Here is a 107,284-nt window from a genome sequence, read left to right on the forward strand (position 1 = left end):
ATGACGGGGGACTGCTCGGCGCGGCGTGGCGGCAGCGGTTCCGGGCTACGCCCTTCACCGCTGCCGCCACGCCAGTACTCTCATCCTGATTGACGCGCTGCTCTCATCTTGTTTGACGCGCGGCAGGGTGCGAGCGCAGGCACCTTCGTACGTGCGCCGGCCGACGCGGTGGAAGACGCAGTGTGGTCCGCGAAGCGCGATACCGACACGGGCTACGGCATTGCGGTGTTCGATGTCGATCCGGGCGAGCGTGGCGGCAAGACCACCATCACGATGAACTACTATCACGCGCCCGGCGCGGACCGCGTCCCGACCGGGGAGTACGAACTCTTCGAGACGGTGACACTCGCGAAGGCACGTCGTTGAGATGTAAGTTGACTGATGCAGGGGCGGCTTCATCACCCCCTGCATCGGAAGGCAGGCGTAACGGCGTTGCTGCTCGCTGAAGGTTGCGCGCGTACCGATGCAGTCGCCGCGTTGCATTCTTTCTACTTTTCGCTGTTGTCCTCTGGTTTTCGTCCGCCATCCCGCCCGTACCGTCGCGACTTTTCGACAATCCTCCTGCAGCACTTCACTAGCTGACTCCGAATGATTGCTCTTGCGCAACGCTAACGGTTGCCGCAAGTCGCAAACGTTTTCCTTCCTCGCCCCACGGCGATTTGCCTCGTATCCTTAAAAAGGAATGTCCATGCCGAAGAAGCTTCATCATGCTGCCTATCGATGCAAGGACGCCGCTGAAACCGTCGACTTTTATGTCGACGGAATCGGGATGAAATTTGCGGCGACGATGATCAATCACATCCCGTCGACCGGCCTCAAGGCCATTAACAACAATGTCTTCTTCGAAATGGAAGACGGCAGCTATATCTGCTTTTTCGAGATTCACGGCAGCAAGGAACCGGTACTGCCGGTCGAAAACGATTGGGCACAACATCTCGCGCTCGAGGTAGAGGATGAAATGCGCGCCGAGGCCATCTGTGCACGGCTGCGCGAGCGCGGCGTGGCAGTCGAAGGACCCGTCGTGCACGGCGAGCTCGCGAGCTCCTGGTATTGCAACGATCCGAGCGGACATCGGATCGAATTGATCGTCAAGCCCAAGGTACCCGCGACCGCGATCTGGGAACGCTTTGCGGCAACCGCATACGACGACTTGGCCAAGTGGGCCGAATTCAAGAAGACCGCGGTCTGAGCGGGTCCCTACGGTCGCATTCGTCGACCGCGCATTCCGTTGCAAAAACGCAGATCGAGGTCGCGCATGAAGGAAACGAATTACTGGAACTACCTCAAAGTCGAGGAGTTGTTGGCGCTTCAAACCGGCCGCGGTGAGGAGGAATCGGGAGTCGGTAACGATGAACTGCTTTTCATCGTCGTCCATCAGATTTACGAGCTTTGGTTCAAGCTCATCCTGCGCGAATTGACGTTCGCGCGCAATGCGCTAAGCGAGGAGATGCCGCACGATCATCGCGTCGCGCCGGTCGTACGCTCCTTGCGCCGGGCCATCGTCATTTTCGAGCAGGCGAATCAGCATTTCCGGGTAATCGAGACGATGACTACACGGGATTTTCTCGATTTCCGCGACGCGCTTACGCCAGCGAGCGGCTTTCAATCGGCGCAGATGCGCGAAGTCGAGATCCTGCTGGGGCTCGAGGAGCACGAACGCATTTCGCTTGGCAACCGATGCTTCAAGGACGCGCTGAAGTCGGCGGACGGCACGCCCTCATGGGCGGCCCGACGCGTCGAAGAGCGTATCGCGCAAGGCCCGAGTTTCAAGCATTGCCTCTATGAATGGCTGTCCCGTCTGCCGATCGTCGGGACGGTCGACGGCTTCATCGGCGACTATGTGCGCGCCATTCGCGACGAGAACCGAGGCCGCGCGCAAATGCTCGTCGAGTGCGGTCTTCCGCCCGACGATATCGAGCGCCTTGCCGTCCGACGGCGGGCCGACGAATCGAACGTCGAGGCTTACCTGCGCGCGCAGGACGACCCCGAAGCCGATAGCGCGACGCGCGTCAAACGTCGTGCGGTACGCGCCGCGTTGCTCTACATCGAAAGCTACCGCGAACGACCCGAACTCGGATGGCCGCGCGAGCTCATCGAAGCCGTGCTCGATTTCGAGCAGGCCTTCGTGATCTGGCGGCAGCGGCATGCGCGGATGGTCGAGCGGATCATCGGACGCCGCGTCGGTACCGGCGGCTCGAGCGGCGTCGACTATTTGGACGAAACGGCGCTGCGCTATCGCGTGTTCTCGGATCTTTGGGCCGCGCGTTCGTTGTTGTTGCGCAAGGCCGCGGTCCCGACGCTCGATCCGGCGTTGGAGGATCGATGATGACGCGCATTCGCGTGGTCGTCGTCGGGGCAAGCATGGCGGGCTTGATGGCCGCGCTCGCGCTCGCGCGCAAAGGCGCCGACGTTCAATTGCTCGATCGCGACGATATGACGCCGCGCGTCGATCATGCATCGAGCGGTGAAACCCCGTTCGACGCGAGCTGGCGCAAAGGTGTACCGCAGGCGCGTCATACTCATGCGCTCGCGGCACTTGGGCGCCAGGTACTGCGGTCGCGCGCGCCCGACGTGTGGCAGGCGTTGCTCGATGCGGGTGCGATCGAGACGCCGTTTGGCGGCACGCTGCAACCGGGCAAGCAAGCCGTGCCACGCGTCGACGATGAGACGTTGTTCGGCCTATCGTGCCGGCGCTCGCTCGTGGAGGAAGTCGTCCGCCGCATCGTATGCGCCGAACCGAACGTGACGCTGCACGATCGGGTGGTCGTCACTGGACTGCTGGCGGCGCCCGGACCGTTACCGGTCGTCGAAGGTGTACGCACGTCGGAGGGCGACGTGCGGGCCGATCTCACGATCGACGCGCTGGGACGTGCATCGCCATTGGGAAAGTGGCTGCAAGCGCTCGGCGCATCCGCACCGGTGGAGAGCTCGGAAACCTGCGGCTTGTCCTATCTCACGCGCTGGTATCGGTCGCGCCAACGGCCGGCCGTGCAGTTGACCGCGGGTCTTTCCGCCGGCGCCTATGCGGCATCGAGCGGCTGTATCGCGTGCCCCGCCGATCACGGCTATGTGTCGGTGACGATGATCGTTCCGCACGGCGACCTCATGCTGTCGCCGCTATCGGATGCGCAGACGTTCACTGCGGCGGCCCGTTTGCATGCCGGCCTTTCCGAATGGCTCGATATCGAGGGAGAACCGGTCTCCGACGTCCTTCGCTGGCCCGTCTGCGAGAATCGCTTCCGACGCTTCGTTGTCGATGGCCGGCCGCTCGCGCTCGGGCTGATCCCCGTCGGGGATTCGATTTGCGTGACGAACCCGGTCTATACACGCGGCATGTCGCTTGCCGCGCGCTACGCGTTTGCGATCGCGGACAGGGTCGATGCGCTCGGTGTGGGCGACGGCTATCGACTCGCTCTCGCATCCGACGCGCTCGCACAAACGCTGCTGCGGCCCTGGTTCGACGACAGTGTCGCCCAGGATCGTACGCGCCTTGCGTTTTGGCGCGGCGAGGCTCATCCGTCGATGGGCGACGAATCGATTACGCTCCACCACATCGCGACCGCGGCGCGGCATGACATGGAGGTGTGGCACGCGTTGGCCCGCCGCACGGGCATGCTCGAGGAGCCCGATGCGATTTTTACGCGTGGCGCGCTCATCGAGCGCGTGCGCCGGACGCTGGCGGCGCATCCTCCGTCGCCGCCGCCGGGGCCGACGAGGCAGGACCTGCTGCGGGTCATCGATGCGCGACGCGCACATGTGTCGCAGCCGGGAACGCACGCTGGTATCGACGCCTCCCGATCGCACGAAGCTCGCAGCGAGCCGGCCTTCGATGTCGCAGCCGCGCGTGAGCGCTTTCTGCTCGACGATCGCATCCTGTGTCTCAACCACGGCATGCTCGGCGCCTGTCCTATCGAAGTACTCGATCGGCAGACCGAGTGGCGCGCGCGAATCGAACGCCAGCCGGCTGCCTTCGTTCTACGCGAGCTCCCGGCTCGACTCGACGATGCGCGTCAGGCACTGGCGGAACTCATCGGCGCATGCCCGGGAGATCTGGCGCTGCTACCGAACGTGACGACGGCGCTCAGTGCCGTGCTGCGATCGCGCTCGTTCGCCGCGGGCGATGAAATCCTGACAACCGACCACGCGTACCTGTCGTGCCGGAATCTGCTCGATTTCGTGGCGCGCGAAACGGGCGCCCGAATCGTCGTCGCTCGGATAGAGACGCCCGTGGCCCACCCCGATGCGGTCGTCGACGCCGTGCTCGATCGCGTGACGGCGCGCACGCGGCTCGCGGTTCTGGATCACGTGACCAGTCCGACGGCGATCGTCTTTCCTATTGCGGCGCTCGTCGACCGACTGGCGGCCCGCGGTGTCGATACGCTGGTCGACGGCGCGCACGCGCCGGGAATGTTGCCGCTCGACGTCGACGCGATCGGCGCCGCGTACTACGCCGGCAATTGCCACAAATGGCTTTGCGCTCCGCGCGGTGCGGGCTTTCTGCATGTGCGGCGGGATCGCGCCGACGGTTTGCATCCGCCCGTGATCAGTCGCGGCTACGGCGTATCGAGCGCCGATCGTCCGCGGCTGCATCTCGAGTTCGACTGGCTGGGCACCGCGGACCCCACGCCGCTGTTGTGCATTCCCGACGCGATTCGCTTTTTGCGGAGTCAACTGCCCGGTGGATTGCCGGCGCTTTACGCGCGCAATCGTGAGCTTGCGATCGATGCCGCGCATGCGTTGGTGCAAACAGTGCCGCTCGCACGGCTCGCACCCGATTCGATGGTCGGCAGCATGATCGCGTTCGAACTGCCGGACTCGTTCGCCGCGGCGCGCACCGACGCAGCCGCATCGCTGCAGCGCCGCCTGTACGACAGGCATGGCATCGACGTATCCGTTGCGTCCTGGCCGGACGGCCGGCGGCTTGCGCTGCGTATCTGCGCGCAGATCTACAACTCGAGCGACGATTTTCGTCGACTGGGCACCGTGCTTCGCGAACTCGCCGCCGACGTGCGAGACGGCGACGCGGTGTCCGACGATCACCTTAGGAGTACTGAATGTTGAATGGGAATCACGAAGCAACCCGGCGTGTGTTGTTGACCGGCGGAAACGGCGGCATCGGCATCGAGCTGATTCGGGTCTTCGCCGAGGGTGGGGATCACGTCACCTTCACGCATCGCCCGGACGACGACAGCCGGCGCCGGGCACTCGATCTGATCGAGCGGTTTCGCGATCGCCGCGTCGACGCTTTGCCGCTCGATGTCGGAAACCGTGCGAGCCACGCGGAGCTGGTCGAGCGCCTCGCCGAACCTGTCGATGTCCTCATCCACAATGCCGGCGTCGGCACGAAGACGGTGGAGCGGGTTGCGTCGCACCCGAAAGCTCAGGACGAAGCGTTCTTTCGCGTGAATGCGCTCGGGCCGCTTTGGCTGACCGACGATCTATTGCCCGCGATGCGCCACCACGGTCGCGGCAAGATCGTCTTCGTGAGTTCGGTCGATGGCGGCATCACGCATTTTCCACGTTTTCGCGCGGCGGATGGAATGAGCAAGGCGGCCGTCGCCTTTCTCGGGCGGCAACTCGCGGCATCGCTCGCGTATACCGGCATCGATGTATTCACCGTCTGCCCCGGCGCAACGGATACGCCGATGTTCCAAGCCAGTACGCTGCGCGGGCTGACGGCCGAGCAGCGGCAGGCGCTCGAATCCTCGCTGCCAGGCGGGCGACTGATCGAGGCTCGCGAGATCGCCGATCTTTGTTTTTATCTGTGTCGCGACGAAGCGCGCATTTTGCGCGGTGCGGTCATCGATGCGTCGCTGGGTTTGGGCGTGTGCCCGACCGTCTTGAGCTAAGGAGCCCTCCATGCCCGTTCCATCCAATAGCTTCTGGGAGCAATGGCTCGTCGCGCATCGCGCGAAACCCGAAGCCTGTGTGACGTTCTCGCTTTCCCCCTCTCCCTCGTTGAAGGAGTTCATCGAAGAGCTCGACGGCAGCATGCCTCTCGATTGGTCGAGCGAAGACTATCAGGGAGCGCGCGGCCTACGCGCCCAGGTTCTCGACCGTTACGGGTACCGTCCCGCGTGCGATATCGACGATGTGCTGATCACGGCGGGTGCGCAGGAGGCGAACTATCTCGCGTTGACTCAGTTGCTTCGCCCCGGCGATGAACTCGTGATCGATGCGCCTGGCTGGCAGCAGCCGATCGTCCTGGCCGAGCAAATCGGTGCCGTCGTGAAGTATGCGCCGCGCCTCGAGGCGCGCGGCTGGGCGCTCGACGTCGATCGGCTCGAAGCGCTCGTCACGCCGAAAACCAAGGTTGTTTTCATCTGCAACCCGAACAATCCGACGGGGCGTGTGGAGGACGAAGCGACGCTGCGCAGGATCGTTGGCATTGCCGAGCGTGTCGGCGCGTACGTCATCTCGGACGAGGTTTATCGCGGTCTCGAATGGGAAGGGCCGCAAACGCCGCGCGTCGCGACGATGTACGAGCGTGGTATCAGCACCGGCAGCGTGTCGAAACTGCTGGGCTTGCAAGGCCTGCGCACCGGCTGGATGATTACGCGCGATCGAAAGGTGATTGCCGACGCGATGGTATTGCGCGAGAACACGAGCGAGATCATGAACGTGATGGGCGAGCGTATCTCCGAGATCGCATTGCGTCCGGATCGATTCGCCGTCGCCGTCGAGCGCTCGCGAGCGGTCGGATATGCACGGATCGAACGGCTCGACCGGTTCGTCGCCGATCAGCCGGCATTGCGCTGGCGCCGGCCGGCGGCGGGGCTGCTCGGACTCGCATACCTGGATCTGCCGATATCGGCGGGAGCGTTTGCGCATAAGCTGCTGATGCCGCCGTACAACACGTTCGTGATGTCGGGCGACGCGTATGCGTGCCCGCAGCATCTGCGGCTCGGGGCGGGCGGCGTGTCCGACGAGGAGCTTGAACTCGGGCTTACGCGAATGGCGCGTTTGCTTGGGAGTTGAGCCGGATAGCTCTCGATGGGCAGGCGGGCAGTATCGAATCGGAGCGATAGGGTGCATTCGACGAAATCGCATGTCGCGCTGTCCGGGCACGCTTTGAGCTAACTGCGATAGGTGCGGACCACTCCTGTCCGTGGAGGCACCGTGTCGAAGAAATCGGCCAAATCCGCGCAATATCCTCCGTCTGACGCCAGGCAGTGCGTGCTGGCCGAGTTGCGTCGGCAGAAAATGGCGCGCTCGCCTCATGCCTATGAGCGGGGCACCGCCGCTCACTTTTACGAATGGGTGAAGACACAGGCGGCCGGCAGATTACCGGCGGGGCCGGACGTGTGGATTTGCGGCGATTGTCACCTGGGCAACCTGGGCCCGGTGGCCAACGCCGACGGAGAGGTTGCGGTTCAGATCCGGGATCTCGATCAAAGCGTGATCGGAAATCCGGTGCACGACCTGCTTCGGCTGGGACTATCGCTGGCCACCGCGGCACGCCGTTCGGACTTGCCGGGTGTGATCCTGAGCCGCATCGCGGGTGCGCTGCTCGACGGGTATGAACAAGCATTCGACGACCGCCGCGCTGACGACGCGAGCCGGTCGCAACGACCGAAAGTGGTCAGGATCGCGATGAAGGAAGCGCTGCACCGTTCGCAGCGTAAGCTCGCACGCCAGAATATCCGGCATATCGAGCCCCACATCCCGCTTGGCAAGCGGTTCTGGGCAATGTCGGACGATGAGAATCAGGCGGTGCACGCGCTGTTCGAAGCCGGTGGCCCGGCGCTGATTCGTACGGTGCTGGGCGAGACGGAGCGAGACGCGTCGGCGATCCGCGTGCTCGATGCCGCTTATTGGGTGAAAGGATGCAGCTCGCTAGGGCGGCGCCGATATGCGGTGTTATTGGGCACCGATGGGGCGAGCTGCACGGACGGCCCACCGCGCCTCATCGACATCAAGGAAGCGGCCGCGCCTACGGCGCCGGTTGCGCACGGGCATCGCATGCCTCGCGACAATGCGAAACGTGTGGTGGAGGGCGCACGCCATGTCTCGCCGTTGCTGGGCGAGCGCATGATTGCTGTACAGCTCGATGGTTGCTCGGCAGTGGTCCGCGAACTGATGCCTCAGGATTTGAAGGTCGAGGCTGAGCATCTGTCTGAGCGCGACGCGGTGAAAGCGGCGTATTTTCTGGCGCTTGTCGTCGGTCGCGCGCATGCGGGACAGATGGCTGCAGCGACTCGCAAAGCGTGGCTCGCCGCATTGCACACCAGGCGACCGAAGTCTTCGGAGGCGCATTCGTGGCTCTGGAGCAGCATCGTCGAGTTGCTCGTGATGCATGAAGCGCAATACCTCGAACATTGCCGGCGTTATGCGTTGGAACGGCCGTTGAGGGACGAGTAGCTAGCGGCGCGCGCGAACAGATGAAAGCCGGGGCTCGTGATTCATTGGCGGTCTTTAGACATGCTCATACACAACCTTCATGCGATGTCCGAGAACGTCGCCGAGTTCGTCGGCAAGACGCGCGCTGATGGTCCAATTGTTGAAGCCGAAACGAAAATGGCGTTGCTCATAGGTTCGCTCGACGAGGCTGCGCTGGCGGAGTGGTTCCGGCAGCGGCTAGTCGAGTAGCCGGCAGACATTAGCGTCTCAGCGGCGACGCTGCGGACAGCATCCGCTCCACATACCGCGCGATCAAATCAACCTCGAGATTGACCCGGCTACCTGCAGACAGATGCCTGAGCGTCGTGACTTCGACGGTATGCGGAATGAGGTTGATCGAAAACTCGCAACCGTCGTCCCGATCGACAATGCTATTGACCGTCAGACTCACGCCGTTGACGGTCACAGAACCCTTATACGCAAGATAGCGGCCGATCTCGCGCGGCGCCAGCACGCGTAACTCGTGCGACTCGCCCACGGGCGCGAAGCGCGTGACGGTGCCGAGCCCATCGACATGTCCCGAGACGATATGCCCGCCCAGCCGCTCATGCGCCGTGAGGGCTTTTTCAAGGTTGACCTCGCCGGGCTCCCCCAGCCCCACAGTGCAATTGAGGCTTTCGCGCGACACGTCGACGTCGAACGTTTCGCCCGTCTTGGCGATGACCGTCATGCAGGCACCCTGGATCGCAATGCTGTCGCCGATGGCGACGTCCGTCAGATCGAGCGCGCCCGCGCGCACCGTCAAACGCACCCCGGCGTTTGCCTCAGTGCCGAGCGGCGCTACTGTCTCGATGCGGCCCACTGCCGCGACGATTCCCGTGAACATCGTGTCTGTGCCTCGTAATCAGAATGAAGAGGGCGTCGGAGCAGGCGCCGGCGAAACCGGCTCGGCCGGTGCAATGCGCGCCAGCACGCGCAGATCGTCGCCGACCCGCTCGACGCTGCGGAACACGAGCCGCGTCCGCGCATCGAGCGTCGCGGGAGCGGCAAGCGCAAACATGCCCGACGAATCGGCGCCGAGCAGGCTCGGTGCAAGATAGACGAGCAACTCGTCGACACATCCTTCGCGCAGCAGCGACCCGTTGAGCTTATGCCCGGCCTCGACGTGCAACTCGTTGATGCCGCGTCGGCCGAGTTCCTTGAGCACGCCCGCCAGATCCACCTTGCCGTGTGCATTCTCCAGCGCGACGACTTCCACGCCCCGCTCCGCGAGTGCCTCCGCTCGTGCCGCATTGTCCCCGTCGAGGCCCGCGCAGAAAACGAGCGGCGGCGCACCTTCGAAGATATGCGCATCGAGCGGCGCGTCGAGCCGGCTGTCGATGAGCACGCGCAGCGGCTGGCGCGGCGTCTCGATCGCGCGCACCGTCAAGTGCGGATTGTCTTCGCGCACGGTGCCGACGCCGGTCAGGATCGCGCAGGCGCGTGCGCGCCAGGCATGTCCGTCGGCGCGGGCACTCGGCCCGGTGATCCACTGACTCTCACCGGATGGCAGCGCCGTTCGGCCATCGAGCGAGGCTGCGATTTTCATGCGCACCCACGGCCGTTTGCGCGTCATGCGCGAAACGAAGCCGATGTTCAGCTCCTGCGCTTCATGGGCCAGCAACCCGCAACGAACGTCGATCCCGGCGTCGCGCAGCATCGTGAGACCGCGGCCCGAGACCTGCGGGTTCGGGTCTTCCATCGCCGCGATCACCCGCGCCACGCGCGCCTCGATCAGCGCATGGGCGCACGGCGGCGTGCGCCCGAAGTGGCTGCAAGGTTCCAGCGTCACATAGGCCGTCGCGCCATGCGGATCGTTGCCGCGCCGGCGCGCGTCCTTCAGCGCCTGCACTTCGGCGTGGTCCTGGCCGGCAGGCTGCGTGAAGCCTTCGCCGATGGCGAGCCCGTGCTTGACGAGCACGCAGCCGACGCGCGGGTTGGGCGTCGTCGTGTAAAGCCCCCGCGCAGCGAGCGCGAGTGCGCGCTGCATGTGGGCGAAGTCCGCGTCGGAAAACATCGTCGGGTGCTCGTCGGCGCGCGGCGTTACGCCGCAAGCGCGGCAAACGCACCGCGTGCGGCATCGAGCGTGGCATCGATGACGGCGTCGTCGTGCGCACTCGATACGAACCCTGCTTCGTACGCGGATGGCGCGAAATGGACGCCAGCGTCGAGCATGCGATGAAAGAACGCGTTGAAGGCGGCAATGTCGCTGCGCGAGACATCGGCGAAGCTGGCCGGCACCTGCGCGGTGAAGTAAATGCCGAACATGCCGCCGAGCGCATCGGCGCTGAAGGCTACGCCGGCCGCACGCGCCGCCGCCGACAGCCCGTTGGCCAGGCGCGCAGTCTTCGCCGAGAGCTGTTCGTAAAACCCGGGCGCCTGGATCAGTTGCAGCGTCTTCATGCCCGCCGCGACCGCGATAGGATTGCCCGATAGCGTGCCGGCCTGATAGACCGCTCCTTCGGGAGCGAGGTGCGCCATGATGTCGCGCCGGCCGCCGAACGCTGCCGCGGGCATGCCGCCGCCGATGACCTTGCCGAGGCAGGTGAGATCCGGCTCGATGCCATAAAGCGCTTGTGCGCCCCCCAGTGCGACACGAAAGCCGCACATCACCTCGTCGAAGATCAGCACGGCACCGTATTCCGTGCAAAGGCGCCGCAGCGTCTGCAAGAAGGCCGGGTTGCCGCGCACGAGGTTCATGTTGCCGGCCACGGGCTCGACGATCACGGCCGCGATTTCGCGGCCGAATGCGGCGAACGCCGCTTCGAGCGCCTCGCTGTTGTTGTATTCGAGCACCGTCGTATGTTTGGCGATATCGGGCGGCACGCCGGCCGAAGTCGGGTTGCCGAACGTGAGCAGCCCCGAGCCGGCCTTGACGAGCAAGCTGTCCGCGTGCCCGTGATAGCAACCTTCGAATTTGACGATGCGGCTGCGATCCGTGAATCCGCGTGCCAAGCGCAGCGCACTCATCGTCGCTTCGGTGCCGCTCGAGACGAATCGCAACTGCTCCATCGACGGGACGAGCTTGCGGATTTCCTCGGCGATCTCGATCTCGGCTTCGGTCGGCGCGCCGAACGAGAAGCCGTCGGCCAGCACACGCTGAACGGCTTCGAGCACTTCGGGATGGACGTGGCCCAGGATCATCGGTCCCCAGGAACCGATGTAGTCGATGTAACGGGTCCCCTCGGCGTCCCAGAAGTAGGGCCCGTTGGCACGTGCAATGAAGCGCGGCGTACCGCCAACCGAGCGGAAGGCCCGCACAGGCGAGTTCACGCCGCCGGGAATGACGCGCTGCGCGCGTTCGAACAGAGCTTGATTGCTAGGCATGGAGTGAGGGCAGCTGCAATGAAGGATCGGGCCGGGGCGACACCCGTTCAATCGGGCGCCGCGGCAAAAAACGGCCCTACGATGCGTGGAATTGTACCGGAGCGGCGTCGCCCGGGCGTTTGCCGATCGCTTTCTCGTAGAATCTGCGCTTTAGGCGCCGTGCGTTCGCGCTCGGTTGCCTGACTCGCCGCTTGCAGCCCCCGCATAGCGCCCGCCGTCTTTATCAGGCATTCCATTCGATGACCGAAACCGACAAACGCCAGCCTGATCTACGCCTCATCGTGCTCCTGGGCGCGCTCGCGGCGTGTGGCCCGATCGCGGTCGACATGTATCTGCCGAGCCTGCCTTCCATCGCACGCGCGTTCGGGGTCGCCGACTCGGCCGCCCAGAGCACGCTGACGAGCTTCATGCTCGGCTTCGCGATCGGCATGCTGGTCTACGGCCCGCTGTCCGACCGCTTCGGCCGGCGTCCGATTCTGCTCGGCGGGCTTGCCCTTTTTCTCGTCGCGAGTATTGCCTGCGCGAGTGCGGGATCGATCGATCTGCTCGTCGGCATGCGCTTCGTCCAGGCGCTGGGGGCCGGCGCGGCCTCCGTGATGGCGCGCGCGATCGCGCGTGACGTGCATGCGCCGCACGACGCGGCACGCGTGCTCTCGATGATCGCGATCGTGACGGGGGTAGGCCCGCTGCTGGCGCCGCTCATCGGCGGGCAGTTGCTGCTCGTCGGCGGCTGGCGTGCGATCTTCGCCGTGCTGGCGCTCTTCGGTGCACTCGCGTCGACGCTCGCCTTCATGCGCGTGCGCGAATCGTGGCCGGCCGACAAGCGTGCCGGCGCAGCGCTCTGGCATTCGTTCGCCATCTACGGGCGGCTTCTCGTCGATCCCGTCGCGCTCGGCCATCTGTTATGCGGCGGCATGGCGTTCGCGTCGATGTTCGCGTACATCACGGCGACGCCGTTCGTCTACATCGATTATTTCCATGTGACGCCGCAACACTACGGGTTGTTCTTCGGCCTCAATATCGTCGGCATCATGCTCGGCAACTACCTCAACGCGCGGTTGATCAGCCGGTTGGGCTCGCTGCGGCTCGTCGCGGGCGCGTCGTTCGTGAGTTGCGGGGCCTCGTTGTTCGTCGCGCTGGCTTGCCTGACGGGGTGGGGCGGCCTCTGGTCTATCGTTGCAGGGCTATTTTTCGTGGTGGGTGTCGTGGGTGTGCTGACCGCGAATTGCACGACCGATCTCATGCATCGCTACCCGCGCAACGCGGGCGCCGCGGCCGCTGTTTTCGGTGCCGGGCAGCTCGTGCTGGGCGCGCTCGCAAGCTTCGTCGTCGGTGTGCTGCAAAACGGCACGCCCACCGGCATGGGCATCACGATCGCTGGGACCGGGGCGCTCTGTTTCGCAGGGCGCACGATGGTGATCCGCTGGCACGGCCTGCCGGCGCGCGGTACAGCGATGCCGCGCTGAAGGCCGAACGCGAGACGACCGCGATAAAAAAAGGCGCCGACAACGCGGCGCCTTTCGAGTGTACTGCCGATCCCGCTGTCGTCCGGCAAAGCCGAAGCCTTGCCGGCGCGCGGGTTGTTACTTGTCGGTTTAGAACTTGTGACGGATACCGACGCGTGCGGCGACCTGGTTCTTCGTCGTGCTGGCGCCCGAGAACTCTGCCGCGTAGATGTCAGCCGTCACACCGCCGCTCATCGCGTGCTGGTAGACGCCCATCGCATACACGTCGGTACGCTTCGACAGACGGTAGTCGGCGACGAGGTTGACCTGACCGTACTTCGGCTTCTGACCCGTTGCATCGACCTTGCCGAACGTGAACGTATAGCCCGCGCCGAGCGTCGTGGCCGGCGTCAGGCTGTACTGGCCCCACAGCTCAGCGCTGTCGAACCGCACTTTGTTGCCGCCCACGCCGTTCGCGTCGTCGAACCGCACGTCGGAGAAGTTGGCGCCGAAGAGCGCCGGTCCCATCGTGTAGGTCGCGCCGAGGCTGGCAACCTGCATGTTGCGGGGCATTCCGACGAGACCCCAGATGCCCGTCGTCGGATTGACGGCGGCCGGTGCCTGATTGGCGTTGAAGTTGCCGTCGTCGAACTGGACGCCCGGGTTACGCGCGTAGAAATAGCCCGCGCCGACATACAGAGGACCGGCCGAGTAGCTCAGTGCGCCGCCGATCGTGCTGTTCTGGCCGAACTGACCTGCCACGCCGCCGAATGCGTACATCGCTTCGGCTTGCAGGCCTGCGAACTTCGGCGAGACATACTTCACTGCGTTATTGATACGGAAGCCGTTATCGGTGTTGTCGATATCGGCCGGGTGCGAGAAGAACGCGCCCCACTGGCCGTTGAACGTCGTCGACTGAACCATGTCGACCACCGGGTCATATTGGCGACCGAGCGTCAGGGTACCGAACGAGTCGTTCGTCAGACCGACGTAGGCCTGGCGACCGAACATGCGGCTATGCTGAGCCAGCTTGCCGTTGGCCGCGTTGAAGCCGTTTTCCAATTGGAAGATGGCCTTGGTGCCGCCGCCCAGGTCTTCAGCGCCCTTCATGCCAAAGCGGCTGCCTTGCAAGATACCGCTTTGTTCTTGCCACTGCGAATGACCGCTAGTGTTGTTAACGTAGCTGATACCGAGGTCGATGATGCCGTAAAGCGTGACGCTGTTTTGCGCGAACGCCGGTGCTGCCATGGCGCTCGTCACTGCGAGGGCGATAAGCGATTTTTTCATTAAACGGTCTCCGAGACGTTGAACTGCAAATTGAGCACCCGGGGTGGTGAGTGCAGCGGACTAGCGCATCTTTTGAACACGCCGGATCCCCGCCGCGGGTCCAGGTAGTCGTCCGGATACTAGGCATGTCGAAATCAGCCCCTTATTAGTGGAAACACTAGTTGCTTCCCGTCGTTGCGGTTTTTGAAACGGTGTATTTCGCGAAGAGCCTCTTCCACAGCGGCGCCGGCTGTGCGTTCCGGTGAAAGCGGTTGCTTAAATATGCACGACAGCGTTGCCGCGCCGCCACAGATCGTGTGTCGGAATTGTTGCGCTTGCGTGGGGAAAAACAGACGAAGAAACGCCCGTCTTGCCCAACATTGGGGCGGCAGCACCTGCTCCATGCACCGAAAAAGGGGGGTGGGCCGGTGAGGATGCCCCTTGCCGACAAAAAAAAGCCCGGGCCGGCGGACCGGAACGGGCTCTTGGAATAAAGCCGGCGAATCGCAACAGTCCCCGGCCGATGCAGTGTAGCAGCGTGAAGATGCCCCTCCGATGAGGGTTTTCGCCAAGCTCGAGCGTCAATCGGTAGCCGAGGATGCCGCTCCATGGCTGAGCCAGTCGAGTACTGCTGCCGCCGCATCGTCGTTGCGGGTCGCGCGAGCCTTGGCGACGGCCTCGGTCACTTCCGGGCTCGGCACGGCGCGCCGGATCGCCACGCCCACCGCGAGAATGTCGATCATCACGAGATGCAGAATGCGCGAGATCATCGAAAGCTGGGATTCGCGAATCTCGATGTGATCCGTTTCCAGCGCCACGGTAGCCCGCTTGGCCAGCGGCGTGTTGCTCGAGGTGATGGCGATCACCTGCGCGCCCGCCTGCATGGCAACGTCGAGCACACGCAGCAGCTCGGGCGCCCGGCCCGACTTCGATACCGCGACGATGACATCGCCTTTGCCGAGCAGGGCAGCGGAGGCGGCCTGCATATAGAGATCGCCGTAAGCGATGGTCGGAATGCCAAACCGGAAGAACTTGTAATGCGCGTCCTGCGCGACGATGTTCGAATTGCCCAGTCCGTAGAACTCGATGCGCCGCGCGCTGTTGAGCATGTCGATCGCCCGCTCGACGTGCTCGAAGTTCAGGTGCTCGCGCAACTGCAGGATCGCCGAGACCGTGTTGTCGAGCACTTTCGCGCCGAAGTCGGTCGCCGTATCGCCCAGATGGACTTGGCTGTGGCTGACCGGAATGGTTCCCGTCAGCCCCGTGGCGAGCTTGAGCTTGAAATCGGACAGGCCCTGGCAGCCCAGCGAACGGCAAAAGCGGATGACCGTCGGCTGACTCACGTCGGCCTTGCGGGCGATGTCGACGATCGGATCGCTGATGATCGAGCGCGGATGATTCAAGGCGAGATCGGCCACGCGCCGCTCGGCCGGCGTCAACGCATCGCGCATTTGACGAATGCGCTCGAACACAGCCGAGGAGCCGCCGCCGGTACGATTCGAGAGCTGCTCCGCGAGAATGGCCGACACGCCCAGGAACGCCGGATACTCGGCCGTGATGACGTAGGTGGGCACGTTGGCCAAATACGGCTCGAAGCGGCCCTTTGCTTCGAAGCGCTCTCTGAACCGCGAGCGCGCGAAGAACTCGCCCAGCTTCAGCACGACGCCGCCGCCGATGTAGATGCCGCCGAGCGCGCCGAGCGTCACGGCGATATTGCCCGCGAACGTGCCGAGAATGCCGCAAAAGCAGTCGACCGATTCAGCCGCGAGCGGATCGCCTTCGAGCGCGCGGCTGACGACCTCCGCGGGATCGAGCGTGGCGCCGACGCGCTTTTTGTCGCGTGCCGCAAGCGCCCGGTAGATCAATTCGATGCCGGGACCTGCCGCGACGCGTTCGAACGACACGTGCGACCATTTCTTGCGCGCATAGTGCAGCACGATGTCCTCGCGCTCGTCGGACGGCGCGAAGCTCGCATGGCCGCCTTCGCTGCCGAGGGCAATCCAGCGGTCGTCGGCGGGAATGAGGCCCGACACGCCAAGGCCCGTGCCGGGGCCCAGCAGGCCGATCACGCTGTTCTGGCGGCGCGTGCCGCCGCCGATCTGCACGCGCTGCGCGTCGGTCAGGCCTGGCAGCGCCATCGCGAGCGCGGTGAAGTCGTTGACGACGAGCAGCGTATCGAAGCCGAGCGCGCGACGCGTGGCTTCGATCGAGAACGTCCAGTTGTGGTTGGTCATGCTGACCTGATCGCCATCGACGGGGTTCGCGATCGCGATCGCCGCATGGTTGACATGGCCGACCTTCGTGTCCTTCAGATACTGCTTGAGCACCTCTTCGACGCTCGGATACTCGGCGCAGGGATAGACGCGAATCTGCGCAATCTCGCCGGGGCCGATTTCGAGCGCGAAGCGCGCGTTGGTGCCGCCGATATCGGCGAGCAGCCTCGGGCCGTCGGCGTGCTGACGGGCGCCCGGAATGGCGATTACCTTAGTTTGCACACCAGTAGACATCGAGTCTGACTCCCTTGTCGTTTGCCAGCTTCGAGATGGCGTTTTCCTGGGCGGTGGATGCGGCTGCCTTGAGCACGTCGAGCTTGGGCGTGCCGGAGATCAGCAGATAGAGCCGCCCGATCTGCTTCAGTGCGGCGAGCGACAAGCTCACGCGCGCGTGGGGCGCTGCCTTCGGATGGACGGCGACGAAGCGGGGCGCATCGGGGGACGTGATCCGGGCCCACTCCGGAGCGTCGGCAAAGAGCGACGCGGTATGCCCGTCTTCGCCCATGCCGAGCACGGCAACGCCTGGCAACGCGCGCTGCGCATCGGCGTTGAGGGTGGCAACGTTTGCTTCGAGCGTGACGGCCGTATCGACGAGCGGCAAAAAGCGCGCATCGCCCGCACCGTCTCGCAGCAGTGTTTCGCGCACGAGTCTCGCGTTGCTGGCAGCATCGGTTTCGGGCACCCAACGGTCGTCGACGAGCGTCAGGTCGATGCGCCGCCAGTCGACCGGTTCTTTCGCCAATGCGAGCAGAAACGGACGCGGGCTCGTTCCACCGGATACCGCGAGCGTCGTACGCGAAGCGTCGCCGGATGCGGCGCACGATGCGTTGAGCGCATCGCCGACCGCTCTCGCCAGCGCGCCGGCCTGGGCGCGCGGATCGTCAAAAGCGTGAAGCTCGATCACTTCTCCTCCTGAGCAGCTTTTTGTATTCCCCAATGGGTTCGTTCGACGGGGCGCCGCGATACGCAGCGCCCCGTCCCGGCATGCAACCCTTGCCTTAGTTTTCTTCCTCGAGCCAGCAGGTGTCGTGCTGCGCGAGCATCGCGCTGGCGGCGGCCGGCCCCCAGGTGCCCGACGCATAGGGCTTCGGCGGCTTGTTCGATGCCGCCCATTCGTTGAGAATCGGTTCCACCCAGCGCCAGGCGGCTTCCTGCTCGTCGCGCCGCACGAACAGCGCGAGCCGGCCGTTGATGACATCGAGCAGGAGCCGCTGATACGCCTCCATCTGTCCTTCCTTGAAGAACTGATCGAAGGCGAGATCCAGGTGCACGCTCGCGAGATTCATGCCTTCGCCGGGCTGCTTGGCCAGGCAGTAGAGCCTGATCGATTCGTTCGGCTGCAGGCGGATCACGAGGCGATTGGCGCCCGGGCGCAGCGCCGGCGCGCCGAGCGCCGAGTGCGGCACCGGGCGGAAGTTGACGACGATCTCCGCGATGCGGTCCGCGAGCCGCTTGCCCGTGCGCAGGAAGAACGGCACGCCGGACCAGCGCCAGTTCTCGATCTCGACTTTCAATGCGACGAAGGTTTCGGTCGTGCTGTGCGGCTTCACACCGTGTTCGGTCGCATAAGCGGGCACCGAAGCCCCTTTGATGACGCCGGCATGGTATTGCCCGCGCACGGCGACCTTGGAAATGTCGCGCGTATCGATGGGCTTGAGCGCGCGCAACACGCGCAGCTTCTCGTCGCGGACCGAATCGGAGTCCATCGAATGCGGCGGCTCCATGGCGACGATCGAGAGAAGCTGCAACAAATGGTTCTGCACCATGTCGCGCAGCGCACCCGTGTTGTCGTAGAAGTCGCCGCGGCCTTCGACCCCGAGCTCCTCGGCAATGGTGATCTGAATGCTTTCGACCCACTCGCGGCGCCACAACGGTTCGAACAGCGCGTTGCCGAAACGCAGCGCGAGCAGGTTCTGCACCGGCTCCTTGCCGAGGTAGTGATCGATCCGGTAGATCTGCTCTTCCGTGAAGATTTCGCCGACCGCGTCGTTGATCGCGTTCGACGAGCGCAGATCGTAGCCGAGCGGTTTTTCGAGCACGATCCGCGCGTTCTCGTTCAGGCCCACGGAAGCCAACGCGCGGCAGATCGGCACGAACAGCGACGGACCGGTTGCCAGATAGAAGACCCGAATCCCCGGATGCCCGTCGAGCGCATCGCGCAGGACGACGAAATCCTCGGCCTTGCCGAGATCGAGCTTTACGTAGGCGATGCGTTCGAGAAAGCTCCGCCAGACGGCATCGTCGACGCCCGCCTTGGAGACGTGCGACTTGACGTTCGAATTGATCCATTCGATGTAACCGTCGCGATCCGCCGCGTGCCGCGCTACGGCCACGATCCTGCCGTTGTCGGACAGCATGCCCGCACGGTGGGCTTCGTACAGCGCCGGGAGAATCTTTCGCATCGACAGGTCGCCGGTCCCGCCGAAGAGAACGAAGTTAAAGCCTGAGTCGATTTGCATGAGTCGTGAGCCGAAGGTCAAAGGTTGCTGAGCGCGCGGACCAGGTGCAGGTTGCGTCGGATTGGGGCTTGGGTCGAACTAGCGTCGTATCTGAGGTGGTGCTGTCTCCAGTTTGCCTCTCGCACATTCTTCATCGGATCGATCGCGCGCGGCGGAGCCGGCACTGGGACCGAGTTGTAGCGCGATAAAATTTTTTTTGACACTGAATTGTAGTTTAACTACAATCCAAATCAAGAGGTAACGTCGATTCGATGCAAAAAGCATGCGTCGCCCAAGCGCGGCGCGGTGTTTCGGGCGTGAATCGGCTGCGAAGCGCGCTGGCACGTCGGCGCGCTCGGGTATGCGCCGCGCGCTGCATCTTAGCGTCAAGCGGCAATCCGTTCCGCCTCCCCGAGTCCGGCCGCGCGATGCGTGTCGGGCCGGTCGAATCAAAACAGGAGACAAGTCGTTGAGTTCGGAATCATCCAATTCCTGAAGCGTCTTCCGGCCGGGCGTGTGTGTTCAGCCGTATCGAATGGCGCCAGGTCCGGCCTGTCCAGTGTTGTTCTGTTTGACCAACCACCGTTCCCCATCGCTAAGAAACGGGGAGCAATCGTATCTTGTTCAGGTGTCCGGAGGAGATAAAGAATGAAAGTTCGCGCGATCATGGCAGCGCTCGCCGCCACGGGGCTGATGGGCGCTGTTTCGGCGCAAGCGGCCGAGTCCCTCGAAGTGCTGCATTGGTGGACCTCGGGCGGCGAATCGAAGGCCGTCGGCGTGCTGAAGGACGACATGACGAAGCAGGGTTACACCTGGAAGGACTTCGCGGTCGCCGGCGGCGCGGGGGCCGCCGCGATGACGGCGCTCAAGACGCAGGTCATCTCGGGCAACGCGCCGTCCGCCGCGCAGATCAAGGGGCCGCTGATTCAGGAGTGGGCCGATCAGGACGTGCTCGTCAATATCGATTCAGCCGCGAAGGACGAGAACTGGAAGAAGAACCTGCCGCCGGAAATCGACAAGATCATGCAGTACAAGGGTCACTACGTCGGCGCACCGTTTTCGGTGCACCGCGTGAACTGGCTCTACATCAACAAGGCCGCGCTCGACAAGGCGGGCGGCAAGGTGCCGACGAACTGGGACGAGTTCTTCGCGCTGGCCGACAAGATGAAGGCAGCCGGCATCCAGCCGGTCGCGATGGGCGGCCAACCCTGGCAGGATCTGACGCTGTGGGAAGACGTCGTGCTCTCGCAAGGGGCGCCCTTCTATAAGAAGGCGCTCGTCGATCTCGACTCGGCCACGCTGAGCTCGCCGCAGATGCTGAAGGTCTTCGAAACCGTCCGCAAGATCCAGGGCTACTTCGACACGGGCCGCACGGGCCGTGACTGGAACCTCGCCACGGCGATGGTCATCAACAACAAGGCCGGCATGCAGTTCATGGGCGACTGGGCCAAGGGCGAGTTTGCCAACGCGGGCAAGAAGTCGGGCACGGATTACATCTGCGCACCGGTGCCCGGTACCGACAAGGCCTATACGTTCAACGTCGATTCGTTCGTCTTCTTCCAGCAAAAAGGCCAGAAGGCAGCAACGCCGGGGCAACTGGCGATGGCCAAGACGATCATGAGCCCCGAGTTCCAGGAACAGTTCAGCCTGTACAAGGGCTCGATCCCCGTGCGTCTCGGCGTGTCGATGGCCAAGTTCGACGATTGCGCGAAGAAGTCGTATGCGGACGAGCAAACGGCGATCAAGGCCGGTGGCTACGTACCGTCGCTCGCGCACGGTATGGCGCAGCCCGACGCCGTCGCCGGCGCGATCACGGACGTCGTGACGAAGTTCATGAACTCGCAGCAATCGCCGGCTGACGCCCAAAAGGCGCTCGTGCAAGCCGCGAAGACGAAGTAAGCGAAGGCAGTGCCCAAGCGCGGCGCGCCGAATCCGGGCGCGCCGCTCTCAGCATCACCTACGCCGGTCGCCGCGCTGCGGCGCAAAGCAGGGCGCGCGCCGGCAGGCAAGATTAGGAGTCGAGTAGTGGCTGCCTCTCTTAGCGATAAAGGCAACAAGATGGCACATGCGTATCGTCGTTCATCGTCGTTTTCGGCGGTAGCCGATCGCTGGATCCCGAAGATCGTTCTGGCGCCCAGTATCGTCATCAGCCTCGTTTTCATTTACGGTTTCATCGCTGTCACCGGCTATCTGTCGCTGTCGAAGTCGCGGCTGATGCCCAATTACACGTTCGCGGGCCTCGACCGCTACGTGGAGCTCTTCAACAACGATGTCTGGTGGACGTCGGCCAAGAATCTTGGCTGGTTCGGCATTCCATTCATCGGTATTTGCGTGGGGCTCGGTCTTTTTCTCGCGATCCTGCTCGATCAGAAAATTCGCAACGAAGGCGCGTTGCGCGCGATCTTCCTTTATCCGATGGCGCTCTCGTTCATCGTGACCGGTACCGCCTGGCAGTGGATTCTCAATCCGGGCCTGGGCCTCGAGAAAGTCATGCACGACTGGGGGTTCGCCGGGTTCTCGTTCAACTGGATCGGCGATCCCGACAAGGCGATCTTCTGTGTGGTCATCGCCGCCGTCTGGCAATCGACCGGCTTCGTCATGGCGCTCTTTCTGGCCGGTTTGCGCGGCGTGGATGCCGAGATATTCAAAGCCGCGCAAGTCGACGGCGCCTCGCTGCCCACGATTTATCGCAAGATCGTCATTCCGAGCATGCGTCCGGTCTTCTTTTCGGTGCTGCTGATTCTTTGCCATATCGCGATCAAGACATTCGACCTGGTGGTCGCGCTGACCGCAGGGGGCCCCGGTACGTCCTCGTCGCTGCCGGCCATCTTCATGTACACGTTCTCGTTCAACCGCGGACAGCTCGGTGTGGGCGCCGCGTCGTCGATGATGATGCTCGCAACGGTCGTGGCCGTGCTCGTGCCGCTCATGTATATGGAATCGAGGAGCACCCGCAATGCAGCCTGAATTGAAACAGCCGCTTCGCCCGCTGCCCGCCGACGTCGGGGGCGGCCCCGCGCGTACCGGAATGTCGGTGAGTCGTGTCGTGATTTACGCGGCCCTCATTCTGTTCGCGCTTTATTTCCTGTTCCCGATCTACGTGATGCTGTCCACGTCGTTCAAGGATATCGACGAGCTGCGCACGGGTAATCTGCTCACGCCGCCGATGCACTGGACGCTCGCCCCCTGGGTGAAGGCATGGAGCCAGGCCTGTACCGGCGTACGCTGCGACGGGATGCAGCCGTTCTTCATGAACTCGATCCGGATGGTCATTCCGGCCGTGTTGATCTCGTCGATCGTCGGCGCGTTCAACGGTTACGTCCTCACGCACTGGCGCTTTCGCGGCGCCGACGCGCTTTTCACGATGCTGCTCGTCGGCTGCTTCATTCCGTTTCAGACGATCTTGCTGCCGATGGCGCGCCTGCTCGGCTCGATCGGTATCTCGAACACGATCACGGGGCTCGTCTTCGTGCACGTCGTCTACGGGATCGCCTTCACGACGATGTTCTTCCGCAACTTCTATGTCGGCGTGCCGGCCGAACTCGTCAAGGCTGCGCGGATCGACGGTGCGGGGTTCTTCATGATTTTCACGCGCATCCTGTTGCCGCTGTCGCTGCCGATCTTCATGGTGTGCGTGATCTGGCAGTTCACACAGATCTGGAACGACTTCCTGTTCGGGATCGTGTTCTCCGGCGTCGATTCGATGCCGATCACCGTCGCGTTGAACAACCTCGTCAATACGTCGACCGGTGTGAAGGAATACAACGTGGACATGGCCGGCGCGATCATCGCGGCTTTGCCGACGCTTCTCGTCTACGTGATCGCAGGGCGCTACTTCGTGCGCGGGTTGACCGCGGGTGCGGTCAAGGGCTGAGGCGGTCGGGATTCGCGCCCGAGGGCGCGGCACGCCGGACTGCGCACGAAGCGCAACGCTTATTCGCAAGCAGCAATGCAGATTAAAGGATTCTCAGCATGGCAAGCCTTTCCATCCGCGACGTATACAAGACTTACCCGAACGGCGTACCTGTCCTGAAGGGCGTCGACATCGAGATCGAGGACGGTCAGTTCCTGATTCTCGTGGGCGGCTCGGGTTGTGGCAAATCGACGCTGCTCAACATGATCGCCGGACTCGAGACCGTCACGAAGGGCGAGATCCGCATCGACGACAAAGTCGTCAACAACCTGTCGCCGAAGGATCGCGACATTGCGATGGTCTTCCAGTCGTATGCGCTTTATCCGTCGATGACGGTGCGCGACAACATCTCGTTCGGACTCAATATCCGCAAGGTGCCCAAGCGCGAACAGGAGCAGATCGTCGAACGCGTTTCGCAGATGTTGCAGATCGATCATCTGCTCGATCGTAAGCCGGGTCAGTTGTCGGGCGGTCAGCGTCAGCGCGTTGCAATGGGCCGCGCCCTCGCGCGAGACCCGGTCATGTTCCTGTTCGACGAGCCGCTTTCGAACCTCGACGCGAAGCTGCGCATCGAAATGCGTTCGGAAATCAAGCTGCTGCATCAGCGCCTGGGGACGACGATCGTCTACGTGACGCACGATCAGATCGAGGCGATGACGCTCGGCGATCGTATCGCGGTCATGAAAGACGGTATCGTCCAGCAATTCGGCGCACCGCAGGACATCTACGATTCGCCGTCGAATCTCTTCGTGGCCGGCTTCATCGGCGCGCCGCCGATGAACTTCATCGAGGGTAAGCTCGTCGAGCAGGGGGCCGGTGCCGGTATCGAACTCGATACGGGTGTGAGCCGCAGCGTACTGAATCTGCCATTCGACCTGGCGCGTGTGAAGGGTTCGATCGGCAAGAACGTGATTCTGGGGCTGCGCCCCGAGCGGATTACCGACGCACGTCATGCACACAACGGGCATGGAGAAGGGTTGCAGCCGATCGAAGTCAAGATCGACGTGATCGAGCCGACGGGTCCCGATACGCTCGTATTCGCACAGGTCAACGGCAAGCGGATCGTGAGCCGGGTGCATCCGGCGTCGAATCCTCAGCCGCTCTCGAACATGACGCTGCTGTTCGATGTCTCGAAGGCCGTGCTGTTCGATCCGGCCACGGAAGCGCGCATTGCCTGATTGCAGGGCATAGGCTCGCCCGCGCTTGCCGCGCTTGCCGCGCTCAATGCGGCAAGCGCACGTCGAGTTTGAATGTCACGAGCCGCGCGATGAGGATGAAAGCGGTTGCGGCCAGCACGCTGTAGACGGGGTCGACATCGGCTTTCGCGAGCAGCAGGTAGAGGCCGCAGCCCGCCAGTGCGCACGTGGCGTAGGGCCGCGAGTCCCTGAGAATCAGCGGCACGTCGTTGCAGAGCACATCGCGAAGAATCCCGCCGAACACACCCGTCACCACGCCCATCATCGCCGAGATGAACCAGGGCATGCCCGACTCGAGGGCAATCGACGTTCCCGATACGCTGAAAAGCCCGAGACCGACCGCGTCGGCGATCAGCAGGGCACGCTCGGACAGTACGCGCGACGCCATGCGCAGCATGACCGGCGCGAAGAACGACAAAGCGAAAATGACGATGACGTACGTCTGGTGCTCGACCCAATAGAACGGCCGCCGGCCCAGCAGGACGTCCCGGACCGTGCCGCCGCCGAATGCTGTGACGGTGGCGACGAGAAACGTGCCCACCGCATCGAGCCGCCGCTTGCGCGCCTCGATGAACCCCGAGACCGCAAACGCGAAAATGGCGAGCCCCTCGATGATCGACAGGGCGAGGGTGAGCCTCGGATGCATGCGTGCGTTCGTGAAAACTCAGGCTGGACGAATGGGCGCCTTCGGCGCGCTGGGGGGCTGCAAGAGTACGAGTACCGCGCCGGCGCCTCCATCGCGCTCGCGTGCCTGACAAAATGCAATGACTTCCGCTTTCTGCACGAGCCAGGCGCGGACCTTCCCCTTGAGCACGGGCTCCTTGCCGACCGAGCCGAGTCCCTTGCCGTGAACCACGCGTACGCAGCGCAAGCCGCGCTTGACCGTTTCGCGAATGAATTCCGCCAATGCTTCGCGCGCTTCGTCGCGCCGCATGCCGTGCAAGTCGAGCTGGGCCTGCACGACCCAGTGACCGCGCCTGAGCTTGCGCACGACTTCGTGGCCGATGCCGGGCCGGCAGTAAAAGAGCGACTCGTCGGTATCGAGCAGTACTTCGGGATCGAATTCGTCGGAGATCGCCTCCGCCAGCACGGCACGCTCGTCGCGCCGCGTCTGGACCGCGACGGCCGGCGGCGCCGCCCGCTCGTGCACGGCACGCGCCGAAGCCTTCAGCGGCGATACATTGCCGACTTCGCGCCGGAAAAGCTCCGCGTCGGCCGAGGCCTCCCGGGCGGCTTTCGCCGCGGCGGCGCGCTCGCGTTCGCGCTGCGCCGCGCTGCGTTCGAGCGCGTCGCGCAGCGCGCCGAGATCGGCCAAGCCGCCAGCCCGCACGGGGCCTTCGCCCGGTTTGACGCTACCGGGAGGCGTTCGATGTCTGCTCATGACACAACCGAACTGCTTTTCGCCGTTAGCGGTCCGATTCGTGGCTCATGACGTGATCCTGGTGCACTTCATGGATGCTTTCCAGGTAGCGCTGCGCATCGAGCGCCGCCATACAACCGGTGCCGGCGCTCGTGATCGCTTGCCGATAGACGTGATCCTGCACGTCGCCCGCAGCAAATACGCCCGGTACGCTCGTCGCCGTCGCGTTGCCGCTGAACCCGCCGTTCGTGACGATATAGCCGTTTTTCATCTCGAGCTGGCCGGCGAAGATATCGGTGTTGGGCTTGTGGCCGATCGCGATGAATACGCCCTGCAACGCGATATCGGACGTTTCGCCCGTCTTCGTGTGCTTGATGCGTAGGCCGGTGACACCCGAATCGTCGCCCTTGACCTCGTCGAGCACATGGTTCCACTTGATCTCGACGACGCCTTCTTTTTCCTTCTCGAGCAGCCGGTCGATCAAAATCGGCTCGGCGCGGAACTTGTCGCGTCGATGGATGACGGTCACTTTGCTGGCGATACCCGCCAGATAGAGCGCTTCCTCGACGGCCGTGTTGCCGCCGCCCACGACGGCCACGTGCTGCTGCTTGTAGAAAAATCCGTCGCACGTCGCGCAGGCCGACACACCGCGTCCCATGAACGCTTCTTCCGAAGGCAACCCCAAATATTGCGCCGACGCACCCGTCGCGATGACGAGCGAATCGCAGGTGTACTCGCCGGCATCGCCGATCAGACGGATGGGCTTTTCGTTGAGCTTCGCGGTGTGGATGTGGTCGAACACGATTTCGGTGTTGAACCGCTCGGCATGGTCGAGAAAGCGCTGCATCAGCTCGGGACCCTGAACGCCGTTGGCGTCGGCGGGCCAGTTCTCGACATCGGTCGTCGTCATCAGTTGGCCGCCTTGCGCGAGGCCCGTGACGAGCACCGGCGACAGATTGGCGCGCGCCGCGTAGACGGCGGCCGTATAGCCGGCGGGGCCGGAACCGAGGATGAGGACTTTGGCGTGTTTGCGCGTGGACATGGAGATCGAATCCGTAATGATTACCGCGAAATGAACTGACGGGGCGGCGGCACAGCCGATGCTGGCGATTGGCAGCGCGCGCCCGTTGCGCGTCTAGGCCTAAATGGGGCACACCCGCGCATTATAAAGGGCAGGGGCTTGGCTTGCCGCGCAGGGAATTTCAATCGTGGCGATAGCCAGCGCCCGCCGTACCGGCGGAGCGGCTCCAGCGTCCGGCGCGCGTACGAAAGCCCCAGCTGTTGCGCCGTTACCGTCATTTACAGCCCGTCGTGCGACGCAGCGTTTACAATAGCCCGCATCGAACGACCGGCGTGCCGGCGCCTACCGGCCTGCACGCCAAGCCTTTACGGATTCATGGCCAAAGCTCCCTATTCGGCGCACGCGCAAGCCTTACCGCATCGTATGTCGCGCCTTTTCACCGAAATCCGCTGGATATTGCAGGTCGCGCTCTGCGTGTTCCTCGCGATGGCGCTCGTCAGCTACAGCCGCCACGATCCGAGCTGGACGCACGCCGAGCAGGTCGAGCGCATCGCGAACTGGGCCGGCCGGGTGGGTGCCTGGACATCCGACATCCTGCTGTTGCTGTTCGGCGTGTCCGCCTATTGGTGGGTCGCACTGCTCGCGCGGCGCATCGCCGCGAACTACCGCCGGCTCACGCATCAGGTGGAAGCCGAAGAGGACAAACCGCGCGAATCGTGGTTTGCCGATGCGTTCGCGTTCGCGCTCGTGTTGCTCGCATGCGACGGAATCGAAGCCTTGCGGATGTGGTCGCTGCCGCTGCCGTTGCCGCGTGCGCCGGGCGGCATCGTCGGCGATGCCGTGGCGCGCGGCGTCTCGCATGCGTTCGGGTTCACGGGCGGCACGTTGGCGCTTCTGATCGCGCTCGCCATCGGCTTGTCGCTCTATTTCCGGTTTTCCTGGCTCTCCGTTGCCGAGCGGGTGGGCGACGCCATCATTTCGGCGGTGACGTTCGCGAAGCTGCGCCGCGAAGCAGGCCGCGATCGAAAGCTCGGCGAAGCAGCCGCGGTCAAGCGTGAAGGAAAGGTCGAGCAAAGCCGCGTGCGCCTCGAAGATCACGAACCCGTCACGATCGTGCCGCCCATCGTGACGCCGGCCAAGTCCGAGCGCGTCGAGAAAGAAAAGCAGGTTCCGCTGTTCAAGGACCTGCCGGGCGACACCACGCTGCCGCCGATCGCACTGCTCGATGCGGCGCCGGCCGTGCAGGAGTCGGTGTCGGCCGATACGCTCGAGTTCACCTCGCGTCTGATCGAAAAGAAGCTCAAGGATTTCGGCGTCGACGTGAGCGTGGTGGCCGCCTACCCGGGCCCGGTGGTCACGCGCTACGAGATCGAGCCGGCCACGGGCGTGAAGGGCAGCCAGATCGTCAACCTTGCGAAGGATCTCGCGCGCTCGCTGTCGCTCGTTTCGATCCGCGTCGTCGAGACGATTCCGGGCAAGAACTTCATGGCGCTCGAATTGCCGAACCAGCGCCGCCAGACCGTGCGTCTTTCGGAGATTCTCGGCTCGGAGGTCTATGCCGACGCGGCATCGAAGCTCACGATCGGTCTGGGCAAGGACATCGGCGGCAAGCCGGTGTGCGCGGACCTCGCCAAGATGCCTCACCTGCTCGTGGCCGGCACGACGGGCTCCGGCAAATCGGTCGGTATCAACGCGATGATCCTCTCGCTCGTGTACAAGGCGAGCGCTGACGAAGTGCGGATGATCCTGATCGATCCGAAGATGCTCGAAATGAGCGTCTACGAGGGCATTCCGCATTTGCTGTGCCCCGTCGTCACGGATATGCGGCAGGCCGGCCACGCGCTGAACTGGACCGTGGCCGAGATGGAGCGCCGCTACAAGCTCATGAGCAAGCTCGGCGTGCGCAATCTTGCCGGCTACAACCACAAGATCGACGAAGCGGCCAAGCGCGACGAAAAGCTGCCGAACCCGTTCAGCCTGACGCCCGACGAACCGGAGCCGCTGACGCGCCTGCCGAACATCGTCGTCGTCATCGACGAGCTGGCGGACCTCATGATGGTGGTCGGCAAGAAGGTCGAGGAACTGATCGCGCGCATCGCGCAAAAGGCGCGCGCGGCCGGCATCCACTTGATTCTCGCCACGCAGCGCCCGTCGGTCGACGTCATCACCGGTCTCATCAAGGCCAACGTGCCGACGCGGGTCGCGTTCCAGGTTTCGTCAAAGATCGATTCACGCACGATCCTCGATCAGCAGGGTGCCGAATCGCTGCTGGGCATGGGCGACATGCTCTACATGCCGCCCGGCACAGGTCTGCCGGTCCGTGTGCACGGTGCGTTCGTCTCGGATGAGGAAGTGCATCGCGTGGTCGAGAAGCTCAAGGAGCAGGGCGAGCCGAATTACATCGAAGGGATCCTCGAGGGCGGCGTGGCGGGCGAGGGCGACGAGGGCTCGGCTGCGCTCGGCGGCGCGGCTGGCGGGGCGGAGGAGTCGGATCCGCTTTACGATCAGGCCGTCGAGATCGTCGTCAAGCACCGCCGCGCCTCGATCTCGCTCGTGCAGCGCCATCTGCGCATCGGCTACAACCGCGCGGCGCGGCTGCTCGAACAGATGGAGCAGTCGGGGCTCGTCTCGGCGATGTCCACGAACGGCAATCGCGAAATCCTCGTGCCCGCGCGCGACGGCGACTAGGCATCGTCGAGCATCGTTGCCGCTCAGCCCATCCGCCGCGCGGCGCAGTTCATCACGGAGAATCACCCTCATGCAGCATCGTTTCCGGCATTTTGCGTGGCGCGCGCTTGCGTCGTTCTCATGGGCCTCGTCGCGCCCGTCGCGGCTGGTGGCCTCGCGCCCGATGGGCCGCGGTCTTGCGGCGGCGCTCCTCGGTGCCGTGCTTGCGGCGGTTGCGCCCGCGGCATGGGCCAGCGGTACCGAGCAATTGAAGGCGTTCGTCTCGCAGGTGCACTCGGCGCGCGGCGAATTCGTGCAAAAGGAAGTGAAGGCTCCGTCGAAAGCGCAAGGCGGCAAGCCCGCGATGGGGGGAACATCCAGCGGCACGTTCGTGTTTTCGCGCCCTGGCAAGTTCATCTGGACGTATGAGAAACCGTACGAGCAGGTCTTGCAGGCTGACGGCGAGAATCTCTACGTGTACGACAAGGACTTGAACCAGGTCACGATCCGCAAGTTGGGCGGCGCGCTCGGTGCAAGCCCGGCTGCGATTCTGTTCGGCAGCAACGATATCGAACAGAACTTCACGCTGCGCGACGCGGGCGTGAAGGGGGGGATCGACTGGCTCGAGCTGCGGCCGAAGTCGCGCGACACCCAGTTCGAGCGGGTCGGGATCGGCTTCAAGGACGGCAATCTCGAGGCGATGGAGCTGCACGATGTATTCGGCAACGTGACGCTGCTCACCTTTACGAACATCCAGAAGAACCCGCCGCTGAAGGGCGATTCGTTCAAGTTCACGGTGCCGAAGGGCGCCGACGTCATCAACGGTTGAGCCTTGCCACCGGGATTCGCGCCATGTTCGAAGACACTCGCGGCGGTGCCGATGCGCCGCTTGCCGAAAGGCTGCGGCCGCGCACGATCGATGAGGTGATCGGCCAAAAGCACCTGCTTGGGCCGATGAAGCCGCTGCGCGTTGCGTTCGAATCGGGCGAACCGCATTCGATGATTCTCTGGGGGCCGCCCGGTGTCGGGAAGACGACGCTCGCGCGGCTCATGGCGAATGCGTTCGATGCCGAGTTCATCGCGCTTTCGGCGGTGCTTTCGGGGGTGAAGGACATTCGCGAAGCCGTGGAAGTTGCCCAGACACATCGCGCGCATGGCCGCCGCACGCTGGTGTTCGTCGACGAAGTGCATCGCTTCAACAAGAGTCAGCAGGATGCGTTTTTGCCGCATGTCGAGTCGGGCCTTTTCGTGTTCGTCGGCGCGACGACGGAAAATCCTTCGTTCGAGGTGAACGGCGCATTGCTTTCCCGGGCTGCGGTCTATGTGTTGAAAAGCCTCGACGATGACGAACTGCTCGCATTGCTAGAACGTGCGCTTGCGACGCTCGGCGGCCTGCAGGTGACCGACGAGGCGCGCGACGCGCTGATCGGCTCGGCGGACGGCGACGGCCGCAAGCTGCTCAACAATGTCGAGATCGTCGCGCGTGCGGCGGCTGCGCAAAAGGCTTCGCAGATCGACGGCGCGTTGATCGCGAGCGCGCTGACCGAGAATCTGCGCCGCTTCGACAAAGGCGGCGACGCGTTTTATGACCAAATCAGTGCGCTGCATAAATCGGTGCGCGGCAGCAATCCCGATGGCGCGTTGTACTGGTTTTGCCGGATGCTCGATGGGGGCGCCGATCCGCGCTACCTTGCTCGCCGCATCGTGCGTATGGCCTGGGAAGACATCGGTCTTGCCGATCCACGCGCGCCGCGCATCGCGCTCGACGCGGCCGAGACCTACGAGCGCCTCGGTACCCCGGAAGGAGAACTCGCACTCGCGCAAGCGCTGATCTACCTTGCGGTCGCGCCGAAATCGAATGCTGGCTACGTCGCCTATAACGAAGCGCGGCGTTTCGTCGGCAAGGACCGTTCGCGCGGCGTCCCCGTGCATTTGCGCAACGCGCCGACGAAGTTGATGGAATCGCTCGGCTACGGGCGCGAGTACCGTTACGCGCACGACGAGCCCGATGCCTATGCGGCCGGCGAAACGTATCTGCCCGACGGCATGCGCGAGCCGCACTGGTACCGGCCGACGCCGCGCGGGCTCGAGGGCAAGATCGGCGAAAAGCTCGCGCGCCTCGGCGAGCTCGATCGAGCCTGGCGCAAGGAACACAAGACGCAGGACAGTTGAGCGCCGGCATTCTCGCGGCCCATGGCCGGGCGTCGATGCGGGTGCGTTAAAATCGCCGTTTCCTCTTCACGACAATCGACTTTCCCCATGCTCGACATCCAGTTGCTGCGCAAAGATATCGAAGGCGTCGCCAAGCGCCTTGCCGCACGCGGCTACACGCTCGACGTCGCGGCGTTTTCGGCGCTCGAAGCCGAACGTCGCGCCATTCAGACCCGCACCGAAGAGCTGCAATCGCGGCGCAATGCATTGTCGAAGCAGATCGGCGCGATGAAGGGGCGCGGCGAAGATACTTCGGCGGTCATGGCGGAAGTCGGCACGCTCGGCGACGAAATGAAGGCATCGGCCGCGGCGCTCGACGGCGTTCAGGCGCGCTTGCAAAAGCTGCAGCTCGAAATGCCGAACCTGCCGCACGAAAGTGTGCCGGTCGGCCGCGACGAGACGGATAACGTGGAGGTCCGCCGCTGGGGCACGCCGCGCCAGTTCGATTTCGAGGTCAAGGATCACGTCGATCTCGGCACGCCGCTCGGGCTCGATTTCGAAACGGGTGCGAAGCTGTCCGGCGCGCGCTTTACGTTGCTGCGCGGGCAGGTGGCGCGTTTGCACCGTGCGCTTGCGCAGTTCATGCTCGATACGCATACGGAGCAGCACGGTTACACGGAAACGTACACGCCTTACATCGTCAATCCCGAGGTGCTGGAAGGCACGGGGCAGTTGCCGAAGTTTGCGGACGACATGTTCCGCGTCGAGAAGGGCGGTGCCGACAATGTCGTCACGCAGTATTTGATCTCGACGTCCGAAATACCGCTGACGAACACGGTGCGCGATAGCATTCTCGATGCGGGTGCGTTGCCGGTGAAGCTGACTGCCCATTCGCCGTGCTTCCGTTCGGAGGCTGGGTCCTACGGTCGCGATACGCGCGGCATGATTCGTCAGCACCAGTTCGACAAGGTCGAGATGGTGCAGATCGTCGCGCCTGAGACCTCGTACGATGCGCTCGAGCAGATGGTCACGCATGCCGAGGCGATTTTGCAAAAGCTCGAGCTGCCGTATCGGGTCATCACGCTGTGCACGGGCGACATGGGTTTTTCGGCGGCGAAGACGTACGACCTCGAGGTGTGGCTGCCGGCGCAGAACACCTATCGCGAGATTTCGAGCTGTTCGAATACGGAAGCGTTCCAGGCGAGGCGAATGCAGGCGCGCTATCGCAACGCTCAAGGCAAACCGGAGCTCGTGCATACGCTCAACGGTTCGGGCCTGGCCGTGGGACGCACGCTCGTGGCGGTGCTCGAAAACTTCCAGAATGCCGATGGGTCGGTGACGGTGCCCGCGGCGCTGCGCCCGTATCTGGGTGGTGTGGAGCGGCTGGAGCCGGCGCGGGCGTGATCGGGTGCGGCGCTCGGCTTTTTGCGCTTCTTTCGTAAAAAAGCTTGGAATGCCGATTTCGATGTTCTATAATCTTCGCTTCGCCAAACAGCGACCAGCTTGGCGAAGCGAGTAAGTGACGGTGCGGCAGTCCAGCTGCACGCTGTCGATCAAGACGGAAAGGTGGCAGAGTGGTCGAATGCGCCGGACTCGAAATCCGGTGTACGGTTATACCGTACCGTGGGTTCGAATCCCACCCTTTCCGCCAGGACATCAGCAAAACGGGCCTTTCGGCCCGTTTTGCGTTTCTGTGCCAGAAAAAATCCTGGCCCCTACGCCTTTGTGGCTCCCATCGCCGCGCGGTGGGGAAGCGGGGATGAGTTCGAGCATATCCGTTGTCCACGGAAATCGATTATCAACGCCACCCTTCTTGAAGCGGCCAATTTGGAAATCCGCGATCGTCTCGTCAAAATCGAGACGAGGTTGAATGCGCTCGCCTCGAAAGAAGATTTAGCGCATCTCAGGGCCGAACTTCATGCCTCGCTGAACGTGCAGACGTGGCGAATTATCGGCGCCGTGACGTCGCTGACCGGCGCCGTTTATTATTTGGCGAAATTCGTCCACTGACACGGTTCGGTCCACATCGCGCGGGCTGTCGTCGATATCACTTGAAACGGCTTTACCGACCCTCACGCGGTCTCGCAACGGGGCACTCCTCGTTTCGATCGCCGAACAGCTGTCGCAATGACAGCACATGCAGCAAGACCGAGCCTTGTACCACGACCGCTGGTGTTAGCACATCTGGCATACCGCTTCAGGCGGTAAAAATGTCGATGCGGGTATTCCCGGTGCGCTCGGTCCGAGTAGCGGATTGCGAGCCGACTTTCCCTAGACTAATATCCCTCTCGCCTGCACTTATTTTCTCGGTCGATTGAAGTCGCATACATCGATTGACCGTTTATCGCGTGCACAAGGAAGTGATGCGAGAAATGGCCAACACTGGTGGTGGACATCTGAGCCTGCGGTCTGCGTCTGAAATCGATATTGAATTTTTACGTACGGTTTTTGAAAGCACGCGCGCGCAAGAATTCGCGCAGGCGGGATGGAGCGTCGAGCGCGTTAAGGCATTACTGGCCGATCAATTTTCGATGCAGCATGAGTATTACCGTCGGCATTACCCCCATGGCCGCTTCGATGTAGTCATGCTGGGCAAGACCGCGATCGGACGCCTTTATCACGATTGGCAGGGGGCCGAGGCGCGGTTGATCGATATCGCACTCTTGCCCGCTTATCGACGCGGGGGTATCGGCGGGCGGCTCGTCCGTGCATTCGTCGCGCAGGCGGCCGCACGGGCGATGGCGGCGGTGTTGTACGTCGAAATCGACAACCCGGTGCAAGAGCTGTATCGGCGGCTCGGGTTCGAAGCGGTCGGCGAGAACGGTGTGTATCTGCAGATGCGCCGTGCGGCTGCACCGTTCATCGATGAACGCGCCGTGCCTGTGCCAGGGCTGACGGCGGAGGGCGCGATGTAGCGCAAGGCGCGGCGACGCGCGAACATCCGCGGCTCGCGTTGTGGTGAGCCAGGCGAATCACGTATCAAAACGATAGGCCATGGCCGGCAACGCCGACCAAGACAGATAACGCATCACACAATGAATAAGAACCGGGGGCTTGCTTGCGGACTATCCCTACCCATGACGAGTTGCTCGAAGCGATCGGGCAACGCTTCACTTTCGCTTCCGTCGACGGGCATACCGTCGAGGCGGTGCTCGCGCACGCGCCTGCCGGCATTGCCATGGATGACAGCTTCATCTGCTACTCGGCTACGTTCGAGTTGCCCGCGGGCGTTTTCCTTCCCCAGGACGTTTATCGCATAGGCTCGCCGGGCGGCCGAGCGTGGGACCTGCTCGCCACGCCGACGCGGCCCACCGGGGACGGGCGATCGACGCTTACCGTCGTTGTGCACTGCCGCGCCGATGCACTGGCTATGGACGCCGGTTCGCGGGGCGTTAGCTAGGCATCTTTTCCCACTCTTGACTCGACTGGAGGTGTTGGATGAGCGATCCGTACCTGGGTGAAATTCGCATGGTGGGCTTTGACTACGCCCCCAGTGGCTGGGCGTTGTGCAGCGGGCAAACGATGGCTATTTCGCAAAACCAGGCGCTGTTTGCGCTGCTCGGCACGTTTTACGGCGGCAACGGCACGACGACCTTTCAATTGCCGAACTTGCAGGGCCGTAGCCCCGTTGGCGTGGGGCAGGGCGTGGGGTTGTCGAGCATTGTCATCGGCGAGCAAGCCGGTACCGAGAATGCGATGCTGACGACGCAGAATATGCCCATGCATACGCACACGGCGACCGTGTCGAGCGGCGGTTCGGCCACGGGCTCCGTCGCCATTCCGGCCACCACATCGACGGCGTCGCAAAGCGCGGTTCCCGGTACAACTTCGGTGCTCGGGCCGGTTAGCGTCAGTAATCACCAGGGTTCGCTCTACAGTACCTCGGCGCCCAATACGACACTCCAGCCGTTCAATGTCACGGTGGAAGGTTCTGCGCCGTCGGTGCAGAACAGCATGGCCGGGGGCAGCACGCCGTTTTCGGTGCGCAATCCGTACTTGGGCATTACCTTCATCATCGCCTTGCAAGGGATTTTTCCCTCGCGCGGATAAATTGAGGCGTGCCGCGAGCGGCACGCCGTCGGGGATATAACGCGATGAGATTTGCCGCCAGCCTCTCGAAGCTTCTCTCTGCGGTGCGCGGGTCCGCCACGACCGCGCGCCGCGAATGTACCGCCCTGCCGGCGCCGCTCATCGTCGCGCTCGAGCCGCGCATCGTCTACGACGCATCGGCCGCAGCCATCGGAGTAGCAGCCGCTGCCGCCCCGCATCCGACGAACGTCGATGGACATGCCGCGAGTACCGCGCACGAAGGCCCGTCGGCTTCAACGTCGACGCGTGCGGTGCATGGCTTCACACCCGCGGCAGTGGCCGCCGGTCAGGGCGAAGCGGGCGCGCAAAACGCGGCTGCCACAGCGCGGCATGGCTACATGAGCACGCCGTTTTCGGGCGTTACGGGCGATGCTGCCGCGACGCGCGCGGTGCACGGCTTCACGGATTCGGCTGCGCAGTCGCTCGATCGCCAAGTCGTCTTCATCAATTCGAACGTCGCCGATCTTCAAACGCTCGTCGCTGGCTTGCCGGCGGGCACGCAGTATGTCGTGCTCGATTCGACGAAGGACGGGCTTGTCCAAATCGAGCAGTATCTGCAGGCACACCCCGGCGTCAGCGCGATCCATCTCGTGTCGCACGGCGCCACGGGCGAGTTTCAGGTGGGTAGCACGTGGATCAACGAAGCCGATATGTCGACGTACAGCGCGGAGTTCGCTCAGATCGGCGCGTCGATGAAGGCGGGTGGCGACTTTTTGATTTACGGCTGCGACGTCGCCGGCAATGCGGACGGCAAGGCGCTCGTTCAGCAGATCTCGTCGATATCGGGATTGAACGTGGCGGCGTCGACCGACGCAACCGGCGCGGCGTCGCTGGGCGGTGACTGGTCGCTCGAATACGACGCGGGTACCGTGCATGCGGGCGTTATTTTTTCGACTGCTTCGGAGCAAAACTACGGTCACGTGCTGTCCGCGTTCGACGAGACCTATGACGGGTGGGTCGGCTTCGATACGGGCGCGACACCCGTCGCTTCGACGACGCTCGACGGCCTGACCTATACAGGCGATCAGGCTGTCGAGTATCAGGTCGTCAGCGGATCGCTTCCGTCGAGCGGGTCGGGCGGCGAGTTCATCGTCAACACGCAGGGCACGCAAATGTCATCGCTGACGATTCAGCGGCAAGATGGCACTTTGATGGCGGTAGAGAGCTTCGATATCGATATATTTGTCAGCAACCAAGTGACGGTCCAGGCCCTCGACGGATCCGGCAACGTCGTTGGGAGCATAGTCCTCGATTTTTCCGCTGGCGCCACTGCGTACACGCCGGGCCACGTGTCGAACAATTCGCTCTTTCACGTCGACCTGTCCAGCAATGCTGCGTTCTCACAGGTCAAGAGCATCAAGCTCATCGAGACTAGCGGCAACGGCACATTTCTCTCGCCCACACTGGATAACTTCACCTATCTCGCGCCCTCGTCCCCGCCGACGCTCACGGCCACCGGCGGCACCACGTCGTTCGTGGCAGGCGACAACACGGCGTCGACGCCGGTCGCCGTCGATTCCGGCATCACCTTGACCGACGGGAATTCGAGCACTGCCGTGAGCGCCACCGTGTCGATTACGGGCAATTTGCACAATTCGGAGGACGTGCTGGCGTTCACGAACACGAGTGCCGCCACGTATGGCAATATTTCGGCGGGATACAACGCGGTCACGGGCGTTCTGACGCTGACGTCCTCGGGTGGCACGGCCACTATCGCGCAATGGCAGGCTGCACTTCGCGCGGTGACCTACACGGATACGGCCGTGACGCCGAATGCCCTCACGCGCACGATCAGCTTCGAGGTCACCAACGACGGCCTCACGTCCGGGAATACCACGACCAAGCAGGTCAGCGTCACCGATACCGATCAAACGCCGATTGTCACGACGTCGAGTAGCGCGCCGAACTACCGCGAGGGTGCGCCCGCGATCACGATCGACAGTGGCGTTTCGGTCAGTGATCGCGACAACACGACGCAATCGTCCGGGACGGTTTCCATTTCGACCGGCTTCCACAGCGGCGATTCGCTTTCGTTCACCAACACGAGTTCGGCGACGTTCGGCAACATCGCGGCTTCGTATAACGCCGCGACGGGCGTGTTGACGCTGACGTCGTCGGGCGCTACCGCGACCGACGTGCAGTGGGGACATGCGCTGTCCGCAGTGACGTTTTCGAGTACGAGCACGACGCTCGGCAGCCGCACGATTTCATTCGCGACGAGCGACGGTGCGAAAACGAGCACCGCGGCGACCGACACCGTGGATGTATTGACCCCGATCCAAGTCACTACGGATTCGGGCTCGGCTGCGTTCGTGGCGGGCGACAACACGGCGTCGACGCCTGTTGCCGTCGATTCGGGGTTGACGGTGAGCGACACGGCCGCGACGACGCTTGCCTCGGCCACCGTCGCGATCACGGGCGGCTTTCAAAGCACCCAGGATGTGCTGGGGTTCACGAACGACGGCTCGACGATGGGCAACATCACGAGTTCGTACAACGCTGCGACCGGGGTCCTGACGCTGACTTCGGCAGGTGCGTCGGCAACGCTCGCGCAATGGCAAAGTGCGCTCCGGTCTGTGACGTACACCGACACGGCGGTGACGCCGAACAACACGACCCGTACGCTGAGCTTCACGGCGGTCGACGGCGTGGGCAACACAAGTGCGGCGGCCACCCGCACGGTAACGGTTACCGACACGGATCAAACGCCGATCGTAGTGACGACGGGCGGCACGACGAGCTACGTGGGCGCATCGTCGGCGGTGACGATCGACGGTGGCGTCTCGGTCGCCGATCTCGACAATACGACGCAATCATCGGGGACGGTTTCCGTTTCCAGTGGCTTCCATAGCGGCGATACGCTTGCATTCACCAATACGAGTTCGGCCGCGTTCGGCAATATCGTAGGTTCGTACAACGCGGCGACGGGCGTGCTGACGCTGACGTCGTCGGGCGCGACAGCCACCGACGCACAGTGGGCGAGCGCGTTGTCGTCGGTGACGTTCTCGAGCACGAGTACCACGTACGGGAATCGTACGATTTCGTTCGCGACGAGCGACGGCACGAAAACCAGCGCGGCGGCGACCGACACGGTCGGCATGATTGCGCCACCGCAGATCACGACCGATTCGGGTTCGGCTTCGTTCGTGGCGGCTGACAACGCCGCGTCGACACCGGTGGCGATTGATGCCGGCTTGACGGTGACTGACGGTAGCGCGACGACGCTGAACTCTGCGACAGTCGCAATCACGGGCGGCTTCCATAGTGGGGAAGACGTCCTCGCGTTCACGAACGACAGCGCGACGATGGGCAACATCACGGCTTCGTATAACGCGACGACGGGCGTCATGACGCTCACCTCGGCCGGTGCGACGGCAACGCTGGCGCAATGGCAGAGCGCACTCGAGTCGGTGACTTATACCGACACGGCCGTTACTCCGAATACGGCGACCCGCACGATCAGCTTCGCGGCGATCGACGGCGCAGGCAATTCAAGCGCTACCGCCACGCGCACGGTGACGATCACGGACACCGACCAAACGCCGATCGTGACGACGACGGGCGGCACGACGAACTACGTGGGCGGCACGTCGGCCGTGACGATCGACGGCGGCATCGCGGTGAGCGATCTCGACAATACGACGCAATCGACAGGAACGATATCGGTCACGAGCGGCTTCCACAGCGGCGACACGCTGACGTTCGTCAACACCAGTTCGGCGACGTTCGGCAATATCGCCGGGTCGTACAACGCGGCGACAGGTGTATTGACGTTGACCTCCTCAGGCTCGACGGCGACCAACGCTCAATGGGCCAGCGTATTGAGTGCCGTGACGTTTTCCGCCGGCTCGAGCGCAACGCCGGGCAACCGCACCATTTCGTTCGCGGTGAGCGACGGCATAAAAAGCAGCGCGGTGCAGATCGACACCGTGGATGTATTGGGGCCACCGACGATTACGACCGATTCCGGATCAGCCTCCTTTGTGGCGGGCGACAACGCAACTTCAACGCCAGTGGCAATCGATGCCGGGCTGACCCTGACCGATGGCGTGTCATCAACGCTGGCGTCGACGACCGTCACCATTACCGGGGGATTTCATAGCGGCGAAGACGTGCTCGGATTCACAAACACGAGCGCGACGACGTACGGCAACATCGCCGGATCGTACAACGCGGCAACGGGTGTGCTGACGCTCACATCCTCAGGCGCATCGGCGACGCTCGCGCAGTGGCAGGCTGCGCTCCAAGCCGTGACGTACACCGATACGGCCATCACACCGAACAACACGACGCGCACGATCAGCTTCACGGCCGTCGACACCGGCGCCTTCACGAGCAATACGGCAACGCGCACGGTGACGGTGACCGACACCGATCAAACGCCGATCGTTTCGGTGGCCGGCGGCACGACCAACTACGTCGCCGGTGCGTCGGCCGTGACGATCGACGGGGCCATCACGGTCAGCGATAACGACAACACGACGCAATCGGTCGGCACCGTATCGATCACGACGGGCTTGCAGTCCGGCGATACGCTGACGTTCATCAACACGAGTTCGGCGACGTTCGGCAATATCGTCGGGTCCTACAATGCCGCGACGGGCGTGCTGACGCTGACATCGTCGGGTGCGACGGCGAGCGATGCACAGTGGTCCAGCGCACTGAGCGCCGTGACGTTCTCCGCCGGATCGAGTGCCACGCCTGGCAATCGCACGATTGGATTCGCGGTGAGCGACGGTACGAAGACGAGCCCTGTGGCAAACGATACGGTCGCCGTACTCGGGCCGCCGACGATCACGACCGATTCGGGTTCAGCCTCGTTCGTGGCGGGCGACAACGCGACATCGACGCCCGTGGCTATCGATTCGGGACTGAGCGTGACCGACGGTGGTGCATCGACGCTGGCCTCGGCCACCGTTTCAATCACGGGCAACTTCCATAGCGGCGAGGACGTGCTCGCCTTCGTCAACACGAGTTTGACGACGTACGGCAACATCGCCGCCTCCTACAACGCGGCGACGGGCGTTTTGACGCTGAACTCGGCCGGTGCGACGGCTACGCTCGCGCAATGGCAGGCGGCCCTCGATTCGGTGACCTATACGGACACCGCGATCACGCCGAACACCGCCACGCGCACGATCAGCTTTACCGCGGTGGATACCGGCGCCGTGACGAGCAACACCGCGACGCGCACGGTGACCGTGGCCGACACGGATCAAACGCCAGTTGTCGCGGCAGCGGGTGGCACGACGAGCTACGTGGCGGGCGCATCCGCCACCATCGTCAACCCGGGCGTGAGCGTGACCGATCTCGACAACCCGACGCAAGCGTCGGCAACGGTGGCGGTCACCGGCAACTTTCACGGCGGGGAGGACATCCTCACCTTTACGAACAGCAACGCCACGACGTTCGGCAACATTGCGGCCACCTACGATTCTGCGACAGGCGTGCTCACGCTGAACTCGGCCGGCGCCACGGCGACCGACGCGCAATGGGCGAATGCACTGAGTGCCGTAACGTTCTCGACGAGCGGGACGCACTTCGGCAATCGCACCATTTCGTTCGCCACGAGCGACGGCTCGAAGACGAGCGCGGCGGCAAACACAACGCTCGTCGTGCTCGATCAGCCGCACATCACGCCCGATGCGGGGTCTGGCTCATTCGTGGCAGCTGACAATGCCACGTCGACGCCAATCGCGGTTTCGCCGGGCCTGACGTTGACCGATGCGAGTAGCGCGACAGCCTCCTCGGCGAGCGTTGCGATCACGGGCGGGTTCCACTCCGGCGAGGACGTCCTTGCGTTCACCAATGACAATGCGACGATGGGCAACATCGCGGCCAGCTATAACGCAAGTACTGGCGTGCTGACGCTGACGTCGGCGGGCGCCACGGCCTCGCTGACGCAATGGCGAGCAGCGCTTGCATCGGTCACTTATACGGATACGGCTGTCGTGCCCGACACCACGACACGCGTCATCAGTTTCAAGGTGACCGATGGAAACGGCGCCGTGAGCACGGCGCAAACACGTAGCGTCACGGTGACCGCTACGGATCAGACGCCGCTCGTGTCCGTCGGCGGCAGCGTGACGTTCACATCGCTAGGGGCGCGTTCGACGCCGGTAGCGATCGCGCCGCAAGTGACCGTCAGCGACCGGGATCCGAACGCTACATTGAGCTCTGCGCAAGTGACGATCAGTGGGGGTTTCGATGCGTCGAACGATATGCTTGCGTTCACCGGCAGCGCAGCAACGGGCAACATCGCCGCAACCTACAACGCCGCTACGGGTGTGCTGACGTTGACCTCGGCCGGCGGCACTGCATCGCTCGCGCAATGGCAGGCCGCACTGCAATCGGTCACATACTCGGATGCGAAGTCGGGCGCGAGCGGCAGCCGCACCGTGGCGTTCACTGTCAGCGACGGCGTGAAGACGAGTGCCGTTGCATCGAACACGATCACGATCGTCACGGGACAGACGGGTATCGTACCGGTTTTCCCGACGCCGCCGACAGTCATCGAATCGCCTGCAGCAGCGCAGCCGCCGTTGTTTACGGGCTCCGATCTCAACGGGGCGCCCGACGTGCTCGACGAGTTCGATGAGCCGCTGCCCGTGGGCTCGGTACCGATCGTGCCGACAATGACGTTCTCCGATCCGAGCGCGCCGCGCAACATGCAGCCGCTCGATCGTGCCTCGGTGTCGCGCTTCGACGCGGCGGCGCTCGATGCGGCAATTGCGGTCGGCAACGCCGAGGCGCTCGTGCCGCTTCCCGACGTCTCGTTTGCAATGGGGCCGAACGACCCGTTCTCGATCGAAGTCGCTACGCTGTTGCCGCCTTCCGAGGCGATGCACGGCGGCTCCGACGTCACGGTCCGGCTTGCCAACGGCCGTTCGTTGCCGGGCTGGATCCATTACGACGCGGCAAGCGGCGTATTACGCGGCAGACTCCCTCCCGGTGCGCAAGACGTCCATATCGTCATTCAGGCGCGCGACGCATCGGGTCATGAAACGCGCCGTCAGATCGTGCTTGCACCGCACGACAAGCATGGCAGCTCGCACGATAAGCGTAGTCAGCATGATCAGCAGCACGGGCAGGACAAGCACGGCGTAGTGCATCCGTCGCCGCAAGGGCACACGAGCCGGGCGCCCGCCGAACCCTCGGTCGCGCGCGCGGCGCGACCGGTCGGCAAGCCGTCGCTCGATCAGCAGTTCGCCCAGGCCCGCGCTGCGCTGCATGTTTCGCATCCCGGCGGCGCGACGCGTCGCGTATGAGTTACCGTCATCCTCCAAGACCAATGAGACCTCAATCGACATGTGCCGCAGCCATGCCTTCGTCCACCACTGAGCCGTCCGGTGCGTCGGCAACAGCTTCCAGGGGCATCTTGCGCCCTTCGCTGATCGCTCTTTCGCTGGCCGCGATGTGGCTATCGGGCTGCGCCATCCACCCGACGCCCTTCACGGACGCTGAACGCGCCCAGAGCGCGCGTGCCGATCGCACGGCGATGTTCGCGGAGCAGCCGCCGCTCGCCGGACCTGTTACGCTCGACGAGGCCATGGCGCGTGCGATCCGCTACAACCTCGATCATCGCTTGAAGATGATGGAAGAGGCGCTCGCGCAAAAGCAGCTCGACGTCGCCAGTTTCGACATGCTGCCGCGTTTGACCGCCGCTGCCGGCTACACGACGCGCAATCATCCGCTCGCCTCGAGATCTGTGTCGCTCGCCACGGGCGAACAATCGTTGGAGTCGTCGTACTCGACCGACCGCGACATTCGCACGGCCGATCTCACGTTCTCGTGGAATCTGCTGGACTTTGGGGTGAGCTACTTCGAGGCCAAAGAGCAGGCCGATCGCGTGCTCGTCGTGGAACAGCGCCGGCGCAAGGTCGTGCAACTGATGATGCAGCAGGTGCGCGAGGCCTATTGGGAAGCGACGGGCGCGCAGCGTCTGGAGAGCCGCATTGGCCCGCTACTCGAGCAAGCGAAGCAGGCGCTCGATGAATCGCGGCAATCGCAGAGCGAGGGCTTGCGCTCGCCGCTCGACACGCTCGCTTATCAACATGCGCTGCTCGATATCATGCGCCAGCTCGAAGCCGTGCGCGATCAGCTCGAGGAAGCCAAGCCGCGGCTCGCCTCGCTGATGAACATTGCGCCCGGCACTGATTTCACGCTCGCGCCGCCGGCGGATTTCACGGTGCCTAGCTTCGCGATGCCGATGGACCGCATGGAAGAGACGGCGCTCGAGCGCCGGCCCGAACTCGTCGAAGCCGGCTACAACGAGCGCATCAGCATCAACGAGACGCATAAGGCAATCGCCAAACTGTTGCCCGGCATCGAGGTGCAGTTGGGCGGGCATTACGACAGCAACAGCTTGCTCGCCTATCACGCATGGCGTGCCGCAGGGATCAATGTGAGCTGGAATCTGCTGAACCTGCTCAACGCGAAGAACATCCGCGGCATGGCCCGTGCCCAGCGCGACGTCGCGCATGCGCAGCGACTCGCGCTGTCGATGGCCGTGCTTACGCAAGTTCACGTCGCGAGCGCCGAGCTCGGCGCCAAGCAGCGCCAGTTCGATTTGTACAAGCAGCTCAACGACGTGGATGGTCAAATCCTGCAGCACACGCACAACGCGACGATGGCGAATGCGCAAGGCAAGCTCGAGGAGATCCGCGCGGCCACTTCGGCCATGATCTCGGAGCTGCGGCTCTATCAAAGCTACGGCGAGCTGGAAAGCGCCTATGGCCAACTGCTTGCGACGCTCGGACTCGACCCGGTTCCGGCCGATGCTCGCAATGGCGATCTGAAATCGATCGAGCAATCGCTCGACAAGGAGCAAGCGCGATGGGCCGAGTTTGGCCACGCGAACGGAGTTACAACGCAATGAACCGATGGGGCAGGGCAGGGCTTGGTGGTGCGGTATTGATGATGGCGGTTCAGGGTGGTTGGGCTGCAGGGATGCAAGCGGGGACCCAGGCCCCGGCGGCGTCGGGATCCTCGGGTGTGCCCGTCGCGCATGCCGAGGACGACGGACGCATCCGTATTCAGCTCGTTGCGCGCGACGAGGTCGAAGTGTCGAGCGAAATCAGCGCGAAGATCGCCTCGATGCCGTTTCGCGATGGCGATGCGTTCCGCGCGGGCCAGACGCTCGTGTCGCTCGATTGCTCGCTATACGCGGCTCAGCTGCACAAGGCGCAAGCCGAGTCCGACGCCGCCGTGGAGTTGAAGCGCGTCAACGATCGGCTGTCGCAGCTCCATTCGATCGGCCAGATCGACGTCGAGCAGGCCGCGGCAAAGGCGAAAGCGAGCGCGGCCGAGGTGGCCTACATGCAGGCGACGGTGCGCAAGTGCGCCATAGCGGCGCCGTTCGACGGGCGCGTGGTCAAGCGCAGCGCTTCGGCGCAGCAGTTTGCGCAGCCCGGCAAAGCACTGATGACGATCGTCGACACGAGCCACCTGGAGCTCAAGATGATTGTCCCGTCGAAATGGCTCGCCTGGCTCAAGCCGGGCCATCCGCTGACGGTCAAGGTCGATGAGGTCGGCAAGGTGTATCCGGCCACGGTCGCTCGCATCGGCGCGCGCGTCGATCCCGTCACGCAGACCATCGATGTGACGGCCGCATTGTCCGGGCACGCATCCGAGCTCCTGCCCGGTATGAGCGGGTGGGCGAGCTTCGCCGGCGCGAGCCGCTAGCCGTCATGAACGCCCCCTTGCGGATCCAGGCGGACGCGCTCGCGCTGCTATGGCAGTTGTCAGCACGCGCGCGGCAAGCACCGAGCGAGGAGACGCTCGGCTTCGTTATCGTCAATGAGTCCCTTTCGCTCGTCCCGTATCGTCAAGCGGCGTGGTGGCGCGCGCCGGCGCCGGTTCCGGGCGCGGTCGCCGCGGTCTCGGGGCTGCCGCAGAGCGATCCCGGCGCACCCTATGTGCAATGGCTCGCACAAGTGTGCCGCGAGCTTGAAAAACGTCATTCGACGCAAGCGGACGCGTCATCCACATCGCAGCAGGCGGACGTGCGCGAGGGGGCGGTTGCCGGCGATCACCCGGCCCTCGATTGGCCCTGTGCCTTTGTTGCGGACAGCCTGCCGGAGCCGCTCGCTGCCGAATGGGACGCCTGGTGGCCGGCACATGCTCTATGGGTACCGCTTTTCGATCGCACGGGCCGCTCGCTCGGCGGTGTCCTCTTTGCGCGCGACGAGCCGTGGACGCAGCTCGACGAAGCGCTGCTAGCCGAGCTCGCGCGCGTTTGGTCGCATGCCCTCGCGGCATTTTCGCCACGCGCTTCCTGGCTGCAGCGCACGAAACTCGCCCTGCGCGCGGGCAAACATCGACGCCGGTTGCTTGCAGCCGTCGCCTTTGCGCTTGTCATACCCGTGCCGCTGACGGTGCTCGCGCCGGCCGAAGTCACGCCGAAGGATCCGTTCGTCGTGCGCGCGCCGCTCGACGGCGTCATCGACAAGCTCTTCGCGCAGCCGAATCAGCGCGTCGAGGCGGGCGCGCCGCTCTTCGCACTCGACTCGACGACACTCGCTTCGCGCTATGCGCTTGCAAACAAAAACTACGCCACAGCGCAGGAGGAATACCGGCAGACCGCGCAACTGGCCGTCACCGACGACAAAGACCGGCTCGACATGGCGTTGCGCAAAGGCAAACTCGATCAGAGCGCGGTCGAACTCGACTATACGGCGCGCGAGCTCGCGCGCGTGCGCGTGAATGCGCCACGCGGCGGCGTCGCGGTGTTCTCCGATCCGAACGATTGGAACGGCAAGGCGGTATCGATCGGGGAGAAGGTGATGCTGCTCGCCGATCCGGCCCATGTCGAATTGACTGCCTATGTGCCTGTTGCCGACAACGTCGATGTCGTGCCTGGTGCGACCGTCACGCTCTATCCGAAGAGCTCGCCGCTCGCGTCCTACGATGCCCGAATCGATACGGTGGCGTATCGCGCCGAGCCGACACCCGACGGCGTGGTCGCCTACCGTGTGAAAGCAACCTTCGTCGATACCGCCAAGCCGCCGCTCGGCACGATGGGTACCGCGCGCATTCATGGTCGATGGGTGCCGCTCGCCTACTATCTGCTGCGCCGCCCGCTCGCATCGGCCCGGCAGTGGTTTGGCTGGTAGGTCGGTCCATGACCACGCCTTGTGAAATGACGTAGCTTCGATGCCCCGCCTTCCATCCCTTCGCCAAGAACTGAGCCTGACGCCCGGCGGCGCGACGCCGGACGGCGCCCCGACGTGGATGCTCCACGATCCGGCGGCGAATCGTTTCTTCCAGATCGGGTGGCCCGCGTTCGAGATGCTCTCGCGCTGGCCGCTCGACGATGCAAACGCGATCGTCGCTTCGGTCAACGCCGAGACGACGCTGAGCTTGACGATGGAGGACTTCGAGTCGCTCGTACGGACGCTGCTTCATCAGAATCTTCTCGTCGCGACGAGCGCGGCCGACACGGGACGGCTCGCGAGCGCAGCCGCGGCGGGCAAGCTGTCGCACGCCATGTGGCTGCTCAAGCATTATTTGATGGTTCGCGTGCCACTGTGGCGGCCGATGCCTTTTCTGCGGCGCTTCGCGCGTTACGCCGAACTCGCCTACCGCCCGGCGTTCTGGATCGGCGTCGCGGTTGCGGCGTTGATCGGGCTCGTGCTCGTGTCGCGACGCTGGGACGAATTCGTCCACACCTTCCACGGCTACGCCGATCTACGCGGGCTTGCCGCGATCGCTCTCGCACTGGGCTGTGCCAAGGTGCTGCACGAGTTCGGTCATGCGTTCACCGCGCATCGCTACGGCTGCCGCGTGCCGACGATGGGCGTCGCGCTGCTCGTCATGGTGCCGGTGCTCTACACCGATACCACCGAAGCCTGGAAGGTGCCGGGGCGTGCTGAGCGGTTGCGCATCGGCGCTGCCGGGATGCTGACCGAGCTTGCATTGGCCGCATTCGCCACGCTGGCCTGGAGCCTGTTGCCCGATGGACCGTTGCGCGCGGGCGCATTCCTGCTCGCAACGACGACCTGGATCGGCACGTTGACGATCAATGCAAGTCCGTTCATGCGCTTCGATGGCTATTTCTTGCTGTCCGATTGGCTCGACATGCCGAATCTGCACGATCGCGCGTTTGCGTTCGGCCGCTGGTGGATGCGCGAGCAACTGTTCGGTTTTGGCGATCCGCAACCCGAGCCGTGCGCAGCACGCCGCAGACGCTTTTTGATCGCGTTCTCGTTCGCGACCTGGCTCTATCGGCTCGTCGTCTTCTTTTCGATCGCGCTCGTCGTCTATCACGCTTTTTTCAAGGCGCTGGGCTTGATCCTCTTTTGCGTCGAATTCGGCTGGTTCATCGCACGGCCGATCGTGCGCGAAGTCATCGCCTGCTGGCATCGCCGTTCGGCGCTGCGTTGGTGCCGGCAGACCCGGCGTAGCGCGGCCCTCGGCGCGATCCTGTTTGCGCTTGTCGTGCTGCCATGGCACGGCGGTGTGGGCGCGCCGGCCGTGCTTGGGCCGCAGCGCGCGCAAGGCCTCTATGCTCCCGAGGCGGCTTACGCGAGCGGCGAGGCACCGATCGCCCGCGACGGTCAGCGCGTACATGCGGGTGACGTACTGGCCGTGCTGAGCTCGCCCGATCTGACGCATCGACTGCGAGCAGCACGAGCCGACGAAGCGTTGTTGCGCTGGCAGGTCGAGCAGCAGTCGTTCGATACGCGGCTACTCGAACAGGGTGTCGCGCTGCGGCGGCGCTGGGACGCTGCCCGCGAAACGGTGGCGGGGCTTTCGGCGCAAGTCGCGCAACTCACGCTGCGTGCGCCGTTCGACGGTGTCGTGCAAACCGATGACGCGCTCGCGCCCGGTACCTGGCTGCCGCGCGGCGAGCATCTGTTCGACGTCGTCGGGCCGATGGGGGTGAAGGGCGAGGCGTTTGTCGGTGAAGACGATGCGGCGCGCATCGCGTCCGGCGAGCCGGTGACATTCGTTGCGTCGCTGCCCGAACGGGGTGCGCTGCACTGCCGCGTAACGGCCGTCGATCGCGTCAATCTTGCCGCGCTCGATGTGCCATCGCTGGCAAGCGTGTACGGCGGGCCGCTGCCGGTGCAGTCGCAGCCGGGCACGCATCAGCTCGTGCCGCTCGCGGCCACCTATCGCGTACGAATCGGCGCGTGCCCCGGGAACGAGGCGTGGCCGCGCGAGATCGTCGGCACCGCGACGATCGGCGCGGCGCGTCAAAGTTTTGCGTGGCGAGCGTTGAAGTGGCTTGCGGCCGTATTTGTGCGCGAGGGTGGCGCTTGACGATGCGATCGCCTTCCGTGGCGACCATCGTATGCCGAAGACGATCGCATGCTCGGCAGTTACTTCACCGAAAACGTATAACGTCCCTGTGTGCGATGCCCGTCCGCCGCAACGGCGACCCACACCACGGTGTACTTACCGGCCGCGAGTGTGCCGACCGAAACCGACATGTACTTCGGGTTCGCCGCATCGACAGCCGACTTGCCGCTGACGACGGACTTGCCTTGTGCATTGGTCACATCGATCGAACTGAGCGCCGGTTCGAGACGGTCGTCGAAATCGATGGCAACTTTGTTGATCGTCGCCGTGATGGTGGCGCCGGCGGCGGGCTCCTGACGAGTCGGCCTGGCGTGAGCGAACGCGAGCGAGGCGGCGGCAAGCGTCAGTGCGGCGGCGGCAATGTGCGCCGCGGAAACGATCGATAGATGCTTCTTCATATCCTCAGTGACCTTCAATGCAGTGCAAGGCGGGCGCGTGACTAGGGCTCCGATCCTAGCCGATCGGTCGTAGTGTCGCAAACGAGGCATGCCACACCATCGGGGGCACGCGAAAATGCATGTGATAGCCTACACATCGTTCTCCTGCCATATCGGACGTCGCTCGCGTTGCTCACGTTGCTCACGTCGCGCACATTGCGCACGCTGGCCGTTGCCGTTGCGATGAAAAGACAAAAAGAGGAACACATGCGCTGGATCTTTGGGGTGGTGGGCCTGGTGATCGGCTCGGCGATGGCGCGGCTTGTCGGTGCCTCGGATGTGAGCGGGGCGATAGTGGGAGCGCTGGCCGGCTTCATGTTCGGCGTGTGGCTCCGCCGGGCATCGCCGGCGCAAACAACCGCTGACGCGGGCGCGGAAAAAGCGCTCGACGGTTCGACACCGCTCGCTGCGCGCGTCGAGCAGCTCGAACGCCAGGTCGCCGCGTTGACGCAGGAACTCGCGCGGCTGCATTCGACCGAGGCGCAACCCCCTCAGGTGTCTCCCATCGCGCAGCCGCTTCCCGGCGACGCTGTCGCCGCGCAGACGACAGGAGCGCCTGTCGGGCCCTCCGATTCCGGCACGCCGCCGCTCTCCCGTGACGACGCAAGCGAAGTTCAGCCCGGCATCGCGGCGATGTCCGCGCCCATGCCCGGCGAGCGCAATGAGCAGACCGTTCCGGCCGCACCGACGGTCTTCGAGCGAGCAGTGCGAGCGGCGCGTGATTGGCTCGTCGGCGGTAACACGGTAGTGCGGGTGGGCATCATCGTCCTCTTTTTCGGCGTGGCGTTCCTGCTCAAATATGCGGCCGACAACGCGATGCTGCCAGTCGAGTTCCGCCTCGCGGGTGTCGCGCTCGGCGCCGTCGTGCTGCTCATACTGGGCTGGCGTATCGGCCCGCGGCGCGGTGCTTATGGCCTCGTGCTGCAAGGCGGCGGTATCGGTGTGCTGTACCTGACGGTGTTTGCGGCGACCAAGCTTTACGGGCTGCTGCCCGCCAGTGCGGCGTTCCCATTGATGGTCGTCATTTGTGCCCTGGGTGTGTTTCTGGCTGTACGCCAGGACGCGCCCGCGCTTGCGTTTCTCGCGAGTGGGGGCGGCTTCCTGGCGCCGGTGCTGATTTCGACAGGTGGCGGCAGTCACGTCGTTCTGTTCAGTTATTACGCACTGCTCGATGCCGGTATCTTCGCCATCGCCTGGTTCAAGGCTTGGCGCCCGCTCAATTTGCTCGGCTTTACGTTCACTTTCGCCATCGGTACAGCCTGGGGAGTGACGTCGTACCGGCCTGAATTGCTCGCGAGCACCGAGCCGTTTCTGATCCTCTTCTTTCTGATGTACGTCGGTATCGCACTGCTTTATGCGATGCGCCGCGAACTCGCGATCCAGCATTACGTCGACGGCACACTCGTATTCGCCACCCCCATCGTCGTGCTCGGTTTGCAGGCTGCGCTGATGAGGCACATCCCATTCGGCCTTGCCTGGAGCGCGGTCGCGCTCAGCGCTTTCTACCTGATCGTGGCCGCGTGGCTCGCGCGTCGGCGCGAGCGATTGGCGTTGCTGTTTCAGTCCGCGGCGGCCATTGGCGTCATCTTCGCCACGCTCGCTATTCCACTCGCGTTCAGCGGACCGACGACGAGCGCGGCCTGGGCGGTCGAAGGCGCCGCCGTCACCTGGCTCGGCGTGCGTCAACGGCGCTACTTGCCGCTTGCTTTCGGGCTTCTCATGCAGCTAGCGGCAGCCGGCGCATTTTTAGTGAGTCAGCTTTTCGCAAGAGCACCCGCTACGCCGGTGCTGAATGGCGCCTATCTGGCGACATTGCTGATTGCGGCGGGCGGCGTTTTCACCGGTTGGCAGCTGCATGGGCGCGACGAAGGGCGCGCGTGGCGTCCGTGGACCGGGCAACTGGGCCTCGCGGCGGCGATCTGGGGGCTCGTCTGGTGGATCGGCGGCGGAGCGGACGAGATCGCGGCCTACGCGCAAACGCATGCCGTCGGGGCGCCACAGCGTTTCGCTATCGATGCCTCGATACTTTTTGCCGTGCTGACAGCCTGGTTCGCGCATGCGCTTCGCCGCGTGCTTGCATGGCCCGCGGCGCGATGGCCCGCACTGGCGCTTGCGCCGGTACTGGCGTGGCTTTCTCTCGCCGCGCTGGGCTTGAACGGGGCGCCGCTCACGGGTCTCGGGGCGATTGCGTGGCCGACTGCATTTGTTTTGGGATATCTGCTGCTATGGCGCGAGCAAAGCGATGCGCCTGGCTGGACTGCGGATGCGCTGCATACGGTGATGTTCTGGGTGCTCTGCTGTGTGCTCGCCCAGCAAGCGTATTGGCGTTTGCGCACGTACGTGCCCGAGGGTGCCTGGAGTTGGAGCGCGTGGGCATACGGCGTCGGCATGGCGGTTTTACTCGTGTCGGCCGTCGGGACACGCTTGCGTTGGCCCATCGGGCGATTCGCGCGTGCCTATCAGCTCTGGGCGGCCGGGCCGCTTGCCGCACTGCTCTGGGTATGGACCCTGGTTAGTTTGCAAAGCGATGGCAGCGCGGCGCCGTTGCCGTGGCTGCCGCTATTCAATCCACTCGATGTCGCGCAGATGCTCGTGTTCGGTGCGATGGCGGCATGGCTGCGGCGCGCGTCGACATTCGGTTTTGCGTTACCGTCCCGCGTGTTCGCTTACGCGACACTGGCCACGGGATTTCTCTGGCTCAACGCGTTGCTGTTGCGCGCGCTTCATCATTGGATCGGTCTGCCGTACAGCCTCGGCGAAATGGCGCGCTCCACGTTGGCGCAAGCCTGCGTCTCGATCCTCTGGACGGTGAGCGCGCTTGCCATGACCATCTGGGCCACGCACAAGGGCGCACGCGCGGTCTGGTTCGTAGCGGCCGGCCTGCTCGCCTTGACCGTCTTGAAGCTGTTCGTGTTCGACTTGTCGCACGTTCAGGGGCTCGAGCGCATCGTGTCGTTCATCGGGATAGGCGTGATGCTGCTGTTGATCGGCTACTTTTCGCCGCTGCCGCCGAAAGTTTCGGATCACGAAACAACGGGAGGGAACCTCACGTGAAGCGTTTCGTTGCAGGCTGCGGCGCGGCGGTTCTCACGGCGTTCGCCATTGGGCTGCCGGTTGCGGCGCAAGCTGCGCCAACGCCGTTCATGCATCGCTTTGCGCTCGAATTCGACGGCAGCGCGCCGTACTACGTGCTTGCCGTGCCGCCGGCCGTTTATGTCGCGAGCCGGCGATCCGATCTCGGGGATGTGCGTGTGTTCAATGGAGCAGGCGAGCCCGTGCCTTATTCGCTCGATGCTCCCGTGGCCCATCAGGCGCCGACGCTGCGTCCGGTCAACTGGTTTCCCTTGCCGGCCGCCGCTGCGAACGCGCCCGCCGCAACGGCCGGCGTATCCATCGCACAGGATGGGACATTGCGCCTCACCACGGCCGCAGCGAACGCGGGCGCGCGCGATGCGGACCTGCTCGATATCGGTTCTGCCGCACAGCACGTGGGCGCGCTTGTCATCCATGTGCGGGAGGACAGCTACCAAGGACGCGTGCATGTCGATGCCAGCGCCGATCTGCAAAGCTGGCGCGCAGTGGCCGATGCCTCGATTCTCGAGGCCAATCACAACGGCGAGCGTCTTGCGCAGGAACGCATCGCGCTCGATAACCTCGGGCAGAGAGAGCGCTATTTGCGGCTTCGGTGGCTTGGCGGCGGCCCGCAGATCGCATCGGTCGACGTCGAGCTTTATCCCGATGAAGCCCGCCCATCCGATGGCGCGCGCCAATGGCGCGAGGGCCTCGTCGCCCATGCGGGCAAAACTGCGGGCGAATATCTGTTCGAAACGGGCGGCGCCTACCCGGTCGACCGCCTCAGAATCGATGTGCCGCAACTGAATACGGTGGCGCAAGCCACCGTCTACTCGCGCCCGAACGGCGATGTGCCGTGGCGCGAGATTGCGCACGCGCTGCTTTTTCGCGTCGCGCAACACGGTGAAGCGCGCAATCCGCCTTTGGAATTCGCGCCGGATACGGATGGTCAATGGCGAATCGTCGTCGACATGCGCAACGGCGGACTGGGCAACGGCACGCCGAGCGCGGCAGTGGGCTGGCAACCGGCACGGCTCACGTTCGTTGCTCGCGGCGCCGGACCGTTCTCGCTTGGCGTCGGCAATGCGCGCGTTGCTGGGGCTGCCGCGCCGCGCGACGACATCCTCGTGGGGGGCGAGGGCGGGGCGGGTGTCAAGCCGGCACACCTGGGCGCGCCACTGCCGGTCGACGAGAATGAAGCGCGGCGAGCCGCCGGCAATGCCGACTCAACGCGCCGATACGTGCTCTGGGGCGCGTTGCTATTGGCCGTCGCCGTGCTCGCCGCGATGGCTTGGCGCCTCTTGCGGCCGCAAGATACGGCGCGGTCGTGACGCTCGCCAGTGCCGACGATCGGCACGCCTGACGTTTCGCAGTGCCAACGCGAGAGCTTTCTTTCAGTGTGCTTACATGCTATAGATGCGCGTGGTCCGGGTCTTGCAAGACTCTTTAGCGTGCTCGCCCGCGACGACTATTTGACTCGCTCGCCGGTTAGGGCGAAGCTACGCACCGGCATTTCTTCCGCCCATCGGATATTCATGAGTTCATCGCTGACAGTTCGCCGTATTGCTGCCGACCAGGGCCCAACACTGCGCGAATTGCGCACCGCGGCGTTACGCGAAGCGCCCTACGCGTTCGGGCAGACGCTCGAGGAGGCGCTCCACGAACAGACCGAAACGTTCGAAGCGATCGCCGCCCGCCATGCCGGATCCGACACCTCCACATCTTTCATTCTCTACACGGAAGGTTACCCGGCGGGGCTGATCGGCGCTTACTTCGACGACGGGCACAAGGCGTTCGTCTGCGCGCTATGGGTCGCGCCGGCCGTGCGCCATTTGCGCGGTGGGGAGTTGCTGGTCAATACGGCGAGCGAATGGCTCGCCGAGCGCGGCGCCGACGAAATCCACGCGTGGGTGACCGATATCAACCGCAACGCGATGCGGTTTTACGAACGTCTCGGCTTCGGGCCGACGGGCGACCACGCACGCATGCCGCGTGAACCGGAAGCGTGGGAAACGCTGCTGGTGCGGCACGTCAAGCGCTGAGTGCGCCCCATCCTGCCTCCTACGGCATCTCCTTCGGAAGTGGCTCTGACGGCGTGTGCACCGTTCGCCGCCAGGCCATTCCCGCCACCGCGGCCCTTCCTCGTAGCGGAAAAATCGTCGCCGCACGCGCGGACCCCTGTAAAATACGCAAAATTTTTTGCCTCAACGCTATGTCGCTGAATAAATCGCCATTCTTCGAACTACGCAGCGGCTCGGTCGATACGCTCTTGTTCGTCGTCAAGACGACCGACCTCGATGCGCTGAAGAGCGAGCTCACGCGGCGCTTCGAGGCGACTCCCGAATTCTTCGCGGGCGATGTCGTCGCCATCGATGTACGGCGCTTGGCCGATGACGAGCGCGTGCCGCTCGACGAACTGACGGCGCTGCTGGGAGAAGTCAGAATGCGCGCGCTCGGCGTCGTTGCCGCGCCGCATCAGGCCGAGTGGGCCGCTCGCGGCGGGCTGCCTTTGCTCGAAGCGCGCGACCGGCGCGCAGCGCCTTCGAAGGGCGAGCAGGCAGGCGCCGCCGCGCCGCAGCCTGCGGACGTTGCAGCGCCAGTGCCGCCGCAGGTTGCCGCGTCGGCGCTCGTCATCGACAAACCGCTGCGCTCGGGGCAGCAAATCTATGCGAAGGGCGATCTCATCGTGCTCGGGCTCGTGAGCTACGGCGCGGAAGTGATCGCCGAAGGCAACATCCATATTTACGCACCGCTACGCGGGCGGGCACTCGCCGGCGTCCACGGCAATCACGACGCGCGGATTTTCTGCACGTGTCTCGAACCGGAACTGATTTCGATCGCAGGCATCTATCGGACGTCGGAAAACCCGTTGCCGCCCGAATTATTGGGCAAGTCGGTGCAAATCCGGCTTGCCGACGAACGACTGATCATCGAGCCGCTGCGGCTCACGTGAGATGTGCGATACGCATCGCGCATGCCTCATCGACTCAATTGACGAACACAGGGTAAGGGGAAATGGCAAAAATCGTTGTGGTGACTTCGGGCAAAGGCGGCGTGGGCAAGACCACGACGAGCGCGAGCTTCGCGTCGGGCCTCGCACTGAGGGGCTTCAAGACGGCCGTGATCGATTTCGACGTCGGCCTGCGCAATCTCGACCTCATCATGGGCTGCGAGCGCCGCGTCGTGTACGACTTCATCAACGTGATCCAGGGTGAGGCGAACCTCAACCAGGCGCTCATCAAGGACAAGAAGTGCGAAAACCTCTTCGTCCTGCCCGCGTCGCAAACGCGCGACAAGGATGCGCTCACGCTCGAAGGTGTGGAGAAGGTCATCAACGATCTGAGCGGCATGGGCTTCGACTACATCGTCTGCGACTCCCCGGCCGGAATCGAATCGGGTGCGTTGCTCGCCATGCATTTTGCCGATGAGGCACTCGTGGTGACGAATCCCGAAGTGTCGTCGGTGCGCGATTCCGACCGTATTCTCGGCATCCTTTCCTCGAAAACGAAGCGCGCCATCGAGGGCAAGGATCCGATCAAGGAACATCTGCTCATCACGCGCTACAACCCGAAGCGTGTGAGCGAAGGAGAAATGCTTTCGCTGTCCGATATTCAGGAGATCCTGCGTATCGAACTGATCGGCGTGGTGCCCGAATCGGAGGCGGTGCTGCACGCCTCGAACCAGGGCTTGCCGGCCGTGCACATGGACGGCACCGACGTGGCCGAGTCGTACAAGGATATCGTTGCGCGCTTTCTGGGCGAGGAAAAGGCGTTGCGCTTTACCGATTATCAGAAGCCGGGGCTTTTGCAGCGCCTCTTCGGCAAGTAAGCGGAGCACGCCATGTCGATACTTTCCTTTTTGCTCGGCGAAAAGAAGAAGTCCGCGGCGGTCGCGAAAGAGCGGCTGCAACTCATCATTGCTCACGAACGCGGCGGTGGGCACGCGCCGGCCGATTATCTGCCGGCGCTGCAGCGTGAACTCGTCGCGGTCATTTCGAAGTACGTCAAAATTTCGGACGACGATATCCGCGTGAGCCTCGAACGGCAAGACGATCTCGAAGTCCTCGAAGTCAAAATCGAAATCCCTCAGACTTGAACGCGATGCGGGCGTCCGACGTCCGCATCGCCATCGCCGCTGCGCAACTTGTGTGGCTTGCTCATCTCCCCGGTTTTGCGCGGTTGTCGATCAACTGCTTCGGTCGTCAGCCGGCTTTGCCGGCGGCTCCTCGTCTTCGAAAAGCGGTTCGAGCGTCTTGGGCGATTCGGGCGCGGCCGCGGGCTGTGCAGCCGGCGTCAGATAACGGTGCGAAAGCGACTCGTAGAGCGGCGGCGCAATGAGCCGCGACACGCGGCTCGCGATCAGTGCGGTCGCCATCAACGAGATCACGAGCGCATGGCCGTTGATCATCTCCATCACGATGACGAAAGACGTAATCGGCGACTGCGTCACCGCTGCCAGATAGCCCACCATCGCGAGCGCAATCAGCATCGGCAATTGCATGTTCGTGAACACCATGTGCAGCAGGTTGCCAAAGCCGGCACCGATCGATAGCGACGGCGCAAAGATGCCGCCCGGTATGCCGGGCAAATACGAGCCGACCATCGATACCAGCTTGAGGAACGGATAAAACGCCGACAATTGTTCGCGTCCGTCGAGCAGGCCGCGCGCTTCCGCGTAGCCGCTGCCGAACGTGGTGCCGCCCGAGACGATGCCCACGACCGCAATCACGAGTCCGCACAGCGCGCCGAACAGTACCGGCCGCTCGCGATGCAACCGCTGCAACGCGGCGGGCTGCCAGCGCGAGGTATGCAGCAAGAGCCACGCAAAAAAACCGCCCGCAAGCCCGGTTACCAGCGCAGTGATGACAACGGCGAGCGCGAGCAGATCGGGGAAATGCGAGCCGAGCTGGATCGTGCCGAAGTAGGTGTAATTCCCATTCATGCCCAGAGCGATCACGCCGGCCACGATGATGGCCGTGATCAGCACGCCGCTCGCGCGTGCTTCGAAGCTGCGCGTCAACTCCTCGATGGCGAACACGATGCCGGCCAGCGGCGTGTTGAAGGCTGCCGAGAGGCCCGCGGCCGCACCGGCGAGCACGAGCTGACGCTCGATGAGGGCGTTCGAGCGCGGATAGAAACGGCGCATGTTGTACATCAGCGTTGCACCAACCTGCACCGTCGGCCCTTCGCGGCCGATCGTAAAACCGCCGAGGATCGCGAGAAAGGAGACAGCGACCTTGCCGACGAGAATGCGCATGCCGAGCATGCGCGGCCCGAGCCTGGACGGGCCTTCTTCGAGCGTGGCGATGACCTGCGGGATGCCGCTGCCTTCCGCGCCTCGGAAAAAGCGTCGCGTGGCCCAGACGCACGCCGCGCCGACGGCTGGCGTGACGATCAGCGGCAGCCATGCGTGGCGATGCTGCATCGCCTGAAAGGCGCCGTAGCCCCAGTCGATCAGCCGCGCGTAGAAAACGGCGAGCAATCCGACCGCAATCGCGCCGAGCCAGAAAACCCCATAGCGGCGCCATAGGTGCCGCGAATAGCGGACGAGATCGGGAGATCGGGCGAGCTTGGTCCGGAGCATGGGATAGTGGGCGGCCAAAGTGGCGACTATAGCGAGGCATCGTCTGCCACGCCTGGCAAGAATCGAAGCGATGTTCTTGCAGGATTGGGCGCTGCGCGCATTACAAGCCTGTTAAATCTGTGCCCGTTCGTACGGTGTTGCCCCCCTGTCGCCAGCGTACGCACCGTGTTCGACGCGCGATGCCGATGTTCTGTAATACGTCCGCATCGGCTGCTTACAAATTGCAACGCTGCGGCATCGCGCGCTGCTGTCCAATCGACTCATCCGTCGAGTTGCCGCAACGATTCGACGTTTCCGATGTTTCGATATGCGTCGCACGCACGCGCTCGAGGGGAGAAGACGAAATGAAACGCTCGATACTGACATGGATCGCGGGGGCGCTGCTGGCCGCGACATTGGCCGGATGTGTCGTGGTACCGGCCGAAGGTTACTATCCCGGCTACTACCATGGCGCCTATCATGGCCGTTACTACTATCGTTGAATCCACGCATCGTTGCGCGGCGCACAACCCGCGCAGGCGCGAACCCTGCTTTTCATGAACGGCATCCCCTCGACGAGGAACGGACGGGGGAACAGATTGTCCATCGCATTTGTTCGTCAGGAAACGAGGATCGAGGCGGGGCGCCGATAGCATTGCCGGTTGCCGTCGTCCGATTCGTTCGAGGGGATCCGATGAGTGTGACAGCGGGACGTTCGGTCGAAGTGGATTTTTTGCGTGGTGCGGTGTTGATCGTCATTGCGATCGATCACATCTCGAGGGGGATACTGCAACACGCGATGCTGCATAGCTACGCGTATTGCGATGCCGCCGAAGTATTCGTATTCCTAGGCGGCTATGCTTCCGCGGCGGCCTATGGCGCGGTGGCTTCCCGCAACGGCGATACCGGTGCCCGTCGACGCTTTCTCAAGCGGGCCGGAGAAATCTATCGTGCTTATCTGCTGACGGCGGCGCTGATGCTCGTCGGCGGTGCATTGTTGACCCGCGTGCCCTGCGCGCAAGCGGCGATGGCGGATACAGGCTGGCCCGTCTTCGCACGCCATCCGTGGCAGACACTGGCGGACATTGCGCTCTTTCGCCGTCAGCCTTATCTATCGGCTGTATTGCCGATGTACGTGCTGTTCGCGCTGGTCGTGCCGCTCATCGTGCCGCTTACGCGCCGCGCGCCGGTGGCCGTGCTGACGTCCAGTCTCGCCCTCTGGCTCGTCGCGCCATGGCTCGGCGCTTTGCTGCCGGCGGCGGGCGACGGGAGCTGGCCTTTCAATCCGTTTGCCTGGCAACTGATGTTCATGTTTGGCATCCTCGCACGGATTCACCCGGTATCGGCCGAGACGCTGGCGTCGGCGACCGGAAAGCGGATAACGCGGGCCGCCTTTGTCGTGGCCCTGACCTTTGCCTTCGTCAAGCTTTGCATCGATGCGCATCCGTCGCCGGGCTTCATGAAACAGAATCTCGCGAGCGTTCGCATCGTCAGCTTCCTCTCGATTGCCTGGCTTTGCGCACAAGCAGTGCGGCTAGGATGGTTGCGCAAGCTGGCCGATCGCTTGCCGGGCGTGGTGACGATCGGCAAACAAGGCCTCATCTGCTTCGTGGGCGGCACGGTGGTATCGATGTCGATCGATGCGGCGTTGGCGCTCGCACGTGTGCAGACGAGCGATATCTGGACGGACTGGCCGATCCGTCTGCTCGGTGACGCATCAGCCGTTGTCTTGCTCGTTTCGCTCGGACGCGCGGCGAGCGCGCTGAAGGCTCGCAAGCGTCCGGTCAGCGTGCCGGCAGCGATGGCCTGGCTTCCGGCACGTTCCCGCGAGCGCGAGTAGGAGCGGGGCCGGGCGGCTAAGCGCGGGCCCACCCCGTGCGCAAACGAAACGCTCAGTTCAGCGCAATACCGCGTGTCTCGCGCATGGCGAGGACCGCGACGAGACTGACGGCGGCGGCGATCGAGACATAAGCCCCGACCCACGCGAGGCCGCCGCGGGCTGCGAGCATCTGCGCGATATACGGTGCGACCGATGCGCCGAGAATCCCGCCAAGGTTGTACGACACGCCTGCGCCGGTGTAACGCACGCTCGTAGGAAAGAGCTCGGGCAACAGCGCACCCATCGGCGCAAACGTGATGCCCATCAGAAACAGCTCGATGATCAGAAAGAGCGCGACGAGCGGCGGCGATCCGCTGCCGACGAGCGGTGCCATCGTAAAGCCAGAGGCGATGGCGGCCGCAATACCGGCTATCAGGACCGGCCGGCGGCCGAATCTGTCGCTGGCCCATGCCGCGAGCGGTGTCGCGAGCGCCATGAAAACGACCGCTAGGCACAGCAGCCCGAGGAAGCTTTGCCGTGAAAAATGCAGCGTCGCGACGCCGTACGAGAGCGTGAAGACGGTCGAGATATAAAAGAGCGTATAGCAGACGACCATCGCCAACGCGCCGAGCAGCGTCGGCCCGCCGTGGCGTGCGAACAGCGTGACGAGCGGTACGCGTACGCGCTCGCGCCGCTCGATTGCCGCGCGAAAGGCCGGGGTCTCGGCGATTTTCAACCGGACGTAAAGCCCGAGCGCGACGAGCACGGCGCTCAGCAGGAACGGCACGCGCCAGCCCCAGCTGCGGAACTGGTCATCCGACAGTGTGAGCGCCAATCCGAAGAAAAGTCCGTTCGATGCCAGAAAGCCGACGGACGGTCCGAGTTGCGGGAACATGCCGAACCAGCCGCGACGACCTGCCGGCGCGTACTCCGTGGCGAGCAACGCGGCGCCGCCCCATTCGCCGCCGAGACCGATTCCTTGCCCGAGACGCAGGATGCAGAGCAGCACCGGTGCGAGGCCGCCGATCGAATCGTAGCCGGGCACGAAACCGATCAATGTCGTCGATACGCCCATGACGAGCAGCGATGCAACGAGTGTCGACTTGCGGCCGATGCGGTCTCCGAAATGCCCGAACAACAGCGAACCGACCGGCCGCGCGATGAAGGCGAGGCCGAACGTGACGAACGCCGAGAGCGCCTGAGCCGTGGGCGAGCTGTGGGGAAAGAATACCGGGCCGATCACGAGCGCGGCCGCGGTGGCGTAGACGTAGAAATCGTAGAACTCGATCGCAGTGCCGATGAAACTCGCGAATACGATGCGCGAGCGGCTCGTGGCGTTGTCTGCGTCGGTTGACGTAGCCATCGCGGGGGATGACGGCGAAGCCGGCATAGGAGTCTCCGTGGTCGTGACGTGCGATGCGAGGCCCGCGCGCGAAACCGCGCGGAACGCACGCGGGGTCCGTTGTTGTGGATCGATCGGAATCGCTGCGTTGCTCGACGCATTGGCCGCCAAGCGGTGCGACGCGGCCAGCGGCGCGATGCAATGCGGTCTGGATTATAGCGAGTCCGCCGACCTTGGCGTCGGCGGATGCACGCTCGGTTCGCACGGCATCCGGGCGGGGGCGCCGCACAGGATGCCTGGCGCGAGGGTGTCAGTCGAACGCCTGTGCCTGTGGCGCGGCAAGTGTGCGCAGTTGGAACTTGCCGTCGTCGTTGAATAGCCAATCCTCGAACATTTCAAGTTGGCCGAGCGCGTTGAGCAGCTTGGGCGGCGGCGGTGGCAGCGGCGCGGCGCGGCGCAGCGACGCCAGCGCCGTGGTTTCCGCCTCGTCGTCGCCGTTGGTGCGGTAGACCGACGACGAGACCAGCTTGCCATCGCGATCGACCTTCATTGCAACGACGACGAGCGAGCGCAGCATCGCTTGCGGCGGGCGTTTTTGCACATAGGAAGGATTGCGCTCGACGATACGCTCGGCGACTAGCTTGCGGTATTGATCGAGCGTCGCACTATTGACAGCGGCCGGCGGTGGGGCCGTCAGCGCGGACGGCCGCTGAGGCGGCGTGAATGTGCAGGCGCTAGCGAGAGCCAGCGCGCCTAAGGCTGGAATGCGCCAATACCCACGGACGCGCGGCGCGGGAAGGCGGCGAAAAGTGGCAATCATGGCGAGGTGTGGCTATCGATAGATGCTCGGCTGAGCGGGGGCAACGGGATAAGAAAAGAGTAGGCCACCGCTCGCTATTGCGCATCCTGGTTCGCCCGATTTTGTGTGCGCATGCGAACGAGCGCGAACTCGCGGACCTTCGTTTCGACGTGATCGAATCTAGTATGCGATCAGCGACTCCACCCAAGTGTGAAGCCCCATGTCGCCCTGCCCATATCTCACCCAGTTGTAGTCGCCATAACCGGCGCCCTCCCCCGGCCAGGGGTTCATGAAGTAAAGCGTTTGCGAAGCATCATCGAATCCGTCGATGACGATGAAATGGCCGCCTCCGCCGGGCCAGGACCAGAGCGCGATCACCGGGTTGCCGCGCTGAACGGCCGAACGCGCCGTGCCATAGGAGAGCGGGCTGCTGTAATAGCGCGATGCGCGCCGCCCCAGCCACCAAAGGATGCCTTCGATGCCGGTCGTCCCGGCCAGGTAGTTTCCGGAATTCGCTCGATCGTTCCAATAAAACGGATAGGCTCCGCATGTATAGCCGACCGAGTCGACCCAGTTGGCGATTCGGCATTGCGATGTGGTGACGCCGCGGTAAGCCAGCACGGCATCCGCGTCCGCGCTCCAACACCACTCGCTATGTATTTGTTGCACGAGGGGAACATCGAGTTGAACCCTTGCCGCCTGCGCTGCCATCTGCGGCGCCATGCAGGCCGCGGCGCTCGCGATGAGATACGCCGCCGAAGCAGTCTTCATGATGGAATTCCTCAATGGCTGAAGCGTGGATCGCTCATCCCGCGCTGGATACTCGCACGCAGCGCATCGATGATCCGATGCTCGCTCAGTGCCTCACGCTTCGTGGCGGCGAGAGGGCTCTCGCCGGCGACGGAATCGGGTCTCGACGACAACGCGAGTTCTTGCGCGCTCAGCAACGGCAGGTATGCCGGTTCGCCGTGCGCAATGACTTCGATGAAATCTGCGAGCCCTTGCTCACTGCGTACGAAGCGCAGTCGTGGAGCTGAAGGGTCGCGGAGATAGTCGCTCACGGCGCGTGAGATATCTGCGGCGAGGCCCGCGCCGCCCATTTGCACCGTTTTCCATTGTCCGCGCACACGCGCGACCGTCGCGAGGCCGACTGGCCGGTCGCCAAGCAGCACGACGAATCGCCAGACGCCGGTACGGCGCAGGCTTTTGTCGATGCTGTTGCCCGCGAGCAGCGAAGCCGCATCGATCAGATAAATCTCGAAGCCGTAGCCGATTGCGGCATCGCGCATGGCGCCAGGCGAATCGATGGAGAAAATGCGGCCGAGCGAGCGACTATCGTCGTTGCCCATGGCATGTTCAGCCAACGCGGCGAGCGTGCGTTGCGCGGCGTTGCGCTGTGGCGTGCCGAGCGCGAGCGTGAAATCGAGTGGCGACGAGGCATTCCCCTCGTTGGCCGCGACGGGTGCCGGGCATGCGACGATCAACGCCACTGCCAGCAGGGTTCCGAGCGACTGCCTGAATGAGTGCATGGGGACGGCTCCTTCGTCTAAGGCACGGCGCTGCCATGGCTGAATCGGAGCTTAGGAACAAGCGGCGCGATCTGCCAGCCGTCTCCCTGAGGTTGAGAGGTTTCGAATCGATTCGCATAGATCGCCTGCGGCGGTTTTTCCAGTCGATTTTGACCGAAAACCCACTATGTGGATTGGGTGTGGGGTTATGACGAACAATTTGCGGTGGTCGCTGATTTTCTCAAATACTAAGATCAACGGGCTCAAGTTCGTTTGAATTTCAAGTTTTCATCCAGTATCTTCTGGCAGGCGGGGTTGCGAGATTCATCTCTGTGAATCTAGAACTTGAACGAGGCCGAGGGAAAAATGTTTCGATATGAAATGGGTGCGGCTCTCCTTGATGCCGCGGATTCGGACACCTGGTTCGATGAACTATCTGAAATTGGCCGGCGGCATGATTTCGAATACACGATATTCGCTTTGTCGATAAGAAATACCATGCCGTTCGAAAGTGCGTTTTATCGCGGCAACCATTCGACGGTGTGGCGAAAGATATACGAACAGAAGCATTACGTGCGCATCGACCCCATCGTGCGCTATTGCCAGTCGAAGCTCACACCGCTCGTTTGGGGCAGCGAGCGTTTTGTCGAGCCGGAAGAGCAGATTCTGTACGAACAGGCGAGTGGATTCGGCATGCGGTGGGGCGTAACGTTTCCGATTCATGGGCCAAAACAGGAAGTGGGTATGTTGTGTTTCGCCACGAGCCGGAAATCTGAGGAGGCGAGGCGTGACGTGGTGGTGCATATGCCCAAATTGGGATTGATTCGGGATATCGCTTACGAGACGGGCCTGCGCTTTGCGCGTGAAGAAACGAGTTCATCCGTCCCGAAGCTGACGCCCTGCGAAACGGAGTGCCTCAAATGGCTCGCGCTCGGAAAATCGACGTGGGAAATTTCGAAGATACTGGATCGATCTCAGGCAACGATCAACTATCACATCCATAACATCAAAAGGAAAATGGATGTGCATTCGCGAAGCGCCGCAATGATGATGGCGGTCAAGCTCGGATTGATCGAGGTCGATCGGTTGGCCTCCACGCCTTGTTTTGCATAGCCGCAGTTTGCCCATGGGCGGTCGGGCCCCGCATCGGTCGGCGGTCGGCATCTCGCGGGGCACGAAGGTTCGCCCGAGTTCGAGCAGAATCGACCCCGGGCCGATGTCAGCGTTTTCCCGAGAAAACGATTCCATGCCGACAAACGGTTGAACCTTTTGCCTGGCGCGGCCGATATCTCCGTTAAGCAGCGACGTGGGTCGCCGGCTGTAACGGAGGAGTCGCAAGATGATGGATGGGAGCCATGCGGGTGTTTTCCGCGAGGGTGGCGCGTCGCGGTCTGCATCAGTTGCTGTGCGCCGTATGGCGGCGGTCATGCTCGCCGTCTGGACCTTGCTGCCGTTCACGTTCGCGCCCCGTGATGCGCAAGCGCAAGAAACGATCAAGATCGGTGTCCCCGCGCCGCTGTCCGGGAGCTACGAGCGGGCGGGTGCCGACATCGTCGATGGCGGCAGGCTCGCCATCGAGCAGATCAATGCCGCCGGCGGCGCACTTGGCAGGAAGCTGGAACTCGTGCCGCAGGACGATGCCTGCAATCCCGACGGAGCGGCGAGGGCGGCGACCCAGCTCGTTGCGGCCGGTGTCATCGCCGTCGCAGGCGGTTATTGCTCGAGCGCCGCGCTGCCCGAGCTACACGTATTGCACGATCGGCATATCCCGTACGTGCTCGATGCGTCTACTTTTCCGCAACTCACCGATCACGGTTGGAACGACGTCTTTCGCACGATCGGGCGAACCGACGCGCAGGGAGGCTTCGCCGCCAAGTTCATGAGGGACGTACTGCATGCGACGCGCGCAGCGGTCCTCAACGACGGATCGACGTACTCGCAGGGGCTCGCGCAAAGTACGGTCGCGGCGCTCGAGCAAGCGGGTGTCGAGGTGGTCTACGACCGTGCGATCACACCAGGACAGCCGGACTATCGAAGCGTGATCAAGGAGGCGACCGATTCCAAGGCGGATGTCCTGTACTTCACGGGGTATTACACCGACGCGGCCGTGCTGGCGAAAAACCGGCGCGAGCTGACGCCATCGATCAAATACTTCATGGGCAACGGCACCGCGGACGCGTCATTGATCAAAAAGGGCGGGGCGGCGGTGGAAGGGATGATCGTGACGACTTCGCCCTTACCGCAGTTTTTCCCGCAGTCCCGCGCGCGGCGTTTCGTGAAGGCGTACGAAGATGCCTACCAGCGCGCGCCCGGTCCGTACTCGGTTTATGAGTACGACGCGATCGGGGTTACGGCGCAGGCCATCAAGAACGCGAACTCGACCAAACCGGAGGATATCGCGGCGGCGTTGCATAGACTGAAGCGCTACAACGGTGCGACGGGCGAAATCGAGTTCGATCAGAAAGGCGATCGAGCGAAGGCGCCGTTCATGGCGGTGACGGTGCGCGATGGCAAGTTCGAACCGTATGCCAGCCTCGATGCCAAGGGGCGGTGGGTGGCGGTGAAGTAGGCGGGGCGTTCTGGCGGAGGGCGTGGGATTCGAACCCACGAAGGCCGTAAAGCCTTGCCGGTTTTCAAGACCGGTGCATTCAACCGCTCTGCCAGCCCTCCGAGGGGAGCGATTGTACCGCGAAATAGTGGGCCTGCTGCAATGCTGGCGGCGCCCCGGACCCTGCATCCCGCGTAACCCGCGTCCCCCCGCGTCGCAAGATCCCCTCACTCCGTGCCCGAGCGCTTACCGTGCGCCAGCGCCCCGGCTCTGCTCAGCGTCTCGACGATATGCGCCAACGCACGTTGACGCGTCTCGCGATCCGGTGCGCGCAACGCATACGACGGATGCCATGTCGCCAGAATGGCGCGCCCACCGTGTTCGATCACTTTGTCGAAGTGCTCCTGCAACCGGGCATGTGGGTCCTGCAGCAGCGCCTTGAGCGCCGTGCTGCCGAGCGCGATCACGACCTTCGGCGCGACTTCCTCCAATTCCTGGTCCAGCCAATAGCGGCACGCCTCGATTTCGCGTTGCGCAGGCGTTTTATGCAGCCGCCGCTTACCGCGCGGCTCCCATTTGAAATGCTTCACCGCATTCGTGATGAAAACGTCCTTGCGGACGACGCCAGCTTCGTGCATCGCGTCATCGAGCAACTGCCCGGCAGGTCCGACGAAAGGTTTGCCGGCTCGATCCTCGCTGTCGCCCGGTTGTTCTCCGACCATCATGATCGGCGCATGCCGCGCCCCGGCGCCCGGCACGCCCTGCGTGGCGCGCTCCCAAAGCGCGCAGCGGCGGCACGCATCCAGCGTGCGCGGTTGCTGGTCCGGCTCGACCTCGGGCCGAGGTTCGGGCTCGGCATCGGCAGCCGTGGGCGGTGGGCGGCGTTTCTGGGCGTTCATGACCGGTTTGCGTAGCATCCGGGAATCGATGCGAGCAATTAGGATGCCGCCCTCCCGCGACAATCGTCAGGCGTCGCGCTCGTTCAAGAACAACGCCTGCAGATCGTTGAGAAACCGCTGCCCGAGCGGCGTGGGCGCTATCCGTTCATGGTCGCGCGCGATCAAGCCGCGCTGCTCGGCTTCGCGTAGCGCGGGCTCGATTGCCGTGATCGCGAGCCCCGTTCGCTCGATGAACCGATGCACGGGAAAACCTTCAGTCAGCCTCAACGCGTTCAACATGAATTCGAACGGCAGATCGTGTGGCCCTACCTCGCGCTCGTCTTCGACGGGCGAGCCCGCGCGTGCCTTTTCGATGAAGGTGGTCGGGTGTTTGTAACGTGCCTGACGAACGATCCGATGGGCGAACGACAGCTTGGAATGCGCACCGGCCCCGATGCCCAGATAGTCGCCGAAACGCCAGTAGTTGAGGTTGTGCTTGCACTGTCGATGCGGCTTGGCATAGGCCGACACCTCATAGCGTTCGTATCCGGCCGCCGCCGTGCGTTCATGGATCCAGTCCTGCATGTCGGCCGATGCATCGTCATCGGGTAGCGCCGGCGGGTACTTCGCGAAGAGCGTGTTCGGCTCGAGCGTCAGATGATAGAGCGAGAGATGGGGCGGGTCGAACGAAAGCGCGCGCTCCACGTCGGCACGGCATTCGTCGAGCGTCTGTTGCGGAAGCGCGAACATCAGATCGAGGTTGAAGTTCTCGAAATGCCGCGCGGCGATTTCGACCGCCCGATGCGCGTCGCTGCTGTCGTGAATCCGGCCCAGCGCCTTCAAGTGCCGCTCGTTGAAGCTCTGAATGCCGACGGACAGGCGGTTGATGCCGCTTGCGCGAAATTGCGCGAACTTCTCGGCTTCGAACGTGCCGGGATTGGCCTCCATCGTGATCTCGGCGTCCGCATCGAGCGGCAGCAGCGCGCGCACATCCGATAACAGCCGGTCCAGCCCGCCTGCCGACAGCAGGCTCGGTGTCCCGCCGCCGATGAACACGGTATGCACCTGCCGTCCCCAGACGAGGGGCAGCGCTTGCTCGAGATCGGCACGTAGCGCGCCGAGATAATCGTTTTCGGGAAAACGCTCGCCTTTCCATTCATGCGAATTGAAATCGCAATACGGGCACTTGCGCACACACCAGGGGAAGTGGACATAGAGCGCCAGCGGCGGCAGCGAGTTCAGCGCAATCTTCCCAGGCGCGACGAACGCTTGAACGACGCGATGCCGATCGTACTCGGGGGGGGTCATTGCGTCTCCCCAGCGAGCCGGGCGACGAGCGCACGCAGCGCCAGCGCGCGATGGCTATGTGCGTTCTTGACGATGGGGTCGAGCTGCGCCGCGCTGGCCGCAAGCGCCGGCACGAAGAAGTGCGGGTCGTAACCGAAGCCGTTGCTGCCGCGCGGCGTGTCGATGATCTCCCCATGCCAGCGGCCCTCGGCCACGAGCGGCTCCGGATCGTCCGCATGTCGCATCAGTACGAGCACGCAGTAGTAGTAGGCCCGCCGGTCCTGCACGCCCTGCAGCTCGGCGATGAGCCGCGCGTTATTGGCTGCGTCGCTTTTTTCGCCGCCCGCATCGAGTGCGAACCGCGCCGAGTGCACGCCGGGTGCGCCGCCCAGCGCATGAACACACAAGCCCGAGTCGTCGGCGAGCGCGGGCATGCCCGTCAATGCCGCGGCATGGCGCGCCTTCGCGAGGGCATTCTCGATAAAGGTCGGATGCGGCTCCTCGGCCTCCGGCACGCCGAGCTCGCCTTGCGCGACGAGCGCAATGCCCGCATCGCCCAGCATCGCGGCGAATTCGCGCAGCTTGCCGGCGTTGTTCGACGCAACCACGACGCGCCCGAGCGAGCGCGCGACACTGCCCTGGGTGTGCGAGGATTCGCTTGCGCGATCAGTCACCTGTAACCTCCAACGCCGCCTTTTGCTTCGCGATCAACTGTTCGATGCCCGATTGGGCCAGATCGAGCAGCGCATTCATTTCGTCGCGCGAAAAAGGGGTTCCCTCGGCCGTACCCTGGACCTCGACGAATCCGCCGTCGCCGGTCATGACGACATTCATATCCGTATCGCAGCGCGAATCTTCCTGATAATCGAGATCCAGCAGCGGCAGCCCCTCGTAGATGCCGACCGAAATAGCGGCGACATAGTCGAGAATCGGCGAGCTTTCGATGCGTCCTGCCGCGAGAAGCTTCGATACCGCGTCGTGCGCGGCGACGAACGCACCGGTGATGCTGGCCGTACGCGTGCCGCCGTCGGCCTGGATGACGTCGCAATCGACGTGCAGCGTGCGGGGGCCGAGCCGCTCGAGGTCGAACACCGATCGCAGCGCACGGCCGATGAGGCGCTGAATCTCCTGCGTGCGCCCCGTCTGCTTGCCGCGCGCGGCTTCGCGATCGCTGCGGGTGTGCGTGGCGCGGGGCAGCATGCCGTATTCGGCGGTGAGCCAGCCTTGGCCGCGATCGCGCAAAAACTCTGGCACGCGCTCGAGCACGCTTGCCGTACAGATGACCTTGGTATCGCCGAATTCGACGAGCACGGACCCTTCCGCATGCTTCGTGTAATGGCGCGTGATGTGCACGTCGCGCAGTGCATCGGCACGGCGCCCGCTCGGGCGTTCAACGAGATCGGTCATGGTGGGCAAAGGTATGAGGAGGGAAACCGTGATTTTACCGTTACGCCGACGCCGCATCGCGCGTGCCGGCCCGAGCTTCCTCGCCATGCCCTGCGAGCGGCGCGCGAGGCAGGCGCCGGGCGCAAAAATGGGATAATGCCCCTTTCGCCTGCGCGACGCCTCATTGGCGCGGCGGGCGCCTCGAACAACCGGCCGGCAACGGCCCCAAACGCGAGACGGACGATGATCTACAGCATGACAGGCTACGCGAGCGCTACGCGCGAAATTGCGGTGCCGGGCATATCGGCGGGCATGAGCGTATCGGTCGAACTGCGCACCGTGAATTCGCGTTTTCTGGACCTCAATTTCCGTATGCCCGAAGAGGTGCGCGCGTGCGAGCCGACGCTGCGCGAAATGCTCATGAGCAAGCTCTCCCGCGGCAAGGTCGACATCCGCATCAACGTGCAGCGCAGCGAGCAGACGCCGAGCGTCGGTGCGCTGAACGCCGAGGTGCTGCAGCAACTCGCCAAGCTCGAGCAAGCCGTCACCGATGCGTTTCCCGGCGTCGAGCGCATGCGCACGGGCGAGATCCTGCGCTGGCCCGGTGTGCTCGCGGAAACCGGCGCGTCGGCGGAGGCGCTGCGCGACGCCGTGCTCGCTTGCGGCAAGCAAGCGATCGGCGAACTCATCGATGTCCGCGGCCGCGAGGGTGCGCAGCTCGGTGCGATGTTGCTCGGCAACGTGACCGAGATGGAGGCGATCTTGCAGCGCATCTCGCCGCTCGTGCCGGAGCTCATCGCCAAGCATCAGCAAAAGATCGTCGAGCGCTTGCAAGAGGCGTTGGGGCTCGCAGCGCCCGACGGGGTCGCAACGATCGTCTCACGTGAAGAGATTGCCGAGCGCATCCGTCAGGAAGTGACCATGTACGGTATCCGGATCGATATCGCCGAAGAGTTGTCGCGACTGACCGCGCATTTGAACGAGACGCGTCATGTGATCGAGAAGGGCGGCAAAGTCGGCAAGCGGCTCGATTTCATGATGCAGGAACTGAACCGCGAGGCCAATACGTTGGGCTCGAAGGCGGCGGCGAAGGAGCTTGCCGACTCGTCCATGACCCTCAAGCTGCTGATCGAGCAGATGCGCGAACAAGTCCAGAACCTGGAGTGAACCACCGATGATCGACGCTACGTCCGCAGGCGGCGCGCGCAAAAGCGGCGCTCCGCGCAATCCCTACGCCGGAGTGTATCCCGGCAACCTTTTCATGGTCGTCGCCCCATCGGGGGCCGGCAAATCGACGCTCGTGAACGCGCTGCTGGCCGACGACGCAGCCATTCGTCTATCGATTTCATACACGACGAGAAAGCCTCGTCCTGGCGAACAGGACGGGCAGCACTACCACTTCACGACGGTCGACGACTTTCTGGCGCGTCACGCGGCCGGCGAGTTTCTCGAAAGCGCCGAAGTGCACGGCAATTACTATGCAACTTCGCGCGTGTGGATCGAGGAACAGATGAAAAGCGGCCATGACGTGCTGCTCGAAATCGATTGGCAGGGCGCGCAGCAGGTGAAAAAGCAGTTCCGCAACGCGGTCGAGATATTCATCCTGCCCCCGTCGCTCGAGGCGCTCGAGGTCCGTCTCAAGAAGCGAGGCCAGGACGAGCCGAACGTCATCACGCGCAGGCTGCTCGCGGCCGGCAGCGAGATGGCGCACGCATCGGAGGCTCAATACGTGCTCATCAACGAGCATTTCGATCGGGCGCTGGCCGAGTTGCGATGTATCGTTGCCGCGACGCGGCTTCGTTTCGATTCGCAGTACGCCCGCAACAGCGAGCTCTTCATCGAGCTCGGCATCCATCTACCGGCCGCCGAGTGACGGTGGACGGCTGGATACATAAGGTAGAATAAGCAGCATATCAAGAAGGAATTCCCGAACATGGCCCGCATTACCGTCGAAGACTGCCTGAAGCAAATCCCGAATCGATTCGAGCTGGCGCTCGCCGCGACTTATCGCGCCCGCCAGTTGGCCCAGGGTCACACGCCCAAGATCGAGAGCCGCGACAAACCTACGGTTGTCGCGCTGCGCGAGATCGCAGCAGGCCAGGTCGGTCTCGAGATGTTGAAGAAGGTGCCTGTCTGAGCATCGAGTTCGTGAAGCGCGGCGGCAGTACCCGTCGCCGCGCTTTCGCGCAGTCTATCGGGCCAAACGCGCTCAACTGACCCGGCAACCACCGATACGGAGGCGAATATGAGCAACATCCCATCGTCCGCCTCCACTGCTGCCGAGGCCGTCAACCCGGAACACGAGACCGAAGCGCCGGGTGCCGCGCGCAAATATATCGACGCGGTTCTGGAACAATCGTTCCGCCATCTGTTCGGGCCGACAGCCACGCCCGAGCAGCCCCGCAAGCACGACGTCGTATCCATCGCCAAGCTCACTTCGATGCTCGCCGGCTACTTGAGCCCGGAGGAGATCAAGGAGGTCAAGGCCGCGTTCCATTTCAGCGACGAAGCGCATCTGGGCCAGTATCGCCAAAGCGGCGAGCCGTATATCACGCATCCCGTGGCCGTCGCGGAAACGTGTGCCGGCTGGAAGCTCGACGCGCAATCGATCATGGCCGCGCTGTTGCACGACGTCATGGAAGACCAGGGCGTAACGAAGGCCGAACTCGCCGAGCGGTTCGGCGCGAAGGTGGCGGAGCTCGTCGACGGGTTGTCGAAACTCGACAAGATGGAGTTCCGCAATCGCGAAGAAGCGCAGGCGGAAAACTTCCGCAAGATGCTGCTTGCGATGGCGCGCGACGTACGGGTGATTCTGGTCAAGCTCGCCGACCGCCTGCACAACATGCGTACGCTCGGCGCCGTTCCCCCCGAGAAGCGCCGCCGTGTGGCACGCGAAACGCTCGACATCTATGCACCGATCGCGCATCGGCTCGGCCTGAACAATACTTATCGCGAGCTGCAGGATCTGAGCTTTGCGAACTTCAATCCGAATCGCTACGCGACCCTCGAGAAAGCGGTCAAGGCGGCGCGGGGCAACCGGCGCGAAGTCGTAGGCAAGATTCTGGAGTCGGTGCAGCGCGCCATTGGCGACGCACATATCGATGCCGAAGTGACGGGGCGCGAGAAGACGATCTTCAGCATCTACAAGAAGATGCGCGACAAGCAGCTCTCGTTTTCGCAGGTGCTGGACGTCTATGGTTTTCGCGTCGTCGTCGGCAGTGCGCTCGAATGCTATACCTGCATCGGGGCGCTGCATGCGCTCTATAAGCCCGTGCCGGGCAAGTTCAAGGATTACATCGCGATTCCGAAGGTCAACGGGTATCAGTCGTTGCATACGACGCTCGTCGGACCGTTCGGCGCGCCGATCGAATTCCAGGTGCGCACGCGCAAGATGCACGAGATCGCGGAGGCGGGCGTCGCGGCACATTGGCTGTACAAGAACGGCGGCGCCGATCTGAACGATGTGCAAAAGCGCGCGCATCAATGGTTGAAGTCGCTATTGGATATCCAGAGCGAGGCAGGCGATTCAAGCGAGTTTCTCGAGCACGTCAAGATCGATTTGTTCCCGGACGCCGTCTACGTATTCACGCCGAAATCGAAAATCATGGCGTTGCCGCGCGGCGCCACGGCGCTCGACTTCGCCTATTCGATCCACAGCGACCTCGGCAATCAGTGCGTGGCCGTCAAGATCAACAACGAGCTGCTGCCGCTGCGTACCGAGCTCAAGAGCGGCGATATCGTCGAAGTGATCACCGCGCCGTACTCGAAGCCGAACCCGGCCTGGCTCGGGTTCGTGCGCACCGGCAAGGCACGTTCGGCGATTCGTCACTATCTGAAGACGATGCGACTGAACGAGTCGGTGCAACTGGGCGAGCGGCTCGTCGATCAGGGCCTCAAAGGCTACGGTCTGTCGTTGGCCGACGTCGAGCCCGAAATCTGGGAAAAGCTCGTTCAATGGACGGGCAACAAGAACCGTCAGGAAATCTTCGCCGATATCGGCTTGGGCCGGCGTGTTGCCGCGGTCATGGCCAAGCGCATCGAGGTGCTCATCAGCGGGCGCGACGCCGACGACGACCACCCGCGCACCGAGCACCCCACGGCGCCCCATGCGCCGCCGGTCGTCATCACCGGTACCGAGGGAATGTCCGTGCAGCTTTCGGCCTGCTGCCGGCCGATACCGGGCGACGACATCATGGGCTACATCGGCATCGGTCTCGGCATGGCCATTCATACGACCGATTGCCGGGTCGCTCAGCGCATCCATCGGCGCGATCCCGCGCGCTGGATCGATGTGGCCTGGGCACCCCAGCCCGGCCGCCTGTTCGACGTTGCCGTCAAGGTTCTCGTCAAGAACACCAAGGGCGTGTTTGCGCGCGTGGCGGCGGACATCACGTCGGCCGACGCGAACATCGTGCATATTGCGATGGACGAGGATCTGTCCCAGGAGTCGACGGTGCTGCGCTTCGTCATCCAGGTCAGCGATCGGGTTCACCTTGCGAACGTCATGCGACGCGTGCGGACGAACCCCGACGTTATGCGAATTGCGCGCGAGCGGCCGAGCGAGGAGGGACACCACCGGCACGACGGCGGTATGCGTATCGAGCGGGAGCGGGCCGACTACTGACGACCGAGCGCCGATTGGCCGACAAAAACAAAGGGCCTTCCGTTCGGAAGGCCCTTTGCAATTGGCGCGGCTGGCAGGATTCGAACCCACGACCCCTTGGTTCGTAGCCAAGTACTCTATCCAACTGAGCTACAGCCGCATGTAAAGCACACTACCACCAGACAGTGGTGAAACAAAAGAGCCTTCCGCGAAGAAGGCTCTTGAAAAGATGGCGCGGCTGGCAGGATTCGAACCCACGACCCCTTGGTTCGTAGCCAAGTACTCTATCCAACTGAGCTACAGCCGCACGCAGAAGCGAAAGTATAGCACGACCCTGGAAAAATGGAAGAGCTGCGAGGCGTTGCGCTCGGGGTTATCGTGTAGTCTTGAAGACTCACCGTATCGACGTAGTGGTTTCATCATGAACAAAGCTTTTGTCAAAGAATCGGGCGAGGATGCCGATGACGATCTCGATATCGCGCAGCCCGAGATCCCGCCAGGAACCAAGAACTACATCACGCCAGCAGGGCACAAACGCTTGCGTGACGAGTTGCTGCATCTGATCGACGAAGAGCGGCCCGAGGTCGTGAAGCTCGTGTCGTGGGCCGCCTCCAATGGCGATCGTTCGGAGAATGGCGACTACATCTATGGCAAGCGCCGCTTGCGCGAGATCGATCGGCGCATCCGTTTTTTGACGAAACGGCTCGATTTGGCCGAGGTCGTCGACAGCAGCCGGCAGGAGAACGTCGACCAGGTCTTTTTCGGCGCGACCGTCGACTATGCGGGTGCCGATGGCGAGACGCATACGGTCACCATCGTGGGCATCGACGAGGTCGATCTCGACCGCGGACATGTCAGCTGGATTTCGCCAATCGCGCGCGCTTTGCTCAAGGCACGTATCGGCGACGTCGTCACGCTGCACACGCCGGCGGGGCCCGAGCAGATCGACGTTCTCGATGTGCGTTATCCGCCAGCGAGCGTTTGAGCGCCCGATGGGGGCTTGAGCGCCGCTTCATGTCAGCCGCCCGATAGCCGGCGGACAAAAAAAAGGCGCCGCAAGCGGCGCCTTCGAGGCATACAACCGTTTTTCGATACGTATTAGAAGCGGTGACGCAGGCCAGCGGTCACTGCAACCTGGTTCTGCGTGGACGACGGAGCCAGGCCGTTGATGAACGCCGTCAGGCCCGTGCCGTCGGCCTTGACGTGCTGGTACTCACCCTGCAGATAGACATCGGTACGCTTCGACAGCATATAGTCGGCTTGCAGGCCGAACGTATGCCATTTCGGATCGGCGCTGCCGACCTTGCCATCGGTGAACGTGTACTGGCCGGCCAGGCTCAGCGCCGGCGTCAACGCATAACGACCATTGATTTCATAGTTGTTGAAGCGCAGACCCGTCGGCGCAGCGAACGCCAGCGCGCCGGAGCTTACCGGGTTGGCGTTGGCGATGCTCGTCGCGTTGTTGACACGCGACTGCGTGAACACGACGCCAGCCGTTGCCGGGCCGAACGTGTAATTCGCGCCAGCGCCCCAGACGCGTTGACGCGTTCCGGCAAACGGCGAATCCGTCACCGCGCCGCCAGTATTGGCGAGGCCAGCGGCGGTAGCCGAGTTCAGGCCGTTGTTCAACTGCAGGTAAGCAGCGGCGAAGTTGAAGCCGCCGAAGTTGTACGATGCACCGACGCTGTACTCACGGTTGTTCGCGAAGCCGCCCGCGGCGTTCGAGAAACCATACATCGCGCCGAGCTTGAAGCCACCGTAGTTGGCGCTCTGGTAGTGCACCGAGTTGTTCACCCGGAACGAATTGTCGAGGTTGTCGTTATCGAACGGGTGGGCAAATCCGGTACCGCCGTATTGCGTACCCGTCAGCGACAGCGGCCCGAGGTACTGCACCACGTCGTCATACTGACGACCGAGGGTCACCGTACCATAATCGGCGCTCGACAAGCCGACATACGCTTGACGGCCGAACATGCGGCTTTGTTGCCCCAGCGTACCGTTGTTGATGTTGAAGCCGTTTTCCAACGTGAAGATGGCCTTCAGCCCGCCGCCGAGGTCTTCGGCGCCTCGCAGCCCCCAGCGGCTGCCGTTCACGCTGCCGCTCGTCTCTTGCCAGTTGCTATGGCCGCGCTGGTTGTTCGTGTAGGTGATGCCTGCGTCGATCAGGCCGTACAGCGTGACGCTGCTTTGCGCATGCGCCATCGTTGCAAATACGCCGGTGAGGGCGCCGACCAGAAGAGTCTTCTTCATCTTTATCACTCCAGAACGGGAAATTTTTTACAGCTTTCGGAAGACAGTCGTGCCACCGACAGCGAGAGGCATTGCGTTCAAACGCGCCCACCACCATTGGGCGCTCCGTCTTCCAACCCGGCTGAGTGTAAATGACCACCCCCCGCAGACTGCCATTTCAGTTCGCGCAATAAAGTATTTTGCAATGCGCAACGGCCACTAGGTCGCGCGCAATCGCTTGCCCAGCAAGGCTTTCACGACGGAGTGCGGCTTCGGTGGAGATATGCAGAGCGTTCGCTTGTTGCGTTTGCGATACAAATCGGTCAGCGTCTGCTCATGGAAACAGACGCGCATTTCAACCGATTATTGCGTAACGAGGAAGAGGTGGTTGCGGATTATGTTGTCGATTGTCGCGTCCGCGCGGCCTTACACTGACGGATCTTTTTCGTAGAGAAAAAGGTCTCCGAGCTTTATCGGCGCGGCCGCTGGCCGCGCTTTTTTTTCGTTCAATGGCGGCGGCGCCGCCGCGCCCTTTCGCCGTCTTTCTCCCATGCGCCAGCTGACGACTCATCGAACCCAGGCGCCCAGTCCTCGACGACATAGTGACGTGCATCCATAGGCGAGGCGAGCAAGTTCTGCCAGTGATCTCCGTGCCAGAAGGGATCGAAGTCGCACGCCGGAGCGACCCCGGACGCGAGAGGTTGGCGCGCGAAGCCCACATTCATGAGCCGGGAGAACAGGCGTTTGAGGATTGGCAATTGCATGGTGGTCTCCACAGCTAATAATCTGATTCAATCATCCGGCGCTGGTGGAGCGCGGACAACTCGGATAAATACTTACATTGGAAATGTTTTGTTGCAAGTGCGGTATATTTTTCCTGGTTCGGCCCTGTTATTGGGATGCGCTCGGTAATGTTGACGGAGATTAACGCCTTTATTTGCGCGTGATGCTTAAGGCATCGCGCATCCGGTCGGTTAATGAAAAAAATCTTGACGAGGGCTCTCGCTTCCCTTTATAAAAGCAGCGCCGGATTGACCTGGCGACGAGTCGCAGACGGAGAGACTGTGGCGTGTCGTCCACAAGGGGGTTTCGGTGGAGGGCGCTGCCCGTCTATTAAAAATCTCGAGGGAATCAGTACTATGAGTACTCAGGAAACTGGTATCGTCAAATGGTTCAACGATGCTAAAGGTTTTGGTTTTATCACGGCTGATAAGGGCGGTGAGGATTTGTTTGCGCATTTCTCCGAAATCCAGGCCGATGGTTTTAAATCACTCAAAGAAAATCAACGCGTGACATTCGAGGTGAAAACCGGACCGAAGGGCAAGCAGGCGGCGAATATTCGTCCGATCTGACGCTACGGGTCCGGGCCAGGGCGCCCGGCCGCGTTCGGTAGCCGGCGCTCGGGTGGTGCATACTTCGGTTATTGTTGCCCCCCGAGCGTTTTTGTTCATGTCATCTTCTCTTTTGGCCGAATCGGCTGTCGATATCCCGATCGTATTCGTCGACTTGGAAACGACGGGCGGATCGCTCGCGGATCACCGGATTACCGAGATCGGCATCGTCGAAGCGGGGCCCCACGGAATTTCGCGCTGGAGCACGCTCGTCAATCCCGGGCAGACCATCCCCCCGTTCATTCAGCAGCTCACCGGTATCACCAACGAGATGGTGCGCGAAGCACCGAGTTTCGACGAGATTGCGTCCGAGCTCCATCAACGGCTCGACGGCAGGCTTTTCATTGCGCACAACGCCAGTTTCGACCGGGGATTCCTTCGAAGCGAGTTCCAACGCGTCGGTCTCGCGTTCAATCCCGACGTTCTATGCACCGTGCGCCTCTCGCGCGCGTTGAATCCGTCCGAGAAACGGCACGGGCTGGATGCGCTGATCGACCGGCACGCGCTCGCGCCGATCGCGCGTCATCGAGCGCTCGCCGATGCGGACTTGCTCTGGCAGTTCTGGCACACGCTGCACGGATTGTGGCCGCTGGATGTGTTGCGCGAGCAGGTCGAACGAACGATGCGCCGCTATCGCATTGCCGGCGATATCACAGAAGATCTGCTCGATACCGCACCGGCCGGCTGCGGCGTCTACGCTTTTTACGACGAAGCGGGTACCGCACTCTTCGTTGGGCGCAGCGTCAGACTGCGTCAGCGTATCCGCGCCCATCTCGTTGGGGAGCGCCGTTCGGCGCGCGAGTTGCGTCTCGCAGCCGAGGTTCGGCGCGTCGAGTGGCGCGATACAGGAGGGGAGTTGGGCGCGCTTCTGGCAGAGGCGCAATGGGTAGCCACGCTGCAGCCGCGGTACAACCGGCAGCCGCGCGCCGCCCGTGGCGAGGCAAGCGATGCGCCCTGGCCGTTCAGCGGAGCGATTGCGGTCGTAGAGCATGGCGCGGCTGGGGCCGCTCCCGTCTTCCACGTGGTCGATCGCTGGTGCTACCTCGGCGCGGCGCCGAGTGTCGAGCACGCGAACGCGCTCGCCGTGAATGGCTCTCGATGCACCTTCGAATCATCGACGTATCGCATTTTGCGAACGCATCTCGAGCGCGGCTTGCGCGTAATGCAGCTCGCGCCGGGATCGGGCGTCACCATGACGGCGCCCGAAGCGGCGCCGATCTGAACGCGTCGCGCGCCGTTTCAGCCGGTGCCGCCCACTCCACCCGCCGAGCAGATGTGCGCCAGCGCGGTCGTCAGCGCAGCGGTCTCGCCGGATTCGTAGTGCGTCATGGCTTTCCAGTTCTCGACGCTGCGCTTTAGCCTCATCGGGCAATCGGCGCTGTCGCGCAGCGGTTGAGCGCGCGCGAGCGCGGGAATCAGCGCCTGCGTCAGCTGATCGAGCGCGGGGCGCGTAGTGGCGGCCAGATCGGGCGCGGGCCCCTCGGGCGGCTTCGTTGTCTTCCATCGGTCGAACAGCGCGGTCTGTACTTGCTTGCTGGCTTCGATCTGATCCTGAAAGAAGGCGTGAGCGAAGGCCGGATCGACACCTGCCGCGCGTGCGCGCTTGTCCACGTCGGCCAGCAGCGCCGCTTCGCGCGGCGGATCCGTGATCGCCCGACCGTTTGCCCATTTCCATTGGGCGACGGGAACGGCCAGGGCAAGCCGTTTCGACGCCAGCGCGACGAGGTTGATCAGCGGGGTATCGTCGCCCTCGGCCTGCGCGTGACGGGGCATGACGGACAAGGCGGCGTATAGCGCGATGGCGCCGAGCGCTGCAGCACTCAGTGGACGTTTCATGAGGGTAAGGTTCAGGCAGTCAGCCGAAAGAGCCGGCAGGAACGCCGCATGACCGCCGGCACGGCGGACGGTCGGCGGCAGCGGGATGACAGCGCGGTACCGCCACAGCGGCCCGCATGTCCAGGCGAGTACTGCGCGACGCGCAGACTCATGACGCGCGGACGACCGCGCGATGCAAATCAGCTTCCGAGGGGTGTCCGCTCACTTCGATTCGTAGGATTTGCGTTGCTCGTCGAAGAACGCGCGAACATGTTCCGGGAGCTCAGCACCTAGAAATTCGACGCCTACCGGTTCCGGATCCGGGCTTGCGATTTTGTCGGGGGTCGGAATGTGGGTGGGCTTCGCTTCCATGATCTCTCTCCTGATACAAAGCGATTATCTGACGCGTCCGTCGATCGTTGCCAGCGCCGAATCGCTTTTTAACGATTTGTTGCATTAACGGCACACGTGCGCCTGGTTTGAAGAGCGATTCAGGGTAATCGACGAGTCGAATCCTGTCGCACACTGCCAGCGCGCCGGGCAGCCATCGCGTACAGCTTGCCCGACGGGCAGCGACGGCTCAGTGCCCCGACGCACATGGACCGGCATCGATCGTCGTCAGACCGACGACGAAGGCGCCGGCACGATGACAGGCTCGTCGTAGCGCCGAGGTTTGCTGGCGACTTCGACATGGCCGTGGATGCGCGCTTGGTGACCGTCCGCGAACATATAGTAGGGGAACGGCCGGTCGGGTTGCGACGCGGCATCGAGACGCGCGGCAAGCTCGGGCACGAGCGTGAAATCGAGCGACGCCAGCGAATCCTCGAGCTGCTCGGGTTTCGTCGCTCCGACGATGATGCTCGAGACTCCGCGCTTGTTGTGCAGCCAATTCAGCGCCACCTGGGCCATCGGGCGGCCGGCTTCGGCGGCCACCGCCTCGAGTTCTGCGACGATTCGGAAGTTGCGCGGCGTCAGCTTGTCGAAACCCGGCGGCATGCGCCCCGCCGTTTGTTCGCTCACGGTCTGAAGGCGCCCGGCGCCCGATGCACCCTCCGATGGCCGATATTTGCCCGACAACAGACCCATCGCGAGCGGACTCCAGGGCACCAGCCCCATGCCGAATTCGACGGCGAGATCGGCGAACTCGTTTTCCGCGTTGCGCTCGATCAGCGAGTACTCGAGCTGCATCGCCGCGACAGGCTCAAAGCCCCTCCATTGCGCCAGTGTCTGCGCGCGCGCCGCGAACCAGGCGGGGGTGTCGGAGAGCCCGACGTAACGAATCTTGCCTGCCCGGACCGCATCGTCCAGGGTACGCATCACCTCGTCCACCGGCGTCATGCGGTCCCAGGTGTGCACGTAATAGAGGTCGATGTAGTCGGTGCCGAGCCGTGCGAGCGACGCATCGAGCGCACGCATCAGATTCTTGCGATGGTTGCCCCCGGCGTTCGGATTGCCGGCCTCCGCGTTGTAGCTGTATTTCGTCGCGAGGACGATTTTGTCGCGCAACCCGCTTTCGGCGACGAACTTGCCCAGCCAACGTTCGCTGGTGCCTTCGGTATAAAGGTCCGCGGTATCGATGAAGTTGCCGCCGGCATTCACGTAAATATCGAAAAGGCGGCGCGCGGTTGCTTCTTCGGTGCCCCAGTTCCATTCGGTACCGAACGTCATCGTACCGAGGGAAATCGGCGAAACGCGCAGTCCCGAGCGGCCGAGCAGCGTATAGCGGTCCATCGTCATGGCAGTTCTCCTTGTTGGTGAAGTGGTGTCGATGGCCGTATCGTGCCTGCGTTGATCCCTTCAAAAAAGGCCGCTATTCTGCAAGCATTTTGAAGCGCTGCTTAATAAAAGGATCGATATGGACCCAGCCCGACTTCCCGCGCTGGTGGCTTTTGCGAGCGTGGCGCGCCATGAGAGCTTCACGCGCGCGGCCCTGGAGAGCGGGGTCTCGGCGTCGGCGCTTTCGCAGTCGATCCGGGTACTCGAAGCGGAGCTCGGCGTGCGGCTCTTCAATCGCACGACGCGCCGCGTTGCGCTGACGGAGGCCGGCGCGGGCTTTCTCGATCGAGTCCACCCGGCGCTTTCGATGCTCGACGCCGCCTTCGATGCGCTCGATGCACAGCGTGGCCATCCGGCCGGTACGTTACGGATCAACCTGCCGCGCGTGGCGAGCGAGCTTCTCGTACTGCCGCATCTCGCTGAATTCAAGCGGCGCTACCCGCACGTCACCGTGGACATGACGCTCGATGACGGGCTGACCGATCTCGTCGGGGAAGGGTTCGACGCGGGGATCAGGCTGGGCGAAATGCTGGCCCGCGATATGGTCGCGATTCCGCTATCGGGACCGTTGCGGATCGCCGTGGCCGGCTCCCCGGCCTATTTCGAGCGTCATCCGGTACCCGCGGTACCGGATGACCTCATGCGCCATGACTGTCTGCACTACCGTTTTGCGACGAGCCGCGGGATCTATCGATGGGAATTCGCAGCGCCCACCGACCCCACGCGGGTTTTCGAAGTTGATACGCCGGGCAGTTTCGTCACCAACGATTTGCGCACCATGGTGCGTGCGGCCGTGGACGGCATCGGCCTCTTGCATGTCATCGAGGGCTATGTCGCCCCCGAGCTGGCCGACGGCCGCCTCATCCGCGTGCTCGACGATTGGTGTCCCACCTTCGACGGGTTTTGCCTCTATACATCGAGCCGCGTCCATATGCCGCTCAAACTGCGCGTGTTCATCGACTTGCTGCGGGAAAAGCGCCTGCACGCGCCTACGGCGTACGGACATCCGGGTGGGCAATGACGGCTGGAGCGCTCATGAGCCGCCGGCGGGGTCCGTTTCCTCAGCGAAGATCCGATCGGCGAGGTGAAACGCGGAATTGGCTGCCGGCACGCCGCAATAAATCGCGGTCTGCAACAGCACTTCCTTGATTTCGTCTCGCGTTACGCCGTTGTTCTTCGCCGCGCGCAAATGCAGCGCGAGTTCCTCGCCGCGATTGAGCGCCACCATCATCGCAATGGTCAACAGACTGCGCGTATGGCGCGGCAAACCGGGGCGCGTCCAGATCTCGCCCCATGCATAGCGCGTGATGAGCGCTTGGAATTCGCTCGTCAGTTCGTTTTGCTTGGCGAGCGATCGATCGACATGCGCATCGCCGAGCACGGCGCGACGCACTTGCATGCCGGCGTCGTAGCGTTCCTGGTCATTCATTTGTCGGACTCCTGATCTCGATTGGTCCTGGCGGCTTCTTCGACCCGCGATGCGCGAAACGCTGCAAGCACCGCATCGACGAACGCGTGGGCGCGCCCCGCATAGTTGGCCGGATCGAACAGTGCATCGAGGCGAGCCGCGTCGAGGCGGCTCGTGACCTCGGTATCCTCGGCCAGCACGTCGCGCAGATTGCGTCCGCTTGCGACGGCCCGTTGCGACGCATGTTCGACGAGCCGATGCGCCTGTTGACGCCCCATCGATTCGCCGAGCGCGAGCATGACCGCTTCAGCGAGGATGAGGCCGTGAGTCGAATCGAGGTTGGCGGCAAGCCGGCCGGAGTCGACTTCGAGCCCGCGCGCGATCTCTTCGACGTGCGCGAGCGCTCCGCCGCAGAGCCGGGCGATCTCGGGCAGGGCCTCCCATTCGGCCTGCCAGCCGCCCAGTGCGCGCTCGTGTTCCTGAACCATGGCGGCGAGCACTGTCGCGACGAGTCCCGGTACGCGCACGGCGGCGCTCAGAACGGCGGCGCAGCCGACCGGATTGCGCTTGTGCGGCATCGTCGACGAACCGCCTTTGCCCGCGCCCGACGGTTCGGCAAGCTCGCCGAATTCGGTCTGCATCTGAAGCGATACATCGCGAGCAATCTTGCCGAGCGTACCCGTGATGAGTCCGAGCGTCGTCGCGATCTCCGCGATGCGATCGCGCTGTGTGTGCCACGGCAGCGCCGGTACCGCCAGGGCCAACTCGCTGGCAAGCGCCTGAGTCACGGCATCGGCGCGTTCGCCGAGGCTCGCGAGCGTGCCGGCCGCGCCGCCGAATTGCAGCACGAGCGCGCTCTGGCGCAGGTGTGCCACGCGCGCCCGATGGCGCTCGAGCGTATCGAGCCATTGCGCGAACTTCATGCCGAGCGTGATCGGCAGCGCCTGTTGCAACCACGTGCGACCCACCATTGAAGTGGTGCGATGCCGCTCGGCCAGGCCAGCCAGGACGTCGCCGAGTGACGCGAGCTGCGCGTCGATCGCGCTCAACGCGTCGCGCAACTGCAGAACCATGCCGGTATCGATGATGTCCTGACTCGTGGCGCCCCAATGCACGTATTTCGCCGCGTCGGGTGCATGCTCGGCGACCGCCGCGGTCAATTGCTTCACGAGCGGAATAGCGAGATTGCCCGCCCGTGCGGCGGCGCGCGTCAGCGCATCCGCATCGATGCGCTCCGCGCGGCACGCGGCCTCGATCGGCCCGGGCGCATCGCCCGGAATGACGCCGGCCGAAGCCAGTGCGTGGGCCAATGCCGCCTCCACGTCGAGCATGCGCTGGATCGTCGCGCGCGGGGAAAAGATTGCGATGAGCGCCTCGGGGGAGCTCAGGCGGTCGGTCAGTCGTCCGTCGAATTCGAGCATGATGGAGCAGTCGCGTGTTCGATCACCGAACAAAACGCCATTTAACGAACAATAATCGACGCATGGTATGCGCGAGGCCGCAGCGGGTCAAGAAACGCGATCGCCCCGCCGCTTTCGCCGCTTGTCAGGTTCGCTCCGCGCCAGTGTGCGCAAAATCTCGGCGAACGTTTGTGCGAGCTCGCTCGTTGTGCCCGCGCTGCGGCGCACGATGCCCACTGGCTCTTCGGCCCCGGTCATCGGCAGCGGGAGCGCGACGAGCGAACCGCTTTGCAGGTCGTCGTGTGCGGCGCGCGCCGGCGTTACCCAAACCGCGTTCGAGCGCCGAGCGATGAGGCGAGCGACTGAAACCGACAGCGTTTCGATGGACTCGGGCGGCACACGCAGGGCGTGGGCGTCGAAGTAGGCATCGGTGTTCAGGCGCGGCACCGTTGTCTGTGGCGCGACGATGAGGGGATAGTCCAGCACGGCGGTCAGCGAAACGGTGCTTTGCTCGAGCAAGGGATGGCTCGGACGAACGGCCATCACGAGCGGTTCGGCATACAGAAACTCGAACGAGAGCCCTTGCATGGCTGAAGGTTCGGCCATGCGCCCGAGCACGAAGTCGAGCTCGCCGGCCTTCAGCGCGGAAAGCAACAGCGCATTCGTTCCGGTGCGCAACCGGATGCCCGCATGGGGGCGAGCCTCCTTGAATCGAATCAGTGCATCGGGCATGAGACCGCTGGCGACAGTCGGCAATGCGCCGATTTCGAGCGCGGCGGCCGATGGCATGGCCGAACTGCTCAGCGCGGCACCGGCCGAATCGAGCGCCTGACCGACGTCGAGCGCATAGCGCAGGAAGTGCTCCCCCGCCGGGGTCAACCGCGCTCCGTGGCGTCCTCGTTCGACGAGCTGAGCGCCCGCCAGTGTTTCGAGTTCCGCGAGCGTTTTGGAGATCGCGGGCTGGCTCAAATGGAGCCGCTCCGCCGCGCGGCCGAGATTGCGCTCCTGGGCAACGGCCAGAAAGCAATTGATGTGGCGAAAGCGAAGACGGTTTTCCATCACCTCAGGTTATGAAAAATCGCCGAACAAGTCAATTTACCTCACGTTTCGAGAAACATACATTAACGACTCGGGCACTGCGCGCGTTCACCGCGCGGCAGGGCCTGTGTCATTCGAAAGCATTTTGGGAGACGGTTCATGCAGACATCGGCGGCTGAGGACTTTGGCGCCTTTGGCGAGTTCGCCCAGCGCGACACGGCGCAGCACCCGCCGGCCTACGCACCTGGCTACAAGACGAGCATTTTGCGCTCGCCACGCAACGCGTTGATTTCGACGCAAAGCACGTTGTCGGAGACGACCGGACCGGTGTTCCGTGCCGACGAGCTGGGGCCGCTCGACAACGATCTCATCCTGAACTTCGCGAAGGAAGGGTTGCCCATTGGTGAGCGCATCGTCGTCCACGGCTTTGTGCGCGACGAGTTCGGGCGGCCGGTCAGGAATGCGCTGGTGGAGGTGTGGCAGGCCAACGCGGGCGGCCGTTATCGCCACAAGAACGACAAGTATCTCGCGCCGATCGATCCGAATTTCGGCGGCTGTGGGCGGATGCTGACCGATGCCGATGGCCACTATGTCTACCGGACGATCAAGCCGGGGCCGTACCCGTGGCGCAATCGCATCAACGATTGGCGTCCCTCGCATATCCACTATTCGCTGAGCGGCGATGGATGGGCACAGCGGCTGGTGACGCAGATGTACTTCGAGGGTGACCCGCTCATCGCCCAATGTCCCATCCTGAAGACGATCCCGAGCGAGGAGCAGATCCGGGGTCTCATTGCGGCGCTCGATCCGGCGAACCACATTCCGCTCGACAGCCGGTGCTACCGCTTCGACATCACGCTGCGCGGACGCCGCGCGACCTACTTCGAACAGTCTTTTCCGGGAGTGAAGTGATGGCGCTGACACCGTTTGCTCCGTTCCGTTTGAACGAAACCGCATCGCAGACCGGGGGGCCGTATGTGCATATCGGTCTTGCGCCGAAGCAGGCCGGTTTCGATATCTTCGAAAACAACTTCGGCAATGTGCTCGTCACGAGCGAGACACGCGGCGAGCGCATCGACATCGAAGGGCGTGTCTACGACGGCTCGGGATCGCTCGTGCGCGACGTGCTGATCGAAATCTGGCAAGCGAATGCGGCGGGGCGTTACGCTCATCCGGCAGACCGGCAGGACTTGCCGATCGATCCGTCGTTTCGCGGATGGGGACGCACGGGCGCCGATTTCGAAACCGGCGTGTATCGATTCGAGACGATCAAGCCCGGCGCGGTGGTCGGGCGCAACGGCACGCGGCAAGCGCCGCATATTCTCATGGTGTTGTTCGCGCGCGGCATCAATCTCGGTTTGCATACGCGGCTCTATTTCAGCGACGAAGCGGAGGCCAACCAGCGCGATCCGGTGCTCGGCGGCATTGAATGGGATGTGCGCCGCAAGACGCTCATCGCCGAGCGCAGCGAGCGCGACGGCAAAGCCGTCTATACCTTCGACATTCGCTTGCAGGACACGCCTGACGGTGGGCGCGAGACGGTGTTCTTCGACATTTGAGGTGGGTTGCTGGTGCGTGGGCGGTGAGTACCGGGTGCGTGCCGCCTCGATGATGTCACCGAAAAGCAAAAAGCCCAGTCGCGAAGACTGGGCTTTTTGCTTGAATCTTATGGTGCCGGAAAGAGGAATCGAACCCCCGACCTTCGCATTACGAATGCGCTGCTCTACCGTCTGAGCTATTCCGGCATCAGGAGAAACGCGATTATAGAGACATGTCGCGCCGGATAGCAAGCCCCCTACTTAACTTTTTTCTTCCCAATGGTAGCCCGTAACGCGCTCGACCTCGTTCTTCGAACCGAGGAACACCGCGATACGCTCGTGCAGGCTCTTCGGCTGTACATCGAGAATGCGCTCACGCCCGTTCGTTGCCGCGCCGCCGGCCTGCTCGACGATGAACGACATCGGATTCGCCTCGTACATGAGCCGCAGCTTGCCCGGTTTATCCGGGGTCCGCTTGTCCGCCGGGTACATGAAGATGCCGCCGCGATGCAAGATCCGATGCACATCGGCAACCATCGAGGCCACCCAGCGCATGTTGAAGTCGGCCCGACGCACGCCCGTCTTGCCGGCCAGCAGCTCGTCGACATATCGCTGTACCGGCGGATACCAGTGGCGAGCGTTCGAGGCGTTGATCGCGAATTCCCGCGTGTCTTCCGGGATGCGCAAGTTGGCATGCGTGAGCACCCACGAACCGAGTTCGCGGTCGAGCGTGAAGCCATTCACGCCATTGCCCGTCGTCAAGACGAGCATGGTTTGCGGTCCATAGACCGCGTAGCCTGCCGCGACCTGCTGCGTGCCGGGCTGAAGGAACGATTGCTCGGTCGCCAGTTGCCCGTCCGGGCAGCGCAGCACCGAAAAGATCGTACCGATCGATACGTTGACGTCGATGTTCGATGAACCGTCCAGCGGGTCGAATACGAGCAGATACTCGCCGCGCGGATAGTTGGCCGGAATCGGAAACAGCTTTTCCATTTCCTCGGACGCCATCGCGGCAAGGTTGCCGCCCCATTCGTTCGCGTCGAGGAGAATTTCGTTCGACAGGATGTCGAGCTTTTTCTGGACCTCGCCTTGAACGTTTTCGCTGCCCGCCGTACCGAGCGCTTCCCCCAAAGCCCCTTTGCTGACGTGATAGCTGATGAGCTTGCAAGCGCGCGCGACGACTTCGATCAAAAGACGCAAGTCGGCCGGCAGGTTGTTGGTTTCACGTTGTTGCTCGATCAGGTATTTCGTGAGGGTAGTGCGTCGTTGCAGAGACATTGCGGTACTCCGAAAGCCAGGGGATGCCGTGGATTTTACCCGCCGCGACGACGATGGCCGCGAGTTTTTGTAGGCGGGCGCACGATCGGCCGCTCCGCGTTCGGTCGCGAAGCGCCGCCAAACTGCGCTCCACGACGTCAGGCCAACGCTTTCTCGACGATCTCGCGTACGTCGCGTGACGAAGCCTTTTCAGCCACTTGCTGCAGCGCCTCGCGCATACGCTCGCGCAATGCCGGCGTGTAGCGACGCCAGAGTTCGAGTGAGCGTGCGAGGCGCGCGGCCACCTGCGGATTGAGCGCATCGAGCGCGACGACTTGTTCCGCCCAGAACGCGTATCCCGAGCCGTCGGCCGCATGGAACTGCGCGGGATTGCCCGAGCAGAAGCTGAAGATCAACGAACGCGCACGGTTCGGATTGCGCAAGGTGAACGCTGGATGACTCATGAGCTTGCGCACGATCTCGATCACGGGCCGCTTCTCGCTACCGCGCTGCGTGGCCTGCATCGAGAACCACTTGTCGATGACGAGCGGCTCGCGCTCGAACCTGCGATAGAAGTCTTCGAGCGCACGCTCCGCGATCGGCGTATTCGTCTGCGCACCGGCCGCGATGAGCGCGGCGAGCGCGGCCGCACGATCGGTCATGTTGTTGGCGGCGTCGTACTGCGCATTCGCGAGCCGCACGGCGTCGGACGGGTCGTCGAGCTCGGTGAGGTAGGCAAGCGCGAGATTCTTGAGGGCGCGATGGCCCGCGGCTTGTGCCGTGGGCTCGTACGGGCCCGGCGTCACATGATTTTCGTACAGGCTTACCCACTGGTCGCGCAGCGCCGTGGCGAGGCGCTTGCGCACGAATTGCCGCGCGCGGTGCACGGCCGACGGGTCGGACTCGGCCATCTGCTCTGCAAGGTACGACTCCGAGGGCAGCACGAGCGCGAGCTCGCGAAACGCGGGCGAGACTGTCTCGTCGGTCAGCACACGGGCGAATGCCGCGACAACGGAATCGTCGAGCGAAAGCGGCTCGTCGGCTGCCGCGCGCGCGGCCAACGCCAGAAGCTCGCGCGTGGCCAGGCGCTGGCCAGCTTCCCATCGATTGAATGGATCGCTGTCGTGCGCAAGCAAAAACGCCAATTCGTCATGGGTGTAGTCGTACTCGACGATCACCGGTGCCGAAAAGTTGCGCAGCAGCGAAGGCAAGGGCGCTTCGGCGACATCGACGAACGTGAACTGCGCTTCGTTCTCCGTGAACTCCAACACACGCGTCGTGCCGGCCGCAGCGGGCTCGCCTTCGCGACGCAGCGGCAGGTCGGCGCCGTTGCGGCCGATGAGACCCATCGCAAACGGAATCAGGAGCGGGCCTCGTTGTGTTTCGCGCGCAGCGGGTGCCGCGTCCGCATACCGTTGCGAAAGCGTGATCGTGAAGCGCTTGGTTTCGGCATCGTAGGCGGTCCGCACGCCGACACGCGGCGTGCCGGCCTGGCTGTACCATCGCTCGAATTGCGCCAGATCGCGCCCGTTCGCATCGGCCAGCGCATGGCGGAAATCGTCGCACGTGACGGCTTGCCCGTCATGCCGCTTGAAGTAGAGATCCATGCCGCGGCGAAAACCGCCGCGCCCGAAGAGCGTCTGATACATGCGCACGACCTCGGCGCCTTTCTCGTAGACGGTCATCGTATAGAAGTTGTTGATTTCGACGTAGCTCTCGGGGCGCACCGGGTGCGCCATGGGGCCCGCGTCTTCCGCGAATTGCATCTGCCGCAGCACGCGAACATCCTCGATGCGTTTGACCGCGCGCGCCGTTTCGTCGGTCGCGCCGCCTTGCATGTCGGCCGAGAACTCCTGATCGCGAAAGACGGTCAGCCCTTCCTTCAGGCTCAATTGGAACCAGTCGCGGCAGGTGACGCGATTGCCCGTCCAGTTATGGAAATACTCGTGACCGACCACGGCCTCGATGTTGGCAAAATCGGTATCGGTGGCGGTTTCGGGGTTGGCCAGCACATACTTCGTATTGAAGATGTTCAGGCCTTTGTTTTCCATCGCGCCCATGTTGAAATCGCTGACGGCGACGATCATGAAACGGTCGAGGTCGAGCTCGAGGCCGAAGCGCTCTTCGTCCCACCGAATCGCGTTGATGAGCGAATCCATCGCGTGGCGCGTCTTGTCGAGATCGTGCGGCTCGACCCAGACCTGCAGCAGTTTTTCCTTGCCGGAGCCGGTACGGATTCGCTCTTCGAGCGCGACGAGTTTGCCGGCGACGAGCGCGAAAAGGTAGCTCGGCTTCTTGAACGGGTCCTGCCATTTGGCGAAGTGGCGTCCGTCCGGCAAATCGCCCGTGTCGACGAGATTGCCGTTCGAGAGCAGAACCGGGTAGGCGGTTTTGTCCGCGCGCAGCGTCACCGTGTAGGTGGCCATGACGTCGGGGCGATCGAGGAAGTAGGTGATGCGCCGAAAGCCCTCGGCCTCGCATTGGGTAAAAAAGTTGCCGCTCGAGACGTAAAGGCCGGAGAGAGTCGTGTTCTCGGCCGGCTTGCATGCGCTCACGATCGTCAGCTCGAACGTGTCGGGTACGGCGTCGAGCACGAGGCCGTGCTCGTGGACGCGATGCTCCGCATGGGACGCGCCGTCGAGCGAGACCGAGAGGAGCTCCAACGCTTCGCCCATGAGTTCCAGGCGTGCAGCATGCGCGGCGCCGGGATTGCGTCGCACCCGCATCGTGTTCTTGACGATCGTGCGTTCGGCAACGAGATCGAACTCGAGCGCAACCGAGTCGATGAGAAAAGCCGGCGGCGTATAGTCGGCCCGGCGGATCACAGCGGAATTGGCGGTATCGGACATGGCGGATCGGGAAAATGGACCGTTTGGGCTCGCGCATCAGCGGCGAGGTCGTCATCCATTGTACAAAGCCGGCTGGCCCGGCGCTGCAGGCTCGGCGTATCATCGCTGCGAGGCCCGGGGCGTGAACAGGCCCTAGCAAAACAGAGGACGATATGAAGGCTAAGTGGCAACAGGTAAGACGTGCGGTCGCGCCGGTCTGCGCCGTGTCGGCTTTGACGTTGGCGGGGTGCACGAGCTATGTGACCTCGCAGGTCACGGCTTTTTCGGAATGGAGCGGTAGCGACGCAACGCGGACTTATTCGTTCGACCGGACCCCGGCGCAGCAAAACAGCCTCGAGCAAGCGACTTACGAGCAACTCGTTGCTTACGAACTCGATCGTTATGCGTTCCGGCGTGTGCCGCGTACCGAGGCCCACTATCTCGTGGGGCTCGGTTACAAGACCGATACTGGCGCGATGACTGTCACGCAGCCGGTCTACTATGGGAATCCCTGGCCGGGCCCGTTCTGGCGACCCATGGGCCCGTTTGGGCCCTTTGGCGCGTTCCCGCCGGATTACGTGAGCCAGACCTATCCGGTCTACACGCATACGCTGGCCGTGCGGATCACTGAACGCTCGACAGGCCGGGAAGTCTACAACGTCACGGCGCGAACCACGAACGATGAACTCTCGCTAGTGCAGGCCATGCCTTATCTTGCCCGCAGCGCGTTGGCCGATTTCCCGCTCGGCAACGGCGTCGTGCGCACGGTGCGCATACCCGTCGATTCGCATGGCGGTGCGGCATCGAACGAGGTGCCGGTCGCACCGGCGGCAACAGGCCGCGCGCCTGCTGCAGCATCCGCTCCGGCAGTGCAATAGCATCCTCGCGGTCACGGCCGCCTGCTTTCGCCGCGGCCGTCCCCGCCCGTCAAACCGTTCCGCGCACCAACCCGAGCACCCCGAGCACGATGAACAGGACGGCTGCGAGCACATGCACGGTGCGTGTCGGCAGACGATGAGCGAAGCGCTCGCCGAGCAGGATGGCCGGCACGTTGGCCAGCATCATGCCGAGGGTGGTGCCGGCCACCACGTCGATGAAGTCGTGAAATCGTGCCGCCAGCGCGACGGTCGCGATCTGCGTCTTGTCGCCCATTTCAGCCAGAAAGAACGTGACGAGTGTAGCGCCGAAGACGCCGAGCCGGCCGCGCGCGACGTTTGCCTCGTTTGCATCGAGCTTGTCGGGTATCAGCACCCAAATGCCCATGGCGATGAACGAGATCGTCAATGCCCAACGCATGACCGTCGGCGTGACGAGCGCGCCGAGCCAATTCCCGATTGCGCCGGCGCCCGCATGGTTGGCCAGCGTAGCGACGAGCACTCCGAGCATGATGGGAATGGGCTTGCGATAGCGGGCCGCAAGGACCAGGGAGAGCAATTGAGTCTTGTCGCCGATTTCAGCGAGCGCGACAGCGCCGGTCGAGATGAGAAAGGCTTGGTCCACGTTGTTGGTTCTTCCCGGGCCGAGATGTGTACGAGCGACGACCCGCGGCGACGCCGGGCCCATAAACGGCGCGCGTGCGGGTCATCGGTCTCGCCAGGCCCGAGGCTGCATCCGCCATGGCCGCAGGGCCAAGTCTGTTGACGGATGCCCCCGCCGCGCTCGGCATGACCGGCGAACCGGTGCGAAGCGGCGGGGCGGCTACTCCCCAATGAGGGGCGGATTCTAACACAGGCGCGGCGCTGGGCCCCGGAACCGATGGCCGGGGCGGCCCGCAGCCCTGTGTCGCGGCGGCGCTCAGTGATCGGCGACCGCACGTCGGCGGCGCGCATCGTCGTCGCGGCGATGTACACATCGGCCTGCCGCATAGGTCTCGAACACTGCGCGATCGTCGCCGAGCAAGGCGAACGCGAACAGTCGTTCCTCGAGCGACTCGGCTCGCTGCATGCGCCGCTCGAGCAGCGGTGTGGCCTGCGGATCGAGCACGATGAAATCGGCTTCGGTCTGCGGCGCCAGCGTGCCGATGGTCCGGTCCAGATCGAGGGCCTGCGCCGCGCCGGCCGTGGCGAGCCAGAACATGCGCGTCGCGCTGAGGTGATGTCCGCTCAGACGCGCGACTTTATGCGCTTCGTTCATCGTCCGCAGCATGGAGAAAGCGGTGCCTCCGCCCACATCGGTGCCGAGCGTCACGGCCATGCCATGCGCGCCCGCTTTGGCAATATCGAACAGACCGCTGCCGAGAAAGAGATTCGATGTCGGGCAATGCGAAGCGATGGCTCCACACTCGGCCATGCGATCGCGATCGCGATCGTCGAAATGGATGCAGTGCCCATAAATCGCGCGGCGGCGCAGCAGTCCATGGCGATCGTAGACATCGAGATAACTGCGATAGCCCGGGTAGAGCTCGGCCACCCACTTGATTTCGTCGACGTTCTCGGCGACGTGCGTCTGAACGAATACGTCCGGATGCGCTTGCGCGAGGGCGCCGCATGCTTGCAGCTGCTCGGGCGTCGATGTCGGCGCGAAACGCGGCGTGAGCGCGTAGAGCTGCCGGCCTTTGCCGTGCCAGCGCGCGATCAGCTCAGCGCTGTCGTCATAGCCCGATTGGGCGGTGTCGCGCAGGAATTCGGGGCAATTGCGGTCCATCAACACCTTGCCCGCGATCATGCGCAACTGCCGCGCTTCGCTCGCGGCGAAGAATGCATCGACCGATGCCTTGTGCACCGTGCAGTAGACGAGCGCGGTCGTCGTGCCGCAAGCGAGCAGTTCGTCGAGGAAAAAGTCCGCGGTTTCCCGCGCCAATGCCGCGTCGGCAAAACGCCGTTCCGTCGGGAACGTGTAGTGCTCGAGCCAGGGTAGAAGGCCGGACGCCGGTGAGGCGATCATGTCCGTCTGCGGGTAGTGCACGTGCGTATCGATGAAGCCCGGGACGATCAGCTTGCCGGTGAGGTCGCGCAACTGCGTGTCGGGCGTCAATTGGTCTGCGAGCGAAGCGTAGCTACCTGTTGCGACGACATGCCCCGCTTCGACGATGAGCAGTCCGTCGTCTTCGAAGCGGGCCGCATCGTCGGATTCGGCTGGATCGCCGGCAAAGCCGAGCAGCTTGGCGCGATAGGCGGTGCGTCCCACACCGTGCTTGTCGATTGGGCTCATGGTCGAAAATGGTCCTGTGCTGAAAAACGGCGCCGCATCGGTGCGGCGCGTACGCCTACGGCTTCCAATACGCGTCGAGCTTCGCAATGAATGCGTCGAGCTCGCGCGGCGTGACGAAGGCGGCTTCGAAGCTGTTGCGGATGAGCGTGTACACGTCTCGATCGGTCACACCGAGCGCCTCGACCGCTGCCAGGTAGTTCGCATTGACGTAGCCGCCGAAGTAGGCCGGATCGTCCGAGTTGATCGTGACGGCTACACCGCGATCGAGCAGTGCTTTCAACGTGTGCCGCTTCATGTCGTCGAATACGCGCAGCTTCAGATTCGATAGCGGGCAGACGGTCAGTGCAACGCGGGTATCGGCAAGCCGCGTCACGAGCGCGGGGTCTTCGATGCTGCGCACGCCGTGATCGATGCGATCGACCAACAGCAGATCGAGCGCTTCGTAAATGTACGAAGGCGGGCCTTCTTCGCCCGCATGCGCGACGAGCTTCAGCCCGCGCTCGCGTGCCTGCGCGAAAACGCGTTCGAATTTAGAGGGGGGATGGCCACGCTCCGACGAATCGAGACCGACGCCGATCAACCGGTGCGCGTAGGTATCGAAGAGCGGCAGCGCGGCCGAGTACGTGGCGAGCGCATCGTCTTCGGACAGATGTCGCAAGAAGCAGAGAATCAGTTTGCTGGACAAGCCGCGACGCTCGCCCTCGGCCAGCGCGCGTTCGATGCCCGCGACCACCGTTTCGATCGGCACGCCGCGCTCGGTATGCGTTTGCGGATCGAAGAAGATCTCGGTATGCACCACGCCATCGGCGAGTGCGCGTTCGACGTAGGCCGCGGTCATGTCGTAGAAGTCGTCTTCGTTGAGCAACACGCTCGCGCCGGCGTAGTAGATGTCGAGGAACGACTGCAGATCGGTGAACGCATAGGCCGCGCGCAGCGCTTCGATCGATGAGTAAGCGAGCGCAACGCCGTTGCGTTCGGCAAGCTTGAAGATCAGCTCGGGCTCGAGCGATCCTTCGATATGGATATGGAGCTCGGCCTTCGGCGCACCGGCGATTTTTTCAGCGAATGTCGGGGTCATGGTCGATCGATGAAGACAACGAGGAAGAGGGATGCGATGGTGCGGCGCGCGGGGCACGCCGCGTTCGCACGCTTTCGACGGCTTGCAGCAATTGGGCCGCTGCCGAAATCGCGATGGCCTCCGGCGATTTGTCGGCGATGCCGGCGACCCCGATCGGGCAGTGCATGCGCGCGATGAGAGCGGGGTCGATGCCGCGCGCAGCGAGCCGATGTTCGAATTGCCGGCGCTTCGTCAGCGAGCCGATCATGCCGAAAAACGCGAAGTCGCCGCGTCTGAGGATGCGCTCGGCCAGCGCAAGGTCGCGCGCGTGATTGTGCGTCATTACGATGAAATAGCTCGCGGCCTCGGCTTCATCGACAGCTTCGTCCGGCGCATCGTTCGCGTCGATCGTCACGTTCGGCAGATCTCGCGGCGAGACCGGAACGAGGTGCTGCTCGAATTGAGCATCGCGCTCGTCGACCCAGCGCACGCGGCACGGCAGCGTCGCGAGGATACGGACCAGCGCGGCGCCGACATGTCCGGCACCGAACAGCACCACGGGAAACTCGCGCGCCACGATCGTCTCGGTCAGCAGCGCGTTGCCTTCGTCGAACCCGGTGCCGTCCCAGAGCAGGCAGTCCGGCATCTCGCAGCCGGGTTGCGCATCGGAAAGCAGCACGCTGTCGGGCGATGGGCCGAACGACACGCTGCGCACACTCGCTTGTCCCGCCGCGAGGCGCTTGGCGAGCGTCGCCACCCAGCCGAGATCGCCTACGTCGAGGCGTTCGAACGCCAGCATGACTGCACCGCCACAGCATTGGCCGAGGCTCGGTCCGAGCGCAAGACGCTCGAGCCGGCGCATGTGCGGTACGCGCGTACCGTCGCGCAGGACCTCGCGGGCGATCTCGATCGCCCGCCATTCGAGGTGTCCGCCGCCGATCGTATGGCGCGCGGTGTCGCGTGTCACGATCATCTTCGTGCCGGCTTCGCGCGGGGCCGACCCCTCCACGCGAGCGACGGTGACGAGCACCACGGCGTCGCCATGTGCGAGCAGATGCTGAAGGTCAGACAACCATGTTTGCATGCGGAGGCGATCCTCTTCAGGCAGTGCTTGCGGTGCGACCCAACGCGGAGATGGCCGCGAGGATCGCTTCGGGCGTCGCCGGCGCGCGCAGCGGCGGGGCCGCGCGCACGTGCGGGACGGCCGCGGCGACGGCGTCGCGGATGGCCAGAAAAACCGAGAAGGCGAGCAACAGTGGCGGCTCGCCGACGGCCTTCGAACGGAATACGGTCGGCTCCAGGTTTTCGTTCCGGTAAAGGGCGACGTTAAACGCGGCCGGCGTATCGCTGATCGCTGGTATTTTGTAGGTCGACGGGGCGTGCGTCATGAGCCGCCCATCGGCGTTCCACCAGAGTTCTTCGGTCGTCAGCCAGCCCATGCCCTGGATGAATCCCCCTTCGACCTGCCCGATATCGATCGCCGGGTTGATCGATCGGCCCGCATCGTGCAGCAAGTCGGCACGCAGGAGCTTCCATTCGCCCGTCAGCGTATCGACGACCACTTCCGATACCGCGGCACCGTACGCAAAGTAGTAGAACGGGTGCCCCGTCAGCGTCTTCGCATCCCAATGCACTTTCGGCGTGGCGTAAAAACCATCCGACCAAAGTTGCACGCGGGCGAGGTAGGCCTCGTTCACCAACTGCGCGAATGGCAACGATGCACCATCGAGCGATACGCATCCGTTGGCGAAGATCGCATCGCTCGGCTGGCCGCCGAGCAGACGCGCAGCCATTTCGGCCAAGCGCGCGCGGAGGGTTTCCGCAGCCGCTTCGGCGGCCTTGCCGTTCAGGTCGCTGCCGGTCGAAGCTGCCGTGGCGGATGTATTGGCGACTTTCGATGTGTCCGTCGCCGTCACACGCACCTGCTCGAGCGGCAGCCCCAACACATGCGCGACGACTTGCGCCACTTTCGTATTGAGGCCCTGGCCCATCTCGGTGCCGCCGTGATTGACGAGTACGGAGCCGTCCCGATAGATATGCATGAGTGCGCCGGCCTGATTGAGGAACGGCACGTTGAACGAGATACCGAACTTGACCGGCGTGATCGCGATGCCGCGTTTGAGCACGGGGCTCGCTTCGTTGAATGCCGCGAGTGCCGCGCGGCGCGCGCGATAGTCGCTCGATTCGAGCAGTTGCGCGGTCAGCGGAGCAAGGATGTTGTCGTCGACGCGTTGGCCGTAAGGCGTGACGTCGCGCTCGCCGATGCCATAGAAATTGGCCACACGGACATCGAGCGGGTCCCGCCCAAGCGCGCGCGCGATATCGTCGATCATGACTTCGGTCACGAGCGCGCCTTGCGGACCGCCGAAGCCGCGAAACGCGGTATTCGATTGCGTGTTCGTCTTGCAGGCCAGCGCCGCGATTTCGACATCGGATAAATAGTACGCGTTATCGACGTGGCAGACCGCGCGCGTGGCGACGGCTCCCGAGAGGTCCGCCGAATAGCCTGCACGCAATGCAATTTCGACGCGCGCGCCCGCGATGCGGCCTTCGCTATCGAAGCCAACTTCGTATCGGTAGACCGCGTCGTGGCGCTTGCCCGTGATCAGAAAATCGTCGTCGCGGTCTGCACGTAGTTTGACGGGCCGTTTGAGTTTGGAAGCGGCGAGCGCGGCAATACAGGCGAACACGGCCGACTGCGACTCCTTTCCGCCAAAGCCTCCGCCCATGCGCCGGCATTCGCACAGCACGCGATGCGCGGGCCAGCCGAGCATATGGGCGACGACCTGCTGCATCTCGCTCGGGTGCTGCGTCGAGCTATAGACGAGCATACCGGCGCCTTCCTTTGGAACGGCATAGGCGATTTGTCCTTCGAGATAGAACTGTTCCTGTCCGCCGACCTCGAACTCGCCTGTCAACCGGTGCGGCGCGGCGGCAATCCTGGCCGCGGGATCGCCTCGCACGAGATGCAGCGGCGGCAGCACGTACTGCTGGCGCTCGTGGGCCGCTCGCGCGGTCAGCACGGCCTCCAGCGGTTCGTAGCGCACGACGTCGCCGCTTTTGGCGAGTGCCGCGGCTTGCCGCGCGAGGTCGCGGCTCGTTGCGACTACGGCAAAAACGGGTTGCCCAAGGTAGGAGACGGTGCCCTCGGCAAGGATCGGATCGTCGTGAAGCACTGGGCCACAGTTGTTCTCGCCGGGAATATCGGCCGCCGTCAACACCGCGACCACGCCCGGGGCAGCCCTCACGGCTTCGAGATCGAGCGAGACGATGCGCGCATGCGCGTGGCGCGATAGGCCGAGCGCGACATGGAGCGTGCCGGCGAACTCGGGCAGATCGTCGGTGTAGGCGGCTTCGCCGCTCACATGCAGTTCGGCCGATTCGTGCGGGCGCGCCACGCCGATCGCAGCGCCCGACTGGGAAGTTGCTCCCATCCGTTCGGCGGATGCTTCGGTCATCAGATTCATCGCATCTCCTCGGCCGCTGCGGCGGTAGGCTCGAACGAGAACGCTTCGACCTGGCTTGCTGCCAACGGCGCCTCGTCGCGCGTTTCCAGATGAAAGCGCCACAGCAGATTACGGGCGACGGTCATACGATAGGTATTCGATGCGCGCATGTCGGTGAGCGGCATGAAGTCCTGTTCGAGCGCATTCATGGCGCGTTGCGCGCTCGCCTCGTTCCACGCCTCGCCGGCGAGCGCGGCTTCGGCAGCGGCCGCGCGCTGTGGCGTGGCGGCCATGCCGCCGAAGGCGATACGCGCGGAGACGATTTGTCCGTTGTCGATTTCGAGTGCGAATGCGCCGCATACCGCCGAGATATCCTGATCGTAGCGCTTCGACACCTTATACGTACGAAATCGCAGCTGTGCGCGCGCGAGCGGTACACGAACGGCGGCGAGGAATTCGCCCGGCTCGAGTGCTGTCTTCTGATAGCCTAGATAGAACGCGTCGAGCGGCAGCATGCGGGAAGCCTTGTCCCGCCGCAATACGACCTGCGCGCCGAGCGCGATCAAAGCCGGCATGGAATCGCCGATGGGCGAGCCGTTCGCGACGTTGCCGCCGAGCGTGCCCGCATTGCGTATCGGCAGCGAGGCGAAGCGCCGCGCCAGCTCGGCGAGCGCCGGGTACTCGCCGACGAGCGCGGCGTAGGCGTCCTCGAGCGAGGCCGCCGCGCCGATGGTGAGCTTCGATGCGTCGCGCTCGATGCGCTTCAATTCCTCGACGTTGCCGATATAGAGCAGATCGCCGAGGCGGCGCATTTGCTTCGTCACCCAGAGCCCGACGTCCGTGCTGCCGGCGAGCACGCGCGCCTCCGGGTGCGCCGCGCGCAGGGCGGCGAAGGCATCGAGCGTCACCGGCGCGCGAAATGTCGTCGTGCCGGAGTCTGCGGTGTGCGTTTCGCGGCTCGCGTATTCGAACGTTTCGTCGCGGCGCAATGCGCGCAGCGCCGCGATGACGGGCGCGCGATCGAGCGCGGTGCGCGCATGGCGCCCGCCGTCGAACATGGCCTGTGCAGCCTCGACGATCGGCCGATACCCAGTACAGCGGCAAAGATTGCCGGACAGCGCCGTCGCGATTTCATCGCGCGAGGGTGCCTGGCTTCGTCCTTGCCGGTTTTCGTAGAGCGCCCACATCGACATGGCAAAGCCCGGCGTACAAAAACCGCATTGCGATGCATGGCAATCGACGAGCGCGCGCTGCACGGGATGCAGCGTGCCATCGGGGCTGCGCAGGTCTTCGACCGTGAACAGGGCGCGCGAGTCGAGCGTGGGCAGGAATTGAATGCAGGCGTTGACGGCCTTGAGCGCGAGCGCGCCCTGGGCGTCGAGTTCGCCGACGACCACCGTGCACGCGCCGCAGTCGCCCTCGGCGCACCCCTCCTTGGTGCCCGTGCAATGGAGGTCTTCGCGCAGGTGCTGAAGCACGGTGCGGGTGGACGGGGCGTCGTGCACTTCGTGAATCGCGCCGCGGTAGTAAAAGCGGATGGGATGCGTGGTCATGGCCGAATCCTGAAGTTGCGGATCAGGCGCGCGTTACGCTTCGTACCGGCAACGGCCGGCTCGCGCACGTGGATCGCCATCCAGAGCACAAGATAGCACCGCAATATGCGGCGAAGATCGTCCGGCGCTGATGGTCGCTATCAGCGCCAGCATAATTGCGGTTCTACGATGCGCGGCATGCATCGAAGTTGCAAGCCATCGCCATGTTGCACCGCGAAGACGGCGCGGGGGCGCGAGCCGGCCACGTGCGTCAGCGCGCTCAGCGCTCAAACCGCGTGCAGGCGACCCTTGGCGCGCCGACGCCAGAGACTGGCGGCGACGGCGACGAACGTCAGCGCGAAGGCGACGAGTGCCCAGCCGGGCAGCAGAAGGCCCAGGATGGGCGGGTACACCGTTTCGCACAGGCCCGCGACCTTGAACACGCTTGGCAGCCAATGCGCGGGCGGGAGGGCGTCGACGACGGGCTGCAGCGCATCGAATCCGCAGCTGAAGCCGGGATGGAGCTGAATGAAGAGGTGACGCGCGGCGGTGCCTGTGCCCGCCAGGGCGACGACCGCAATCAGCGTTTCGAACACGCGAACGCCTTGCCAGCCGCCGCGCGTTGCGCCGGCGAACGCCAGAATGGCGATCAGGATGAAGAAATAGCGCTGAATGATGCACAGCGGGCAGGGATCTTCGCCCTTCGCGAACTGTAGATAAAGCGCACCGCCGACGAGGCTCAGCGAGACGAGACCGAGCAGCACGAGCAGGCGGCGTTCGCGGCGCAGGGACAGGGGATCGTTCATGAAGCGTGGGCTCCGAGGGGCAAATCGCTGCATTTTAGTGTGATTTGCCCCAGCCAGTGGCATCGGGCGTGCGCGACGACCCGCAGGCCGTGAACCGGGTCAGCGAATCGAGTCGAGCACGCGTTCGACCGCGAGCGCCACGCCGAGGAGCGCGTCGTCGCGATGCGGTCCCGCGGCGAGCATCAGCCCCACGGGGGCGTCCCCGCGTGCGTGGCACGGCAGCGAAACGGCGCAGGCGTCCAGCACGTTGAACGTGCTCGGGTTGCGCAGTACGAGCGCGTTGATGCGCGCATACGTTGCATCGTCGCGATCGCAGTCCGCGACACGGGGCGGCGGAATGGGCACGGTCGGCGCGACGATCGCATCGAAGTGCTGCCAAAGGGTTTCTTCCGCGGCTTTCATCAGCGCTGCGCGCTCGGCGATCAGATCGAGGTAATCCGTCGCCCGTGCGCTTTCCCCTTTGAGGATCCGCGCGAGCACGCGCGGATCGTAGCGCTCGCGCTGCCGGGCGATGTGCCCGCGATGCCAGGCATAGGCCTCCATCGCCGAAAAGCCGAAACGGTTGATCTCGGGCAGGCGGTCGAGCGGTGCGAAATGGACGTCGGAGAGGATCGCGCCGGCCGCTTCGAGGTGCTTGAGCGCTGTGTCGAGCGCTCGAGCGACGCTCGGCTCGACATCCTCGGTGACGTAGTGGGTCAGCACGCCGAGACGCACGCCTTCGAGCGGGCGCCGGGCGGGCACGCGCGGCTCGAGACCGGCGAGGATGCGGTCGACGAGCGCACAGCAGGCCACGGATACGCCGATCGGCCCGAACGAATCGAGCGTGGTGGATAACGGCACGGCACCTTCGCGCGGAATACGGCTTGCGGTCGGCTTGAACCCGGTCAGACCGCAAAATGCGGCCGGGATGCGGATGGACCCCCCGGTGTCCGTGCTGAGCGCGACGGCGGCCATGCCGTCGGCGACCGACGCCGCTGCGCCCGACGACGAGCCGCCCGCGATGCGGGCCTCGCCCGGTTCGCCCCGACGGTACGGCGAAAGCGGCGTGCCGTAGTGGGGATTGAGACCCAAGCCCGAAAACGCGAATTCGGACATGTTCGTGCGGCCGATGAGCACGGCGCCGGCGTTGCGCAGACGCGCCACGACGGGAGCGTCGGCTCGAGCCGGCGGCGCGTCGGCCAACACGCGAGAGCTCGCGCGCGTGACCTGGCCCTTAACGTCGAACAAATCCTTGATCGATACCGGGATGCCGGCGAGCGGGGACAGTACGGTGCCAGCGGCCCGCAGGCGGTCGTGCGCGTCCGCGGCGGCCCGTGCCGCATCGGCATCCGCCTGCACGAAGACGGTCGAGCCTTGGCCCGCCGGATCGCCAATGCGCTCGAGCGCGGTTTCGACGAGTACGCGGCTCGTCGTTTTACCGGTTGAAAGTTCGTCGGCGAGGCGCGCGAGCGGAGGGAAGGGAGCGAATTCAGTGGCCATGGGTTGACGGTGTCGAGTCGGATCGGGCAGATCGCACAGCATGCTGCAGGCATTGTAGCCGTGGCATGCGGCATGCGCAGGCAGGCGAGCCTGAGCGAAACGACCGTGCGGCACGGCGGGCGTCGCGGGGCCGCCAGCCCGCATCGATCCGCCACGATTGCCGCGGCTTTGCGCGGTGGCGGATAATGGGCGCTCTTTCATCGCTGTGCGTGCGACGCGCGCCCCTGTCCCATCGTCATGAGCGAAAAAACGCCACCGAACGCCGGCCACGCTGGTCCGGACACTTCAGTCCACTCCTCCAGCGATTCTTTTGCCGCCCCGCACACGTCCGAGCCGTCGGGCACGACGGCCGCAGCGGCGTCCCCGGGCGGACCGGACGCACCGGCCCCGGCCCCGGCCGGCGGCGCGGGAGCGAGCGGCACCGCTGCCGAGGCAGCGGCGCGTGCATCGACCGATACGCCCGGAAGTGCTTCGACGGTGGCTGTTACACCCGAAACGGCGCCTCCGCAATCGGGCGCGGCGGTCGAAGCCGCCGAAGCGCGGGCGTCGGCGGCGCGCGAGACGTCGGCACAGGAGAGCGCCGCGCACGAGGCTGAACGATCGTCGGCACCGGGGGCGCCGCCGCCGGGATTCGGTGCGCCGCCCGACTTCGACGTCCCACGCCCGCCGCCCCCGGGCGCCGCCGGGACTGTGTCCAGACCTGCCTATCTGAAGTACAACGACTCGGCGTGGACCGTCTTCGGCCGGACCATCGCGGCGCGCGCGCGACTCTTTTTCGACCGGGCAGGGCAGCGGATCACCCAACGCACGCTGCGCATCGGCGTATCGGCGCGCATCTTTCACCCCGAGCCCGGGGCGATCGGATTGCGCGGCAAGACGCTGCAATATCTCGAGGAATCGGTGGCCCACTGGGTGATGTCGCGCGACGTGATGGTCTTCATGATTCCGACGGTCGGCCATCAAGGCATGCTGCATCCGAGCAACATCCGCCTGCGCGATTACGCCAAGCATCTCGACGGCCTGTTGCTGCAGGGCGGCGCCGATGTCTCGCCGCAGACGTATGCCGCCACGGAAACATTGGCCGAATGGCCGGGCGATCGCGTGCGCGACATGTACGAGCTCGAGCTGCTGCACGAATTCATCGAATCGGGCAAGCCGGTGCTCGGAATTTGCCGCGGGTGCCAACTCATCAACGTCGCGTTCGGCGGCACGCTCTATCAGGACATCGCGACCGAAGTGCCGACGGCGGGCGTCCACGTCAACGAGCGTTACGATCAGCATCGGCACTCGGTTCGGTTCCCGGATGGCTCGACCCTCGTCAATATGTTCCCGGGGCGCCGCGAGGCGCTGGTCAATTCGATCCACCATCAGGCCGTGAAGACGCTGGGCCGCGACTTGAACGTCGAGGCGGTATCGGCCGGGGACGGCCTGATCGAGGCGGTGCGCTATCGGCGGGCGCCGTTCGTGATGGGCGTGCAATGGCACCCCGAATTCCATCGCGCGGGCGGCCCGGAGCTGCTCGACTGCACGCCGTTGCTCGACAGCTTTTTGCGCGCGGCGCGCGAGACGCGTCTGTGAACCGCGTACGGTGCCGCAACGGCGACAAAGGTGTTGACACGATTCAGCAGGTTATACATAATCTCGCTTCTCCGGTGACAAGCCTTTGAGCGCGATGCAATGCGCTGAGCCAGGCGAGTCGATCGTCAGCCGGAGGCGCACTGCGGGAGTAGCTCAGTTGGTAGAGCGCAACCTTGCCAAGGTTGAGGTCGCGAGTTCGAGACTCGTCTCCCGCTCCAGTTTGCGAAGATGTTGCGGTACGCAGTGGCTTGCGGGGCAGCGTCGAGTATGTCGGTCAAAGCGGGAGTAGCTCAGTTGGTAGAGCGCAACCTTGCCAAGGTTGAGGTCGCGAGTTCGAGACTCGTCTCCCGCTCCAGGTGGACAGGGAAGCTGAGCTTCCCTTTTTGTTTAGATCGCTCGCGATTCGTTGCGCCACGCTCAAGGGTGGCGACGGTTCGGAGAAATCGCTCAAGGCGCGATAGCAAAGCGGTTATGCAGCGGCCTGCAAAGCCGTGTAGGCCGGTTCGACTCCGGCTCGCGCCTCCAAATTCGAAGCCCTGACGGTCTGCCCGTCGGGGCTTTTTTGTTGGCAATTCCGCAGCATCTCCCTAATTCCTTCCATCGCGCTTTACGCAGACAAAAGCGGCTGGATCGCATATCCATTTTGTTTTTTTAATCTATTTTTTCGGCGCCGCCGCGGCAATAATCCGTCCTCGCACGGCGTGGTTCCGCTTGCATTAGCGCCGAGCGCCGTTGGAGGCGTGGAAAAAGCGGTTCTTCTGTCGCGGATTATTCGCGATTATTTTCTCCGTAAGATGGGTCGTCGAACAGGCGCATGTCCCACGAGGCAAGCGCCCCTGCCCGACCACTCGAACGGATTGCGGATATGTGCGGAATTGCGGGCTTTTGGACCCGAACGGCGTCCGAGCACGAGACGGCCCAAGCAATACTTTCCCGGATGACGGATAGCGTCGCGCATCGCGGCCCCGACGATGCCGGTGCCTGGTTCGATCCGGCCGCCGGCCTCGCGCTCGGTCATCGCCGGTTGTCGATCGTCGATCTGTCGGAGCATGGGCGGCAGCCGATGGTCTCGGAATGTGGCCGTTACGTCATGACGTTCAACGGCGAAATCTATAACTGCCTGGCGTTGCGCCGCGACCTCGAGGCCGAGGGGCGCGCGCCTGCCTGGCGCGGGCACTCCGATACCGAAATTCTGCTGGCGGCCTTCGTTGCCTGGGGTGTCGACCGGACGCTCGAACGGGCGGTCGGCATGTTCGCGCTTGCGCTGTGGAATCGTCAATCGCGCGTGCTTACGCTGGCCCGTGACCGCATCGGCGAAAAGCCGCTTTATTACGCGAGAGTCGGCGACGGCATCGTGTTCGCCTCCGAGCTCAAGGCGCTACGCACTTATCCCGGCTTCGACGCCCGCGCGATCGATCGCAATGCGCTTTGCCTCTATTTGCGTTACGCATGCGTGCCGGCGCCGCACACGATCTACGAGAATGTGCGCAAGCTGCCGGCCGGCAGCTATGTTCAGCTCGAATTTCCGGAGGTCTGGCCCGCGCCGCGGCGCTACTGGACGCTCGAACAGGTAATCGGCCGAGGCCGGGCCTATCCGTTCGAGGGCAGTGCCGAAGCCGCCGTCGACGAGCTCGATCGATTGTTGCGCGACGCGGTGCATGGCCAGATGATGGCGGATGCGCCGCTCGGAGCGTTCCTGTCGGGCGGGGTCGATTCATCGGCCATCGTTGCGCTGATGCAGGCGCAATCCGCCAAGCCGGTGCGCACATTTACGGTCGGCTTCGACGATGCGACCTACGACGAAGCCGTTCACGCGAAGGCGGTTGCACGTCATCTCGGCACGGAGCACACCGAGATCGTCGTGACGGCTGCCCGAGCGTTGGAGCTCGTGCCCAAGTTGCCGACGATATACGACGAACCGTTTGCGGATGCCTCGCAGATTCCTACTTACGTCGTGGCGCAGACCACGCGCGAGCATGTGAAGGTTGCGCTCTCGGGCGACGGGGGCGACGAACTGTTCGGCGGGTACACGCGTTATTTCCTGACACCGCGCCTCTGGAGCCGCTTGCGGCGCGTGCCGTCCGGCATGCGCAAACGGATCGCATCGGCGCTTTATTCACTTCGGCCCGACCATGCGGATCAGTTCGCGGCCCTTTTTCAGGGCGCCTGGTCCCCCGGTGCGCGAGACGGGACGCGCATCGGTGAGCGTCTGCACAAGCTCGCGAACGTGATGGGCGCACAAAGCAGGACCGATCTTTATCGGCTTCTGTTGTCGTCGGTTCATCATCCCGAACGCCTTGCCCTCTCGGGCCGCGAGCTGCCGACGCGTGTCGATACGCCCGAGGCGTGGTCCGTCGATCTGGAATTTGCCGAGCAGGTGATGGCGGTCGATGCGCTCACTTATCTACCCGATGACATTCTGGCCAAAGTGGATCGTGCGGCAATGGCAGTGAGCCTCGAAACGCGCATGCCGTTTCTCGACCATCGCGTCGTTGGGTTCGTCTGGAGCCTTCCGCTTTCGCTGCGGATTCCCGAGGACAAGCCGAAATGGCTGCTGCGCCAGTTGTTGTACCGCTACGTGCCGCGCGAGATCATCGATCGGCCGAAGCAGGGTTTCTGCGCGCCTGTGGGCGAATGGCTGCGCGGATCGTTGCGCGACTGGGCGCAGGCGCTGCTCGATCCGGCGCGATTGCGCGACGAGGGATTTCTCGATGCGACGCGTGTCGACCGGATGTGGCAGCAGCATTTGAGTGGGCGCATGAATTGGCAGCATCCGCTATGGACGGTGCTGATGTTTCAGGCGTGGCTCGAGGCGCAGAAGAATGGGTGAAAAGGCATGCCTCTTTTGAATTCCGAGTGGGTGATGTTAGCGGGTCAAGGGCGGGCGTAAGCCCGGCGCAGCGAACCCTTGAGGCGCTCTGAATCGACAAGCTGAGGTATGGCTGGTTGCGGCAGAATGCGGCAACCAGCCATACGAGACGAAGCGAACATGACGAATCAACTCTTTGAAGCCGCCCTGGGAATCAAGGCCCCGTGGTACGTGCAAGGCGTCGACTTTGATACGGCCAAACGGCAACTCACGATTGCGGTGGACTTTGTCGCCGGCAGCCGCTTCGCTTATCCCGGCGTCACCGGCGAACACCCGGTGCATGACACGCAAATCAAGCGGTTGCGGCACCTGAATTTCTTTCAGCACGAGTGCTACCTGGAAGTGCGCTTGCCTCGAGTGCGCTTGCCCGATGGAGCGGTGCGGCTGGTGGAGCCCGATTGGGTCGGCCAACTCGACGGCTTCACATTGCTGTTCGAGGCGCTGGTGCTGATGCTGGCGCAGCAGATGCCGTTTGCCGCCGTGGCACGCATTGTCAATTTGTCGTGGCACCGAGTGCATGCCATCTGCTCGCGCTATGTGGAACTCGCGCTTGCCTCGGCGGACCTGTCGGCCGTGACGACGGTGGCGATTGACGAAACTTCGTACCGACGCGGCC

General features: G+C 63.9%; 86 protein-coding genes, 8 tRNA genes, 3 pseudogenes and 1 riboswitch. Of the genes and pseudogenes, 55 read left to right on the top strand and 42 right to left on the bottom strand.

Annotated features, from left to right (window positions below; genetic code table 11):
- The 9 genes and pseudogenes from GWC77_RS30290 to GWC77_RS11490 form a co-directional block, all read left to right on the top strand.
- Positions 1-366, top strand: a pseudogene (locus GWC77_RS30290) (hypothetical protein); the annotation flags it as partial.
- Between the two features lie 322 nt (positions 367-688).
- Entirely contained in the window at positions 689-1,189 is a 501-nt protein-coding gene (locus tag GWC77_RS11455; RefSeq protein ID WP_173257029.1) for a VOC family protein, read from the top strand.
- 66 nt (positions 1,190-1,255) lie between these two features.
- Positions 1,256-2,326, top strand: coding sequence for a tryptophan 2,3-dioxygenase family protein (locus GWC77_RS11460; protein ID WP_173257030.1), 1,071 nt, complete (start codon positions 1,256-1,258; stop codon positions 2,324-2,326).
- Positions 2,326-2,643 (top strand): annotated as a pseudogene (locus GWC77_RS30295) (FAD-dependent oxidoreductase); the annotation flags it as partial. The gene GWC77_RS11460 and the pseudogene GWC77_RS30295, both read left to right, overlap by 1 nt.
- A 1,248-nt stretch (positions 2,644-3,891) precedes the next feature.
- Positions 3,892-4,992 (top strand): annotated as a pseudogene (locus tag GWC77_RS11470) (aminotransferase class V-fold PLP-dependent enzyme); the annotation flags it as partial.
- Positions 4,993-5,054: 62 nt separating this feature from the next.
- Positions 5,055-5,849, top strand: a complete 795-nt coding sequence (locus tag GWC77_RS11475) for an SDR family oxidoreductase (RefSeq protein ID WP_173257031.1) — start codon at positions 5,055-5,057, stop codon at positions 5,847-5,849.
- A 10-nt stretch (positions 5,850-5,859) separates the two neighbouring features.
- The gene (locus GWC77_RS11480; RefSeq protein ID WP_173257032.1) at positions 5,860-6,978 is read left to right on the top strand and encodes an aminotransferase class I/II-fold pyridoxal phosphate-dependent enzyme; all 1,119 of its coding nucleotides are present in this window, start codon (positions 5,860-5,862) and stop codon (positions 6,976-6,978) included.
- 141 nt (positions 6,979-7,119) lie between these two features.
- Positions 7,120-8,361: a DUF2252 family protein gene (locus GWC77_RS11485; protein WP_173257033.1), complete on the top strand. Its 1,242-nt coding sequence runs from the start codon at positions 7,120-7,122 to the stop codon at positions 8,359-8,361.
- An 84-nt stretch (positions 8,362-8,445) separates the two neighbouring features.
- Entirely contained in the window at positions 8,446-8,589 is a 144-nt protein-coding gene (locus GWC77_RS11490; RefSeq protein ID WP_173257034.1) for a hypothetical protein, read from the top strand.
- A 10-nt stretch (positions 8,590-8,599) separates the two neighbouring features.
- On the opposite strand, the gene GWC77_RS11495 is transcribed toward GWC77_RS11490, so the two are convergent.
- From GWC77_RS11495 to hemL, 3 genes are read right to left on the bottom strand one after another with little or no spacing between them, the layout of a single operon-like run.
- The gene (locus GWC77_RS11495; protein ID WP_173257035.1) at positions 8,600-9,226 is read right to left on the bottom strand and encodes a riboflavin synthase; all 627 of its coding nucleotides are present in this window, start codon (positions 9,224-9,226) and stop codon (positions 8,600-8,602) included.
- An 18-nt stretch (positions 9,227-9,244) separates the two neighbouring features.
- Positions 9,245-10,396, bottom strand: a complete 1,152-nt coding sequence (ribD, locus tag GWC77_RS11500; protein WP_173257036.1) for a bifunctional diaminohydroxyphosphoribosylaminopyrimidine deaminase/5-amino-6-(5-phosphoribosylamino)uracil reductase RibD — start codon at positions 10,394-10,396, stop codon at positions 9,245-9,247.
- Between the two features lie 26 nt (positions 10,397-10,422).
- Positions 10,423-11,706: a glutamate-1-semialdehyde 2,1-aminomutase gene (gene hemL / locus GWC77_RS11505; RefSeq protein ID WP_173257037.1), complete on the bottom strand. Its 1,284-nt coding sequence runs from the start codon at positions 11,704-11,706 to the stop codon at positions 10,423-10,425.
- A 239-nt stretch (positions 11,707-11,945) separates the two neighbouring features.
- Here hemL and GWC77_RS11510 point away from each other — a divergent pair, with 239 nt between their 5' ends.
- Positions 11,946-13,172 (top strand): Bcr/CflA family multidrug efflux MFS transporter, encoded by a 1,227-nt coding sequence (locus GWC77_RS11510; RefSeq protein ID WP_173257038.1) that lies wholly within the window; start codon positions 11,946-11,948, stop codon positions 13,170-13,172.
- Between the two features lie 129 nt (positions 13,173-13,301).
- Here GWC77_RS11510 and GWC77_RS11515 read toward each other — a convergent pair whose 3' ends face one another.
- The 4 genes from GWC77_RS11515 to zwf form a co-directional block, all read right to left on the bottom strand.
- Positions 13,302-14,438 carry a porin gene (locus tag GWC77_RS11515; RefSeq protein ID WP_173257039.1) on the bottom strand — a complete coding sequence of 379 codons (1,137 nt, stop codon included), beginning with the start codon at positions 14,436-14,438 and terminating at the stop codon, positions 13,302-13,304.
- Between the two features lie 560 nt (positions 14,439-14,998).
- Entirely contained in the window at positions 14,999-16,924 is a 1,926-nt protein-coding gene (locus GWC77_RS11520) for a bifunctional transcriptional regulator/glucokinase (protein WP_173257040.1), read from the bottom strand.
- Positions 16,902-17,594, bottom strand: a complete 693-nt coding sequence (gene pgl / locus GWC77_RS11525) for a 6-phosphogluconolactonase (RefSeq protein WP_173257041.1) — start codon at positions 17,592-17,594, stop codon at positions 16,902-16,904. The genes GWC77_RS11520 and pgl overlap by 23 nt, the downstream gene beginning before the upstream one ends.
- A 94-nt stretch (positions 17,595-17,688) precedes the next feature.
- Positions 17,689-19,149 (bottom strand): glucose-6-phosphate dehydrogenase, encoded by a 1,461-nt coding sequence (zwf, locus tag GWC77_RS11530; protein ID WP_173257042.1) that lies wholly within the window; start codon positions 19,147-19,149, stop codon positions 17,689-17,691.
- A gap of 627 nt (positions 19,150-19,776) precedes the next feature.
- On the opposite strand from zwf, the gene GWC77_RS11535 reads away from it, so the two are divergent.
- The 4 genes from GWC77_RS11535 to GWC77_RS11550 all read left to right on the top strand — a co-directional run bounded on the left by GWC77_RS11535 (position 19,777) and on the right by GWC77_RS11550 (position 24,219).
- On the top strand, positions 19,777-21,027 hold the full coding sequence (locus GWC77_RS11535) for an ABC transporter substrate-binding protein (RefSeq protein WP_173257043.1): 1,251 nt from the start codon (positions 19,777-19,779) through the stop codon (positions 21,025-21,027).
- 126 nt (positions 21,028-21,153) lie between these two features.
- The gene (locus GWC77_RS11540; protein ID WP_173257044.1) at positions 21,154-22,095 is read left to right on the top strand and encodes a carbohydrate ABC transporter permease; all 942 of its coding nucleotides are present in this window, start codon (positions 21,154-21,156) and stop codon (positions 22,093-22,095) included.
- Between the two features lie 61 nt (positions 22,096-22,156).
- The gene (locus tag GWC77_RS11545) at positions 22,157-23,002 is read left to right on the top strand and encodes a carbohydrate ABC transporter permease (protein WP_173257109.1); all 846 of its coding nucleotides are present in this window, start codon (positions 22,157-22,159) and stop codon (positions 23,000-23,002) included.
- A gap of 98 nt (positions 23,003-23,100) precedes the next feature.
- The gene (locus tag GWC77_RS11550; RefSeq protein WP_173257045.1) at positions 23,101-24,219 is read left to right on the top strand and encodes an ABC transporter ATP-binding protein; all 1,119 of its coding nucleotides are present in this window, start codon (positions 23,101-23,103) and stop codon (positions 24,217-24,219) included.
- Between the two features lie 43 nt (positions 24,220-24,262).
- Here GWC77_RS11550 and GWC77_RS11555 read toward each other — a convergent pair whose 3' ends face one another.
- Genes GWC77_RS11555 through trxB form a run of 3 tightly spaced genes read right to left on the bottom strand, consistent with a single transcriptional unit; the run spans position 24,263 to position 26,645 of the window.
- Positions 24,263-24,883, bottom strand: coding sequence for a trimeric intracellular cation channel family protein (locus GWC77_RS11555; RefSeq protein ID WP_173257046.1), 621 nt, complete (start codon positions 24,881-24,883; stop codon positions 24,263-24,265).
- 18 nt (positions 24,884-24,901) lie between these two features.
- Positions 24,902-25,618: a Smr/MutS family protein gene (locus GWC77_RS11560; protein ID WP_173257047.1), complete on the bottom strand. Its 717-nt coding sequence runs from the start codon at positions 25,616-25,618 to the stop codon at positions 24,902-24,904.
- Positions 25,619-25,643: 25 nt separating this feature from the next.
- A complete protein-coding gene (gene trxB, locus GWC77_RS11565) occupies positions 25,644-26,645 on the bottom strand; it encodes a thioredoxin-disulfide reductase (protein ID WP_173257110.1) in 1,002 nt (333 codons plus the stop codon).
- Between the two features lie 348 nt (positions 26,646-26,993).
- Here trxB and GWC77_RS11570 point away from each other — a divergent pair, with 348 nt between their 5' ends.
- The 14 genes from GWC77_RS11570 (at position 26,994) to GWC77_RS11635 (ending at position 48,791) form a co-directional block, all read left to right on the top strand.
- Positions 26,994-29,306: a DNA translocase FtsK gene (locus GWC77_RS11570; RefSeq protein ID WP_173257048.1), complete on the top strand. Its 2,313-nt coding sequence runs from the start codon at positions 26,994-26,996 to the stop codon at positions 29,304-29,306.
- 163 nt (positions 29,307-29,469) lie between these two features.
- Entirely contained in the window at positions 29,470-30,114 is a 645-nt protein-coding gene (gene lolA / locus GWC77_RS11575; protein ID WP_173257111.1) for an outer membrane lipoprotein chaperone LolA, read from the top strand.
- A gap of 23 nt (positions 30,115-30,137) precedes the next feature.
- Positions 30,138-31,457, top strand: a complete 1,320-nt coding sequence (locus tag GWC77_RS11580) for a replication-associated recombination protein A (protein WP_173257049.1) — start codon at positions 30,138-30,140, stop codon at positions 31,455-31,457.
- 87 nt (positions 31,458-31,544) lie between these two features.
- Positions 31,545-32,840 carry a serine--tRNA ligase gene (gene serS, locus GWC77_RS11585; protein WP_173257050.1) on the top strand — a complete coding sequence of 432 codons (1,296 nt, stop codon included), beginning with the start codon at positions 31,545-31,547 and terminating at the stop codon, positions 32,838-32,840.
- 156 nt (positions 32,841-32,996) lie between these two features.
- Positions 32,997-33,087: transfer RNA gene (locus tag GWC77_RS11590), tRNA-Ser, on the top strand.
- Positions 33,060-33,446: a hypothetical protein gene (locus GWC77_RS11595; protein WP_173257051.1), complete on the top strand. Its 387-nt coding sequence runs from the start codon at positions 33,060-33,062 to the stop codon at positions 33,444-33,446. The genes GWC77_RS11590 and GWC77_RS11595 overlap by 28 nt, the downstream gene beginning before the upstream one ends.
- Positions 33,447-33,808: 362 nt before the next feature.
- Entirely contained in the window at positions 33,809-34,351 is a 543-nt protein-coding gene (locus GWC77_RS11600; protein ID WP_173257052.1) for an N-acetyltransferase, read from the top strand.
- A 143-nt stretch (positions 34,352-34,494) separates the two neighbouring features.
- The gene (locus GWC77_RS11605) at positions 34,495-34,836 is read left to right on the top strand and encodes a hypothetical protein (RefSeq protein WP_173257053.1); all 342 of its coding nucleotides are present in this window, start codon (positions 34,495-34,497) and stop codon (positions 34,834-34,836) included.
- Positions 34,837-34,874: 38 nt separating this feature from the next.
- Positions 34,875-35,486: a phage tail protein gene (locus tag GWC77_RS11610; protein WP_173257054.1), complete on the top strand. Its 612-nt coding sequence runs from the start codon at positions 34,875-34,877 to the stop codon at positions 35,484-35,486.
- Between the two features lie 44 nt (positions 35,487-35,530).
- Entirely contained in the window at positions 35,531-42,793 is a 7,263-nt protein-coding gene (locus tag GWC77_RS11615) for a DUF4347 domain-containing protein (RefSeq protein ID WP_173257055.1), read from the top strand.
- A 110-nt stretch (positions 42,794-42,903) separates the two neighbouring features.
- A complete protein-coding gene (locus GWC77_RS11620) occupies positions 42,904-44,403 on the top strand; it encodes a TolC family protein (protein ID WP_254366918.1) in 1,500 nt (499 codons plus the stop codon).
- Positions 44,400-45,209, top strand: a complete 810-nt coding sequence (locus tag GWC77_RS11625; RefSeq protein ID WP_173257057.1) for an efflux RND transporter periplasmic adaptor subunit — start codon at positions 44,400-44,402, stop codon at positions 45,207-45,209. Before GWC77_RS11620 ends, GWC77_RS11625 begins: the two co-directional genes overlap by 4 nt.
- 5 nt (positions 45,210-45,214) lie before the next feature.
- Positions 45,215-46,639 carry an efflux RND transporter periplasmic adaptor subunit gene (locus GWC77_RS11630; RefSeq protein ID WP_173257058.1) on the top strand — a complete coding sequence of 475 codons (1,425 nt, stop codon included), beginning with the start codon at positions 45,215-45,217 and terminating at the stop codon, positions 46,637-46,639.
- Positions 46,640-46,679: 40 nt separating this feature from the next.
- Positions 46,680-48,791, top strand: coding sequence for an HlyD family efflux transporter periplasmic adaptor subunit (locus GWC77_RS11635; RefSeq protein ID WP_173257059.1), 2,112 nt, complete (start codon positions 46,680-46,682; stop codon positions 48,789-48,791).
- Positions 48,792-48,850: 59 nt separating this feature from the next.
- Here GWC77_RS11635 and GWC77_RS11640 read toward each other — a convergent pair whose 3' ends face one another.
- Complete coding sequence (locus GWC77_RS11640; RefSeq protein ID WP_173257060.1) at positions 48,851-49,228, bottom strand: copper resistance protein CopC; 378 nt, start codon at positions 49,226-49,228, stop codon at positions 48,851-48,853.
- Between the two features lie 246 nt (positions 49,229-49,474).
- Between GWC77_RS11640 and GWC77_RS11645 the strand changes: the two genes are divergently transcribed.
- The 6 genes from GWC77_RS11645 (at position 49,475) to minE (ending at position 56,434) form a co-directional block, all read left to right on the top strand.
- The gene (locus GWC77_RS11645) at positions 49,475-52,321 is read left to right on the top strand and encodes a DUF2339 domain-containing protein (protein ID WP_173257061.1); all 2,847 of its coding nucleotides are present in this window, start codon (positions 49,475-49,477) and stop codon (positions 52,319-52,321) included.
- Positions 52,318-53,670, top strand: a complete 1,353-nt coding sequence (locus GWC77_RS11650) for a DUF3999 domain-containing protein (RefSeq protein WP_173257062.1) — start codon at positions 52,318-52,320, stop codon at positions 53,668-53,670. The genes GWC77_RS11645 and GWC77_RS11650 overlap by 4 nt, the downstream gene beginning before the upstream one ends.
- A 204-nt stretch (positions 53,671-53,874) precedes the next feature.
- Entirely contained in the window at positions 53,875-54,381 is a 507-nt protein-coding gene (locus GWC77_RS11655) for a GNAT family N-acetyltransferase (RefSeq protein ID WP_173257063.1), read from the top strand.
- Positions 54,382-54,551: 170 nt separating this feature from the next.
- Positions 54,552-55,292 (top strand): septum site-determining protein MinC, encoded by a 741-nt coding sequence (gene minC, locus GWC77_RS11660; RefSeq protein WP_173257064.1) that lies wholly within the window; start codon positions 54,552-54,554, stop codon positions 55,290-55,292.
- Between the two features lie 62 nt (positions 55,293-55,354).
- The gene (gene minD / locus GWC77_RS11665; RefSeq protein ID WP_173257065.1) at positions 55,355-56,167 is read left to right on the top strand and encodes a septum site-determining protein MinD; all 813 of its coding nucleotides are present in this window, start codon (positions 55,355-55,357) and stop codon (positions 56,165-56,167) included.
- Positions 56,168-56,179: 12 nt separating this feature from the next.
- Positions 56,180-56,434 carry a cell division topological specificity factor MinE gene (gene minE, locus GWC77_RS11670; protein ID WP_173257066.1) on the top strand — a complete coding sequence of 85 codons (255 nt, stop codon included), beginning with the start codon at positions 56,180-56,182 and terminating at the stop codon, positions 56,432-56,434.
- Between the two features lie 90 nt (positions 56,435-56,524).
- Here minE and GWC77_RS11675 read toward each other — a convergent pair whose 3' ends face one another.
- Positions 56,525-57,922 (bottom strand): chloride channel protein, encoded by a 1,398-nt coding sequence (locus GWC77_RS11675; protein ID WP_173257067.1) that lies wholly within the window; start codon positions 57,920-57,922, stop codon positions 56,525-56,527.
- Positions 57,923-58,266: 344 nt separating this feature from the next.
- Here GWC77_RS11675 and GWC77_RS11680 point away from each other — a divergent pair, with 344 nt between their 5' ends.
- On the top strand, positions 58,267-58,404 hold the full coding sequence (locus tag GWC77_RS11680) for a hypothetical protein (RefSeq protein ID WP_173257068.1): 138 nt from the start codon (positions 58,267-58,269) through the stop codon (positions 58,402-58,404).
- A gap of 191 nt (positions 58,405-58,595) precedes the next feature.
- Entirely contained in the window at positions 58,596-59,741 is a 1,146-nt protein-coding gene (gene opgC, locus GWC77_RS11685) for an OpgC domain-containing protein (protein WP_173257069.1), read from the top strand.
- Positions 59,742-59,793: 52 nt separating this feature from the next.
- Here opgC and GWC77_RS11690 read toward each other — a convergent pair whose 3' ends face one another.
- From GWC77_RS11690 to GWC77_RS11705, 4 genes are all read right to left on the bottom strand, one after another.
- Complete coding sequence (locus tag GWC77_RS11690; RefSeq protein WP_173257070.1) at positions 59,794-61,110, bottom strand: MFS transporter; 1,317 nt, start codon at positions 61,108-61,110, stop codon at positions 59,794-59,796.
- 262 nt (positions 61,111-61,372) lie between these two features.
- A complete protein-coding gene (locus GWC77_RS11695; protein ID WP_173257071.1) occupies positions 61,373-61,882 on the bottom strand; it encodes a TonB family protein in 510 nt (169 codons plus the stop codon).
- A 159-nt stretch (positions 61,883-62,041) separates the two neighbouring features.
- Positions 62,042-62,632: a papain-like cysteine protease family protein gene (locus GWC77_RS11700; protein ID WP_173257072.1), complete on the bottom strand. Its 591-nt coding sequence runs from the start codon at positions 62,630-62,632 to the stop codon at positions 62,042-62,044.
- 11 nt (positions 62,633-62,643) lie between these two features.
- Positions 62,644-63,390, bottom strand: a complete 747-nt coding sequence (locus tag GWC77_RS11705) for a hypothetical protein (protein ID WP_173257073.1) — start codon at positions 63,388-63,390, stop codon at positions 62,644-62,646.
- 324 nt (positions 63,391-63,714) lie between these two features.
- Here GWC77_RS11705 and GWC77_RS11710 point away from each other — a divergent pair, with 324 nt between their 5' ends.
- Together GWC77_RS11710 and GWC77_RS11715 are read left to right on the top strand one after the other, a co-directional pair.
- Positions 63,715-64,482, top strand: a complete 768-nt coding sequence (locus tag GWC77_RS11710) for a LuxR family transcriptional regulator (protein WP_173257074.1) — start codon at positions 63,715-63,717, stop codon at positions 64,480-64,482.
- 313 nt (positions 64,483-64,795) lie between these two features.
- Positions 64,796-65,938: a branched-chain amino acid ABC transporter substrate-binding protein gene (locus GWC77_RS11715; protein ID WP_173257075.1), complete on the top strand. Its 1,143-nt coding sequence runs from the start codon at positions 64,796-64,798 to the stop codon at positions 65,936-65,938.
- An 11-nt stretch (positions 65,939-65,949) separates the two neighbouring features.
- On the opposite strand, the gene GWC77_RS11720 is transcribed toward GWC77_RS11715, so the two are convergent.
- From GWC77_RS11720 to rph, 5 genes are all read right to left on the bottom strand, one after another.
- A tRNA-Ser gene (locus GWC77_RS11720) sits at positions 65,950-66,039 on the bottom strand.
- A 105-nt stretch (positions 66,040-66,144) separates the two neighbouring features.
- Complete coding sequence (locus GWC77_RS11725; protein WP_173257076.1) at positions 66,145-66,816, bottom strand: UdgX family uracil-DNA binding protein; 672 nt, start codon at positions 66,814-66,816, stop codon at positions 66,145-66,147.
- Between the two features lie 66 nt (positions 66,817-66,882).
- Positions 66,883-68,103 (bottom strand): radical SAM family heme chaperone HemW, encoded by a 1,221-nt coding sequence (gene hemW / locus GWC77_RS11730; RefSeq protein ID WP_173257077.1) that lies wholly within the window; start codon positions 68,101-68,103, stop codon positions 66,883-66,885.
- A complete protein-coding gene (rdgB, locus tag GWC77_RS11735) occupies positions 68,100-68,756 on the bottom strand; it encodes an RdgB/HAM1 family non-canonical purine NTP pyrophosphatase (RefSeq protein ID WP_173257078.1) in 657 nt (218 codons plus the stop codon). Before rdgB ends, hemW begins: the two co-directional genes overlap by 4 nt.
- Positions 68,749-69,489 (bottom strand): ribonuclease PH, encoded by a 741-nt coding sequence (gene rph, locus GWC77_RS11740; RefSeq protein ID WP_173257079.1) that lies wholly within the window; start codon positions 69,487-69,489, stop codon positions 68,749-68,751. Before rph ends, rdgB begins: the two co-directional genes overlap by 8 nt.
- 222 nt (positions 69,490-69,711) lie before the next feature.
- Here rph and GWC77_RS11745 point away from each other — a divergent pair, with 222 nt between their 5' ends.
- The 4 genes from GWC77_RS11745 to GWC77_RS11760 all read left to right on the top strand — a co-directional run bounded on the left by GWC77_RS11745 (position 69,712) and on the right by GWC77_RS11760 (position 74,092).
- A complete protein-coding gene (locus tag GWC77_RS11745) occupies positions 69,712-70,635 on the top strand; it encodes a YicC/YloC family endoribonuclease (protein WP_173257080.1) in 924 nt (307 codons plus the stop codon).
- A gap of 7 nt (positions 70,636-70,642) precedes the next feature.
- Entirely contained in the window at positions 70,643-71,341 is a 699-nt protein-coding gene (gmk, locus tag GWC77_RS11750) for a guanylate kinase (RefSeq protein WP_173257081.1), read from the top strand.
- 60 nt (positions 71,342-71,401) lie between these two features.
- Positions 71,402-71,605, top strand: a complete 204-nt coding sequence (gene rpoZ / locus GWC77_RS11755; protein ID WP_006400783.1) for a DNA-directed RNA polymerase subunit omega — start codon at positions 71,402-71,404, stop codon at positions 71,603-71,605.
- Positions 71,606-71,713: 108 nt separating this feature from the next.
- Positions 71,714-74,092 (top strand): bifunctional (p)ppGpp synthetase/guanosine-3',5'-bis(diphosphate) 3'-pyrophosphohydrolase, encoded by a 2,379-nt coding sequence (locus GWC77_RS11760; protein ID WP_173257082.1) that lies wholly within the window; start codon positions 71,714-71,716, stop codon positions 74,090-74,092.
- Positions 74,093-74,154: 62 nt separating this feature from the next.
- On the opposite strand, the gene GWC77_RS11765 is transcribed toward GWC77_RS11760, so the two are convergent.
- Together GWC77_RS11765 and GWC77_RS11770 are read right to left on the bottom strand one after the other, a co-directional pair.
- A tRNA-Arg gene (locus tag GWC77_RS11765) sits at positions 74,155-74,231 on the bottom strand.
- A gap of 70 nt (positions 74,232-74,301) precedes the next feature.
- Positions 74,302-74,378: transfer RNA gene (locus tag GWC77_RS11770), tRNA-Arg, on the bottom strand.
- Positions 74,379-74,492: 114 nt separating this feature from the next.
- Here GWC77_RS11770 and greB point away from each other — a divergent pair.
- Entirely contained in the window at positions 74,493-75,056 is a 564-nt protein-coding gene (greB, locus tag GWC77_RS11775; protein ID WP_173257083.1) for a transcription elongation factor GreB, read from the top strand.
- 113 nt (positions 75,057-75,169) lie between these two features.
- On the opposite strand, the gene GWC77_RS11780 is transcribed toward greB, so the two are convergent.
- Entirely contained in the window at positions 75,170-76,321 is a 1,152-nt protein-coding gene (locus GWC77_RS11780) for a porin (RefSeq protein ID WP_173257084.1), read from the bottom strand.
- A 485-nt stretch (positions 76,322-76,806) separates the two neighbouring features.
- Positions 76,807-77,064, bottom strand: a complete 258-nt coding sequence (locus tag GWC77_RS11785) for a hypothetical protein (protein WP_173257028.1) — start codon at positions 77,062-77,064, stop codon at positions 76,807-76,809.
- Between the two features lie 375 nt (positions 77,065-77,439).
- On the opposite strand from GWC77_RS11785, the gene GWC77_RS11790 reads away from it, so the two are divergent.
- On the top strand, positions 77,440-77,652 hold the full coding sequence (locus GWC77_RS11790) for a cold-shock protein (RefSeq protein WP_173257085.1): 213 nt from the start codon (positions 77,440-77,442) through the stop codon (positions 77,650-77,652).
- A gap of 97 nt (positions 77,653-77,749) precedes the next feature.
- Positions 77,750-78,913, top strand: a complete 1,164-nt coding sequence (locus tag GWC77_RS11795; protein ID WP_173257086.1) for an exonuclease domain-containing protein — start codon at positions 77,750-77,752, stop codon at positions 78,911-78,913.
- Between the two features lie 17 nt (positions 78,914-78,930).
- On the opposite strand, the gene GWC77_RS11800 is transcribed toward GWC77_RS11795, so the two are convergent.
- The 3 genes from GWC77_RS11800 to GWC77_RS11810 form a co-directional block, all read right to left on the bottom strand.
- On the bottom strand, positions 78,931-79,527 hold the full coding sequence (locus GWC77_RS11800; RefSeq protein ID WP_173257087.1) for a chorismate mutase: 597 nt from the start codon (positions 79,525-79,527) through the stop codon (positions 78,931-78,933).
- Positions 79,528-79,728: 201 nt separating this feature from the next.
- Entirely contained in the window at positions 79,729-79,878 is a 150-nt protein-coding gene (locus GWC77_RS11805) for a hypothetical protein (protein ID WP_173257088.1), read from the bottom strand.
- 246 nt (positions 79,879-80,124) lie between these two features.
- Positions 80,125-81,243, bottom strand: a complete 1,119-nt coding sequence (locus GWC77_RS11810) for an aldo/keto reductase (protein ID WP_173257089.1) — start codon at positions 81,241-81,243, stop codon at positions 80,125-80,127.
- A gap of 118 nt (positions 81,244-81,361) precedes the next feature.
- Between GWC77_RS11810 and GWC77_RS11815 the strand changes: the two genes are divergently transcribed.
- On the top strand, positions 81,362-82,303 hold the full coding sequence (locus GWC77_RS11815; RefSeq protein ID WP_173257090.1) for a LysR family transcriptional regulator: 942 nt from the start codon (positions 81,362-81,364) through the stop codon (positions 82,301-82,303).
- Between the two features lie 12 nt (positions 82,304-82,315).
- Here GWC77_RS11815 and pcaC read toward each other — a convergent pair whose 3' ends face one another.
- The 3 genes from pcaC to pcaQ all read right to left on the bottom strand — a co-directional run bounded on the left by pcaC (position 82,316) and on the right by pcaQ (position 85,149).
- Positions 82,316-82,711 (bottom strand): 4-carboxymuconolactone decarboxylase, encoded by a 396-nt coding sequence (pcaC, locus tag GWC77_RS11820; protein ID WP_173257091.1) that lies wholly within the window; start codon positions 82,709-82,711, stop codon positions 82,316-82,318.
- Positions 82,708-84,111, bottom strand: coding sequence for a 3-carboxy-cis,cis-muconate cycloisomerase (locus GWC77_RS11825; RefSeq protein WP_173257092.1), 1,404 nt, complete (start codon positions 84,109-84,111; stop codon positions 82,708-82,710). Before GWC77_RS11825 ends, pcaC begins: the two co-directional genes overlap by 4 nt.
- An 87-nt stretch (positions 84,112-84,198) precedes the next feature.
- Entirely contained in the window at positions 84,199-85,149 is a 951-nt protein-coding gene (pcaQ, locus tag GWC77_RS11830) for a pca operon transcription factor PcaQ (protein WP_173257093.1), read from the bottom strand.
- A 138-nt stretch (positions 85,150-85,287) separates the two neighbouring features.
- On the opposite strand from pcaQ, the gene pcaH reads away from it, so the two are divergent.
- A complete protein-coding gene (pcaH, locus tag GWC77_RS11835) occupies positions 85,288-86,040 on the top strand; it encodes a protocatechuate 3,4-dioxygenase subunit beta (RefSeq protein WP_173257094.1) in 753 nt (250 codons plus the stop codon).
- Positions 86,040-86,687: a protocatechuate 3,4-dioxygenase subunit alpha gene (gene pcaG / locus GWC77_RS11840; protein WP_173257095.1), complete on the top strand. Its 648-nt coding sequence runs from the start codon at positions 86,040-86,042 to the stop codon at positions 86,685-86,687. Before pcaH ends, pcaG begins: the two co-directional genes overlap by 1 nt.
- A gap of 110 nt (positions 86,688-86,797) precedes the next feature.
- Here pcaG and GWC77_RS11845 read toward each other — a convergent pair.
- The 3 genes from GWC77_RS11845 to pepN all read right to left on the bottom strand — a co-directional run bounded on the left by GWC77_RS11845 (position 86,798) and on the right by pepN (position 90,772).
- A tRNA-Thr gene (locus GWC77_RS11845) sits at positions 86,798-86,873 on the bottom strand.
- A 54-nt stretch (positions 86,874-86,927) separates the two neighbouring features.
- Positions 86,928-87,944 carry a class 1 fructose-bisphosphatase gene (locus GWC77_RS11850; protein WP_173257096.1) on the bottom strand — a complete coding sequence of 339 codons (1,017 nt, stop codon included), beginning with the start codon at positions 87,942-87,944 and terminating at the stop codon, positions 86,928-86,930.
- 137 nt (positions 87,945-88,081) lie between these two features.
- On the bottom strand, positions 88,082-90,772 hold the full coding sequence (pepN, locus tag GWC77_RS11855) for an aminopeptidase N (protein ID WP_173257097.1): 2,691 nt from the start codon (positions 90,770-90,772) through the stop codon (positions 88,082-88,084).
- A 152-nt stretch (positions 90,773-90,924) separates the two neighbouring features.
- On the opposite strand from pepN, the gene GWC77_RS11860 reads away from it, so the two are divergent.
- Entirely contained in the window at positions 90,925-91,629 is a 705-nt protein-coding gene (locus GWC77_RS11860; protein ID WP_173257098.1) for a DUF4136 domain-containing protein, read from the top strand.
- 49 nt (positions 91,630-91,678) lie between these two features.
- Here the strand turns inward: GWC77_RS11860 and GWC77_RS11865 are convergent, their stop codons facing one another.
- The 8 genes from GWC77_RS11865 to GWC77_RS11900 all read right to left on the bottom strand — a co-directional run bounded on the left by GWC77_RS11865 (position 91,679) and on the right by GWC77_RS11900 (position 102,221).
- A complete protein-coding gene (locus tag GWC77_RS11865) occupies positions 91,679-92,251 on the bottom strand; it encodes a TMEM165/GDT1 family protein (RefSeq protein ID WP_367949037.1) in 573 nt (190 codons plus the stop codon).
- Positions 92,252-92,346: 95 nt separating this feature from the next.
- Positions 92,347-92,470, bottom strand: a riboswitch (yybP-ykoY riboswitch).
- Between the two features lie 75 nt (positions 92,471-92,545).
- Positions 92,546-93,877 (bottom strand): guanine deaminase, encoded by a 1,332-nt coding sequence (gene guaD / locus GWC77_RS11870; protein WP_173257112.1) that lies wholly within the window; start codon positions 93,875-93,877, stop codon positions 92,546-92,548.
- A gap of 79 nt (positions 93,878-93,956) precedes the next feature.
- Complete coding sequence (locus GWC77_RS11875; protein ID WP_173257100.1) at positions 93,957-94,979, bottom strand: adenosine deaminase; 1,023 nt, start codon at positions 94,977-94,979, stop codon at positions 93,957-93,959.
- On the bottom strand, positions 94,960-96,042 hold the full coding sequence (gene xdhC, locus GWC77_RS11880) for a xanthine dehydrogenase accessory protein XdhC (RefSeq protein WP_173257101.1): 1,083 nt from the start codon (positions 96,040-96,042) through the stop codon (positions 94,960-94,962). Before xdhC ends, GWC77_RS11875 begins: the two co-directional genes overlap by 20 nt.
- 16 nt (positions 96,043-96,058) lie before the next feature.
- Positions 96,059-98,425 carry a xanthine dehydrogenase molybdopterin binding subunit gene (gene xdhB / locus GWC77_RS11885; RefSeq protein ID WP_173257102.1) on the bottom strand — a complete coding sequence of 789 codons (2,367 nt, stop codon included), beginning with the start codon at positions 98,423-98,425 and terminating at the stop codon, positions 96,059-96,061.
- Positions 98,422-99,957, bottom strand: coding sequence for a xanthine dehydrogenase small subunit (xdhA, locus tag GWC77_RS11890; RefSeq protein WP_173257103.1), 1,536 nt, complete (start codon positions 99,955-99,957; stop codon positions 98,422-98,424). Before xdhA ends, xdhB begins: the two co-directional genes overlap by 4 nt.
- 266 nt (positions 99,958-100,223) lie before the next feature.
- Positions 100,224-100,742 (bottom strand): disulfide bond formation protein B, encoded by a 519-nt coding sequence (locus GWC77_RS11895; protein WP_173257104.1) that lies wholly within the window; start codon positions 100,740-100,742, stop codon positions 100,224-100,226.
- A gap of 99 nt (positions 100,743-100,841) precedes the next feature.
- Positions 100,842-102,221: an amidase gene (locus tag GWC77_RS11900; RefSeq protein ID WP_173257113.1), complete on the bottom strand. Its 1,380-nt coding sequence runs from the start codon at positions 102,219-102,221 to the stop codon at positions 100,842-100,844.
- A 237-nt stretch (positions 102,222-102,458) separates the two neighbouring features.
- Between GWC77_RS11900 and GWC77_RS11905 the strand changes: the two genes are divergently transcribed.
- The 6 genes from GWC77_RS11905 to GWC77_RS11930 all read left to right on the top strand — a co-directional run.
- Positions 102,459-103,799, top strand: a complete 1,341-nt coding sequence (locus tag GWC77_RS11905; RefSeq protein ID WP_173257105.1) for a gamma-glutamyl-gamma-aminobutyrate hydrolase family protein — start codon at positions 102,459-102,461, stop codon at positions 103,797-103,799.
- Between the two features lie 142 nt (positions 103,800-103,941).
- Positions 103,942-104,017: transfer RNA gene (locus tag GWC77_RS11910), tRNA-Gly, on the top strand.
- Positions 104,018-104,078: 61 nt separating this feature from the next.
- Positions 104,079-104,154 (top strand) — tRNA-Gly (locus GWC77_RS11915).
- A gap of 96 nt (positions 104,155-104,250) precedes the next feature.
- Positions 104,251-104,324 (top strand) — tRNA-Cys (locus GWC77_RS11920).
- Between the two features lie 340 nt (positions 104,325-104,664).
- Entirely contained in the window at positions 104,665-106,629 is a 1,965-nt protein-coding gene (gene asnB, locus GWC77_RS11925; protein ID WP_173257106.1) for an asparagine synthase (glutamine-hydrolyzing), read from the top strand.
- A 159-nt stretch (positions 106,630-106,788) separates the two neighbouring features.
- On the top strand, positions 106,789-107,284 hold a 496-nt coding region (locus GWC77_RS11930), incomplete at its 3' end, for a transposase family protein (RefSeq protein WP_173257107.1).

It is taken from the genome of Paraburkholderia sp. NMBU_R16 (genome assembly GCF_013282575.1).
In the GTDB taxonomy this organism is placed as follows: domain Bacteria; phylum Pseudomonadota; class Gammaproteobacteria; order Burkholderiales; family Burkholderiaceae; genus Trinickia.

What these genes read in the sequence shown, in the direction of transcription:
- GWC77_RS11625 (WP_173257057.1), top strand. Translation starts at nt 44,400, where the DNA reads ATGAACCGATGGGGCAGGGCAGGGCTTGGTGGTGCGGTATTGATGATG.
- GWC77_RS11515 (WP_173257039.1), bottom strand. Translation starts at nt 14,438, where the DNA reads ATGAAAAAATCGCTTATCGCCCTCGCAGTGACGAGCGCCATGGCAGCA.
- GWC77_RS11705 (WP_173257073.1), bottom strand. Translation starts at nt 63,390, where the DNA reads ATGCACTCATTCAGGCAGTCGCTCGGAACCCTGCTGGCAGTGGCGTTG.
- gmk (WP_173257081.1), top strand. Translation starts at nt 70,643, where the DNA reads ATGATCGACGCTACGTCCGCAGGCGGCGCGCGCAAAAGCGGCGCTCCG.
- asnB (WP_173257106.1), top strand. Translation starts at nt 104,665, where the DNA reads ATGTGCGGAATTGCGGGCTTTTGGACCCGAACGGCGTCCGAGCACGAG.
- GWC77_RS11630 (WP_173257058.1), top strand. Translation starts at nt 45,215, where the DNA reads ATGAACGCCCCCTTGCGGATCCAGGCGGACGCGCTCGCGCTGCTATGG.
- GWC77_RS11555 (WP_173257046.1), bottom strand. Translation starts at nt 24,883, where the DNA reads ATGCATCCGAGGCTCACCCTCGCCCTGTCGATCATCGAGGGGCTCGCC.
- rpoZ (WP_006400783.1), top strand. Translation starts at nt 71,402, where the DNA reads ATGGCCCGCATTACCGTCGAAGACTGCCTGAAGCAAATCCCGAATCGA.
- greB (WP_173257083.1), top strand. Translation starts at nt 74,493, where the DNA reads ATGAACAAAGCTTTTGTCAAAGAATCGGGCGAGGATGCCGATGACGAT.
- GWC77_RS11560 (WP_173257047.1), bottom strand. Translation starts at nt 25,618, where the DNA reads ATGAGCAGACATCGAACGCCTCCCGGTAGCGTCAAACCGGGCGAAGGC.
- serS (WP_173257050.1), top strand. Translation starts at nt 31,545, where the DNA reads ATGCTCGACATCCAGTTGCTGCGCAAAGATATCGAAGGCGTCGCCAAG.
- xdhC (WP_173257101.1), bottom strand. Translation starts at nt 96,042, where the DNA reads ATGCAAACATGGTTGTCTGACCTTCAGCATCTGCTCGCACATGGCGAC.
- GWC77_RS11895 (WP_173257104.1), bottom strand. Translation starts at nt 100,742, where the DNA reads ATGAACGATCCCCTGTCCCTGCGCCGCGAACGCCGCCTGCTCGTGCTG.
- GWC77_RS11690 (WP_173257070.1), bottom strand. Translation starts at nt 61,110, where the DNA reads ATGCCGGCTTCGCCGTCATCCCCCGCGATGGCTACGTCAACCGACGCA.
- GWC77_RS11645 (WP_173257061.1), top strand. Translation starts at nt 49,475, where the DNA reads ATGCGCTGGATCTTTGGGGTGGTGGGCCTGGTGATCGGCTCGGCGATG.
- minD (WP_173257065.1), top strand. Translation starts at nt 55,355, where the DNA reads ATGGCAAAAATCGTTGTGGTGACTTCGGGCAAAGGCGGCGTGGGCAAG.
- GWC77_RS11460 (WP_173257030.1), top strand. Translation starts at nt 1,256, where the DNA reads ATGAAGGAAACGAATTACTGGAACTACCTCAAAGTCGAGGAGTTGTTG.
- GWC77_RS11715 (WP_173257075.1), top strand. Translation starts at nt 64,796, where the DNA reads ATGCTCGCCGTCTGGACCTTGCTGCCGTTCACGTTCGCGCCCCGTGAT.
- GWC77_RS11725 (WP_173257076.1), bottom strand. Translation starts at nt 66,816, where the DNA reads ATGAACGCCCAGAAACGCCGCCCACCGCCCACGGCTGCCGATGCCGAG.
- GWC77_RS11860 (WP_173257098.1), top strand. Translation starts at nt 90,925, where the DNA reads ATGAAGGCTAAGTGGCAACAGGTAAGACGTGCGGTCGCGCCGGTCTGC.
- GWC77_RS11510 (WP_173257038.1), top strand. Translation starts at nt 11,946, where the DNA reads ATGACCGAAACCGACAAACGCCAGCCTGATCTACGCCTCATCGTGCTC.
- GWC77_RS11900 (WP_173257113.1), bottom strand. Translation starts at nt 102,221, where the DNA reads ATGGCCACTGAATTCGCTCCCTTCCCTCCGCTCGCGCGCCTCGCCGAC.
- GWC77_RS11610 (WP_173257054.1), top strand. Translation starts at nt 34,875, where the DNA reads ATGAGCGATCCGTACCTGGGTGAAATTCGCATGGTGGGCTTTGACTAC.
- minC (WP_173257064.1), top strand. Translation starts at nt 54,552, where the DNA reads ATGTCGCTGAATAAATCGCCATTCTTCGAACTACGCAGCGGCTCGGTC.
- pcaQ (WP_173257093.1), bottom strand. Translation starts at nt 85,149, where the DNA reads ATGGAAAACCGTCTTCGCTTTCGCCACATCAATTGCTTTCTGGCCGTT.
- rph (WP_173257079.1), bottom strand. Translation starts at nt 69,489, where the DNA reads ATGACCGATCTCGTTGAACGCCCGAGCGGGCGCCGTGCCGATGCACTG.
- GWC77_RS11780 (WP_173257084.1), bottom strand. Translation starts at nt 76,321, where the DNA reads ATGAAGAAGACTCTTCTGGTCGGCGCCCTCACCGGCGTATTTGCAACG.
- GWC77_RS11700 (WP_173257072.1), bottom strand. Translation starts at nt 62,632, where the DNA reads ATGAAGACTGCTTCGGCGGCGTATCTCATCGCGAGCGCCGCGGCCTGC.
- GWC77_RS11495 (WP_173257035.1), bottom strand. Translation starts at nt 9,226, where the DNA reads ATGTTCACGGGAATCGTCGCGGCAGTGGGCCGCATCGAGACAGTAGCG.
- GWC77_RS11580 (WP_173257049.1), top strand. Translation starts at nt 30,138, where the DNA reads ATGTTCGAAGACACTCGCGGCGGTGCCGATGCGCCGCTTGCCGAAAGG.
- GWC77_RS11570 (WP_173257048.1), top strand. Translation starts at nt 26,994, where the DNA reads ATGGCCAAAGCTCCCTATTCGGCGCACGCGCAAGCCTTACCGCATCGT.
- pcaC (WP_173257091.1), bottom strand. Translation starts at nt 82,711, where the DNA reads ATGAATGACCAGGAACGCTACGACGCCGGCATGCAAGTGCGTCGCGCC.
- xdhB (WP_173257102.1), bottom strand. Translation starts at nt 98,425, where the DNA reads ATGAATCTGATGACCGAAGCATCCGCCGAACGGATGGGAGCAACTTCC.
- GWC77_RS11615 (WP_173257055.1), top strand. Translation starts at nt 35,531, where the DNA reads ATGAGATTTGCCGCCAGCCTCTCGAAGCTTCTCTCTGCGGTGCGCGGG.
- GWC77_RS11535 (WP_173257043.1), top strand. Translation starts at nt 19,777, where the DNA reads ATGAAAGTTCGCGCGATCATGGCAGCGCTCGCCGCCACGGGGCTGATG.
- GWC77_RS11635 (WP_173257059.1), top strand. Translation starts at nt 46,680, where the DNA reads ATGCCCCGCCTTCCATCCCTTCGCCAAGAACTGAGCCTGACGCCCGGC.
- GWC77_RS11695 (WP_173257071.1), bottom strand. Translation starts at nt 61,882, where the DNA reads ATGATTGCCACTTTTCGCCGCCTTCCCGCGCCGCGCGTCCGTGGGTAT.
- GWC77_RS11480 (WP_173257032.1), top strand. Translation starts at nt 5,860, where the DNA reads ATGCCCGTTCCATCCAATAGCTTCTGGGAGCAATGGCTCGTCGCGCAT.
- pcaG (WP_173257095.1), top strand. Translation starts at nt 86,040, where the DNA reads ATGGCGCTGACACCGTTTGCTCCGTTCCGTTTGAACGAAACCGCATCG.
- GWC77_RS11905 (WP_173257105.1), top strand. Translation starts at nt 102,459, where the DNA reads ATGAGCGAAAAAACGCCACCGAACGCCGGCCACGCTGGTCCGGACACT.
- xdhA (WP_173257103.1), bottom strand. Translation starts at nt 99,957, where the DNA reads ATGACCACGCATCCCATCCGCTTTTACTACCGCGGCGCGATTCACGAA.
- GWC77_RS11795 (WP_173257086.1), top strand. Translation starts at nt 77,750, where the DNA reads ATGTCATCTTCTCTTTTGGCCGAATCGGCTGTCGATATCCCGATCGTA.
- lolA (WP_173257111.1), top strand. Translation starts at nt 29,470, where the DNA reads ATGGGCCGCGGTCTTGCGGCGGCGCTCCTCGGTGCCGTGCTTGCGGCG.
- hemL (WP_173257037.1), bottom strand. Translation starts at nt 11,706, where the DNA reads ATGCCTAGCAATCAAGCTCTGTTCGAACGCGCGCAGCGCGTCATTCCC.
- zwf (WP_173257042.1), bottom strand. Translation starts at nt 19,149, where the DNA reads ATGCAAATCGACTCAGGCTTTAACTTCGTTCTCTTCGGCGGGACCGGC.
- GWC77_RS11785 (WP_173257028.1), bottom strand. Translation starts at nt 77,064, where the DNA reads ATGCAATTGCCAATCCTCAAACGCCTGTTCTCCCGGCTCATGAATGTG.
- hemW (WP_173257077.1), bottom strand. Translation starts at nt 68,103, where the DNA reads ATGACCCCCCCCGAGTACGATCGGCATCGCGTCGTTCAAGCGTTCGTC.
- GWC77_RS11800 (WP_173257087.1), bottom strand. Translation starts at nt 79,527, where the DNA reads ATGAAACGTCCACTGAGTGCTGCAGCGCTCGGCGCCATCGCGCTATAC.
- GWC77_RS11545 (WP_173257109.1), top strand. Translation starts at nt 22,157, where the DNA reads ATGTCGGTGAGTCGTGTCGTGATTTACGCGGCCCTCATTCTGTTCGCG.
- GWC77_RS11680 (WP_173257068.1), top strand. Translation starts at nt 58,267, where the DNA reads ATGAAACGCTCGATACTGACATGGATCGCGGGGGCGCTGCTGGCCGCG.
- GWC77_RS11655 (WP_173257063.1), top strand. Translation starts at nt 53,875, where the DNA reads ATGAGTTCATCGCTGACAGTTCGCCGTATTGCTGCCGACCAGGGCCCA.
- GWC77_RS11805 (WP_173257088.1), bottom strand. Translation starts at nt 79,878, where the DNA reads ATGGAAGCGAAGCCCACCCACATTCCGACCCCCGACAAAATCGCAAGC.
- ribD (WP_173257036.1), bottom strand. Translation starts at nt 10,396, where the DNA reads ATGTTTTCCGACGCGGACTTCGCCCACATGCAGCGCGCACTCGCGCTC.
- GWC77_RS11790 (WP_173257085.1), top strand. Translation starts at nt 77,440, where the DNA reads ATGAGTACTCAGGAAACTGGTATCGTCAAATGGTTCAACGATGCTAAA.
- GWC77_RS11825 (WP_173257092.1), bottom strand. Translation starts at nt 84,111, where the DNA reads ATGCTCGAATTCGACGGACGACTGACCGACCGCCTGAGCTCCCCCGAG.
- GWC77_RS11475 (WP_173257031.1), top strand. Translation starts at nt 5,055, where the DNA reads ATGTTGAATGGGAATCACGAAGCAACCCGGCGTGTGTTGTTGACCGGC.
- pcaH (WP_173257094.1), top strand. Translation starts at nt 85,288, where the DNA reads ATGCAGACATCGGCGGCTGAGGACTTTGGCGCCTTTGGCGAGTTCGCC.
- GWC77_RS11640 (WP_173257060.1), bottom strand. Translation starts at nt 49,228, where the DNA reads ATGAAGAAGCATCTATCGATCGTTTCCGCGGCGCACATTGCCGCCGCC.
- GWC77_RS11875 (WP_173257100.1), bottom strand. Translation starts at nt 94,979, where the DNA reads ATGACCCCGACATTCGCTGAAAAAATCGCCGGTGCGCCGAAGGCCGAG.
- GWC77_RS11455 (WP_173257029.1), top strand. Translation starts at nt 689, where the DNA reads ATGCCGAAGAAGCTTCATCATGCTGCCTATCGATGCAAGGACGCCGCT.
- GWC77_RS11490 (WP_173257034.1), top strand. Translation starts at nt 8,446, where the DNA reads ATGTCCGAGAACGTCGCCGAGTTCGTCGGCAAGACGCGCGCTGATGGT.
- pepN (WP_173257097.1), bottom strand. Translation starts at nt 90,772, where the DNA reads ATGTCCGATACCGCCAATTCCGCTGTGATCCGCCGGGCCGACTATACG.
- GWC77_RS11520 (WP_173257040.1), bottom strand. Translation starts at nt 16,924, where the DNA reads ATGTCTACTGGTGTGCAAACTAAGGTAATCGCCATTCCGGGCGCCCGT.
- GWC77_RS11850 (WP_173257096.1), bottom strand. Translation starts at nt 87,944, where the DNA reads ATGTCTCTGCAACGACGCACTACCCTCACGAAATACCTGATCGAGCAA.
- GWC77_RS11745 (WP_173257080.1), top strand. Translation starts at nt 69,712, where the DNA reads ATGATCTACAGCATGACAGGCTACGCGAGCGCTACGCGCGAAATTGCG.
- GWC77_RS11550 (WP_173257045.1), top strand. Translation starts at nt 23,101, where the DNA reads ATGGCAAGCCTTTCCATCCGCGACGTATACAAGACTTACCCGAACGGC.
- GWC77_RS11760 (WP_173257082.1), top strand. Translation starts at nt 71,714, where the DNA reads ATGAGCAACATCCCATCGTCCGCCTCCACTGCTGCCGAGGCCGTCAAC.
- minE (WP_173257066.1), top strand. Translation starts at nt 56,180, where the DNA reads ATGTCGATACTTTCCTTTTTGCTCGGCGAAAAGAAGAAGTCCGCGGCG.
- GWC77_RS11675 (WP_173257067.1), bottom strand. Translation starts at nt 57,922, where the DNA reads ATGCTCCGGACCAAGCTCGCCCGATCTCCCGATCTCGTCCGCTATTCG.
- opgC (WP_173257069.1), top strand. Translation starts at nt 58,596, where the DNA reads ATGAGTGTGACAGCGGGACGTTCGGTCGAAGTGGATTTTTTGCGTGGT.
- GWC77_RS11815 (WP_173257090.1), top strand. Translation starts at nt 81,362, where the DNA reads ATGGACCCAGCCCGACTTCCCGCGCTGGTGGCTTTTGCGAGCGTGGCG.
- GWC77_RS11810 (WP_173257089.1), bottom strand. Translation starts at nt 81,243, where the DNA reads ATGACGATGGACCGCTATACGCTGCTCGGCCGCTCGGGACTGCGCGTT.
- GWC77_RS11600 (WP_173257052.1), top strand. Translation starts at nt 33,809, where the DNA reads ATGGCCAACACTGGTGGTGGACATCTGAGCCTGCGGTCTGCGTCTGAA.